We start from the raw sequence: 114,987 nt of genomic DNA, 5'->3' as shown, positions 1-114,987 counted from the left end.
GCCGAAGTCGGCAGGCGTCAGTTTCTTGCGGGCAGTCCAGATGCTCACATCCAGGTTCAGGGCCATCAGGTTGTCGAGCACGGTAATGTCAGTATGCGTATTCATAGTTTACTCCTTGGTTTCCTGGGGAAAAATGCGCTGAGCCAGCTCGTGCAGCACGGTCCGGGTTTCCGGTGTGGCACGATAGCCGAGGGCGCGGTCTAATGCGTAAGTCACGGGTTGGATGCCTTGGCGGGCAAGCGGTTGGAATCGGACGGTCAGATCTGCCCAGCGAATCAGAGTACGGGTCGAGAACGTCACTTCGATGGTGTCGCGGAAATTACCGTCAGCCTCACCCATAAACAGTTTGCGGACCTCATTGGCGTAATCCACCATCTTGGTCCGCACGTCTTTGGGGAGTCCCGGAGCCTTGCGATGCAATAGTTCCTGCTCGGCTTTAGGACTGGGGTAACCGATTTCGCAAAGCCAGAACCGATCCATGAAGGCAAGGTTCTGCCGAAGTGTTCCCTGGTAGAGTCCGGTCTCATCGGTCCCACCATTGGTGTTGGCTGTGGCCGCAAACCGGAACAGTGGATGGGGCTTGATGACCTCCCCTCCGTTCTCGGGAATGCACAGTGGATCTCCGTCCAAAATACCGTTCAGGCCAGCGGCAGTCGCTGGATCAAGCAAGTCGATTTCGTTCAGGAGGAAGAGCCCGCCGAACTTCATGGCCAGCGCAAGCGGCCCGTACTGGAAGGTCATGTTGGAATCTTCCACGGTAAGATGCCCGACCATATCCGGGAACTCCAACCGTCCATGGCCGGTAATGTCGAACACCGGGTAATTGAGCTTGGCAGCAAGCTGCTTGATGAGGCTCGTCTTGCCTGAACCGGCAGGTCCGAACACGTACAGCGGATCGGACGATTCCATAAACCAGACCACGGCATCGCGGCTGGAGTCATGGAACAGGTATTCCGGGTTGAGATCTGGGGTAAACGAGCACGGGGCCATAAATCCGCGCACTTTCCGATTGGACTTTTTACCGCTAAAAATCTCACCGGCATCATGTTCTGCGGGCTGGAGGGATTGTAATTCTTTCAAAACGCTATTCATGGTTTTCCTCCTATGGAAATGAAAAGCCCCGCTCCACGTCATGTGGAGCGGGGACTCAAAGAATTGTGTTGGGAAGCTAAAAAGAACTCGTTCTTATGTGAATAATATATGCCTGAAATTAAATGAATAGCAGGCTGCTAAAAAGTCGAAAGGTATGTCCGCTTGAATGGCATTCAAGAGGTCGTCAGTTCGATTCTGTCCAGCTCCACCAATGATTATAAAGGCTTAGAAGGTTTTCCTTCTAAGCCTTTTTTCGTGGAATATACAAAAGAATATACAAATTATACCCAGTCGTTGGCGCACCCTTAGGTGCTACTAGGGGTTATGGATGTTATGGGTTAGCTCCCGCGAATCATGGTCAGGAGCATCTTAAACTTTTGCTCGGCATGAAGAGCATGAGGAATGTTGGCAGGCATGATGATCATCTCGCCTTTACCGGCAATATGAGACTCTCCGCCAATGGTGATCTGGGCTTGTCCGTCCAGAATGTGGACGACTGCATCAAACGGGGCTGTGTGTTCGCTCAATCCCTGGCCTTCGTCAAAGGCGAAGAGGGTGATTGTTCCGGTATCTTTGTTGAGCAGAGTCTGGCTGACGACGGAGTCATCGGCATATTGAATCGATCCCTCAACTCCAAAAGCTACGCCGACTTTCTTGGTCTTACTCATGTTATCTCCTTATTAAGGCTATAAATATTCAGCGAGTTGCCGACCGTATGCTTCGCATTCCTGACGACCTGCATCGTCGGGTTTCCACAGTGTCTTTAAACCTTCCGCGACCACTTCTATTCCTGCTTTTTCAAGACTGTCAGAAATCATTTTGACACTCTCTCCCGACCAGCCGTAGGAGCCGAAGGCGGCACCCTTTTTGTTCTTGAAGGAGAGCCCGTGGATCATTTCGAGCATGCCCGCCATATGGGAGAGAATGCCTTTGTTGATGGTCGAACAACCGGCCACCACCATTTTGGAGCGGAAGATCTCCGTGAGAATGTCATTCTTATCGCGTTGTCCGACATGGAGTATTTTGATGACGACCTCTTTGTTTGCCTGGCGGATTCCTGAGGCTATAGCTTCGGCCATGTCCCGCGTGCTGTTCCACATTGTGTCATAAATGATGGTCACTTGATCTTCCTGGTAGTCGTCGGCCCATTCCAGGTATTTCTGGACGATCTGAAGAGGATTGTCGCGCCACATGATGCCATGGCTGGGGAAGATGAAGTCAACGGGCAATCCCAGCCCAACCACTTCGTTGATCTTTTTTGTCACTAACTTGCTGAACGGCGTGAGGATGTTTGCATAATATTTTATGCATTCGTTCATGAGTTCTTCCTGATCGACCAAATCGTTGTACATTAGGTCGGATGCGAGATGGTGACCAAAGGCGTCGTTGCTGAATAAGACGTTCTCCTTGTCCATATAGGTGAACATGGAGTCCGGCCAATGGAGCATCGGGGCTGAAATGAAGGATAGGGTTTTCTCTCCCAGGGAGAGAGTATCTCCCGTTTTGACCACCTGGAAATTCCAGTCAGAGTGGTAGTAGCCTTTCAGTATTTTTACCGCTTGGGCTGAACAGTAAATCGGTACGTCCGGTATGCGGCGCATGAGTTCCGGTAGCCCCCCGCTATGATCCACCTCGCAGTGGTTCATGACGATGTAGTCGATCTTGTCCAAATCGATTTCTCTTTCCAGATTGGCGACGAAGTCCTTTCCAAAGGGGCCATAGACCGTGTCGATCAGAACTGTTTTTTCATCTCGGACGAGGTATGAATTGTAAGAAGAGCCTTTGAAAGTTGAGTACTCCTCTCCATGGAATTTTTGTAATTCCCAATCAATCTTACCGACCCAGGTAACGCTCTCTGTCAGTTTGAAACTCATTTTATCCCCCTTTATGGTGTGATTGGTTGAAGCGTATTCGCTTTGAAGCTAGCCAATTTAAAGCCAGAACTCGGGATAACGCCGCTTACCGGCCATATTGTTGACCACTAATGCGACTGCGAGGAGAAGAATCGCTCCGAGACCAACCGGAATCAGCGCATAAAAATATCCCAGGTTGTGGATCGAATCGCCGCCGATCACGGCTATGAGCGCGGTCGCACCACCCGGAGGGTGTAATGTCTTGGTTACGTGCATCAACGCTATGGCGGTAGATACGGCCAGGGCCGCCGCCAGCCAGGTGATGTCCCCCGCTATCTGAAATGACAGCACACCGACTATCGCCGAGAGGACATGTCCGCCGAGGACGTTTCGTGGCTGCGCCAACGGGCTGCGTATCGCTCCGTAGACGAGGACTGCCGTGGCTCCGAATGAACCGATCAGAAGGTTGCGGTCAATGCTATCGACAATCAAAGATTGAAATGAACCCACAAGCGCAATGCCGAGAAAGGCGCCTATCCACGACCAGACTACCTCTGAGCTTCCGACTCTGGGAGGACTCTGTGTGGTTCCTTTCATTTTTCCAAAAATATTCATCTATTACACCGTTTGACACATGGAGCTGACGAGATCGCTTCTCGTTATGATTCCGAGGGGGTATCCATCCATATTGCAGATGGGGATTCGATTTATTGAATGGTTCGTGAACAGTTGTGAGATTTCAGCCAGCGTTGTTTCCTCCCGTGCGGATACGGGAGGCTGGCTCATTATTTCATGGACGTAATGGTCTCGCAGGCCGGAAACCAAGCACTTGTTGACTGTCAGACATTCTCCAACGACGGACATGATGCCTGCGGTTGTTGGCAGTCCCATTTTGCGGAGAAAATCCTTCTCAGAAATGACCCCGCAGACAATCCCTTTGTGATCGATGACCGGCGCGCCGCTGATGCCGTGTTCGGCCATGAAAGAAGCCGCCTCTGTGAGGCTCATTTCTTTGTTCAAGCAATGAACGGGCGCGGTCATGATCTCTTCCGCTTTTCCCAATGATCTGATTCTTTTCAAAGCCAAATCATACGATATCGAATAAATTTCTTTGAACGTCCCCGGTGTAATGTCCACATAGCCCTGCATGGCTTGCATGGCATCGAGGATGTCTTCATCTGTCAGCATTAAAGGATCACACTGTTTTTTCATTGTCGCTCTTTTATCGACGCATGCGGATTTTGGTGAATCGTGCATGCCAACTTGAAAGTCAGGAAAAAGCAGTGCCCGCCGAACTGCAATCCGGCGGGCACTGGGCTATTGATGTTATTTGCCAGCCATCATGGCAGCGATGTCTTCCTGAACGGTTCCAATGGGCTTGAGGTCAAATTTCTCTATGACGACCTTGGCGACATTGGGAGACAGAAATCCAGGCAGAGTCGGTCCAAGACGGATGCCTTTGACGCCCAGGAAGAGCAGAGCGAGAAGTACCGCAACGGCCTTTTGTTCGTACCAGGCGATGTCGTAGGACACCGGGAGATCATTGATGTCTTCCAGTTCAAATATCTCCTTGAGCTTGAGTGCAATGACAGCGAGGGAATAGGAGTCATTGCACTGTCCTGCGTCGAGCACACGCGGGATACCGCCGATGTCACCGAGGTCCAGCTTGTTATAGCGGAACTTGGCACATCCGGCGGTCAGGATAACCGTGTCTTTGGGAAGGTTTTCTGCGACTTCCGTGTAGTACTCGCGAGACTTCTGGCGTCCATCACAACCTGCCATGACCACGAACCGCTTGATCGCACCCGACTTGACGGCATCCACGACTTTGTCGGCCAATGCGGTGACCTGATGATGCGCGAAGCCGCCGACGATGGTGCCCTTTTCGAGTTCCGTAGGGGGCGAACACTGCTTTGCCTGGGCAATGATCCCCGAAAAGTCCTTGGCTCCGCCTTCGGGACGCTCGGCGATATGCGTGGCTCCTTCGTACCCCACGACGCCCGTTGTATAGAGACGGTCGAGGTAGGTGTTGCTTTTCTTAAGCGGCACGAGACAGTTGGTGGTCAGAAGGATTGGGCCATTGAAGTCCTCGAATTCCGTGTTCTGATGCCACCATGAACCACCATAGTTGCCTACGAAGTGGTCATACTTCTTGAAGGCCGGATAGTAGTTGGCAGGGAGCATCTCGCCATGCGTATAGACGTCGATGCCCGTTCCCTCAGTCTGCTTGAGCAGCTCTTCCATGTCCTTGAGGTCATGGCCGCTGATAAGGATGCCGGGTTTGTTACCCACGCCGATGTTGACTTCGGTGATTTCCGGATTTCCGTATGTGGTGGTGTTGGCCTCATCCAGCAGAGCCATCGTTGTGACTGCGATTTCTCCAGCCTTCATAACCAGGCCGACCATTTCATCCACAGACAGGTCTTTGGTTGTAGAAGCCAGTGCTTCAAGCATGAAGTCATCGATTTCCGGCTTACGGTAGCCGAGGACAGCAGCGTGCTCAGCATATGCGGCGACGCCTTTGAGACCGATGATCAAAAATTCACGCAGGGAGCGTACGTCTTCATCTTCAGTGGCCTGGATGCCGACGGTTTTGGCCTTCTCCGCAAAAGAAGAAACCGGCCCACTCCACGTCGCTGCCTCGGGCAGAGAGTCTGTATATTCTTTGCCATTTTTTGCCTTGTAACCATCCATGAATTTCGCTTTGAGCGCGTCACGGCGATTCAGGGCATCTTCAATCATGCCTTCGAAACGGACATCATCCCAATTGGCGTTGGTAATGGTCGCAAATAATCCTTGGAGTACAAAATCATCATTTGTCCGGTCCGGCTGTCCCAATTCCTTAAGTTTTTCTCCATATACCGCGATACCTCTAAGGACAAAAATCAGAAGATCTTGAAGATTGGCCGTTTCCTCCGGCTTTCCGCACATTCCTTTGATTGTGCAACCTGCGTTTTTAGCCGTTTCTTGACATTGGTAACAGAACATACATGTCTCCTCACGTTAAGGGTTGTCGCTTGAAAATCTCAATAGAGTAGGAAAGATACGATACTATCCTAATCGTCATCACACTGAGTTATTAAGTCTGTTGGGGCATAGTTTAGCTTCATTGGTCGGAGTTGTCTTTGACCTGGGTCAATTAATAACACTCGTTGCCAGCTAATCTTCTATAAAAAATCAATCGTTGCTGAGTGGTTGTCGAATGCTTCTCTTTTGGCAGACGACAGTTCATTAATATGAAAATGGAAATTTTCGGCCTTCCTTTTCGTATTTTTTTTGTTTGTCAAAATTGAAACGATTCAAGTTGGCTGGTTGCCTACGATTTCGGCGGGTGAGGGAACCCCCTCTATCCCATAGGGGAAAGGGCAAAATATATCTTCCAAAAACAAGGCCCGCTATAAAGGCCAACAGGCCAATCAAGGTATAGGTAAGCATAGGTTTCCGTGCTGTTTGAAACTGTGAGAGTGTAGCGTCTCTAAACTCAAGCAAAAACACTCGCATCATATCTACTAAACATGACCTCATCAATAGGAATCGGTTAGTGGCGTTAAAGGAATCAATCATCGGTTCAAGTGCTGAATATAAAAAGAGGGAGGGGCTCAAGCCCCTCCCTCTTGATATTGGTAACGGTTAGGTGGCTTACTGCTTGCCAAAAACTTCCACAGGCTTGGTGGTATCTCCACCAGTGTTCGGGAAGTCAGGGTACTTGTAGGCCTTGGTGTTGGTTTCAATGAGGTGACGCGCTTCTTCCATGAACTTGTTGTAGCGGTGCTTGCACTCATAGAACCCATGCCACCATGCATAGTCCGGGGCCATCATGGCAGAACCCATTCTTGCGCGACGACCTTCGTGGTGCCACAGTTCATAGTACTCAACTTCAACGTGTTCATCGAAGAACTTTGTCTTGTCGAGAAGCCCCTTGGCGTAAAGGTCATCAAGCATCTTCTTAGCAGGCTTGAAGTACACTTCGTTATACTCTTCAACTGCTTTGTCGGTCTGGGTGTAATGGTCTTCGACCCAGGCGGTGCCGTGGCACTGCTTGCAGATATCCTTCATCTTATCGCGCTCAACTTTCCAGTCGGTGCCGGAAGGGAACGGTTTGAAGTCCTGCGGACGCACAGTCAGCGGAGCCTGGAGTTCCCAGGAGAGACGTTCGGTCACATCGTGGGTGGTCGGCTGCTTACCGGAACCGGACATGTGACAGGAGGCACAGGTCGGAGCGCGGTAATCCACACCGGGAGTCCATGCTCCGGGAGCGGAATCGAAGTTATACTCGTGCTTGAAGGCCTGGTAGATGTCGCCATGCTTGGATTCATTATAGATTTCAATTTGCGGATGGTCTGGGCCAAGATGGCACTGCCCACAAGTCTCAGGCTTGCGCGCTTCCATCACCGAGAAGCGGTGGCGGGTATGACAACTGGTGCAGCTACCGAGGGAACCATCCAAGTTTACACGACCAACACCGACGTTGGGCCAAGTGTCTGGGTCGAGTTTGCCGTCCTTCATCTTGAGAACGGTGCCGTGGCAGTAGTAACAACCAGTTTTGCGCTCATTGTCTGAATTCATGCCTCCGTTCAGCCACGGATCAATCTTCCACATGATTTCAACGGTGTTGGCGTGCTTGCTTTTGGAGTACTGCTTAGCCTCATCAGGGTGACAACGAGAGCAGTCTTTGGGGGTGACGGGAGAGGCGATGGGAACAAAGTACTGTTTCTCTCCCATGGGCATATCGCCTCTGGAGTAATATTTTTCGTGGTCTACTGCGATATCTTTATCGCCGGGCTGTGCCTGGTGGCAGTCAAGGCAGGTGATACCTGCCGAGGCGTGTCGACTCATAGCCCAATCGGCAAAGATGCCCGGAGTTTCCTGTTTATGACATTCGATACAGGCAACACCCTGAGGTGGAGTTGCCCTATCCATGCGCAATTCCCGAACCTTCGGGAAGTTTTGTGCTGCCGCCGCTGTCGCGAAAAGGGCGGTCATCGCGATAGCCAGTGTTATAATCACGCTTCTTCTCATTCCAAACCCTCCTATTTCCCTAGAGTTCGCAGGCCATTGGCTCGATACGGAGCGTTGAACTGCTTGTAGTCGTAGAACTGTCGGACATTGTGAACCAATTCTCTGTGACAGTCGGTGCATCGGTATTCCTCGCCATTGTTGGCATAGAGTACTTTGCGATGCGCCAACATTGCTCCCCGCTTCGCTGGCATATGTAGCAGGTTGCGATGGCATTTCATGCACTGGTCATTTTTCATGGTTGACCAGACATGCTCTTTCATGACTTGACGGTCATAGGTCTCCGCTCCACCGGTAAAGTGGGCAACGACATCCTTGAGCCCGTGAGCCGCTTTGGCATAAAAAAAGTCAAATGTATCATGGGGTGCAGGTAAATGACAGTCCATACAGTCAGCCACAAAACCCTGACCATTATTGACATGCGTTGACGATTTCCATGCCATTACGGCAGGACGAATCTCATGACATGAGCCACAAAATTCAGGCGTCGATGTCCTCACCATGGTGTAGTAAGTCATGCTAAAGATCGGGAATGCTATCACGATTCCAAAAGCGATGAGCAAGATCGATTTTCTTTTTCGATCCATACCTCCTCCAAGTTGCAGTATTCCAGTTCTGGCATTTGTCCCCCAGCCAGAGATGTTAAGTTCTCTAGCAGGTTGTACACAAAATGGGTAGCGTTTTTTGGGAAGAGATGAAGTCGGGGAAAAACTGAAAACGTGTTGAGAAATGGGCCGAAGCCCCATAGTTGTTACTTAACTGCGTTTACGCTAGATCAAGGTCTTCTGGCCGATAGTTGAATATTTCGCCATCAAACGAGACAGAAATTTTGGGGTTGTCGTTGTAGTTCCTGATCTTCCAAACAACTCCGTATTTACCATAATTTTCAGACCCGTCTTTGATCACGATTACATCTTCTCCGAGCTTGAATCGGCCAAGAGTCTTTATTGAGGTCGTGTCAGTCATACTTATTAATCCAGTCTTTATGCGTTGTTTTGAATCTCTTTATTAGAGTTGCCAAAAGCAATTATTCCAGTTTTTCTCGTAGCGTTTTGCAAAGGCTCTCATCTCACGGACGTTGGCCTCTGGGCTACGACAGGCTTGAGCACAGGTGACAACAACATCTTTATAGAACTCGTGAGAAACTTGAGTGATACCCTCATAATTCACAAACAGATCGGGAAGTCGATCTGTAATTGTTGCACCACGGGGGGGACATCACAATGCTAGGTGGTTTTCCATATGTGTTGAGTAAAATATACCGCCAGCTTGGGTCTGCGGCTCCATTTTGAGGAACAATCTCACAAGGAGATGCATCTCCACCATCGGATATAGATTCGTATGCATTTTTGAGAGCTAGTGGCTTTTGAGCTATCAGAACATATGGTCCGTCTTCAGAATAATTACCGATGCGTTCATCATAAGTGATACTGAGTAGGTCCTCTAAGGCTGCTCGAACAGCAGGATCAAGGGCCGCTTCCTTTGATGTGAACCATTGTAGTCTTTTAAGAGTGGTTCCTATACTCTTTGCGATCTGAACCGGAGGGTTGGGCCAACACGCTATGAGGTTCTTGGCTATCTCTGCTACGTTGTCGCAGTATTGGTCATCCAAAAAAATATCCTCAGCAACATCCTCCAGCACGTTTTCCCCTATCAGAAGGCAAGGCCTTTGTTTGAATCCACCGTGTTTGAATCCACCGTGGTAGATATAGCGGGGTAGGTTTGGTGGGACAGAGGACTCCCAAGACGATAGCCATGGGCCAAGTTCCCAATCAAGTTCACATGGTGCAGAGGTGATCGGCTTTTGTGCTGAAAGGGACATCCATTGCTGGACCATTTCTTTCTCCTTTCCGCTCCTTGTGCCCCTATTACCATCCATTACAGAGTAGTCATGGTCGCGTTGAGCATCCATACAAAGTGCTTTGATAGACTCGCTAGGTGATTTGTCCGTGCTGCTGTGTGTGGCGAGTAACCATTTGCTGGAATCTTGAGCTGACCGTAGTGAGGCGGCAAGAGATTTGTTTTTGGCGTCAACGATTTTTAGTTCAACATCCATTTTTCCCAACTTTTGCTTCAAGTCCGGGCTGGCCTTGGCTAGGTGGCGGTTTATCCACAAAATGTTTGGTTTTCCTCGTAGACCTTTGGCATCACGCCATGCCTCTGTTAGAACATCTCGAAATGCCCTTGGCTTATCGGCTGGAGTATATGTCATCCAACGAATAGGTACCCCCGCTACAGACAGGCCATAGAGAATGAGAGGGCTTAGTGCATACTGTTCAGCGTCTTTTAATTTAATTGGGTCGGCTACCGAAATAACACCATGTTCTGGGTGGTAGAATAAGAATTTGGCAATCGCTACGTAGAAATAGTGCTCTCGTTGTGTTGGTGATGATTGTTGATTCATGTCTTTCCCTGACTAGTGGTGTACTCTTCGAGAGGGTGTTGCCGTACTTGATGACTAATTCAGTATTTTGAATACAAAACAATATAGCAGGGGTTAAAACACCCCTCGTCTTGTCGTCTGCGGGATATCTACTCAAATCGCTTGTACATATCTTCATGGCATTGTTTCAGAAATGTCATCATTCCAGAATGATCGCCGCTCTCGTAGAACTTGATCATTCCAGCGTTGTACTCGGTCAGCCTCTTGGCTGAGACTGACAGCGGCGGATAGCCACTACTCATCAAGTGCCCGTTGAGCATGAGTAGGCCAGTTAGTTTGTTCCCATCGTAAAAGAACTGGTTGCGAGCAAAATCCAAGTGCAGCCTGTATGCCTGTTCTCGGATATCTTCGAGCTCTAGGATGTCCTCAATGGTGGCAGCAAAAATATCATCTAATTCGTCTGCTCGGGGCGGCTTATACTCGGTTCCAGCGATGCCAACCTGGCCTGTACGGAACGCGCCTGGGTCCAGGGCCTCGCCATGGCCGATTACCTTTTGGATTGCGCAGGCAGTCTCCTTGGTCAGGGTGAATGTGTCCTCCTTAACCATCTCAATGAGGAGTTCCCAGCCGAGCTTTTGCTGCTTGAGTTTCTCAACGTCCGAGACCTTGTGGCCACCGACCGTGACGCCCTGGAGATAGGTCTGAACCTCGGGCATTGTGAATGGCATCCCCTCAAGGCTTTGTACATCGAATACCAATTCGGCAAATACCTTTTGGGCGATGAAGAGTGCTTTATTCTTATCCTGTTTCATTGGCACCATACCTTTGTTCACTACGACCTTATGCAGGAGCGCTAAAAGCCCCCTGCCTTGCCCAAAGGATATAAAAGATTTCAATTGATTTGAACAGACTTCAATACTTGGCGGTTACGGCAGTAGGGGCGGGAATAACGTAATTGGTAAAGCTCATTTTTTTCAGAAAATACAAAAATGCATAATCTATCCTACCAATTATAATGAAAATTAATACGTGTTATCTCCCGCCTCAGCCGCCCGAACTGCCATCGAAAAACGGGCAGCCTGGGATACTCCCAGACTGCCCGAGTTTTATTTATCCGAAGAGCTCTCCATTGCTGATGCTCACATTGGAGCTTACAGCAGGAGTGACCTTTTCATTTGTTATGGTGATGAGACGGCCTCCTCCTCTCTGTTGATTGACTTTAATTCCAGAGCTTCGGAGAAAGCCCTTACAGCGTGTCAGTCGCTTGCCTAATGCGGCTGGTACTTGTGGCCACAGCTTCAGTCTGGTGACACGCTCATCCACAACGCCTTCAAGCGCCTTAAGCAGTTCGGAAGGCGTTCCTTCCCAATCAAAAACGCCGGACATCAGCGTAATGATCGCGTTGGCGACATAATCAGATTCCAAAGCGCGTTCGATGGACTCGTCCTGATTACTTCCATAGGATTCCAGGAATTCTCCGGCATCCCATGGCATGGCTTCTTCAGCTGCCACGCACCAGTGCGTGAAGTCCGCCATCCTAGGTGGATTTTCGACCTGAACGCTCTGCATGTTCTTCAGGGCGCATGCTACGCCATAGCACAAGCCACCCAATATTTTGGGAGCGGCTGCATCGAATGCCAGAGACAACTCCGATTCCGTCAGCCTGCTTTCAGGTTTAATCACCGGTAGCGTGACCCGGAGACTCCGATCCGCCAAGTCGTGACGGTCTGCGACCTGATCAATCCCGTTGAGGACGATAGGACGCATGATCGTGAACAACGCCTCTTCGTCATTGGTGAACAGCTTCCGGGCTGAGAAACTGCCACCAGTGGCCATACGACACAGGGCATCGGACAGCCAGGTAGACACTCCAGAGAGGTTATCAAGAGTCACAATCCAGGAGTTGTTCGCAGAGATAACCAGATCCTGCTCATTACGCGGAGCCGCACGGTTAGGAGCGACCGACGGGTCGAGCAACATCCGAAGCAGACGGGTCGTACTGCTTTTGGCCGATCCTTGCTCTCCTTCCAGGATCAATACTGGATATGGTCCGGGCGACAGCACGCCCAGCAGCCACGCTTCGATCAGAAGCGCATCTCGCTGCTCAATGTTCAGAAGCTTGCGTATTTCAGCGACCGATCCCCCCTTCTGGGGCTCCGGGAGTGGCAACATACCCTTGACGCGGCGGAACCGAACCGGCGGATTGGTTACGATTTTCCATCCGTCCGCAGTGATCTCAACGGCACGCCATTGGTCATCGCACAGATCGATGTACACAGCGTCGTCCAGGTGAGCGATGCGCGTGAAAACCTTTCGTTTTTCAGCACCACCGAACAATCCGCGAGCAGTGATGAAGTGGATCAGATCCTGCGCAGCTGCCGCTTTCAGGTGTTTGTTCGTTTCCTGATAGTAGCGGTAGCCAAGCAGATTTCTAAACTCATAACTATCTACACGGTATGTTTCCCGATGATCGTCAACATGAATGTCTGCATAGATCGTCATGCCGTCTTCCGCTGGATAGAAATCGAACGGCTCAATCAGGCTTGAGACCCGCTCGATTTCCGTCGGCTTCACGCCTTCAGCGCCTTTACCTGCCGCCCAGATCATTCCGGGGAACGGCACACCACAGTCACATCCGCAATCGTACAATTGCCGAATTTTCTCACAGCTCATATTCGGCAGGACCTTTTCGATCTTTGCGTCGGTTTTGGCGGCGTCGTATTCGGGATGCCTTGAACTCAGCTCATGGCTCAGCCAGTGGCCGAAGTCACCGAGTCCCTTCAGAACAGACAGCATAGCGTGCCAAAGCGGCTCTTCCAAGGTCTCGGCATTTTCCGAGCAGTACCGCGTGAACTTGCACTTCATGATGAAGTCGGCAGGGCTCAGAAGGCCATTGGTGGGTGGCCTGTGAACCATTTTTTGATGCCAGCTGTACATGCGTGCCAACGATTGTGACAGCCGCAACGACGGCGGAGCGACCTCGATATGGCGCGGCTGCCGGGCGAGCTTGATCAGTTCAGCATAGCTTTGGGTCGACAGCTCCTCCCAGGTGATGGGCACTTTATACATACCGTTAGGCCGCTGGACATTCTCCATTCGTAGGAGTTTTCCTTTCCCCATGCAATACATGCTGGTGTCCACCGAATTAGGGTTACCATGCCATATCCGCATAATAAGGAACTGTACCATCCTTGCATAGATTTGAGGGAGCAAGGGGTCACCTTCGGTGCCGCCCAACAAATACGACGGGACTATTATATGAAGCCCCTTGGAGCCGGTTATCCAGTACCGCAGTTCTCCAGGCCGCACCATGTGCCCGAACAAATGGTTCACGAATTTGACGCAATCCTTACGCGCTTGTTCGGGGTCATCTTTGCAATCAAAGTCAATGACAAGGTCGCCATACCGACGTGGCTCTTCCTTGTCCTTCACAGGTTCGTATTCGAAAGCCATGGTCGACAGAAAGGCAGCTCCCTTTTGTCGCGCCAGCTCGAAAACATCCTGAGAGGCCATAATCGTTTCCCAGGGCCCCGGCTTATCGCCTTTCATGGGGGCCCAGTAATAAACCAATTTCATTTAATTTCTCCTTTAAAACGTGTAAAGGCCGGGGAGCTCTGCTCTCCGGCCTTTCGAACGCCTCTTATTCAAGGCGGACACTAGTTGATATATTGAAGGAACCATTCCACAAATGGTGCCCTGACCAGCAGGGTTTTGCGCGACCCCTGCCTCATGAAGCAATCTTCGGGGATCTTTTTCTGGCTCCGAAGATTCTGGATCGTCCGCCACCTGACGGCGTTTCCGGTCAAGGAATCCACGGCCCGGCCAGCAAATATCGGGGGTAAGTGTTCCATCAGTTCTTGTTTGAGATTGTCCATGGTCAAACCTCCTGTTCGTAATTCAACCTCACAGGATGTCACTTGCGTGTAAAAATTTACACAGGGTAAAAATCGAACTTGGCTTCATTGCCTCAGGAAAGAGTGCGTGGCATGATCCTCCATGGAAATTCCATAAAATCAAACAGACACACCGATGACGAATTCTCTTCGATACCGCTATGCACTTTTCTCTCAAAACACCTATAGATGTTTCATTGATAGCCCGGCCAACCAGTCGGCTATGATCTCGCAAGGCGCGGTAGCCTTCAGCGTCCACTCATACTCTCATCCGTTGGAGGAAGTCGTCAGGCCGAAACGCATCTGGGGCGACCTGCACTTATTCTTCGACTGGCCACATGAGAACCTCCCGGGCACAACCCGATCATATACCGATCTTGGCAACTTCTCTCTCCCCCCAGCAACTGGAGAAGTCCTGCATTACTACGAAGTCCCTAAGCACTATATTCTCGCATACTTCCACCAAAAGGGGATTGAACTCATCATCCCTGAGACAACTTTCAGGGGGGACATCGGTTCCCCTGCCCGACTCGATTTCGATCGGAGAATTCAAGAGTTCACCGATGCCACACCACTACCGTCGACTTTAGTCAACCGAACACGTGTATTCTGGAGCACCGCCGTACCCAAGCTCTCAAATCTCCATCATCAGCGGGCTACTCCTCTATCTCTCTTAGCGTCTGAATACTTCAGTGCACACGAGGACACATCGGGGCGAAAAGATTATCTCAAGCCCAACCCGGCATACATACGGGGCTGCAAGGTCTTTTCCGCGCTGCTCAACCAACAGTCCGTAACCGAAGAGTACTTGGTTATCGCCTGGCGAATCATCGGGGCAAGTATCTCCTACTTCCTGCGTCTCATTGAGATGCACGGTGGTGGGCTCCTCCTTTACGGACTAAACCGGCAGCGTTTCGAAGCAGCCAAAGCAAAATACCCGAAAACGATTCCATGCAATATGACAGCGACATTTATAGCTGAACACGGTGGCAATTATCCCTGTAAAAAGGAATGCGGCGTCACATCGCCCTTGGCCCTGCAGTATCTGCCCAGCTCCCCAGTGCATCATCATCCCCCATACCGGAGTCACAATGGTGTTCAACTCAAGCGAACCGGGTTGTACCTGAATGAAGCGGACGGACAGCAGACAAGGCTCATGAACCCGATCTGGGTAGAGGAACAAGCTCAATTCAACCATGAAGAAAAAGCGCGGCGACTCATCTGTTTTGATGATCGCGGCTTCAGGAAGGAGCTCATTGTTTCTGAAAAAGACCTCAGCTCGACACAGCTTTTCGCATTGCTCCACTCCAATGAGGTCTACACCCCCAACAACACGCAGGACAAAGGGCTCATCCGGGACTTCATTGTCAGCCAATTTCCGCGAAAGCCCCTCAATAAACCATCACCTCGCGTTTCGAGGCATGGCGGCTGGCAAAATGACAACAGCTTCATATTTCCGGGGGACAACGGCTCGACCGTTTCGGGGTATGTGAGACAAAGCCAAATAGTTCCAGCAGGAGAAAAAAGCCAAAAACTTCTCCCCCCGCATCCATCGGCGAGGCAACAGCCGATCCCTACATACTGCTTGCAACGCTGGCTTCATTGTCCGCGCCGTACCTCAAGCACAGAGAACTCACCGGACTGAACCTGCATTTCCATGGTGGAACCGAGGCCGGGCGGGCGGCGATCATCCATGCCGCGTGTTCGGTATGGAACCAGATGCCCTATGTCTTTGCCGACGCGAAGCAACATGAAGTTGCCCTGAAGATGCAACACAAAGATGCCGCACTCGGTATTCTTGAAGTCCCGGCTGCCAAGACCAAAGCGATGAACACCCTAGTCAGGCGCTATTTCAATGGCAGGAAGGGAGGAGACTCTGGTGTGAGGGGAATCATCGTATCCTGTGGTGAGACGCCCATGGGACAAAGCACTAATCGCGAAAATGGATTCCATGTCTTCACGTACAAAAACAATGTCCTGGGAATCGATATATGGCTAGGCAACCTGAGTTCTCAGGGGTTCCGATTCAATCACACCGCCACCAAAGCGATCGTTCAGCAACTCGCGACTAACAGCAGCATTCACCTTGAAAAAATCCAAGCCAACGAAAGCCGGCTCAAAAAACAACAGGGATGGGCAACCAGCCCCCGACCCAACAGGCAGGTTTCGGACTATCTGCACTTCTTCATGGCACTGGGATATGTTGATCAAGTCAGCCTGCAAAGCTGGTGGCGAGGCGACCCCCTCGTGTCGGTTTTCGATCAGTTCATGACAGGAATCGATGCCAGAGATGCCCTCTTTTACGGCCTCCTCAAACAGATGAATCTTTCCATGCCGCTGCCGGACATACTACGGGAACTCGGGGCGAGTTCGATCACTTCGTTCATTGAAATCGATCGGCACCGTATCCTTGTTCCCAGTAAGGAAATGAGCAAAATAGCCAAGGACAAACCGACGCTGCTCCGATTCATTTCCTGGCTGAAAGCACGCAAGATTTTGATCCCCAAGCGCACGGGCGATCTCTGCGGTGCGCACTACTCACCAAAGCACAAGAAGACGCTTCGTGGCTACATGATCTCCCGCAATTACTTCCATAAAACGCTGGCCAAGTTTACCAATTAACTTAGAACTGTCGTGATATCCAAATTTTTAAAAAGAAACGTAAGCGTAAGACGTTTAATGTATATTTATTGTTATATTCAATCGTCAACATGTCGTAGGGATCGTGGGGTGCGGGCCTACTCGGCAGCCCCCTAAGCTCGGTGCAATGGCAACACCTTCCCGCCGCTCCTCTCGCTCGTCCGGCTGGCTTCCATTTGCTTGGTGGCGGCAACCAGATCATCATTGGCCAGATGACCGTATCGCTCAGTCACGTTGATACTGCCATGGCCCATCAGCTTGGAGAGAGCATAGAGACTTCCTCCCGACTTGAGAAAGTTGCTGGCGTAGGAATGCCGCAGGGAGTGGAAGACGATTTTCATCTTCCGGTCGGTTATGCCGTCATTCAGGCCAACCTTGTTCACGGCCTTGTCGAATGAGTTAGACAGCGCCTTGAGTGGATTGCCGAAACGATCAAGGAACACAAACTCTCCGGCACTACCAGGCTCCAAATTCAGCAACATTGCCTTGGCCCGCTGCGTGAGGGGCACCCAACGACTTTTGTCACTTTTGGTGCGCCGCAGGTGCAGGGTTTCGGACTCGAAATCCACGCAATCCCATGTCAGAGCGAAGATCTCGCCCCGCCTCAGACCGCACTCTATGGAAAGCAAAGCCATATCGTGTAACTGCCGACTCCGGCGAGCCAACTCAGCAAGCAGTTTGTCCTCTTCGTCTCTCGTCAGAAAACGCTCCCGCCGGTTGTCGACCTTGGGCATAGTCTTACGGAAGCTCCGCATCTTGGCCGGACTTTCGCCCTCGACGAAGCCGTCCTCCCTAGCCATATTCCAAATGGCATTGAAGGAGACGAAAACATACTGAATGGTCCGAGGACTGCGCTTCTTCTTGTTCAGATTCGCCCGAATCCGCTTGATATACTCAAGCGTAATCTCACGCATGGGAAGTTCCTGAACGACCGGATCTATCCATTTATCCACCTGGATTTTAGTTTTATCCACGGTTTCAGGCCGGTTCGCCTGAAGCACTTCCGGAAGATAGTATTGCTCAAAGTATTCCTTAAACGAAATATTCAGGCGAGCCTGGCGTCTCTTCTCAGCCTCGCGCTCCGCCCGCTCCTCGTCTCCCTCGGCGCGCATCTCGGCGATGGTCCTCGGCCCCTGCCCCTTCTTGCGATTCTGGAGAAGTTGGCAATGGAGATCATACGCTTCTGACGGCTTGACGCCTTCCGAGGCCCACCCCACCGCTTCGGTCTTGGTCTTGCCGTCGATTTTGTATGTCAGCACATAATACCGGTCAGCCTGCACACCATGCTTTCTGGTGGCGTGCTTCCGGTAGCGGACACCCTTGAACTCGGTCTTGTAATATTTGGAGGCGGACATTCTGTACAACCCCTGTACAACTTTTTAGCGTGACACTCTGGTTTTTCCAGTGAGAATATGTGAACCTTAAGCACAACGTTAATATCTGTCAACAATGGACTTTTTATCGATCCTATGCACTTTTGTGCGGTCCTGTGAAAGTGGGATTTAATTGAGTTCAAATCTCTTCGTCTCCACCAAGAAAGATCAAAGGCTTCAAGATGTTATCTTGAAGCCTTTTCTTTTTCCAGTCACGAACCACCATAAAACCACCACCCCTTTGCAGGCCATAGGTGTTTACATCAATAAAATACGAAAAGTGATATTGACATCCTTTTCCAAGAAAATTATATCAAATCCAGATGAAATCTAGGGGCTGAATCTCTCACATGTTGGGATTCAACAATCCCGTGAAGATCATCGAGATCTTTGACAACTTGGGGCCGACCCGCGAACCGGTCGCCACTGGATGCCGAGACTACACGTACGTATAGTACAACGCATCTAAGACGGCCATAGAGTCGGCCGGACAGTCAGAAAGAGGACACACTTCCAGCATCCCCCATCCATAAGGACCTTGTGGCGAGAGTAATGGTCAAAAGGCAATCACGCCGAGACCGGAAACACAAGGAGTATTCCTTTATGGTTATTGAACTTGACGTTCGTTTTAGATTTTCATCTGCTGGAGGAGCGCCTAAGAGCGATGTGTGCAAAACTCATGATAGCGGCCTTTGGGTCGGGATCCTAGTAGCTTTGGTGAAAGGACTCATGACAGAGCCGGTGATTAACTTCATCAGCACATTGTTTGGAGGCTAACTCTTTCTGATTTTTTTTGCCCTACGCCGAGTGGAAGCGCACATGACATCAAAATACAGCCTTTCTCAATCCCCGTTGTTCAAGTTGAAAAGCAAGAAAAAGCTTGCCGACCTGTTAGGTCAATCGCTTGGCGACCTACAATCGCTGGCCAAAAGCAATGACAACTACAACGTCTACACCTTATCGCCTAAAAGCAAGCTAGATCATCCGTATTTCCTACGCAAGGAACGCCAAGTTCAAGAAGTCCGCCCACATCTTAAAAACGTTCACGAACGTATTTTAAACCTATTGAAAAGGGTGCAAACGCCTGACTATCTTCATTCTGCTACGAAGGGGAAGTCGTACAGAAGCAATGCTGAAGCCCACCTATCCAAGGATGTCATATACACTGTCGACATTAAGAGCTTCTATGAGTCCGTAACATTCGGTCGCATATATCATTTTTTCCATTCAACACTAAAATGTAGTCCAGACATTTCCCACCTGTTGACGCGCCTCTGTGCATACAAAAGGAACTTGCCCACAGGCTCTTGCATAAGCCCACTGTTATCATTTTGGACCAATGTAACCATGTTCCAAGAGCTAGATTTATTTAGCAAAACCAATGGGCTAACGATGACACTTTATGTCGACGACTTAACGTTCTCTGGAACAGATCTCCCTAAGAAGACTTGTTTTAAAATAGACAAGATCATTGCCAGCTACGGCTACAAACCCCACAAACAGCAATTATACATTAACAAAAAAGCTAAAATCGTAACTGGCTTAGCATTGTGCGGAGCCCGTTTAGATATTCCTAACAAGCGGCGAGGGAAAATCCGAGTGCTGATTGAAGCTATAGCAAGGGAACGAGATGCTGAAAAAAAAGAAAAACTGTGCAACTCGCTGGTTGGAATGACCTATGAAGCCGCTCAGTTCAATCGAGGTTATGCCCGTCTAATCGCGAAACAAATACGAAAAAAATGCCCGTGTACCCGTCAACAGATCAACTTATAAATCAAAGCCCCCCTCTACGGGGGGCTTTGATTTTTCTCCAACTACCTATGTAGACTCGGCTCACCGATCGGTCTCCGTGTCCTGCATGATAGCAGACCTGAGCTGATGCATGGGCATCCCAATCCTGCCAATCCGCTCCCGCCACCGCTTTGGCGTTCACGATCGGCTGAAAATCCAGGCCCGATACACGGTATCTGAGGTGACCACTTCGTTCTAGGCCTTCTCCGCGTGATCGGCGGCCCTGCCGAATATCTTGTTGAGCTTCTGCTGGGCCCGGTCGAGGTACATGTAGTAGACCGGGGTGAAGTAGAGGGTCAGGAGCTGGGAGACCAGGAGGCCGCCGACCACGGCGAGGCCCAGGGGGCGGCGGGCCTCGGCGCCCGCGCCGAAGCCGAGGGCGATGGGCAGGGTGCCCATGAGGGCGGCCATGGTGGTCATCATGATCGGGCGGAAGCGGATGAGCGCGCCCTCCTGGATGGCCTCCGCCGCTGTGTTGCCCTGCACGCGCTGGGCCTCCACCGCGAAGTCGATCATCATGATCGCGTTCTTCTTGACGATGCCGATGAGCATGATGATGCCCACGAACCCGTAGATGTTCAGGTCCTGGCCGAAGAGCATGAGCGTGAGCAGCGCGCCCACGCCCGCCGACGGCAGGCCGGACAGGATGGTCAGCGGGTGGACGAAGGACTCGTAGAGCACGCCGAGCACCAGGTAGATGACCAGGATGGCCATGGCCAGCAGGACCCACAGCCCGCGCATGGAGTCCTGGAACGCCTGGGCCTCGCCCTGGAAGCTGGTGGACACCGACGGCGGGACCACCTCGGCGGCGAGCCGGGCCACGGAATCCATGGCCGAGCCCAGGGACTGGCCGGGCGGCAGGTTGAAGGAGATGGTCGCGGAAGGCAGCTGCCCGGAATGGTTGATGGACAGCGGGCCCACGCCCAGCCCCCACTTGGCCAGGGTTTCCAGGCGCACGAGCTTGCCGTTCTGGGAGCGCACCGAGAGCATGGCCAGCGCCTGCGGGTTGGCCTGGTATTCCGGTGCCAGCTCCATGATCACGTCGTAGGTGTCCGTGGGCGCGTAGATGCTCGACACCTTGCGGTTGCCGAAGGAGGTCGAGAGCGCGTCTTCGATCTGGTAGGCGCTGACGCCCAGGGCCGAGGCCTTGTCGCGGTCGATGACGATGCTCAGCTCGGGGTTGTCGAACTCCATGTCCGAGGACACATCCTGGATGGACGATAGCTCCATCATGCGCTTTTCCATCTCGGCGGCGACCTTGAACAGCTCCTCGGTGTTGGGGCTTTGCAGGGTGTACTGGTACTGCCCCTTGGAGCTGCGCCCGCCGATGCGGATGGCCGGGGGATTGGAGACAAAGGCGCGGATGCCGGGGACCTGCGAGAGCTTTTGGCGCAGCCGCTGCTGGACCGCCTGGATGGGGCCGCGCTCGCTGCGCGGCTTGAGATTGACCATGAGGCGGCCGGTGTTGCCGCCCCGGTTCGGACCGCCCCCGCCCACCACGGACATGTAGCCGTCCACGGCCGGGTCCTCGGCCACGATGCGCATGAGCGCCTGCTGGCGCTTCATCATGATGGCGAAGGCCACGCCCTGCTCCGACTCGGTGCTGACCATCAGCCGCCCGGCGTCCTCGATGGGCAGGAACCCCTTGGGGATGGCCTTGAACAGGACCACGGTCAGGCCGAGCACCAGGAAGGAGGCGAGCAGGGTCAGCCTGCGGTGGCGCACGGTCCAGCCCAGGGTGACGGCGTAGACGTTGCGCAGCCCCTCGAAGCCGCGCTCGAACAGGTTGAAGAGCCTGCCGTGACGGCGCTCCCCGTTGCGCGGGCGGATGATCAGGCTGCACAGCATGGGGGTCAGGGTCAGGGAGACCAGGCCGGAAATGAGGATCGAGGCGCAGATGGTCACCGCGAACTCGTGGAACAGCCGCCCCACCACGCCGCCCATGAACAGCACGGGCAGGAACACGGCGGCCAGGGAGATGGTCATGGACACGATGGTGAAGGCGATCTCGCGCGACCCCACCATGACCGCCTCCATGGTCGATTTGCCCATCTCGCCGTGACGGACGATGTTCTCGAGCATGACGATGGCGTCGTCCACCACGAACCCCACGGAGAGGGTCAGGGCCATGAGCGAAATGTTGTTCAGGCTGAACCCGTACAGGTACATGACGGCAAAGGTGCCGACGATGGACATGGGCAGGGCGAGGCTCGGGATGATGGTCGCGGACAGCCTGCGCAGGAAGAGAAAGATGACCAGGATGACCAGCCCCACCGTGAGCAGCAGGGTGAACTGCACGTCCTCGATGGACTCCTTGATGGACTCGGAGCGGTCGTAGAGCACGTTCAGCTCCACGGCTGCGGGCAGCTGCTCCTGGAACGTGGGCAGCAGGTCGCGCACGGCCTGGACCACTTCCACGGTGTTGGTGCCGGGCTGGCGCTGGATGGCCAGGATCATGCCGGGCTGGCTGTTGTACCAGTTGCGCCGCCGGATCTGCTCCACGGAGTCGAACACGTCGGCCACATCGGCCAGCCGCACGGGCGCGCCGTCGCGCCAGGAGACCACTAGGGGCTTGTAGTCCTCCGCATTCATCAGCTTGCCGTTGGAGCGCACGATGTACTCGCGCACCGGACCGGCCACGGTGCCTACGGGCAGGTTCACGTTGCCCTTGCGCACGGCCTCGGCCACCTCGTCCACGCCCAGCTCCATGGAGGCCAGCCTCTCGGGCGAGAGCTGGATGCGCACCGCGTACTTCTGGGAGCCGTAGACCATGACCTGGGCCACGCCGTTGACCATGGAGATGCGCTGGGCCATGAAGTTCTCGGCGTACTCGTTGACGTCCGAGAGGCGCATGGTGGGCGAGGACAGGGCGAGATAGAGGATCGGCGAGTCCGCGGGGTTGACCTTGCGGAAGCTCGGCGTGGAGGTCATGTCGTCGGGCAGCCGCCGCAAGGCGGTGGTGATGGCCGACTGGACGTCCAGGGCCGCGTCGTCGATGTTGCGGTTTAAGTCGAACTGGAGGGTGATCCGGGTGGAGCCGAGGCTGCTGACCGAGGTCATGGAGTCCAGCCCGGCGATGGTCGAGAACTGCTTCTCCAGCGGGGTGGCCACGGACGAGGCCATGGTCTCCGGGTTGGCTCCGGACAGGGAGGCCGAGACCTCGATGGTCGGGAAGTCCACACTGGGCAGGTCGCTGACCGGCAGCCGGAAATAGGCCATGATGCCGAACACCAGGATGGCGGCCATGACCAGGGTGGTCATGACCGGACGGCGGACGAAGAGTGCCGACGGGTTCATTATTGCCCTTCCCCGGCCTGGCCCTGGCCTTTGCCACCCTTGCCCTGGCCGTTCTTGACGGACACCTTGGCGCCGGGGGAGAGCCCCACTTGGCCGTCCAGAACCACCAGTTCGCCGGGCTTGAGGCCGGACTCGATGACCGTGCGCTCGCCCACGATGTGCGAGGCGACCACGTCGCGCGGCTCCACGGTGCCTGCGCCGGACCCGTCGCCTGCCGGGACGACCACGTAGACGTAGGCCCCCTCCATGCCCTGGAGCACGGCCCCGGTGGGCAGGAGCATGGCGTCCCGCAGGGTGCGCAGGGTCAGCTCCACGCGGGCGAACTGGCCGGGCCAGAACAGGCTGTCATCGTTGGGATACGCGGCCAGCAGGCGGATGGTGCCGGTGGCGGTGTCCACCTCGTTGTCCACGGCGGTCAGCTCGCCCTTCACGGCCTTGCGGTCCGCTCCGGACGGGGTGACGCTGACGCTCAGGGGACCGGCCGCCTTGCGCTGCATTATCTCGCTGAGATAGCGCTCGGGCAGGGAAAAGCCGATGTTGATGGGCCGGATCTGGTTGATGACGCACAGGGTGCGGTCGTCATTGGCCTTGATGACGTTGCCCACGTTGACCTGGACGATGCCCACCCGCCCGGAGATGGGGGCGGTGATGCGCGCGTAGTCGCGGTCGAGCCGGGCCCGCTCCAAGGCGGCCTCGTTCAGCCGGATGGTGTTTTCCAGCGAGGTGGCCTCGGCAAAGGTGTTGTCGTACTGCTCCTGGGCGACCACGTTCAGGTCGCGCAGCTTCGAATAACGGCGCAGGTCCTCCCTGGCCTTGGTCAGGTGGGCGCGGTCGCGGTCGAGCCGGGCCTGGGCCTCCATGACCGCCAGGTCGAATGAACGGGAGTCGATCTGAAAGAGCAGGTCGCCCTTGTTCACGTCCTGGCCGTTTTCCACCAGCTGCTTGTCGATGATCCCGCCCACGCGGGACTTGATCTCCACCGAAGCCAGCGGCTCCACGTTGCCCACCGCGCTCAGGACCACGGGCACGTCCTCGCTGACCACGGCCACGGCCGTGACCGGGACGGTCCGTTCGCGCCGCCCCTGCTTGGTCTCGCCGCCGCAGGCCGCCAGCAGAAGGACCGCGATAAGGCAGGCCGGAAGGACCGCGTATCCCCGTCGGGGACCGGCCTTCCGGCCGGATGCGGGCTCGGGACGGCACCCCGCGCCATGAACGCCGCTGTCTTTGTGATCGAATAGGAATTTGCGAGGCACGCGCCCTCCGAAAAAGACGGCTCTCGCGGAACCGCCCGTATAGGCATTACTGTTGACTGAACATTCGCAACCTACAGAGAATACTGTCGGCACCTATAAAACGAATGGGGCGGGAATACAACGTAATCCGAGGCGGCGGGGGCTTCGGACCGCAATAAAAAAAGGGGGCCGCAACCAGTGCGGCACCCCCTCTTCAGACACCGGCCGAAACCGGGATCACTGCGCGAAATTGCGATCCAGGATGGACTTGTACAAGCCGTTGGCCTTCAGGGAATCCAGGGCGTCCTGCCACTTCATGATGACCTCGTCCGGCACGTCGAGGGAGAAGGCCAGCCAGGCCGTCGAATCACCGAACTTGCAATCCGTGCGCTCGAACAGGTCGGGATCGAGCCCCGCGCTTCGGACCATGTAGACATAGGTGCGCTCGCCCATGAGCACGAGATCGACCCGCCCTTCGGCGAGCTTCATGTAGCTGGATTCGTAGGACGGCCCCACGTCGAGGTTGGTGAACCCTTTGGCCAGCAGCGCCTGATGGGTGTACCCGTCCTTGCGCACGGCGATGCGGTGCACCTTGCGGGCGTCATCCAGGGTCGAGATCATGGCGTCCGCCCCCTTGCGACTGAAGAAGTAGTCCCCTTCTCCGAAGACCGGGCCGACCCACTTGAAGAGCTTTTCGCGCTCGGGGATGCGGACGATGGCGAACAGGGCCTGGTTGGCCTTGGTCCGGGTCTGCTCGTACCCGCGCAGCCAGGGCGTCTCCTTCAGCTCGCTGGTGTCGCCGACAAGTTTCTGGATCTCGCCGACGACCTCGGGAACCACGCCCCAAAGCCGCCCCTGCCCGGCATAGACAAGGGGGGGATAGACGATTGCCTGCATTTCGAACCCCTGGGCCGAAGCGGACACGGACGCGCATGCGATAAAAATCAGCAAAAGAGCCGAAAGCTTAAATCTTGACACGCAGTTCCTCGTATTACTGAAATGATTGTCATCATATACGAGACTATGACAACTGTCTATTCCCCATCTGAATGATCGTAAAAGTCAGGACTTTATCCCAAACCAACGCCTGATCCCAGGCCACCCGACACGGGAGCCCGCGACAACCCCCAACCGGCCTCATCTTTTAACTAACTCCAATCATATCAAACGGAAGAGGTTGCGACTTTTTAATGACTTCCGTGGTCCGATGGTATAGATCAACAGTAAGATTCATTGTTGCATCAGCCAGTCGGCGGGAGTTTTGCGCGTGCTCGAACCGCTTCCGGGAAATATCCCCTTCCATTCCATCCTGAACCATCTGGACGTGCCGGTCATAGCCGTGGACGACGCGCGCCTGGTGGTCTACGCCACCCCCGGCGCGGAGCAGCTCTTCGGCTTCGGCCCGGGCGCCATGCACGGCGCGGAGCTCGACTCGATCCTGCCGGACGCCGAGCTTGCGGACGGCGGGGAGACGCAGACCCTGACCACGGACGGGCAGCCGCTCACCGCGGCCTGCAACGTCATCCGCACCGACGGCGAGGTGGTCGGCCACCTGCTGACCCTGCACCCGGACCCGGACGAGGACCGGATCAGAAACACGCGCCCCTACCGCATCCTGTCCGAGCACATGGAAGCGGTCTTCAACGCCTCCAGCGACGGCATCTGGCTGACCGACGGACACGGCGTGGTCCTGAACATCAACAGCGCCTCGGAGAACCTCAATTCCATCGGGGCCGACGAGGTGGTGGGCAGGCCCGTGGCCGACCTGGTCAAGACCGGGATCATCGACCGCTCCGCCACCCTGGAGGTCCTGAAGAAGAAACGCCGCGTCTCGGTGCTCCAGAAGGTCACCCGCACGGGCCGACAGCTGGTGGTCACCGGCACGCCGACCTTCGACGAGAGCGGCAACATCCGGCTGGTGGTCCTCAACGAACGGGACATCACGGACCTGAACGAGCTGCGCACCACCCTGGCCCAGACCCGGAAGGCCAAGGAAAAGGCCGAGGCCGAGCTGACCGGGCTTTCGCTCATGGAGCTCAAGAAGGGCCACGTGGTGGCCGAGAGCCCGGCCATGCGCAAGGCCATGGCCACGGCCCAGAAGCTGGCCCAGTTCGAGACCTCGGAGATCCTGCTCATGGGCGACTCCGGCACCGGCAAGGGGCTGCTGGCCAAGTTCATCCACGACACCAGCCCCCGGCGCGGCAAGCCGTTCATCCAGGTCAACTGCGCCACCCTGCCCGAGACCCTGTTCGAGGCCGAGCTGTTCGGCTACGAGAAGGGCGCGTTCACCGGCGCGTCCGAGCAGGGCAAGTCCGGGCTGTTCGAGCTGGCCTCGGGCGGCACCTTCTTCCTCGACGAGGTGGGCGAAATCCCGCTGGACATGCAGGCCAAGCTGCTCAACTGCCTGGACGACCATGAATACTATCCGCTGGGCGCGAGCAAGCCCAAGCGCATGGAATGCATCATCGTGGCCGCCACCAACCGCGACCTGGAGGCCCAGGTGCGCAAGGGCGCGTTCCGGCGCGACCTGCTCTACCGGCTGAACACCTTCACCGTGCACATTCCCCCGCTGCGCAAGCGGCCCGAAGACGTGTTCGAATTGATCAACCACTATCTGAAGCAGTTCAACGCCGCGTTCCGGACGTCCAAGCGGATCGGCCCGGCGGGCATGAAACTGCTCCAGTCCCATCCCTTCCCGGGCAACGTCCGCGAACTCATCGGCATCATCAAGAAGGCCGTGGTCATCTGCGAAGACGACCTGCTGGACGAGTACCTGAAAAATAGCTTCGACAACAACGAAGAAGCCGCGATGGAAACCGGCACCCTGCCCGAGGAAGTGGCCAGGCTGGAGCGCAGGATGCTCAGCCAGGCCATGGAAGCGTGTTCGAATACGCGGGAGATGGCCGGGTTCCTCGGCATCAGCCAGCCCACGGTCGTTCGCAAGATGCAACGGCACAAGCTGACCAACTCCTGATTCATAATCGAATCACTCCTTTTCTCAAAATTACGTTTTCTCCATTATTGTCATTTTTATCCCGAATCGGATGAAGGTGAAGCCGGTGTCTGACTTTTTTGAAACGATTGTACCGCTTCTCGCCCTTTCAGACCGCGCGCAAGGGAGTGCGATAACTTTATTGTCAATTTTGATGCTGATTTATTTTTGCATCAAAGTTTTTTCATGTTTTTTCAGTGAATTAGGAAAATCGATCGATGCAATTTTGCATCAAGCACAATACGGCGAGGCTCTGCGAATCATGAATAACTCACTGAATTAAAATGATTATTGCAAGTCGGACCGGGCTTTGCTCTATGACGAGAAGGTTTTCGATTTCAACTTTTATCATATATTTGGTGGTTCACCATGACGAATGAAGAATTGCAGAAAAGAAGGGAAAAGGCCGTCCCCAGGGGCGTGTCCAATGCCGGTCCCATCTTCGCCGCCTTTGCCAAGGGCGCGACCGTGACGGACGTCGAGGGCAGGGAATTCATCGATTTCGCGGGCGGCATCGGCGTGAACAACGTCGGCCATTGCCATCCCAAGGTCGTCGCCGCCGTGCAGGAGCAGGCGGGCAAGCTGCTCCACTCCTGCTATCATGTGGTCCAGTACGAGGGGTACGTGGCCCTGGCCGAGAAGCTCAACCGGCTGACCCCCGGCGACCACGCCAAGAAGACCGTGCTGGTCAACTCCGGGGCCGAGGCCGTGGAGAACGCGGTCAAGATCGCGCGCAGCGCCACCGGCCGCCAGGCCATCGTCGCCTCCGGCTCCGGCTTTCACGGGCGGACCCTGCTCGCCTCCACCCTGACCGCCAAGATCATGCCCTACAAGGCGGGCTTCGGCCCCTACGCCCCGGAAGTCTACCGCGTGCCCTACGCCTACTGTTACCGCTGCCCGGTGGGCCGGTCCTACCCCGGCTGCAACCTTGAGTGCGCGGAGCTGCTGAAGAAGCGGTTCGTGGACCTGGTCAACCCGGAGAGCGTGGCCGCCGTGATCCTCGAACCCGTCGCGGGCGAGGGCGGCTTCGTGGTTCCCCCCAAGGAATACTTCCCGCGCATCAAGGAAATCTGCGAGGAGTTCGGCATCCTGCTGATCATCGACGAGGTCCAGACCGGCTTCTGCCGCACCGGGACCCTGTTCGCCATCGAGCAGTGGGACCTGGTCCCGGACCTGCTGACCTCGGCCAAATCCCTGGGCGGCGGCACGGTCATCTCCGCCTGCACCGGCCGCGCCGAGATCATGGACGCGCCCCAGGTGGGCGGCCTGGGCGGCACCTACGGCGGCAACCCGGTGAGCTGCGCCGCGGCCCTGGCGGTCATCGACGTGATCGAGACCGAAGACCTGGCCGCGACCTCGCGCGCCCTGGGCGCCAAGATCCGCGCCGCCTTCGAGGACCTGGCCAAAAAATATGACTGCATCGGCGACATCCGGGGCCTGGGCTCCATGCTCGCCATGGAACTGGTCCACGACAAGGCGGCCAAGACCCCGGCCCCGGACCTGGCCAAGGGACTGGTCGCGGAGTGCCAAAAGAACGGCCTGATCATCCTGGCCTGCGGCAACGCGGGCAACGTCATCCGGACCCTCATGCCGCTGACCATCAGCGAGGCCGAGCTGGCCAAGGGGCTTTCCATCCTGGAAGCCGCCTTCGCCAAGGTCGTGAAGGGCTAACCGGTGAAAGGAACCCACGGGCGCATACTGTTCATCGACGTCACCGAGCGGTCGTTCACCATCGAACCGCTCGGCGACGCCGGCCTTCCCCTGCCGGGGGGCAAGGCTCTGGCCACGCGCCTTCTTCTCGAACACAACCCGGCGGGAGTGGACCCGCTCTCGCCGGACAACCGCCTGGTCATCGCCACCGGCCCCTGCTGCGGAACCTCCGCCTGGGGCGGAAGCCGGTACGGCGTCTTCTCCAAGTCGCCGCAGACCGGCTTCTACGCCGAGTCCTACTCCGGCGGCAAAACCCCGGAGGCCATCGACCGGGCCGGATTCGACGCCGTGGTCATCAGCGGCGGGGCCCGGACCCTGACCGCCCTTGCCGTCCACCCCGACGGGTGCGACTTCCACGAGGTTCCCCACCTGGCGGGCGCGGAGACCTACGCCGCCGAGGACGCCCTGCTCGCGGACTACGCCCCCGAGGGCGAAGGATACGGCAGGCCCGGGGCCATGGTCATCGGCCCGGCGGGCGAAAAGCTGGTCGCCTTCTCGGTCATCGAGAACGACTACTGGCGCAGCGCCGGACGGTGCGGCCTTGGCGCGGTCCTCGGCTCCAAGAAGATCAAGGGATTGGTCTTTGCGGGCGACCGCAAGCGGGAAGCGGCAGACCCGGAGGGGCTGAAGCGGTTCGCCGCGGCCTTCCTCAAGGCCAACATCGACTCCCCGGCCACCAAGGCCTACCGGGCGCGCGGCACCACCCAGATGGTCGCGCTCATGAACACGGTCGGCGCGTTCCCCAGCCGCTACTGGTCCGCCGGGACCTGCGACCACTGGGAGCGGATCAGCGGCGACACCTTCCACGAGCAGCACGACGTCACCCCCCACGCCTGCCTCAAGTGCTTCATGGCCTGCGGGCGCAAGGCGCGCATCAAGAGCGGCCCGCACAAGGGGCTGACCATCGAGGGGCCGGAGTACGAGACCATCTACTCCTTCGGCGGGTTGTGCATGGTCCGCAACATCGACGAGATCGCGCACTTGAACGACCTCTGCGACCGGCTGGGGCTGGACACCATCTCGGCGGGCAACGTCTGCGCGCTGGTGGCCGAGGCCGCCAGCCAGGGGAGGCTCGATGCACCCGTGACCTACGGCGACGCGGATACCATATCCGCCCTGCTGGAACAGATCGCGGGCCGCGACGGGCTGGGCGACGTCCTGGCCGACGGCATCCTCCGGGGCGCGGAGAGGCTCGGCCTTTCGGACATGGCCGTGCACGTCAAGGGCATGGAACCGGCGGGCTACGACCCGCGCGTGCTCAAGGGCATGGGGCTGACCTACGGCACCTCCCCGCGCGGCGCGTGTCACCTGCGGACCACCTTCTACAAGGCCGAGCTGTCCGGCATGATCCCCTCGGACGCCATCGAGGGCAAGGCGGACCTGCTCATCAATTTCGAGGACAGGCTGGTCATCTTCGACTGCCTGATCCTGTGCCGCTTCTATAGAGACATGTACGACTGGGCCACCCTGTCGGAACTGCTCACCCTGGTCACCGGCGAAAGCTGGGACGAGCCGTCCCTGCGCCGGGCCGCGAGCCTGGTGGTGGACGACACCCGGCGGTTCAACGTCCGCGAGGGGCTGACCCCGGACGACGACCTCCTGCCCAGGAAGCTGCACGAAGCCCTGCCCTCGGGGCACGTCATTACCCGGGAGGAGTACGCGCTCCTTCTCAACGACTACTATCGCCTGCGCGGCTGGGACGAATCGGGCGTCCCCCGATCCGAGTCCGGCCGCCAACCAGGAGGAAAGATATGACCCTTGAAGCGTATGCGGTTCACAAGAGCTACGGCGATGTCCAGGCGCTCAAGAACGTCGATTTGACGGTCCAGAAGGGCGAGCTGTTCACCCTTCTCGGCCCCTCCGGCTGCGGCAAGACCACGCTCCTGCGCATCATCGCGGGACTGGAACAGGCCGACACCGGCTCCATTTTCCTCAACGGGCTGCCCATCAACAACAAGCCCGCCAACGAACGTCCGGTGAACACGGTCTTCCAGAGCTACGCCCTGTTCCCGCACATGAACGTGGCCGCCAACGTGGCCTTCGGCCTGCGCTCGCAGAAGATTCCGGAGACCGAGATCCGCCCCAAGGTCAAGGACATCCTGGAGATGCTCGAACTCTCGAACTTCAAGGACCGCTTCCCGGACCAGCTCTCCGGCGGCCAGCGCCAGCGCGTGGCCATGGCCCGCGCCCTGATCTGCGAACCGGAGCTGCTCCTGCTGGACGAGCCCATGTCCGCCCTGGACGCCAAGCTGCGCACCCAGCTCCAGATTCAGCTCCGGCGGCTCCAGCAGCAGTTGAACAAGACCTTCATCCTGGTCACCCACGACCAGGACGAGGCCCTGACCGTTTCCGACCGCATCGCGGTCATGAAGGACGGCGAGGTCCTGCAATACGGCTCGCCCATGCAGATATACGACCGGCCCAACTGCCGCTTCGTGGCCGAATTCATCGGCACGGCCAATATCCTGGAGGCCGAGCGCCGCAACGACCAGGTCTTCACCCACGCGGGCAAGCTCTCCCTGCCCTCGCCCCCGCAATGGAAGCGCGGCGCGCTGGTCATCCGGCCCGAGGGCATCGTCATGCGCGACAAGGAGCCGGAGGCCAACGGCGTGCTCGCCACGGTCACCGAGACCTTTTATCGGGGCAACTTCCTGGACATCACCCTGGACCCGGCCGGGCTGCGCATGCGCTGCGCCCCGCACAAGAAGCTCCAGGTGGGCGACAAGATCTGGGTCGAACTGCTCGAAGACGCACTGGTGGCCATCGATGACTAGCGAACACCAATCCAACACCCTGATCTGGTTCGGCGAGCTGACCAGCCGCAGGGCGCTCCGGCGGCGCGGACTGCTGCACATCACTCCCGGCATGTTCTGGATCCTCATGTTCCTGACCGTGCCCGCCCTGGCGCTCATCGCGCTCAGCTTCGCCACCCGCGGCGGCTACGGCGAGATAGAATGGATCTTCACCTTCGAGAACTACACCCGGCTGGCGGGCTACGGCATGTTCGGCTGGTCCCCGGACTACCTGATCATCATGGCGCGCTCCCTGTGGGTCGCCTTCCTGACCACCACGGTGTGCATCGCCCTCGCCTTCCCGCTCGCCTTCTTCATCGCGGGGAGGCCCAAGTCCACCCGGTACATCTGGCTGACCCTGGTGATCATCCCCTTCTGGACCAACCTGGTCATCCGCACCTACGCCTGGCAGCTGGTCCTTTCCCCGGACCTGCCCATCGCCAAGTTCGCGGCGGTGCTGGGCTTCATCCCGGCCGGCAGCCCGCTCTACCCGTCCGAGCTGGCCGTGTACCTGGGCATGATCTCCGCCTTCCTGCCCTTCGTGGTCCTGCCGCTCTACTCCAGCGTGGAGAAGCTCGACTGGTCCCTGGTGGAGGCGGCCTACGACCTGTATTCCAACAAGCGCAGGGTGTTCATGCAGGCCATCCTGCCCCAGACCCTGCCCGGCCTGTCCGTGGGCGCCATCCTGACCTTTGTCCCGGCCATGGGCATGTTCCTGATCCCGGATTTCCTGGGCGGCGCCAAGTACATGCTGGTCGGCAACCTGATCCAGCAGCAGTTCGGCAAGAGCCGTGACTGGCCGTTCGGCGCGGCGGTCTCCCTGGCCCTGATGATCCTGACCCTGGTGGGGCTGTTCCTGTTCCGCCGCAAGGGCGAGGAAATGGAGGTGGTCTAGCATGACGAGTTCCCGCAAGCCCATCCTCATCCCGGCTGTGGCCTTCGGCACCCTGGCCTTCCTCTACGTCCCGCTGATGGCCGTGGCCTCCTTCTCGGTGAACAACTCGCGCTTCGGCCTGACCTGGCACGGATTCACCTGGAAATGGTACCTGGAGCTGTTCCGCAACGAGCAGATCCTGGAGGCCGTTGGCAACACCCTGCTGCTGGCTTCCATCTCCACGGTAGTGGCCACCGTGCTCGGCACGGCCCTGGCCATCGGCATGAGCCGCTTCCCGTGGTCCAAGAAGTCCTCGGCCTTCTTCGAGTTCAACCTCTACATGCCGGTCATCACCCCGGAGATCGTGTTCGCGGGCGCGCTGGTCATCGCCTTCGCGTCGCTTCGCTACTTCTCCTCGGCCTTCGAGCCCGGGCTTCTGAACATGATCATCGGCCACGTCACCTTCCAGATCGCCTTCGTGGCCCTGGTGGTGCGCTCAAGGCTCGCGGCCTTCAACAACGAGATCGAGGAGGCGTCGCGCGACCTGTACGCCTCCAACTGGTACACCCTGCGCAAGGTGATCCTGCCCATGCTCACCCCGGGCATCGTGTCCGGGGCCATGCTCGCCTTCACCCTGTCGCTCGACGACTTCATCATCAGCTTCTTCACGGCCGGGCCGACTTCGGTGACCCTGCCGCTCTACATATACGCGGAAGTGCATCGCGGCATCACGCCCAAGATCCACGCCCTGTCCACGGTCGGCCTGCTGCTGACCATCCTGCTGGTTGTCGCCTCGCAAAAAATATCTAACAGGTTTAATGAAAAGGAGAGAGATGATGCGTAAACTGCTGCTGGCCATTCTGATGGTCCTGATGTTGGTCCCCTCCGCCTTCGCGGCGGAGGAAATGCGCCTGCTCATCTGGAGCGAGTACATGCCCGAGGACTTCCTGACCGATTTCGAGAAGGATACCGGCATCAAGGTGCGTGTGGAATACTACGAATCCATGGAAGAGATGGTCGCCAAGCTCCAGGCGGGCGGCAAGAACCAGTACGACGTGGTCGTCCCGTCCGACTACATCATCCCGGCCATGATCAAGCTGAATCTCCTGGGCGAGCTGGACCACTCCAAGCTGCCCAACCTGAAGAACCTCCAGGCGACCTTCATCGACCCCGCCTGGGACAAGGGCAACAAGTACACCGTGGCCTACCAGTGGGGCACCCTCGGCATGATGTACCGCAAGGACAAGCTCAAGGATTTCGACGGCTCCTGGTCGGTCATGTTTGATCCCGACAAGCGCCAGGGCGCGTTCATCTTCGTCGACTCCATCCGCGAGATGCTCGGCTGCGCCCAGTGCGCCATGGGCATGGACGTGAACACCACCGACAAGGCCGACCTGAAGTCCCTGCTCGACAAGATGCTCGAAGCCAAGAAGTCCGACTACTTCGCCGGTTTCGACGTCGGCACCGGCGGCCGCTCCAAGGTCGTCGCCGGCACCGCCGTGGCCGCCATCGTCTACAACGGCGACGCCCTGCGCGCCGTGGCCGACAACCCGGACACCTGCGCCTTCGTGAACCCCAAGGAAGGGACCATCGGCTGGGTGGACAACATGTCCGTCCCCATCGGCGCCCCGCACCCCGAGCTGGCCCACACCTTCATCAACTGGGTCCTGGAGCCCGAGGTCGGCGCCAAGCTGTCCAACTGGACGCAGTACGCCACCCCGAACAAGGCCGCCTTCCCGTTCATCACCCCCGAAGACTTCAAGAACCCGGCCATCTATCCGGAAGAGTCCTACATGCCGAAGCTCCAGTTCATCAAGGACCTGGGCAACGACAACAAGATGTACGACCAGATCTGGACCATGGTGAAGACCCGCTAACCATTTACCCGGCGGCCGGGGTGTTCAGCCCCGGCCGCCAGATTGGATCATGCAAGACGACTATCTCCTATTGAACGGCAATATCATCTCCATGGACGACCGGGACTCCCGGTTCGAGGCCATGGCAGTGAAAAACGGGCGCATCCACTCCGTCGGCTCCAACGCCGACATGGAACCGCTCGTCAAAGAAGGCTGGCCCGTCACAGACCTCGAAGGCCGGACCGTACTGCCCGGATTCATCGACTCCCACCAGCACCTCGGCCTCACCGGCCAGGTCCTGAACGGCATCGATTTCCTGGGCGTCAAAACGCTTGAGACCGTGTTCGAGAAGATCAGGGAGGCGGGCAAGACCGCCGAGCCGGGCCGCTGGGTCCTGGGCTACACCCTGAACGACACCTCGCTGAAGGAGAAGCGCCTCCCGCTCAAGGAGGAACTCGACGCCGTGTGCGCCGACAACCCGGTGATGATCGTCCATTCATCCTGGCACCTCTGCGCCCTGAACTCCCTGGCGCTCGAGATCCTCGATCCGCCCGCCGACCTGGCGGGCATGGACCTCGGCCCCGACAACAAGCCCACCGGACTGGTCCGCGACCCCGGCGCGCCCGATTTCGTCTTTCCCGCCGTCTCGACCCTGACTCCGTTCGAGGTCAAGATGGCCAGCTTCCGCAAGGCCTGCGAAGCGGCGATGAAACAGGGCATCACCACCCTGCACTGCCTGGAAGGCGGCGGCTTCGGCCCCGGCGACACCCGGCTGGTGCTGGAGAACCGCGACCGGTTCCCGCTCAACCTGGTGCTCTGGAACCAGGTCATGGACATCGAGGAGACCCTGGAACTGGGCCTGCCCCGCATCGGCGGCTGCATCTGCGCCGACGGGGCCATCGACGCCTACACCGCCGCCCTGTTCGAGCCGTACCTCGACCAGCCGAACAACTGCGGCACCCTGAACTTCACCCAGGCCCAAATGGACGAATTCATCCTGGCCGCCCACAAGGCCGGTCTCCAGGTGGCCATCCACTGCGAGACCGACCGCGCCATCGAGCAGGTGCTCTCGGCCATGGAGAAGGCCATCGCGGCCTTCCCGCGCGAGGATCACCGGCACCGTATCGAGCATTGCGAAATCCCCAACCGCGGCCAGCTCGAACGCATGGGCCGCGCGGGCATCATGGCGGGCATGCAGCCCGCGTTCATCCACTATCTGGTGGACATGGACGACTACGAGCTGCGCTTCGGCGCGGACCGGTTGCGCTGGATGCACCCCTACCGGACCATGCTCGACTGCGGCGTGGTCATGTGCGGCGGCTCGGATTGTCCGGTCACGCCCCACGGCCCGCTCCTCGGCATCCAGACCGCCGTGCTCCACCCCATTGCGGAGGAGCGGCTGACCCCGCTCGAAGCCATCCGCATGTTCACCATCGACGCCGCCTACAGCGCCTTTGACGAGGCCAATCGGGGCAGCATCGAACCGGGCAAGATCGCCGACCTGGTGGTCCTGTCCAAAGACCCGACCAAAGTGGCCCCGGAAGCCATCCGCGACATCAAGATCGTCAAGACGATCGTGGAGGGCAAGCCGGTGGACGATGCCAGGGACGGTCCCGCGGCCTAGACGGCCGTACCGACCGACCCTGCCCTGAATCGCCACCTGCAACACGGAGAAGTGCCATGACTCGTAATATCCAAGAAGCGTTTGAAGAAGCTATTGATTTCGTTAATATTATTAAAAAACCCGCCGGAACCGTCTCCCTGGAGGAGCGCCAGAAGGTCGCCAAGGAGACCGTGGAGAACTTCCGCGACTACATCAACAAGGGATTCCTGGAATACCGCAAGTCCGTGACCGAGGCGGGCGAGTTCGCGGTCACCGAATGGACCGGCCAGGGCTCGATCCTCAAGGACGCCCTGGACCGCGAATACATCGACATCCTCGGCGGCTTCGGCCTCTACAGCTACGGCATCCGCCATCCCCGGATCGTGGAGGCGGTCAAGGCCCAGCTCGACCGTTCGCCCCAGTATTCCCAGGAGATGCTCGACCCCCTGCGCGCCAAGCTCGCGCGGGTCATCGCCAAGCTCGCCCCCGGCGACATCCAGTACGGCTTCTTCGCCAACTCCGGCACCGAGGCCGTGGAAGGCGCCATGAAGCTGGCCAAGTTCTACACCGGCAAGAAGGGGTTCATCTCCATGCTCAAGGGGTTCCACGGCAAGACGCTGGGCTCCCTGTCGCTGATGGGCAAGAACGACTACCGCGCTCCGCTGCTGCCCCTGCTCGAAGGCATCCGCCACGTGGACTTCGGTGACGCGGAGGCCGTGGAATACGAACTGAAGCACGCCAAGGCCGTGGGCGACGAGATCGCGGCCGTGGTGGCCGAACCGATCCAGGGCGAGGCCGGGGCCATCGTTCCCCCGGACGACTACTGGCCTCGGCTGCGCGAAATCTGCGACAAGTACGACGTCCTGCTCATCGCCGACGAGGTCCAGACCGGGTTCGGCCGCACGGGCGAAATATTCGGCGTGGACCACTGGGACGTCCAGCCCGACATCATGTGCTTCGGCAAGGCGCTGGGCGGCGGCGTGGTCCCCATGTCCGGCTTCTTCTCCACCCCCAAGATCTGGGAGGTCATGGAGCCGAACCCGTTCATGCACACCACCACAACGGGCGGCAACCCCCTGGCCTGCGCCTCGGCCCTGGCCGCCATCACGGTCATGCACGAGGAGAACCTGCCCGCCCAGGCCGCCGAAAAGGGCGCGTACGTGACCAAACGGCTCCGGGAGCTGGGCGAACGCTACCCCGGCATTCTCCATGACGTCACCGGCATGGGGCTGCTCATCGGCATGCACTTCGTGGACGACGAGATCGGCTACCATGTGGCGTCCGGCCTGTTCGCGCGCGGCGTGGTCACGGCCGGAACCCTGACCAACGCCAAGTGCATCCGGTTCGAACCCGCACTGAACATTCCCTACGAGCTGTTGGACGAGGCCCTGAACAGAATGGAAGACGTCTTCAAATCGCTGAACGTGAGCTAGGAGGATTCCCATGAGCAACGACATGAAATTGTGGATCAACGGCCAGTGGACCGACGCCGCCGACGGCGCTCGCGTGGAAGTCGAGAACCCGGCCACCGGCGAGATTGTGGCCACCGTGGCCAAGGCCGGAGAAAAGGACGTCCTGCGCGCGGTGGAGGCGGCCAAGACCGCCTTCGAGGACGGGCGCTGGTCCGGCCTGACCCCGTCCGACCGTTCCGCCGCCCTGTGGAAGCTGGCCGACCTGCTTGAGGCGCGCATGGAGGAGTTCGCGCGCATCGAATCCGAGGACACGGGCAAGCCCTACGCCTTCCTCAGCCTCGGCGCGGACCTGCCGTTCTGCATCAACAACCTGCGCTTCTTCGCCGCCGCGGCGCGCGACACCTCCGGCCACCACGCGGGAGAATTCGCCCCCGGCTTCACCTCCATCTACCGCCGCGACCCGGTGGGTCCCGTGGGCCAGATCGCCCCCTGGAACTACCCCCTGCTCATGGGCGTGTGGAAGATCGGCCCGGCCCTGGCCGCGGGCTGCACCGCGGTGCTCAAACCGGCCACCCTGACCCCGCGCACCTCGCTCATGCTGGGCGAACTGACCGCCGAGGCGGGCATCCCCGACGGCGTGGTCAACGTGGTGGCGGGCAACGTGGGCAACCTGCTCACCTCGCACCCCGACATCCGCATGGTCAGCCTGACCGGCGCCACAGAAACCGGCAAGGCGGTCATGAAGTCCGCCGCCGACACGGTCAAGCGCGTGCATCTGGAGCTGGGCGGCAAGGCCCCCTGCCTGGTCTTCGACGACGCCGACATCGACCTGGTGGCCGAGAAGCTCTCGGTGGCCGCCTTCTGCAACTCCGGACAGGACTGCACCGCCGCCACCCGCATCATCTGTCACGAATCCATCAAGGACCAGGTCTGCGAGGCCATGACCAAGGCCATGAACGCGGTGGTCGTGGGCGACCCCTTCGCCCCGGACACCATGATGGGCTCCATGATCTCCGGCCGTCACCTGGAGATGGTCGCGGGCTTCGTGGACCGCGCCAGAAAGGACGGCGCGTCCGTGCTCTGCGGCGGCGAGACCCTCGACCGCGCCGGGCATTTCTACAAGCCCACGGTCATCACCGACGTGCGCCAGGATTCCGAGATCGTCCAGCAGGAGGTCTTCGGCCCGGTGGTCCAGTCTCTCAGCGAGCCGAGGTCTGTCGCGTCTTCGGCCCGGTGATCACGGTCCAGTCCTTCAAGGACGAAGCCGAGGCCATCGCGCATGGGCAACGACGTGGTCTTTCCGGTCCTGGCCTCCTCGGTCTTTCATCCGCGGGACGTGGCCCGCACCATGCTGGCGATCGCAAACGGCCTTGGAGATTCGGGAACGGTCTGGGTTAACGACCACCTGCCGCTGGCGTCGGAGACCCCGCACGGCGGCTTCAAGCAGTCCGGTTTCGGCATCAGGATTTGTCCGCCGAGGCGGTCGGTGATTACCTGGTCACGAAACATGTGATGATCAACACGGCCGTTTAAGGTACGGTCGGACGAAACGACAACCAACCCTGCACAGGCAGGAAGAGGAACAATGGCCACACTCCCGTATCCCCCATCCGCGTCCCCCGGTCCGCGCACCGGGCCTGCGCACGGGCTGTTCATGCCCGGGCCGAATGATCGCCGAGCACGAGGCCACCTGGATGATCTGGCCTTGCAAGCCCTCGGCCTGGCCGTTTGCGGCATGGACCGGCCCCGGCTGGCCTTTGCCGAGGTGGCCAAGGCCATCAGCCGGTTCGAGCCCGTATACATGATTCTCTCTCTCGTCCCGAGCTGCTGGACCAGGCCGCCGCCATGTGCGGCGACGCCGTGACCCTGGTGCCCATGAGAGCGCCGCGATTCCTGGTCCCGCGACTCGGCCCCCACCTTCGTGGTGGACGGCAAGCGGCGGCGTGGCGCGTGGCTGCTCGTGGTGGACGGCAAGGGCGGCGTGGCCGGAGTGGACTGGGTCTTCAACGACTGGGGCCACATCGCCCGCTACGAGGGCGGCTACGACGAGGCCATGGCCCTGATGGTCCTGGAGCACCTCAAGATGCGCCGGTACGCCGCGCCCTGCATCATCGAGGGCGGCGGCATCCATGCCGACGGCGAGGGCACGCTCCTGACCACCGAGCAGGTCCAGTTCGACCCCAGGCGCAACGCGGGCTTCACGAGACAGGACTTCGAGGACCTGTTCGCCGCCTACCTGGGCGTGGAGAAGACCGTCTGGCTCGGCAACGGGCTGGAGGACGACGAGACCAACGGCCACGTGGACATCCTGGCCTGCTTCGCGCGGCCCGGCGTGGTCATGGTCCACGACTGCACCGATCCCGACGACCCCAACTTCCAGGTGTCGCAGGACGCGATCAAGCGCCTGGAAGCGGCCAAAGACGCCAAGGGCCGGTCCTTCGAGATCCTCCGCATGCCCCAGCCCACCCCCCGGTACAACGGGGACTGGCGCATGGACCTGAGCTACATCAACTTCTACATCGCCAACAACGGCATCGTCATGTCGTCCTTCGACGACCCCATGGACGAGACCGCCTTCAGGCTGATGTGCGAAGCGTTCCCGGGTCACGAGGTGATCCAGCTCCCGAGCCTGGACATCTTCGCCGGGGGCGGCGGCATCCACTGCATCACCCAGCAGCAACCCAAGGGCGCTCCCCTGCCCGTGTTCTAGGAGCAACGAATGACCAAGACCACCCTGGCCGTCACCCAGATGGCCTGCACCGACGACCTTGCGGCCAACGTGGACCGGGCCGAAGCCCTGGTCCGCGAAGCGGCCTCCCTGGGCGGCCAGATCATCCTGCTTCAGGAGCTGTTCGAAGGGCCGTACTTCTGCAAGAAGCAGAAACTCGAGTACTTCTCCCTGGCGCACGAGGCCTCCCTCGACGACCCCCTGCTGGCCCGTTTTTCGGCGCTGGCCAGGGAGCTCGGCGTGGTCCTGCCCGTGTCCTTCTTCGAGCGCGCGGGCAAGGCGTTCTACAACTCCGTGGCCATGATGGACGCGGACGGAACCATGCTTGGCCTGTACCGCAAGACCCACATCCCCCAGGGGCCGGGCTACGAGGAGAAGTACTACTTCAATCCCGGCGACACCGGCTTCAAGGTCTGGGAAACCGCCTTCGGCAACGTCGGGGTGGGCATCTGCTGGGACCAGTGGTACCCGGAGGCGGCCCGCTCCATGGCCCTGCTCGGCGCGGACGTGCTCCTCTACCCCACGGCCATCGGCAGTGAACCGACCATGCCCGACTGCGACTCCATGCCCCACTGGCGGCGCACGCAGCAGGGCCACGCGGCGGCCAACATCCTGCCGGTCTGCGCCTCCAACCGGATCGGCACCGAGACCGACGACGACGTGACCATGACCTTCTACGGCTCGTCCTTCATCACCGACCCCATGGGCGAGCTGGTGGCGGACGCGGACCGCGCCACCCAGGCCGTGCTCACGGCCGAGGCGGATTTCGAGGAGATCCGAAACTTCCGCGCGGGCTGGGGGTTCTTCCGCGACCGCAGGCCAAGGCACTACTGGCCGGTCATGACCCTGGACGGCGAGACCTTCGCGGACTAGGCAGACCACCACGACGAAAAAAAGGGACGCGCGGCCAGGCCGTGCGTCCCTTTTCTTCTGCCGGAGTGATCCCGCCTACAGCAGGCATTGCAGCCCGCCCATGCACCACAGGCAGTGGCCGCAAGGGATGGTCGCCCCCAAACAATCGGCCTCGAATTCGTAGGGCGCGCCCTTGATGTCGTCACAGGGCACGAAGGGACAATTGGAGCAGTAGGGATACTCGTAGCGCAGCACCTGGGCGCGGAAATCGGCGTAGGGACCGTCCCGCCAGATATCCAGCAGGTCCCGCTCCTGGATGTTGCCGAAGAGCCAGGGGCGAATGAGCTTGTCTCCGCCGTCCAGGTGGCAGGTATAGCCGTGCCACAAAAACTGGCACGGGCTGACGTCACCGAGCGAGGTGACGAAGGTTGCGCCCTCCTCAACGAAGTGGCAGCGCCGCTCGTCGTGCGCCTTGAGGGGCGGCAGCCGCAGCTCGATGCCGGAGCGGTCCGCCGCGCGCCGGGCCGCCTCGAACAGGGCCTGTAGCTTCTTCTCCGCCCCGCCGCGATTGCGCAGGTCCCATTCCAGCAGCCGGGGCAGATGGACCCACACGCCCGTCTCCCGGGCCTCGTTCAGCAGCCCCTTGACCAGCTCATGCAGCCGTTTTTCGCGGTCGGTCTTGATGAATTTCCAGGCCACGCCGTGCTGTGCATGAAAATCGAGTCCCTCGGCCCGAGCCTTTTCCTGCCACTTCTCGAACAGGGCCGTGGCCGCCGGAGTGTTGGGATTGAACAGGGACTGGGACTCCATGTTCCTGTTGTAGGCCAGGACGTGGGACACGATGGCGAACTGCGCGCCCAGCCCGGCCGCCCAGCGGATGACCTTGTCCAACTGGTCGGCGGTGTCGCGCATGAGCACGAACTCCACGCCGAGGCGCAGGGTTTTGCCGTGTCGACGCCCGGCCTCGTCCAGAAAGCGCAGGGCCAGGGCCAGCCGATCCGCGCCGTTGCGGCCGTGCAGCTCTCCCCCGCCCGTGGGCCCGGTCTCCAGGGTGTCCACCGAGATGCAGAAGGTATCCACCCCGGCCCGCACCAGGCTGTCGGCCAGTTTTTCGGTCACCAGCAGCCCGTTGGTCTGGAAGCCGATCCAGCCCGATTCGGGCATGACCTTTCGGGCGAACTCGGCCATGCCCACCAGGTCGGGATTGAGGAGCGGCTCGCCGATGCCGTTCAGGATCAACGTCTCGCAATGGGCCAGGGACGGGCCGAGCCGCTTGAAGGCGGCGAGGTCCAGGTCGGCCTCCTGGATGTTGCTCCCGGGAGCGGATTTGACGCACATGGAGCAGCGCAGGTTGCACCGGGTGGTCACCTCAACCTGGAGCATTGCGGGGTGGGACTGTTCAGGGGGTCGGACGGCCTCTGCGGGCCGCTGCAAAAGAGTATTCATCGGTATTGGTTTCCATCGGCAAGTTGCCGAAGGAGTCTTTTAGGGGAAAAACAGCCGGGAGTCGAGTCCCCGCGCAAGAGGTGGAGCGGACCTTACCGGCTCAGCCCGTCGCGCACGAAATCGTCCAGGGTGGCGCGGTCGGATTCGCCGATCAGCCGGTTGACTTCTCGGCCCATGCTGAAGAGCAGGAAGGTCGGCGTGCCCTGCACCGAGAACCGCTCGGTGGCGGTGTCCAGGTAGTCGCTGTTGTACAGAAAACAGCGCACGGACTTGCCGTAATCCCGGCAGGCGTCCTCCAGCACTTCAAGCTGGGTGGGGTAACGCTCGTTCCGTTTGAGGAACGCCACCAAAAGCGGCGCTCTCCCGTCCTGGATCTCAACATCTATGGCTTGCGGCTCTATGGTCTTGACCGTCTTCATTGCTTTGCTCCCGCCCGGTCCGGTCGGCCTTCGCCCGTGATTCCGAACCGCTTTCATGGCCGCAACATAGCAGGGCAACGACCGCGTTGCATCAGATCAACACGTTATAACGGTTATAAATTTATCCGGAAACAGGAAGAGTTACGGCTCGATGCCCCAGGACCTGAGCTTGCGGTAGAGGGTGGCCCGATGGATGCCCAGCCTGCGCGCGGCCAATGCCTTGTTGCCCGCGCACTGGTCGAGCACCGACAGAATGTCTTCCCGGCCGGGCCGACGCGCCGTGAACGGGCCGGGGGCCGGTTCCGGGGTTTGCGGCTGGAAGACGGGCTGCGCGGGCAGGCCCGCCATCTGCTCCACCAGATCCTTGCGGATGTGCTTCAGCTCGATGATCTTGCCGGGCGAGAGGATGCAGGCGTGCTCCAGGGCGTGCTTCAGCTCCCGGACGTTGCCCGGCCAGGAGTAGCTCAGGAAGAGGTCCATGACCTCCGGGGAGACCCCCTCGAAATGCTTGCCGAAATTGTCGGAGAATATGGCCAGGAAGTGGTCGGTGAGCAGGGAGATGTCCGCCTGGCGGTCGCGCAGTGACGGCAGGTACACGGGCATGACGTTCAGCCGGTAGTACAGGTCCTCGCGAAAGGAGCCGCGCCGCACGGACTCGCGCAGGTCCACGTTGGTGGCCGCGATGATCCGCACGTCCGCGGTGTAGGTCCTGGACTCGCCCACCCGCTCGTATTCCTTCTGCTCCAGGAAGCGCAGCAGCTTGAGCTGGAGCATGGGGGAGATGTCGCCGATCTCGTCCAGGAACAGGGTCCCGCCCTGGGCCGCCTGGATGCGCCCGATCTTGTCCCGCACCGCGCCCGTGAACGCTCCGCGCACGTGGCCGAAGAGCTCGCTCTCCAGCAAACTCTCGGACAGGGCCGAGCAGTTGACCTTGACCAGCGGCTTGCCCGCGCGCGGCCCGCCGTAGTGCAGGGCCTCGGCGGCCAGCTCCTTGCCGGTGCCGGATTCGCCCAGGATGAGCACGATGGAGTCCAGGGAGGAGAGCTGCTCCAGCAGCTGATAGATGTCCTGCATGGCCGTGCTGCGGCCCACGATGCCCCGAAAGCCGTGCCGCTGCTGCAACTGCTTCTCCAGGTCCGCGATGTGGGAGATGTCGCGGACCACCAGGACCGCGCCCACATGGCCGCCGTCGCCGCCCACCAGGGGCGAGCAGTTGATCTCGACCATGCGCTCGCCCAGGGCCGGGGTCTTCAGTTCGATCTCGTAACCGCGCACCGGCTTGTCGGTCTTGAGGACCTGACGCACCACCTGGACGCACGGGTTGCCCTCGCCCTCCACCACCTCTTCCAGCCGCTGGCCCCGCGAGCGGCCCGGCTCCAGTCCGAGCAGGTTCTCGGCCGCGCTGTTGGTGGCGATGATCGACAGGGAGGAATCCACGGTCAGGATGGCGTCCGGGATGGAGGCGAAGGTGGCCTCCAGGTTCACCCGGTACTGCTCCTTCTCCCTCGTGGCCAGGGCCAGCGCCCGCTCCGCACCCTTGTGCTCGGTCACGTCCCGGCCCACGGCCTGGATCTCCACGACCATGTTCCGGTCGCTCAGAATCGCCCGGTGGGTCCAGGCTATCCAGCGCTCCTCGCCATCGGACCGCAGCTGGAGCACCTCCCGCTCCAGCGCCGGGCTGGACTGGTCGAACCGCTCCAGCCATTCGGTCAGCACGCGGCGTTCCATGGACCCCAGGGAGGCAAAGAAGTCGCGGCCGAGCATGTCCTCCTCGTCCCGGCCCAGGAACCGCTCGTAGGCGTTGTTCACGAAGGTCAGGCCGCCGTCCGGCGCGTAGCGGCAGATCAGCTCGGTCTGGTCCTCGACCACGGCCCGGTAGAGCCGCGCGCCCTCGCGCAACGCCTCCTCCACGATCTTGCGCCGGGAGATGTCCTGGGCGTAGAGGATGGTCACCTCGCGCCCCGCGTTGTTGAAATAGCTCAGGGAGAGCTCCACCGGAAAGGAGGAACCGTTGCGCCGCTTGAGGTAGTCGTAGGACACCCGCTCGCCGCCGTGGGCCATGGCGCTGGCAAGCTGCTCGGGATGGGCCGCCAGGCTTTGGATGGAAATGCCGCGCATCTCGCCAGGCTCATACCCCAGGGAGCGGGCCGCCGCGTCGTTGCATTCGATGACCGTCCCCTTGTTGCGGTCCACCAGGATGATGGCGTCCGACGCCCCGGCGAACACGCTGCGGTACTGCTTCTCGCTCTCGGCCAGCCCGGCCTCGGTGCGCCGCTTGGCGGTGATGTCGCGCAGGTTCGCCTGGAACCCCGCCAGCCCGTCGTCCAGGGCCACCGGCCGGACCCAGGTCTCCAGGACCATGCCGGAGCGGTGCTCCTCCAGCCGCGCGGGCTCGCCCGTGGTGCGCGCCTTGGCGATGGCCCCCTCGTGCAGCTTGGCCGCCGGGTCGGGAAAGAGCGACGGATACGGCCGGCCCACCGGGTCCCCGGCGTCCGCGCGCAGCATCTCGCCGGTCGGACCGCTGTATTCGAGAACCCGCGCCTCCGCGTCCAGGAGAAAGACCAACCCCTCGTCCGCGTCGAGCATGGATTGCAGATAGGCGCGTGTCCGGGACAGCACGGCCTCCTGCTCGACCACCTGCCTGCGCAGCCCGTTCTCGGTCAGGCCGAGCCGGACCAGCATCTCCAGCTGGGACCGGTTCACGGGCTTCTGGATGTAGGCCATGGCCCCGCAGTTCCGGGCCAGCCGTCCGGGGTTGTCGGTGGAGGCGCCGATGAGCAGGATCACCGGCGTGACCAGCCCCAGCCGCACGCCCTCGTGCACCAGACCGCCGCCGTCCTCGTCCTCGCCGTGGGCGGCCAGCACCAGGTCCGGGCCGGACCGGGCCATGAGCGCGGCTGCGGACGCCGGGCTGGAGGCGGTCTCCACCCGGTATCCCCTGGCTTCGAGGATCTCCTGGATCAGATTGCGTATGGAGGCGTCGCCGTCGGCAACGAGAATGGTCGAACTCACCGGCATATCTCCTGAGATCACCCATACATCACTTGTCCGCCGAAAACCAGCCCCACGCACTTCGGAACGGTTTTCCTCTGTTCATTTATCTTTTCACAGTGTATAGGCAAGCCGTGGAGGATTCCTTTCCATCTTACCAGGAGGAGCGTATGTCATCGTTTACTGAAGCCGACCTGCCCACTGACGTCCACCATGGAGAAATGATCACTCTCGGTGACGGGACCACGGTCCGGTTCGAATCCAACGGCGAAGCCAAAAACATCATGGTCAACGACGGGTTCGAGCCCGCGTGTACCCTGTTCCCCGGCAACGACTACACTGTCCAGACCAGCCAGGGCAGCTACAAGATCACCTGTGAATTCGGTGATTCCATGCACGTCGAAAAGATTTAGGTTTCGGGCCGCGCCCGCCTCGCGCCCGGCGCGGGACGGACGCGGCCGCACCCGACCCGGCATCGAGTTATTTTTTTTGCCCCGACGAGCGGCTGCGTGGTGACGCGAACTTGAATTTTTGCTAATTTCCAGGTTACAGGGTCCCATCACTGCTCAGTTGCTCGAAAAAGGGGAGCTTTCATGGCCAAGATTCTCATTGCCGAAGATGACAGGATTTCCCAGAAACTCGCGGTCAAGATCGTCGAGGAATTGGGGCACAGCGCCTATGTCAGCCCGCACGGAAAGCACGCCTACGAAGCCCTCATGGCCAGCAACGACTTCGATCTGCTCCTGACCGACATCATGATGCCCGAGATGGACGGCCAGCAGCTCATCAAGACCCTGCGCGGCGACCAGCAGTTCGACGCCCTGCCGATCATCATCATGTCCGCCGTGGTCGGGCTGAACGACATCTCCAACCTGCTCAAGCTCGGCGCCACCCTGTTCCTGGCCAAGCCCCTGGACCGCCAGGAACTGCAGAACTACATCACTCGCTGCATCGGCTGCCACAAGTCCTGCCGGAACTGATCCTCAAAACCGCTTCGCAGCCTCGCGCCCGCTTTCCTTCAACTGGGAAAACGGCTACATCCTTGTGCACGTCACCCCGCAAGGGGCCAACCGCAACCATCCAAGGGAGTATCATGAAGACCCTGCTGAACACCCTGCTCGCCTGCGCGCTGCTGGTCCTGCTCATCTGCCCCGCAGTCCAGGCCGCCGACCTGGAAAACACCCTGTACCTGGAACTCAAGGACGGCCGCGTGGTCATCGAGATGCGCCCGGACCTGGCCCCGGCCCACGTGGCCCGGATCAAGGAACTCGCGCGCATGAAATTCTACGACGGTATCGTCTTCCACCGGGTCATAGACGGGTTCATGGCCCAGACCGGCGACCCCACCGGCACCGGCCGGGGCGGCTCCGGCAAGCATCTGCCGCAGGAGTTTTCCGAGGCCCCCTTTGATCGCGGCACCGTGGGCATGGCCCGCGCCGCCGCGCCGGACAGCGCCGACAGCCAGTTCTTCATCTGCTTCGCGCCCGCCCATTTCCTCGACGGCGACTACACCGTCTGGGGACAGGTCACCTCGGGCATGGAGTACGTGGACAAGATCAAGAAGGGCAGCGGCCAGAACGGCCTGGTCCGCGACCCCGACAAGATCATCACCCTCCGCGTCGCCGCCGACGTGCAGGAATAGAGAGGCCTCCCCTTCCCCCGAACCCCCATCCCCTCCTTTTCCCAAACTTTTCGGGTCGCTTCGCGAAGGGTGTAGGTCAAGGGAAGTGGTGGCGCCGCGCGGGATAATTGCATGAAAAACGGCCTTCGGTTCTTTACTGAACCGAAGGCCGTTTCATTTCCTCAATCCCTTGGAGCGAATCGGGTGCTCCGGCACCCGGCAGCGGCTCTCTTCCCCATGCTTGAAATGAGCGTGGGAGAATGCGCCGTCGCAAGCCGCTATTTTTCCAAATACAAAAACCGCTTGATTTTTTGGGTGGGCGTCTTCTCGAACGGGTCCATCTGCTCCACCACCCGATGCAGCCGGGCAAAGGTCGAGACCTTGGAGTTGACCTCCTTGCGGATGTCCTCCAGGAGCTTCAGGACCTTGTCGCGCACCTCGGACTCGATCAGCTTCTTGACGTCGAAGGCCTCGTCCAGGGCCTCGTAATTGAGGTGGATGCGGGCCATGAGCTGGCCGCCGGTCTCGTACACCAGGGATTCCTGGACGTAGTCGTTGGCGTTGATGATGGACTCCACCTCTTCGGGGTAGATGTTCTCGCCGCTGGGGCCGATGATGACGTTCTTGAGCCGTCCCTTGAGATACAGGTAGCCGTCCTTGAACACGCCGAGGTCGCCGGTTCTGAGCCAGCCGTCCTCGGTGAAGGTGTCGCGGGTGTCGTTGGGGGCCTTGTAGTACTCGCGCATGATGTTCGGGCCTTTGGCCAGGACCTCGCCCTCGCCCGTTTCCGGGTCCGGGTCGGCGATCATCAGCTCCACCCCCGGCAGGGCCGGGCCGATGGCCCTGATCCGCTGGCTGTCCGGGTTGATCCCGGCGAGCAGCGGCGAGGCCTCGGTCATGCCGTACCCCTTGGCATAGGGCACCTTGGCGTCGAGCAGGAACAGCTCCACCTCAGGAGACAGGGGCGCGCCGCCGATGCACAGGCAGCGCAGGTCGCCGCCGAACGCCTCGATGAGCTTCTTGCCCGCCACCTGGGAGAGCTTGCGCCGGGTCAGGCCGATCTTCATCAGGCCGCGCGCCACGCCGGAGCCGGTCAGCTTCTTCTTGATCCGGTTCTTGTAGATTTTCTCGATGATCAGCGGGACCACGTTCATGACCGTGGGCCGGACCTTCTGCATGGCGGGCAGCAGGGTCTTCGGGGTCGGCGGCTTCTGCAGGTAGAAGACCGCGCTGCCGCTGTAGATCGGCACGATCAGCCCCACGGTGCATTCGTAGGTGTGGGCCATGGGCAGCACGGACAGGAACCGGTCGGTCTCGAAAACCGGGATGGTGTGGATGCCGGAAATGGTGTTCTGGACCAGGTTCCGGTGGGTCAGGACCACGCCCTTGGAGTGGCCGGTGGTGCCGGAGGTGTAGAGGATGGCCGCCACGTTGTCCTCGGTGAGCTCGAACGGCTTGCCCGTCTTCCAGTCGATGAACCGGCGGGCCGAGGCGCTGAACCAGTCCACGGTGTCCTTGTAGGTGTCGCTCAGCTTCTCCACCTTCTCGCGGGCGGTCTCGCTGAATTTGTTCATCCGCTCCTTGGCGGAGTCCGAGAGCTTGTCGCGGGCCGCGCCGCCCAGGTTCTCCAGCCGGTCCCGAGCCGCCTCGCTGAACTGCTCGATGCGCTCGCGGGCGGTGTCCAGGGCCTCGCGGTACGGCGTGGGCGCGCCCTCCTCGTTGGCGATGGAGAAGTCGTCCATGACCATGATGGTCTCGAGGTTGGGAAAGTTTTCGCCCTCGACCTTGTCCATGTACCGCCGGGAGGCCACGACCATCTTGGCCTCGGAGTGGCGCAGGATGTGCTGCACGGCGCTGGGATGAAATTCCTGGAGGATGGGCACCACCACGGCGCCCATGGTGGTCACCGCGAAATAGGTGATCGCCCAGTTGGGCATGTTCTCGCTGATGATCGCGACCTTGTCCTCGGGCTTGATGCCGTGGCCACGGAGCACGGTCTGGAGATCGTGCACCTGCTCGCCGAACTGGGCATAGGTCATGGGCTGGCCGTCCACGAACCCGAGGGCCGTACGTTCGGCAAAGACTTCCACGGACCTGGCCAACAGGTCCTTCAACGTCAATACGGTATCGCTCACACACCCTCCCAGATGATTACGCGACAACAGGAAACGCACCCTCGGTGCGCCCAATGGCATATCATGTTACGGGCGGGGGTCAAGCCCGCTTTGACGAAGCCGCGCGGTGCGGCGTCAGGAGAGGGCCGCGTCCACCGCCTTGCGGGCGTGGATCAGGCAGGTGTCGAGCGTCGGAACGTCCGTGTCGCCGGGCCGGACCAGCAGGCCGATCTCGGTGCAGCCGAGGATGACCGCCTCGGCCCCGCGCGCGGCCAATGCGTCGATGATGCGCAGGAACTCGGCGCGCGAACCGTCCAGGAAAGATCCCTTGCACAGCTCCTCGAAGATGACCCGGTCCACGATCCTGCGGTCCCCGGCCTCCGGGACCAGGACCTCGAAACCCAGGCTTTCGAGGCGGCCAACGTAGAAGTCGTCCTCCATGGTGAACACCGTGCCGAGCAGGGCCACCTTCGAGAAGCCGCGCCTGCGCGCCTCCTCGGCCGTGGCGTCGGCGATGTGGATGAGCGGCACGGACACACCCCCGGCCACCCGGTCGGCGACCTTGTGCATGGTGTTGGTGCCGATGACCATGAGGTCCGCCCCGGCCCGCTCCAGCACCCCGGCCGCCGCGCCCAGGCGGTCGCCGATAGCGTCCCAGTCGCCCGCGCACATGAGGTCGCGCAGCTCCTGGAACTCCAGGCTGTTCATCAGGATCTTCGCCGAATGCAGCCCGCCGAGCCGCTCCTTCACCGCCTGGTTCATGGCCCGGTAGTATTCGAGGGAGGACTCCCAGCTCATGCCGCCGAGCAAGCCGATGGTCTTCATGTCGCGTCTCCTATCCGAAAAAGTACCGGCCTGCGGCCACCAGCGCCATGCCCAGGGCCACGGTGCCGAAGAAGGACTTGGTCCGCCAGGCCAGCAGGAAGGCGGGGACGGCGGCCCACAGGAAGTAGTTGGACGGGGTGACGTCGAACTGCCCGTCCTTGAGCAGCAAGGCCGGGAAGAGCATGGAGGCCAGGACCGCGGCGGGCACGTAGGACAGCCAGCGGACAACGGGCTCGGGCAGGGTCCGGGAGGCCAGGGCCACCAGCGGGACCATGCGCGGGATATAGGTCACGGCGAGCATGCCGACGATAGTCAGAAAGACTATTTTTTGGTCCATGATTCCACTCCCGCGCCAAAGGTTGCGCCGATGACCGTGGCCAGGATCACGGACCACTGGTCCGCGCCCGCCTTGATCAGGATGATGGCGGTCAGGCCGCTGAACCCGGCCACCAGGACGTGCAGGCCGTTCTTCATCTGCATGACCAGCAGGGCGATGAACATGGCGGGCAGGGCGTAGTCGATGCCGAGCGGCTCGACGCTGGGGATGGACGCCCCGGCCAGAAAGCCCGCGAAGGAGGCCACTATCCAGGAGACCTGGGCGATGGCGTTGATGCCGAAACAGGTGGTCTTGTTCAGGTCCCCGCGCGCGAAGCGGACCGAGTGCACGGCAAAGGACTCGTCCGTGATCTCGTAGGCGAACACGGCCAGCTCCCACTTGTTCCAGCTCTTGAGGTTCGGGGCCAGCGACGCCGACATGAGCATGTGGCGCAGGTTGACCACGAAGGTGGTGGCGATGATCGACACCGGGGTCACCCCGCCCGCGAACAGGGCCACGGCGATGAGCTGCGCCGACCCGGCGTAGACCAGGATGGACATGAGCACGGTGTTGAGCATGGAAAGCCCGGCCTGCTGGGCCAGGACCCCGTAGGCGGCACCCACGGGCAGGTAGCCCATGACGATGGGCGCCACCTGCCTGGCGGCGGCCATCATCGGGGAGCCGGATTTTTCTCCGGCAACGGCGTCGATGGTCATGACGAGCGTCTCTCTGAGCGTTTTTCGGGCCATGGCCCGGTTAATCTGATGTATCCACGGCTTGCAGTAAAGCCAAAAATCTGCAATCGGTACAGACACAGTTTTTACAAATTTTAAGCATAACAGTTGGAGCAGCCATGGAGGAATACCGGTACCGTTCCGTGGAACGCAACGTCCTGTCCCTCATCGACAGCGGCGCCTTGGGCCTGGGCGACAAGCTGCCCTCCCTGCGCTCCCTGTCCACCCGGCTCGGCCTGTCCGTGTCCACGGTCAACCAGGCGTACCTGGAGCTGGAGCGCAAGGGGGTCATCGAGTCCAGGCCCCGGTCCGGGTTCTTCGTGCGCCGCGAGTCCAGGCGGCTGCCGCGCACCGAGACCGCGCCCACGCCCATGGAGCAGCCCCGGCCCGTGACGCGCATCGGGCTGATCCAGACCGTGCTCGAATCCGTGGGCGCGGAGGAGCGCGTGGCCCTGGACGTGGTCGCCCCGGGGCCGCACCTGCTGCCCCTCAAGGAGCTGGGCCGGATCAGCGCCGCCGTGGTCCGGGACGAGCCGGAGCGGGCCATGGGCTACGCGCCCATTCCCGGCGACCGCAGGCTGATCCGCCAGATCGCCTTCCGCTCCATGGAGCACGGCATCGACGTCGCGCCGGACGACCCGCTGATCACCGCCGGATGCATGGAAGCGCTCTACCTTTCCCTGCGCTCGGTCTGCCGCCGGGGCGACACCGTGCTCATCCAGTCCCCCACCTACTACTGTTTTCTCCAACTGCTGGAGACCCTGGGGCTGCGGGCCATCGAGGTCCCGTCCGACCCGGAGCACGGGGTCTCGCCCGAGGAGCTGCTGCGCGCCCTGAAGACCTTCGACATCGCGGCCTGCGTGCTCGCGCCCAACTACAACAACCCGGACTCCAGCCTGACCCCGGACGAGGCCAAGCGGGAGATCGTGACCATGCTGGCCGAGCGGTCCATCCCCCTGGTGGAGGACGACGTCTCGTCCGACCTGCACTTCACCCCCCGGCGGCCCGGCACCTACAAGCAGTTCGACCGCAAGGGGCTGGTCCTGCTCTGCTCCTCCTTTTCCAAGACCATCGCACCCGGCTACCGCGTGGGCTGGATGCTGCCCGGGCGGTTCCGGCAAAAGGCGCTGGAGATCAAGGCCACCACCAACGTGTCCACCTCGGCCCCGGCCCAGATGGCCATTGCCGAGTTCCTGCGCCAGGGACGCATGGAGCGCCACCTGAAGAAGCTGCGCACGGCCCTGGAGCGCCAGATGGACACCATGCAGCTGCACCTGGGCCGCCACTTCCCGGACGGCACCCGGGTCACGCACCCCGGCGGGGGCGGCGTGCTCTGGCTGGAGCTGCCCAAGGGCACGGACTCGGTGGAGCTGTTCTTCCAGGCGCGCCGGGCGGGCATCGGCATCGCGCCGGGGGCGATCTTCTCCACCCAGGACAAGTTCGCCAACTACATCCGGCTGAGCTGCGGCTTTCCCTGGACCCCGAAGGTGGAGCAGGCCATCCATACCCTCGGGGAACTGGCCGGAACAATGCACCTTTCCTGAAGGGAGCCATCAACATTTCCGACTTTACCTGCCCGAGGGCCGGGCGTATCGTCCCCCCTCAACGCACGAGGAGACCATGCCCGCCAACGACCCCAAGCAGACCACCTACGGTTTCATCGCCGCCCTCTCCGCCTTCCTGGTGTGGGGGCTGCTGCCCATCTACTGGAAATCCCTGATCACCGTCGACCCCTTCGAGATCCTCTGCCACCGCGTGGTCTGGTCCCTGGTGTTCATCAGCGTCATCCTGACCGTCATGAAGGGCTGGGGCGACACCTTCGCCCCGCTGAAATCCCCCCGCGACCTGATGATCCTGGCGGCATCGAGCCTGATGATCGGCGGCAACTGGCTGCTTTACATCTGGGCCGTGAACACCGGCCACGTGCTGGAGACCAGCCTGGGCTATTACATCAATCCCCTGGTCAACGTGCTGCTCGGCTTCGTCTTCTTCCGCGAGCGGCTGCGCCCGCTGCAACTGGTGGCCATCGGCCTGGCCGCCCTGGGCGTGATCAACTCCGTGGTCAGTCACGGCGAGCTGCCGTGGATATCCCTGGCCCTGGCCGTCTCTTTCGGGCTGTACGGGCTGCTGCGCAAGATCGCCTCGGTGGAGTCCCTGCCCGGCCTGTTCCTGGAGACCATGGTCCTCGGGCCGTTCGCCCTGGGCTACATCCTCTGGCTCCAGGCGCACGGGGCCTCGGCCCTGTTCCACCAGGGGTTGAACGTGGACCTGCTGCTCGTGGGCGCGGGCGTGGTCACGGCCTCCCCGCTCATCGGCTTCGCCTTCGGCGCGCGGCGGCTCCAGCTGGCCACCGTGGGGGTGCTCCAATACCTGGCCCCGTCCATCGCCTTCCTGCTCGGCGTCTACGTCTACAAGGAACCGTTCTCGCCGAGCCACCTGCTGACCTTCGCCTTCATCTGGAGCGGGCTCGCCGTCTATACAGCGGAATCGGTCTTCACCATCCGCAAGGTCCGCCGGTTGGCGGGCAAGACCCCGGCGTAGCCTCGGGCGCACCCCGGCGGAAAAATGGCCGACGCCATTGACGTCCGGGGAGCCATCGCTTATCGTCGATCAACGATAACAACAGGAGACCCCATGTCCGCCCGGTTGCCCGACGACGAACTGTTTCTGGCGAGGGTATGCAAAGGGCTGGGACACCCGGCCCGCATCCGCATCCTCAGCCATCTCATGGCCGAAGACGGTTGCGTCTGCGGACGCATCGTGGAGGTCATGCCCCTGGCCCAGTCCACGGTCAGCCAGCACCTCAAGGTCCTCAAGGAATCCGGGCTGGTGCGCGGCGAGGTGGAGGGGCCGAGAACCTGCTACTGTGTGAACCGGGACACCCTGACCCGCTTCGCGCCGCTGATCCAGGGGCTGCTCCGGGCGGTCCCCGAAACGGAGGAAGCATGAACGGACTTGAAGACAAGCCCTTCCCGGGGCTGACCCCCCTGGGCATGGCCCCCCTCGACTGCCCGCCCGATCCGGCCCAGGACGACGCGCCCTGTTGAGGCCCCAAGCCCGACCCCCGTGCCGGGGTCTTCGAAAAACCGGGCTACGCCATCGAACCGTTCGTGGACGGGTTCGTGGACACGCCCGCCGGGCCGGTTCCCCGCGTGCGCACCCGCATGCTCCCTTCGGACCGGCTGGGCACGGCCCTGGCCCGGTTGGGGGCCACCCGGCACCGCTACAAGGTGGTGCCCGGCCTGTACTGCGTGGGCAACCCCACCCCGGACTCCCCTGTCCTGGTCACGGCCAACTACAAACTGACCTTCGACGCGGTGCGCACCGAGCTTTCCGGCCAGGACGCCTGGCTGCTGGTGACCGACACGCGCGGCATCAACGTCTGGTGCGCGGCGGGCAAGAACCTGTTCGCCACCCACGAGATCGTGCTCAGCGTGCGCAACGCGCAGCTGGACAAGGTGGTCGCCCACCGCACCCTGGTCCTGCCCCAGCTGGGCGCTCCGGGCGTGGCCGCCTATAGGGTGAAGAGGGAGTGCGGATTCAAGGTGGTCTGGGGACCGGTGCGGGCCGCCGACCTGCCCGCGTTCCTGGCCGACGGGTTCACGGCGACCGGGAAGATGCGCATGGTGGACTTCCCGCTGCGGGAGCGCGCGGTGCTCATCCCGGTGGAGATTTTCCTGCTCTGGAAGCTGCTGGCCTGGGTGCTCCCCCTGTCCTTCCTGCTCTCGGCCATCGGGCCGGACGTCTTTTCCTTCTCCGCATTGTGGCAGCGGGGGGTGTGCGCCGCCACCGCCACCCTGGTCGGCATCCTGGCCGGATGCGCGGCGGTGCCCCTGCTCCTGGACCGGCTGCCGTGGCGGCAGTTCTGGCCCAAGGGCGCGCTGACCGGTTGCCTGGCCGGGCTGGCCGCCGTCCTGCTCCTGCCCCTGTCCGGCCTGGTCGAGAACGTCGCCCTGCTCCTCTGGACCACGGCCGTGTCCTCGTACCTGGCCATGAACTTCACCGGCTCGACCCCGTACACCTCGCCCTCGGGCGTGGAGGCGGAGATGCGCCGGGGCATCCCGCTCCAGGCGGCCGCGGCCCTGGCCGGGCTGATCCTGTGGCTGGCCGCCCCCTTCCTCGGTTAAGGAGACGAACGATGAAGGATTTTCGCTATCTGGACAAGGTCGCCACCCTGAAGCTGGACACGGACACGTGCATCGGCTGCGGGGCGTGCGCGCAGGTCTGTCCCCACCGCATCCTGGAGGTGCGGGACAAAAAGGCGGCCATCCTCGATTTCGACGCCTGCATGGAGTGCGGCGCGTGCTGGCGCAACTGTCCGGTGGAGGCCATCACCGTCACCCCGGGCGTGGGCTGCGCCTCCTACCTCATCTCGGTCTGGCTGCACAAAATGACGGGCAAGCAGGTCGATACCGGGTGCTGTTAGCCGTCGAGCCACCCGTCCACCCCATCCTCGCCGAGGACCGGGCAGTAGGCCGAACCCAGGGCGGCCAGGAACGCGCCCTGCACCCGGTGCGCCGGGACCGTCTCGCCGCCGAAGTCGAGGTCGCGGGTGGCCGTGCCGTCCGCCAGCACGGCGCAGTCGAAGCCTAGATCCACTGCGGCGCGCACCCCGGCGTCCACGCACATGTGGGTCATCATGCCCGCCACCAGCAGCCGGGTCGCGCCCGCCGAGCGCAGCGCTTCGAGCAGCGGGGTCTCGCGGAAGCTGTTGGGGAAATGCTTGGTGACCACGGTTTCGCCGTCCAGCGGCGTTACCAGGGGATGGATGTCCGCCCCAGCCGTGCCGGGCAGGAAGAAGGACGCGCCCTCGCGCACGGACTCGTGCCGGACGTGGAACACGGGCAGTCCCCGCTCCCGGAACCGGGCCAGGATTCGGGCCGCGGCGCCCCCGGCCTCCTGCGCGCCGACAAGCTCCATGCGCCCGCCGGGGAAATAGTCGTTCTGGATATCGATGATGAGCAATGCGCTGGTCATGGTTTCCTCCGTTTTTCGTTCACGTACTCCGCGCGGTCCGGGCCGGTCCAATCGGTTTCGCCGATCCCCCCCTCGGGAATATCGATCCGAATTCGATGCGACCCTTGCCGCCGGGTCGCGCGTGAGCTATGACTGACGAGTAAAGTACCTTTGAGGAAAAACAATCCTGGCCAAGGAAACGGAATGAATCAAGACGGTTTTGACAAATCCCTGTGCATCATCTGGAGCTCCCCGGACCCGGAGGTGGCGGACAACCTGGTGTTCATGTACGCCCATAACGCCCTGAAAAAGCTCTGGTGGGACCGGGTCCGGCTGATCATCTGGGGACCTTCCGCGCGGCTGGCCGCCGAGGACGAACGCATCCGCGCACGCCTCTCGGAAATGATGGCGGACGGCGTGGAAGTCTGGGCCTGCCGGGCCTGCGCCGACAACTACGGCGTGACCCCGATGCTCGAAACGGCGGGCTTCAACGTGCTCTACGTGGGCGGACCGTTCACCGAAATGCTCCAGTCCGGCTGGACCCAGCTGACCTTCTGATACCCATGGAAGGCAAGGCGACCAACCCAATAGAGGCCACGCGATGAAGAAGTCTGAACAGGCCGGAAAGACCAACGCCGGGCCACTCGACATCCTCATCGCCGAGGACTCCGAGAGCAATCAGGTCCTGCTCTCCCTGTACTTCGGCAACACCGACAGCAACCTGGTCTTCGCCGCCAACGGCGAGGAGGCCGTGAAGCGATTCAAGGGCGGCTCCTTCGACCTGGTGCTCATGGACATCTTCATGCCCGTCATGGACGGGCTGGCCGCCACCGCGGCCATCCGCGAGTTCGAGCGTGACCAGGGGCTGGCCCCCACGCCCATCGTGGCCGTGTCCGCCAACGCCTTTGCCGAGGACCGCAAGCGGTCGCTCGAGGTCGGCTGCACGGACTTCCTGGCCAAGCCCATCCGCAAGGGACCGCTGCTCGATTTCATCGCCCGGATCGTGGAGGAGAAGATCAAGCCATGATCGATCCGGTGCTCCTCGGCAACATCCTGGGGTTGCACGGACCCGACGCGGCCATCGCCTGCCTGGCGAACGGAAACGCGCCGGGCGACGCGCCCATCGTGGGGGCCAACAACGCGGCCTGCGGGATGCTCGGCCTGTGCCGCGAGGAGATCCTCGCCCTGACGCCCGGCCGGTTGCTGACGAATTTCGAAGGACTGACGGGGAACGACGCCCCGACCGAAACCGCCGACACCCGCGTCGAGCACACCCTGTCCGTGAATGGCCGGGACGTGCCGGTTGAGGTCCGGTGCCGCACCCTCTCCCTGAACGGCGACACCCTCTCGGTCATCATCCTCCGCGACATCTCCCGCAGGCGGCACCGCGAGCTCTGTTCCGCCCGCGACGAACAGCGGTTCAAGACCCTCTACAACCTGTCGCGGATGATCGACCACACGGAGAACGAAATCCTGGACTACGCCCTGGAGCAGGCCGTGTACATGACCGAGAGCCGAATGGGCTACATCGGGTTCGTGAACGAGGCCGAAACCGAGCTGACCATGCACTCCTGGTCCGCTGCCGCGGTCCGGGAATGCGCCATCGAAGACCCGCCCTGCTCCTGCCGGATTCAGGATGCCGGGCTGTGGGCCGAGGCCATGCGCCGCCGCAAGCCGATGATCACCAACGACTACGAGGCCTGCCCCCACCGGCGCGGCCTGCCCGCCGGACACGTCCGTATCCACCGGCACATGAACCTGCCCGTCATGGACGGCGGACGGATACGGCTGCTGGTGGGCGTGGCCGACAAGGAAGAGGCTTACACCGAATCCGACGTGGTCCAGCTGACCTTGATCATGGAGGGGGTCTGGCGCATCGTGCAGCGCAAGCGCATGGAAATAGACCTGCTGCGGGCCATGCGCGAGGCGGAGAGGGCCAACCGCGCCAAGGGGCAGTTCCTGGCCAACATGAGCCACGAGCTGCGCACCCCGCTCAACGGGATCATGGGCATGACCCAACTGCTCATGGGCACCGGAGGGCTGTCCGAGGAGCAGAAGGAATACCTGGCCCTGAGCCTGGAATCGAGTTCCCAGCTCTCGCGGGTCATGTCCTCGCTGCTCGACATTTCGGCCATCGAATCGGGCGGGGCCACCCTGAACCGCACGGACTTCGACCTGCCGGAGGCGATCCGCGCCGTGGCCGAACCGCTCGCCGCCCAGGCCGAGGCCAAGGGACTCGACTTCTCCTGCCGCCTGGACGATTCCCTTCCGGTCATGGTCAACGGCGACGTCGAGAAATTCCGCCAGATCCTGGTCAACCTGATCCACAACGCCGTCAAGTTCACCGAGGCGGGCAAGGTCACGCTGACCGCCGCGCGCACCCCCGGAACGGGCGAAGACCGGACCGAGGTCCGGGTGACCGTGGCCGACACCGGGGTCGGCATCCCCGAGGACAAGCGGGAAACGATTTTCGAGAGCTTCACCCTCGGCGAGGAGTACCTGACCAAGCGCTACGGCGGCGTGGGCCTGGGGTTGTCCATCTCGCGCCAGCTGGCCGTGCTCATGGGCGGGGAGCTGGCCCTGGAAAGCGAACCGGGCCAGGGCAACGTCTTCTCCTTCTCGGTCCCCCTGCGCGAACGGCGGGAAACCGGCGGCGAACCGGCCCGGCCCCGGCCCAACGAAGCCGGACAGCGGTTGAGCATCCTGGTGGCCGAGGACGAGGGGGTCAATGCCCTGATGACCTCGCGCATCCTGCGCAACCACGGCCACATGCCCACGGTGGTGGGCAACGGCCAGCACGCCATCGAGGCGCTCATGCGCGACGACTACGACCTGGTGCTCATGGACGTTCAGATGCCGGTGGTCAACGGCGTGGAGGTCACGGAGATCATCCGCTCCGGCGCGGCGGAGGGCATAGACCGCGAAATCCCGATCATCGGCTTGACCGCCTATGCCGCCGAAGAGGACCGCGAACGGTTCGTGTCCGCAGGCATGGACATTGTGGTCACCAAGCCCTTTGACGCCGAGGCTCTGGTGGACGCCATCGCCGGCGTCCTGCGCGAACGCGCCCCTATCTGACCAGGGGCAGCCCCGCCCCCTCCCAATCGATAATCCCGTTGCGAAGGTGCTTCACCCGGGTGAAGCCGAGACGCGAGAACACGTCCATGGCCCGGCCGCTGCGGTTGCCCGACCGGCAGTAGACGAAATACTCCACGTTGCGGTCCAGCGCGGCCAGCCGGGACTCGAAGTCGGGGGCGTAATAGTCGATGTTCACCGCACCCTCGATGTGTCCGGCGGCGAATTCCGCCGGGGTGCGGATGTCCAGGATCACCGCGTCCGGCGCAACGGCCATCTGCGCCTGCGCCTGGACCGCCGTGAGCGGCTCGAACCCTTCCGGTTGCGGCTCGGCGGTCAAAAAAAGGTAGAAGACCATGCCCAGACAGGCCAGTACAAGGCCGAAAACAGCGGTTTTACGATTCATGGGTTCCCTCCTGCCCTGCGATCGCAATGAAAAGAGCCGCACCCGTCGGACGGATGCGGCTCAAGAGTACTCGATTCCGCCGGTTTAGCCCAGCAGCTCGTTCACCTTCTTCATGATGGCGAAGGCGTCGCCCACGTAGAGGACGTCGCACTTGCCCTGCGCCCAGCCGCAGCCCGCATCGAGGTTGATGGCCCGACGCTCCTTGATGAAGCGCCAGCCGACCACGTGGGGTTCCTCGCCGTGGCAGCAGGTGGACAGTCCCTTGGCGTGGCGCGGGGTCGAGCCGGTCTGCCCCACCTGGTGCATGTGCGTCAGGAAGGAGATGACCGCGCCGCCCTCGCCCGAGATGTCCACCAGGGACTTGGACGAGCCGAGCGACGCCTTGGTGGCGGTCAGGAAGTCCATGATGGTCTTCTCGGCCACGTCCACGTGGGTCGCGCCGTCGGCCTGCTTCTTGGTCCAGCCCGCACCCGCCACGCAGAGCAGCGCGGCGTCCGGGCGGATGGTCTGGGCGTCCTCGGAGGAGCATTCCATGCCCGCCACCTTGGTACGCACCGAGGAGACGTCCACGGACACGGCCTGGACGTCCGCAGCGCCGGAACCGGCGTACGGCTCGGCGCAACCGGAATCCAGGGTCAGGATCCAGGGCCGCTCCTCGCGGGTCAGGGTCCCTTCCATGCGCTGGCGGTAGAACCACCGTTTGGCCACGGGCTTGCCGTCCTCGGCGGCGATCCCGGACAGATGGGTGTCCACCCGGCCGTCCAGGCGCACGGCCAGGCCGGGCAGGGCTCGGCTGAACCGGGAGGTGGCCGGGGCGATGACGATCTCCGGGGAGCACGCCTTGGCGATGGCCTCGGCAGCGGCCAGGTCGGAGGAATAGCGTCCGTCCGCGAAGTCCGCGCCGGACACGGCGTAGAACTTCGCGCCGCACCCGCCGATGGTCTCGGCGGCGGCCGAGGTGTCCGCCCCGATCAACCCGACGGCCAGATCGGTTCCCAGCCCTTCGGCCAGCGCCTTGGCTGCGGTCAGGGTCTCAAGGGCGGACTTGTGCAGGGTGTTGTCGCATTCGGTGTGCGCAAGATACAAAACAGTCATGTCGTTACCCCCTAGCCCTTGATCCATTCGACGATTTCCCTGGCCATCTCATCCACCGGCATGTCCTTGACGATGCGGGTCTCGCGCCGCTGCTGCGGCAGCTCGACCTTGGCGAACTTGAGGCTGGTGCCGGACAGGTCGGCGGGCTTGGCCTGCATCAGGGCGGGCATGTTCTTCTGCATGTTCTGCATGCCCACCTGGGGGTTGTTCGGCGGCTCGGGCAGCTCGCCGGTGGCCCATCCGAAGGCGGCGGGAGCCCCGTCCACCACGGACTTCTGGTACGCTCCGCCCTCGACGCGCTCCAGGACCTCGATGGCCCCGTCGCCGGTCACGGTGAGCTTGTCCACGCCCTGGAACTGCTCGGTCACGCCGAGCATCTCGCCGACCATCTGGATGACCGCGCCGGAACCGCGCGAGGCGGACTGCCAGCCCCCGAAGAGCAGCAGCTTGGACTTGTCCAGCCCGGCGATGCCGTCGATGGTCCCGGCCAGGACCTTGGCGGTTTCAAAGGCGTCGGTGAAGCCGGAGGCGGACCCGTCGGCCACCACCAACTGGAACGGGACCTTCTGGGCCACGGACATCATCACCTGCTGAAGCTTGGCCTTGGGGCCGAGGCTGACCAGCCAGACCTGGCTGCCGGGGTTCTTGGCCGCGAGATTGGCGGCCTCGAACAAGGCGTGCCCGGCCCACGGGTCGAGCACTGCGGGGAGCATCATCTCGTTTTTCAGGGACGGCCCGGCAGGCCCGTCCTGGGGCGCGAGCGTCTGGAGCGGGTCCGGAACGATGGACCCGCAGACCACGATGTGGAATTCACTACCCATTCATTGTTCTCCTTGATTAGCGGCGGCAATCGTATTTCTCATGCCGTCCATTTATCGCCTTCGGCCACCGCTGCGCGGGATGCCTCCGGCGGCTCAAGAACCTTTTGCAAAAGGTTCTTGAGAATCTCCAAAACTTTTTGGCGCCGCTTCGCGGGGTGCGCCCGCGAGGGTACGGCTCATTTTATGAAAGACCTCGCCGAAGGCGACAACGGGATTCCAAAGGACTCGCCCTTTGGCCGCCGGAGGCGTAATCACCCGTCAATCCCGCCGCAGGCGGTTCGACCCTCTTATCCTAATTCTCCACGGAATGCAGCCCGCCTGACCCGGCCTGGAACTTGACATTGGTCCGTTCCTTGTCCTTGGGGTCGGACTTGCTGCAATTCCACATGCATGCGCCGCAGTGGACGCATTTCTCGCGGTCGAAGAGCGGAGTGCCGCCCTCGGGATTGGTGTAGATGGCCTGGCCGGAACACGCCTCGATGCAGACCTGCTCGCGGCAGGCCTCGCACTGGTGCGGGTCCGCGAACCGGACGTGGTCGCCGTAGCCCGGGTTGGCCTGGACCTTGCCGCCCATGAGCAGCGCGTCCTGGTGCGAGACCAGCAGCCGGCCGTCCAGGGGAATCTCGGGCCAGCCCACGCGGTCCATGAGCGCGTCGTGCAGGCTCGTGCCCTTCTTGGCGCAGGTTGCGCGGATCTCGGCGATCTCGCCGGGATGGATGTACCCCTTGTAGTAATCCTCCACGGACGGGATGCGGTCCTGGGGCTTGACCGGCTTGCCCGGCATGTTCAGCAGGCCGTTGGTCAGCCCGGTCATGCCCATGCCGAGAAAACCGGCGATCACGGACTTGGTGAAGCCGTCGCGGGACTTCCGGGCCACCTCGGCCTCCTTCTCCACCCAGGACGCCCGGCGGCGGGCCACGTAGGTCGCCTGCAGGTTCTCCTTGGTGAACTCCTTGCCCGCCTTGAGCAGCTCCAGCACGGCCTCGCCCAGCTGCACGCCGGTGGCCCACGCCTCGTCCACGCCGGACCCGGTCAGCACGTTGGTGGAGCCGGACCCCTCGCCGATGCGCGCGAACCCGTCGCCGCACAGGATCGGCTCGCCGTTCTTGCCGGACTCGTTCAGGGACTTCGCGCCCCAGGAACGCAGGGTGCCGCCCTGAAGTCGCTTCCACAGGTACGGGTGCAGCATCCAGTGCTGCATGTAGCGGTAGGCGGTGCGCACCGGATTGTCGAACCAGGACGGCACGAAGATGCCGAGGGAGGCGACGTTGCCGGGATAGACGTAGAGGAAACCGAAAATTTCGGGCTCGGGATAGCCGATGGTGTGGAGCACGGTGCCCGGCTCCCAGTCGCACCCCTCGGGCAGGTCGACCACGCACTTCATGCCCACGGCCCACTCGCGCTGGTGGTTGCCCTCGGGCATGCCGAGCCTGCGGTTGAGCTCCTGGCCCACCGGTCCCACCGGACCGTCGGCCACCACGGTCAGCGCGGCCTTCATGTCCATGCCCGGCATGTAGCCCGCGCCGGGCTCGCCGTTCTTGTCCACGCCCTGGTCGGCCATGCGCACGCCCTTGACGGCAGCGCCCTCCACCAGCGGCTCGGCCACCGGGCTGGACGGCCAGACCTGGGCCAGGCCGGTGCCCATCAGGTTGCCGCCCACCCACTGGTTGAGCTGGCCGATGGAAAAGATCATGCCCGGATGTTTCTCCAGGAACGGCGGGATGTACGGCAGTTCAAAGGCGTCGTCCTCCATCCACCGGCCGAGCACCTTGTCGGCCAGCTTGAACAGGCCGGGCCTGCGGCTCGCGCCCACCGGGTCCTTCAGGAACAGGACCTTCTCGCTGGTCACCTCATGGGCCATGGGGATCTGGGACAGGTCCAGGTCCGGGAAGCTGGCCCGGATGGCGCGCCCCTTGGTAACCACGCCGGAGACGCCGAAGCCGATGTCGTCGGCGCGCTCGTAGCAGATGACCTGGGGCGGCATGCCCGGCATGGCCTTGCTCTCGGCGGCGTAGGTGCCGTCCTCGTTGACCAGCCCTCTGGTCAGGGTCGTCAGGAATCCGCCCGCGGCCGGGCCGAAGCCCACGCAGACGATGTCCGTCTCCATCTCCATCCGGGGAGTCTCGTCGCTCATTGGTGTTTGCCTCCGGCGGCCGGGGGAAGGGGAGCAGGGAACCTTTTGCAAAAGGTTCCCTGCTCCCCTTCCCCCGGACCCCCATCCCCTCTTCCCTCCAAAAACCTTTGGGTCGCTGCGCGAGGTTCGGCGGGGGACGGTCAGGCGCGTTTCTTCCCGATACGCCTGGGGGTGGGTGGGTTGAAGTTTATAAAACTCGTCAGGGGCAGGGAATTCCGTTCCCCGCCCCCACGCCGCCCATGCGGTTTCGCTTGTCCCGCTCCCTTCCCTGGCGGCGTGGCGACAAAAAGTTTTGGAAGGGAGAGCGCGAGAGGGAAACCTTTGTCAAAAGGTTTCCCTCTCGCATCTTGCTGTCTTTATTAGCCCTGCGGGTAGTCGAGGGCTTCGGGGATCATCACTTCGGCCAGGGCGCTGCCCGCGCGGTCCTTGGCCAACCGGCAGCCCGCCAGGCACATGTCCACGGTATCCTTGAGTTCGCGGAAACGGACCAGGTCCGGGCGCGCGCACTTGGACCGGTCGCCCAGCGTGCCGTCCTGGGCGCAGTCGTTGCCGGACATGGCTTCGGGCTCGCACTTGTCGGCGATACCGCCGTCCGGGGTCGGGCAGCGGTTCCAGTTGAAGCCGTAGACAAGCTCGGAACAGATGCGGGCAACTTCGCCCGCGGCGCGGGCGGCCTGCATGTGGCACAGGTCCTTGTAGAACCCGGTCAGGTCGTCGATGCCCTCGGCCAGGGTCATGGACATGGGGCCCTTCTCGATGAGCTCCAGCACGTCGCAGGCCAGGTAGTAGGGTCCGAGCAGCCAGCCGAGCGCGTCGGCCAGGGGGAAGGTCACGCCCTGCCGCTTGTTGTGGTAGAGCTTGCGGCCGTCCTCGTCCTTGGCCTCCTGCAGGTGGGCCAGGGTCCACTGCCACAGCTCCATGGCCGAGGCAAGAACATAGCCGCCCAGGCCGGGGACGTCGCGTCCCGCCCGGCGCATCTGCTCTATCCATTTGGTCATGGTGTGGCCGAAGATCTCGGAGGTCATGGTCATGGTCAGGTGGCGGCGCTGCACGGCCTCGGGGCCTTCGTAGGTGGCCTCCAGCTGGCAGTCGGTCCACTTCTGCATCAGGAAGCCGGGGCAGTCCTCGGTGATGCCGTAGCCGCCGACCAGGGCCACGGCCTCGCGCATCTTGTTGGCTCCCTCGCCCGTGTTCCACAGCTTCACGCCGGGGTTCAAAATGCCCGCCAGCGCCTCCATGTAGGCATACTGGACCAGGGTGTCCCCGGCCAGTTCGTCGTACCGCGCCTGGTCGCGCTCGACGGCCGGGGCGTATTCGAGGTCGATGAACTCGCGGACCTTGTCCTTGAGCTCGCGCAGGGCGGCCATCTGCTTGCGGATGGAGGTCACGCCCTCGGCCGCAAAGTGGGCCTCCTTGGCCTTCTCCACGGGGTCGAACCGGTCGGCCAGCCGCGCGGCGGCAAAGGCCAGGGAACAGCCCGCCTCGCCCGAGGCCCAGACGTCCGCGAGGCGCTGCAGCGCGTCCTCGTTGATCTGGATGCCCTTGTCGAAGCGCGGGGACCCTTCCTTGCAGGCGTCGCCGCCCCGGAAGCGGTTGCGGTGGTAGCGGATGACCGGCTCCACTGCGGAGATGAGCTTGGCCGAGGTCATCAGCCCCACGGGGATGCGGGTGCGGTGGAAGACCGCGCCGATGATCTCGGAGTGGTTGTACTTGGGCACGATCACGCCGTCCACGACGTCGTAGCCGCCGATGATGCGGGACGCCGGAACCTTGAGGTTCAGGACGGGATCGCGGGTGGAGGAAAGCTGGTGGACCATCTTCAGGGTGGGCGCGCCTCGGTCGAAGGTGCCCTCGTCGCCCTCTTCGAGGATGACCATGAAGGTGCCCTTGATGCGCTCGTCCGTGGACTCCACGGCGGCGGTGACGAAGTTGGCGAAGTCCATGTTGGTGATGAACCGGCCGCGCTTGTCGATCTGGAGCATGGGCTCCTCGCCGTCCTTCCACTCGGCCACGGACGCCTTGCCGCAGAGCACGCCGGTGTCCACGCCCACGTAGGGCAGCGGCTCGGTCAGGGCGAACGCCCCGCGCCAGATGGTCCGGTCCTCGCCCGGCTGGGGCGGGACGCAGGCGGCCATGTACTTGTCGCGCTGCTCGGTGGTGCCCTTCTCATGGATGGGGGCCAGGGCCAGGCAGGAGGCCAGGGACGAGGTCGCCGCACCGGCGTCCACCCAGGCCAGCTCATAGGCGACCAGGGCCAGGGCCAGGTTCTTGGGGCCTTCGATATAGCCGCCCTGGTGAGGGTCCATGAACAGGGCGGTCAGCCCGGACTGGTCGAAGGCGGTCAGAAGCTCGCCCTTTTGCTCGGTCCATTCATGGGTGTTGCGCGCGCCCTCGGCCACCAGCTTGGCAACCGTGGAGCGGGCGATGGACCGGGCGCTCTGCACGGACATCTGGAGGTCGAAACGGTCGGCGAAACGCCACATGATCTGGCGAACGTCGTCTCCCGGGAGAGTACGCAGTGTATACATAGGTGTCTTCCCTAGAAATGTTGATTTTATACTGGATTCTTCTGTGATCGGTAATAGGTCGGGACGATAGGCCATTGTCCCATACGAGTCAAAGTGTTTTTGGCTTTTAAACGAGTGTTTCAGCGGCTTCCCGGGCTTTTTGCGCCCCTGTTTCCGGGCTGGAAACCGGGTCGCGGCGCGGGAGTGCGCGGTGAAAAAACACGAGACAGGCAACATGCTTTTGACTTCGCGCGCAAATGGTTGCAATAGTGTGGGATGATGCCAAGGTGGTGCATGTAGATGAGTGAAGGCAACCCGAACATCCGATCCGTGGCCCGAGGGCTCGCCGCACTGGCCGCAGGCCCGACGCTCGCCGACGGCCCCGGTCCGGGCGGCCTGACGGTCGAATTCATGGATTGGTGCGATGCCAACCCGCGCCCGGAGCGGGATGAAGCGCCCCGGCTGGCCGAGGCGTGCCTGTCCCTGGTGCGCATCGCCGGGACCTCGACCGACATCCACACCGTCCAGTCCGCGCTCCAGGCCCTGGTCCGTGCCGGGCGGTTCGGGCGCACCCTCTGCGCCCGGCTGATCACCGCCAAGACCGTTCCCCTGGTCCGGCTCGACCCCAAGGTCGCGGCCTGGCCCGCGCGCGACCGGCTGGCCCTGGCCCACGAGATGCTCCGGCACGTCCCCGGCGACAAGGACAAGGAGACCCTGGCCTGGCTGGAGGAGCTGCTCAAGCCGATCATGGCCACGGACCCGGAGGAGCTGGCCCCGTTCGTGGCCAGACTCGGCGAGCAGGGCGAAACCCTGTCCTTCCCGGCCCGCCAGATCCTGGTGAGCGGGCTGTTCGGCCGCTGGATCAACTCGCGCCTGTCCAACGGCATCGACGGACGCGGCCTGGAGCAGCTGTGCGGCGTCATCCGGGGGCTGGGCGACTCGGTCTACGCCGAGGCCCTGGCCAAGGCCATCGACCTGAAACGCATCGTCCCGGACCGCTGCGTGCTGCGGACCATCGCCGCCGTGAGCGAAGCGGGCAACAAGACCATCATGGCCGTGCTGCTCAAGATCCTGCCCACCACCTCCGGCTCCATGGCCGGGGCCTGCCTCGACGGGCTGGTGGCCCAGGACCATCCTGGCATGGGCAAGCTCCTGGCCTCGGTACGCACCCGCCTGCCCGGCCTGCGCAAGGCCGCGGTCTCGCGCGCCCCGCTGCTCGGCGACATCGGCTACGTCCAGTACGTGGCCTCCCTGCCCGAGGAGCAGCAGCTGGACAGCCACCTGGAGACCCTCGGGGTGCTGGAGGCCATCGCCCCGGACTTCGCCCGCAACATCACCGGCAAATGCCCGCCCAAACGGCCCGAGACCTTTCCCGCGCCGCCGCCCCCGCCCCCCGCCGAGGAACTCTCCGCCAAGGCCGATAAACCGGGCGGGTTCCTCAAGGGGCTGTTTCGCTCAAAGCCCAAAACCCTTCAGGAAATGCTGCCCAAGTTCCGCAACGTCCGGGACATGGAGCTCAAGGCCTCGCTGGTGGAAAACGAGGAGCTGGACGGCCGGGAGCTGACCGGCCTGGACCTGACCGGCTCGACCTTTTTGGCCTGCGGCTTCGTCCGGGGCAGGATCGGCGCATCACGGCTGCGGGAAACCCGCTTCGTCCGCTGCGTCTTCTCCGGCACGGAGTTCAAGGATGCGGATTTCGGACGCGCCGAATTTCACGGCTGCACCTTCGAGGGGTGCGCGTTCACCGACTGCCTGTTCACGGAAGCGCTGCTCTCCGGCTGCATCCTCGACGGCTGCCGGGCGCGGTCCACGGTCTTCAGCGAGGCGTCCCTGACCAACTGTACCCTGGACCTGACCGAGCTGACCCTCTGCTCCCTGGCCGGGGCGAACCTGCACGGCTGCGCGGTGCGCTCCTGCCGGTTCGAGGTCTCGGACCTGGCCTATTCCGAGCTGGTCGGGGACGACTTCGAAGGCGTGGAGTTCATCAACTGTTTCCTGCACGCCATGTACATCCGCGAGAGCCGGCTCATGTCCATTGAGATGCCCGGCACCCAGGTCACGCGGTCCATCATCAAGGACTCGGACGCGGGCCATCCGCAGTTCCTGGCCAACCGCATCCGCCAGATGACCCTGTTCGCCCGCGAGGTGGAGAAGGGCGAGCCGCCCGCCACCGGGGAGACCGACCCCTTCGTGGCCCAGAAGGCTCTGACCTCCTGGTCCAGGGAGCTGACCTTCATGCGGCGGGAGCGGCGGATGCTGGAGAACAACCGGCTGCGCATGCGCCGGGCCCAGGGCGGCCTGACCCGCGACCAGCAGGCGTTCCTGCGCATGCTCCCAGTGCTCCTCGACAGCGACGCCTTTGAGCGGCGCTTCAATTTCGGGAACATCCCGGCCTGTCGGGTATGGGGCTTCCATCCGGGACTGACCGCCCTGGAGACGGTCCGCGACCGGCTCGGCGTGACCCCGTCCAGCGACCCGTCGCCGGACGTCCGCATCCTGGCGGTCTACGCCATGGGCAGCCTGGGCACCGTGGCCCAGACCTCGGAGTCGGACCTCGACTGCTGGGTCTGCTACGACGGGGACGTGACCATGAGCATGGAGAGCGGGCTGAAGCGCAAGCTGGATGCCATCTCCCTGTGGGCCGAGAGCGAGTTCGGGCTGGAGGCGCACTTCTACCCCATGCGCATGGACGATGTGCGCGACAACCGGTTCCTTTCCGGCGACGAGGAAAGCTCCGGCTCGGCCCAGGCCCTGCTGCTCAAGGAGGAGTTCTACCGCACGGCGCTCAAGCTGGCGGGCAAGAACATCGCCTGGTGGATCACCCCGGCCGGGGCCGGGCGCAAGGTCTACGACGCCTGCATCCGCGCGGCCCGGCGCTACCCCCTGTGCGGCAAGCCGCGCCTGGAGGACTTCGGCTACCTGTCCGAGGTCCCGCCCGACGAATACTTCGGCGGCTCCCTGTGGCAGATGGTCAAGGCCGTGCGCGCGCCCTTCAAGTCCGTGCTCAAGCTCGGCCTGCTGGAGACCTATGCCGCGCCCGAGGGGTCGGCCCTGCCGCTGTGCGACCGCATCAAGCGCAGCCTGACCCGCAACCGCCAGGGCAGGCTGGACACCGATCCCTACACCGCCCTGTTTTCCATCCTGCACGCCTACTACCTGGGCCGGAAGGAGACCAACGCGGCGGCCCTGCTCAAGGAGTCCTTCCGGCTCAAGGCCAACCTCTCGGACATCCCGTTCTTCATGAACCTGCCCGCCCGGCCCGAGGACGAGAGCCTGATCTCGGTCCTGTTCGGCTCGGGCTACGTGGAGCCGGACCGGCTGGCCGAGACCAACCGCTCTTGGCCCTTCGAAAAGTCCCTGCGCATGGGCGCGCACGTCCGCCAGTACATGGTGGACACCTACCAACGCATCCAGTCCGGGCTGGAGGGCAAGGGACAGACCAAGGCGCTGGTCAACGCCGAGGACCTGACCCGCATGGGCCGCCGCATCGCCGCCAACTTCGCGCGAAAACCGGACAAGATCCTGCGCGTGCCGTTCCTGGACAACCGCAAGCACGGGTTCCCCATCCTCCACTTCGCGGCGGAAAAGGGGCCGGGCAAGCCGCCCACCTGGACCGTGCGCGGCGGCGAGCGCACCGGGGCCAAGCAGGCCGCCGAGAACTTCCAGCTCCTGCACCGCAACCAGGACCCGGTCCACCTGCTCGCCTGGCTGCTGGCCAACCGCATCTACAATCCCAAGAGCCTGCTCCAGGCGGACCGGTCCATCGCGCCCATCGCCCTGGCCGACCTCCAGAAATTCATGGGCGCGCTGAACGAATTCTTCCCCTTCGAGCAGACCTTCGAGCGGGACATCAACGAGGGGCTGCAACCGGAGCGGGTGACCAGCGCCTTTTTCGTCCTCAACCTGACCGCCCCCTCGGACACCGTGCGCATCGAACAGGCGGCGGTCGTCTACGCCACCAATTGGGGCGAGATGTTCTGCCGGACCTTCACCCGGCCCGGCCAGCTGTTCGAGCGCAATCCGTCCCTGTTCCTGTCCGAAAAACTCGAACAGCCCGTCCCCGAACCACCCCGGATGGCCCAGTTCGTACCCAAAGGATCGCAATGCAAGAGAATCGTCCTGGCCTAGACGGCTGTTACGCCGTCATCTTCACCTCGGTGCGCACCGACGGCGACAACGGGTATGCGGAGGCAGCGACCCGCATGCTCGAACTGGCCCGGTCCATGCCCGGTTTCCTGGGCGTGGAGTCCGCCCGCGAAGAGGTGGGCGTCACCGTGTCCTACTGGGAGAGCCTGGACGCCATCCGGGCGTGGCGCGACCACCCGGAACACCTGGCCGCCCAGGCGCGCGGGCGCGCCGACTGGTACCGGAACTTCACCACGCGGGTCTGCAAGGTCCTGCGCGAAAGCGTCTTTCCCGAACCCTGATCCGCATTTTCCCTTTTTGGCAATCCACTCATCGGGGAGCCGGTACTTTTTATCGACAAACCCAGTAGAATGTTATAAGTCAGCTCCCCGCAGGCGCAGCATACAATTTTGTATTCTTGCGCTTTTTCCGACGCTTCACCGTTTCAAAGACCAAATTTCAAAGGGAACTTCATGCGCTCACCTCTTCTCATTCCGGCCGCCCTGCTGGCGGCTCTGCTGTTGCCCGCACCGGCCCTGGCCTCGGCCGCCGAGAACGTCCGCGACCTCGGCATGCTCACCCTGATCCCGCCCCTGCTCGCCATCGCCCTGGCGTTTGCCAGCAAGAACGTGGTCCTGTCCCTGTTCATCGGCGTATTCTCCGGTTGCTTCATGCTCGAACTGGAAGGCTGGGACGTGTACCACGCCATGATCGGCGGATTCCTGCACCTGTCCGGCAAGGTCCTGGAATCCCTGGCCGACCCCTGGGATGCGGGCATCGTGCTCCAGGTCCTGGCCATCGGCGGCCTGATCGCCCTGATCTCCAAGATGGGCGGCGCGCAGGCCATCGCCGGGGCCATCGCCCGCTGGGCGAGGACGCCCCGCTCCTCCCAGCTGGCCGCCTGGGTCATGGGTCTGTTCATCTTCTTCGACGACTACGCCAACTCCCTGACCGTGGGCCCGATCATGCGCCCGGTCACGGACCGGCTGCGCGTGTCCCGCGAGAAGCTGGCCTTCATCATCGACGCCACGGCCGCGCCCATCGCGGGCATCGCCCTCATCTCCACCTGGGTGGCCTACGAGGTCGGCCTGATCCGCGACGGCTACCAGGCCATCGGGATCACCGGCAACGCCTACGGCATCTTCGTCCAGACCATCCCCTACCGATTCTACAACATCTACATCCTGCTCTTCATCCTGCTGGCCGTATGGCTCAAGCGCGATTTCGGCCCCATGTACCAGGCCGAGATGCGCGCCCGGAACGAGGGCAAGGTGCTGGGCGACAACGCGGTGCCCATGGCCGCCGAAGAGGCCACCAGCCTGGAACCGGCGGCCCATGTGCGGCCGTCCGTGTGGAGCGCCATCCTGCCCATCGGCACGCTGATGGTCGCCGCCTTCCTCGGCTTCTACTTCAACGGCTACTCGGCCATCGATGACGAGGCCGTGCTGGCCGCCATCAACGCCTCGCCCCTGAGCTTCGCCTCCATGCGCACCTGCTTCGGCGCGTCGGACGCCTCGGTGGTCCTGTTCCAGGCCGCCCTGCTCGCCTCGCTGGTGGCCATCGCCATGGCGGTGACCCGAAAGATCATGCCCATCAAGGAGGCTATCGAGACCTTCGTCACCGGCATCAAATCCATGAACATCACGGCGGTTATCCTGCTCCTGGCCTGGTCCCTGTCCGGGGTCATGAAGGAGCTGGGCACGGCCAACTACCTGGTGGGCGCGCTGTCCGACTCCCTGCCCGCCTACCTGCTGCCGTCCATCATCTTCATCCTCGGCTCGGTGATCTCGTTCGCCACGGGCACCTCCTACGGAACCATGGGCATCCTCATGCCCCTGGCCATTCCCCTGGCCTTCGCCCTGAACCCGGACCCGGAATTCGTGGTCCTGTCCGTCGGCTCGGTCCTGACCGGCGCCATCTTCGGCGACCACTGCTCGCCCATCTCGGACACCACCATCCTGTCGTCCATGGGCGCGGGCTGCGACCACATCGACCACGTGCGCACCCAGCTGACCTACGCCGTGACCGTGGCCGGGCTGGCCATCGTCACGGGCTACCTGCCCGCCGGTCTCGGCCTGCCCGTGACCCTGACCCTGCCCGTCGGCATCCTGGCCACGGCCCTGGTCATCCGCTTCGCGGGCAAGAAGGTCGACGCCTAGCCTCCATTCCGAAAACCGCAAAAAAACGCCCGGACCGGCAACATGCCGATCCGGGCGTTTTCCTTTCCGGGCCGCCTGGCGCTCAGACCTAGAAACGGTAGCGATAATATTTGACGTCCACGTCCATGAGCGGGACCGAGACAGGGACCTCGTGGCGGGACACCTCGGTGAAGCCGCTCTTCTCGTAGAACCGGTGGGCCGCGTGGTACACGTCCACGGTGCCGAGATAGATCTCGGCCACGCCGCGCTCCCCGGCCCAGTCGAGCAGGGTCTGCATGAGGCCCGCGGCCACGCCCCGCCCCTTGCCGCGATACTCGCGCCTGACGAACATCTTGCGCAGGGCGCAGACGCCGTCGCCCGCGTCCTTGAGGGCGATGGTCCCGATGAGTTCGTCCCCTTCGAAGGCGAGCCAGAAATTGTCCGCGCCGGACTGGTAATAGCCGGGGATGTCCCGCAGGTCGGGCTGTTTTTCGGCGGAGGTGGCGACCCCGAATTCCGCGATCTGGATGCCGGTGATCAACTCGACGATGGGGTCGGTGTCGTGATTGTCGTAGGGCAGGATACGCACGGTCACACCATGCGCGTGGCGACCCAGTCCAGGACCATGGCCGGGTTCACCGGGACCTGGGTATTGAGGGCGTCCTGGGCCTGCTCCAGGACCAGGCCGAGCCTGCGCAACCCTTGCGGGCCGTAGGTTCCTGCCAGTTTGGACGAGAGCGGCGTGGCGCAGGCCCCGGACAGGGCCAGGCGCAGCTCGCGCTGCATGCCGAGCACCACTTCCATGGCCAGGTGACGGTCCACCGCCCCCCTCGCCGAGGTGCGCTCGAACCAGCCGCGCCGGGTCTGCCAGAAGTGGGCCATGGCCGTGGTCCATTCCGTGATCTCGGGCGAATTCTCGCGCACGTCCGGCCAGGCCAGGGTGACCACCCAGGAACGGGAGACCAGGGTCTCCAGCAGCCGCTCGCGCTGGGGCGCGGCCAGGATGAAGACGTTGCCCGGCCTCGGCTCCTCAAGGGACTTGAGCAGGGCGTTGGCCGCCTCGGTCATGAACATCTGGGCCTCGGCGAAGATGGTCACGCGGTAGCCGTCGCCGTGAGGCGGCTGGCCCCAGGTGGACCGCTTCTCGCGCACGGAGTCCACCTTGATCAAACCCTCGCGACCGTCGAAAAAGAGCAGGTCGTTGAAGGCCAGGTCCGCGATCTGGCGGCAGGCCGTGCACTGCCCGCACGGGATAGACCCGGACTCGCAGTTGAGGCGCATGGCCCAATAGAGCGAGAGGGCGACGCGGGCTTCCGCGTCACCCCCTTCGATAACGATGGATTGAGGCGGGTCGGCGGCAATGGCGTTCAGGCGCTTGACCGCATGTTCCTGGCCGCGCAGCGCGGCCAGCGGGTCACCTTGCAACGTCATTTCCGCACGCCCCTAGAAGGTCTGCACCCGGTCCGGGCCGACCGAGACGATACCGATCTTGACGCCGGTGATCTCCTCGATCCGCTTCAGGTAGGCCACGGCGTTGGCGGGCAGGTCGTCCCAGCTCCGCGCGCCGGTGATGTCCTCGTCCCAGCCGGGCAGGGTCTCGTAGACCGGCGTGACGTGGGCCATGCCGTTCTGCTCCTGGGGCGGGTAGAAAACGGTCTCGCCCCTGTACTCGTAGGCCGTGCAGAGCTTGATCTCCTTCAGGCCGGACAGGACGTCCAGCTTGGTGATGGCAAGCTCGGTGGGGCCGTTGAGGCGGGCGGATTCCTTGAGCACCACCAGGTCGAGCCAGCCGCAGCGGCGCTTGCGCCCGGTGGTGGCCCCGAACTCGTGACCCTGAGACTGCAGGTAGTCGCCGTCGGCGTTGAGCTGTTCGGTGGGGAACGGTCCGCTGCCCACGCGGGTGGTGTACGCCTTGACGATGGCGATGATGCGGTCCAGTTCGCGCGGGGAACAGCCGGAGCCGGAGGCGGCGTTGGCCGTGACCGTGTTGGACGAGGTCACGAATGGGTAGGTGCCGTGGTCGATGTCCAGGTGGGTGCCCTGCGCGCCCTCGAAGAGCACGGAGTCGGCAGCCTGGATGGCGGACGAGACGTCGCCCAGGTACGGGACCAGCCGCTCGGCCACGGGCATGACCTCGGCGAAGACCGCGTCGGCGTCCAGCGGGTCGGTGCCGTAGAGGTGCTTGAACAGGACGTTCTTCTCCTCCAGGGCCTTGCCGATCTTGTCGCGCAGCAGCTCCGGGTCGGCGAAGTCGCCGGCGCGGATGCCGCAGCGGTTCATCTTGTCCTCGTAGCAGGGGCCGATGCCGCGACCGGTGGTGCCGATCTTGCCGTCCTCGGACTTGGAGGACTCGCGGGCGCCGTCCATGAGACAGTGATAGGGCATGATGACGTGGGTCTTCTTGGAGATCATCATGCGGGAGGGCGAGACGTCCACGCCCTTGGCCGCCAGCTTGTCCAGCTCCATGCAGAACACGAACGGGTCCAGGACCACGCCGTTGCCGATGAGGCACTGTTTGCCGGGATGCAGGATGCCCGAGGGGATCAGGTGCAGGATGCACTGCTCGCCGTCGACCACCAGGGTATGCCCGGCGTTGTTGCCGCCCTGAAAACGGACGATGGCGTCCGCCTTCTCGGCCAGCATGTCGACGACCTTGCCTTTGCCTTCGTCCCCCCACTGGGAACCGAAAACCACTATATTGGACATTGTCAGCTCCTTGAAATGCCGGAATTTCCGACCGGCTTGGAATGCGCGCACAAACGGTTATGTTCCGTAAATATAAACAGGCGCGCCTGTCAACCGGCCAGCGGACCGGTTATTTGCCGTTCTTCGGGGTCAGGGTGAGCAGTTTGCCCCGGCGGTCCTTCTTCTCCGTCACGGGTTCGGGTGCGTCGTCTTCGGCGTCGCGGAGACGCCCGGCGTTCTTCTCCGGGGCGGTCAGGGCGGCCAGGTCCAGCTCCACCGGGGGCTCCCCGGGCTGGCGGGACTGCGCCCAGTTGTAGTTGAACAGCTGGTTCTTGAGGCGGGTGGACTGAATGAGGTTGAACACCAGGACCGCTTCCTCCCACCGCTTGGTGGGCTCGAAATGGCGGACCTTCTCGGCGTATTTTTCCCACAAGCTCATGAGCGAGGCCTCGTCGTAGGCATTGATCTGACGGGCCAGCTTCAAGAGCGCCTTTTCCATGTAGCTTTCTGACATCGATATTCCTTGATTGCTGAGAAACGCATGCCGGGACTCTTCTCATAGCAAATATCCAGGCGCACCGCCAAGGCAAAATCACACCGCGACCCGCACAAAAAAAGGGCGCCCCCATGAGGAGCGCCCCTTGGTCGTTGCCGGGGAGAAACGGGATCAGAACCGCTCGAAATCGGCGTCGCTCAGTTCGTCCATGTCGAGATCCACGCCGCCGGAAGGAGCCGCCTTGGGCGGGAGCTTCTGGGCGGACTTGGCGGCAGGCCTGCCAGCCAGGGGCTTGGGCGGCGCGCCCTTGGCCTTGGCCTTGGTCTTCTTGGCGGGTCCGGCAGCGGGAGGCAGATGGTCCGAAGGCCCCAGCTTGAAGAAGCGGATGGTCTTCTGGAGCAGCACTGCCTGGGCCGAGAGTTCCTCGGCGGTGGACGCCACTTCTTCGGAGGCCGCCGCGTTCTGCTGGATGACCTTGTCCATATCCTGGATGGCGGCGTTGACCTGGCTGCCGCCCTCGTTTTGCTCGTTGGTGGCCGAGGATATCTCCTGGACCAGCTCGGCGGTCTTCTGGATGTCCGGGACGATGCGCGCCAGCAGTGCGCCCGCCTCTTCCGCCACTTCCACGCTGGTGGTCGAGAGTTCGCTGATCTCCGAGGCGGAAGAGCCGCTGCGCTCGGCCAGCTTGCGGACCTCGGCCGCGACCACCGCGAACCCCTTGCCGTGCTCGCCCGCGCGCGCCGCTTCGATGGCCGCGTTGAGCGCCAGCAGGTTGGTCTGCCGCGCGATGTCCTCGATGATCGAGATCTTCTCCGCGATCTGCTTCATGGCCCCCACGGTCTTGACCACGGCCTGGCCGCCGGACTCGGTGTCCACGGCCGCCTGGTTGGTCATCTGGTTGGTGGTCCGGGCGTTGTCGGCGTTCTGGCCGATGGAGGCGGTCATCTGCTCCATGGCGGCGGAGACCTGCTCCACGGCCGAGGCCTGTTCCGTAGCCCCCTGGGAAAGCTCGATGGCCGAGGACGCCAGCTCCTCGCTGCCCGAGGTCACCTGTTCCGCCGCGGTGGTCACCTCCCCGACCACGCCCCTGAGTGCCGTGAGCATGTTGGCCATGGACTCGGTAAGCCTGCCCACCTCGTCCTTGCTGCGGGACACGATGTTCACGGTCAGGTCGCCGTTGGCCAGGCTGTCGGATATCTCCACGGCCTCCTGGAGGGGACGGGTGATGGAACGCAGCACGAACATGACGATGGCGATGAGGATACCCATGGCCACCAGGGTGGGAATGAGGATCTGCCAGCGCAGCGAGGCCACCTGGGCATCCACGTCGTCGACGTAGATGCCGCTGCCCACGACCCAGCCCCACGGCTTGTAAAGCTGGACGTAGGAGATCTTGGGCTCGGCCTTGCTGGAACCGGGCTTGGGCCAGTTGTAGTTGACGAACCCCTGACCCTTCTCGCGGGACACCTTGACCATCTCCTGGAACAGATAGACCCCGTTCTCGTCCTTCATGTCCGTCAGGTCCTTGCCGTTCAGCTCGGGCTTGACGCCGTGAACGATGATCACCTGATTCATGTCGTTGATCCAGAAATACTCGTTGCCCTCGTACCGGAAGGTGGCGATCTCCGCCTTGGCCGCCTCCTGGGCCGCCTCGGTGGTCATGGCCCCGCTCTCGGCCTTCTTGGCCCAATAGTCGATGACCCCGTAGGCGACCTCGACCACGCCCTTGGTCGCGGTCCGCTTCTCCTGCATCAGAGAGTCACCCACAACGGGCAGGAAATATCCGAGCAGGCCCAAAAGGACCAGAACCACTGCGGCCAGGAAGAAACTGAGGATCTTGCTCTGAAGCCCCCAATCCCTGAAGCGTAATATGTGCATACTTCCTCCAATATTGAATATTCCCTGCCAGTCGAACCCATTCCAGGGTCGAATCGACCTAAGGACGCCGCCTGCTTATTCCACTCAATTGCACAATAGCACATCCCGACGTTAGAGCTATTATTTTGTTTCAGTTATCTCAAACGGATGCTTGACTCTCCAAACGGGGCCACCCCTGAATCATTGCCCGTGCAGGGAAGCTGTGCTATGACCGCCACCTCACATGGGAACAACAGGGAGTTGAACTGATGAGCGATCTGAAGAAAATGTACCATACCTTGCAGCAGGACCCCTTTCCGGCGGACATGAAGCTGACCCTGGGCAACCAGGAGCTGGTCTTCCGCAAGCGGACCTGGGAGATCGACGGCGAGACCAAGGGACTGCGCTACGGCGAGAACCCGGACCAGCCCGCCGCGCTGTACGAGCTGGCCAAGGGCCAGTTGGAAATCGGCGGCGTGAAGTTCATCGGCGAGGGCCAGGGATTGGTCTCCGCCCTGACTGAGGAGCACATGCTCCAGGCGGGCAAGCACCCCGGCAAGACCAACCTGACGGACGTGGACAACGCCCTGAACATCCTTCAGTACCTGTCCGCCAAGCCCGCCGCGCTCATCCTCAAGCACAACAACCCCTGCGGCGCGGCCTGGACCGAAGAGGGCGTGTCCGTTGCCCTCAAGCGCGCCTTCGAGGCCGACCGCATCGCCGCCTTCGGCGGGGCCGTGGTGGTCAACCGCAAGCTCGACCTGGCCACGGCGGAACTGATCAACTCCGTCTATTTCGAGGTCGTGGCCGCGCCCGAATTCGATGACGACGCGCTGGCCGAGCTGAAAAAGAAAAAGAACCTGCGCATCCTGCGCATTCCCGGCATCCTTGAGCTGGAAAAGCTCTCCCGGATGCCGTTTCTGGACATCAAGTCCCTGTCCGACGGCGGCATGGTGCTCCAGTTCTCCTTCCGCAACGCCATCCTGTCCGTGGACGACTTCATCCCGGCCACGGCCGAGAAGGACGGCAACCAGTTCGTGGCCCGCGCGCCTTCCAAACAGGAGGCGGACGACCTGCTCTTTGCCTGGGCCGTGGAAGCGGGCGTGACCTCCAACTCCGTGCTCTTCGTGCGCGACGGCGTGACCACCGCCATCGGCACCGGCGAGCAGGACCGGGTGGGCTGCGTGCTCCTGGCCGTGACCAAGGCGTACATCAAGTACGCCGACCTGCTCTCCTCCAAAGAACTGGGCAAGTCCCTGTTCGAGCTGAAGCTGGCGGCCATCAAGGACCCGGAGATGAAGGCGAAGCTCGAAGACATCGAAAAGCGCACGGCCGAGGCGCGGGGCGGACTGCCCGGCTCCGTGGTCGTGTCCGACGGCTTCTTCCCGTTCCGCGACGGCGTGGACCTGTGCATCGACCAGGGCGTGACCGCCATCGCCCAGCCCGGCGGCTCCATCCGCGACTGGGAGGTCATCGCAGCAGTCAACGAATCGACCCCGCAGGTGGCCATGGTCTTTACCGGCCAGCGCTCCTTCAAGCACTAGCGCGGACGAGTTTCAGGAATGAGGGCTTCGCCGGGCAGGAGTTCGGCGAGGCCTTTTATTTGGGGCGGCGGTCGAAGTCCTTGTCCGAGACCCGGCCGTAGACGATCTTCATGCCCAGGATGGCGATGACCAGGACCAGGGTGACGCCGTTGGCCAGGATTACGGCCACGGATTCGATGTGGAACCCGTAGACCAGCCACAGGGCCACGCCGAGGGTGAACAGGAGATACATGCGCAGGGAGAGGTCGGCCACCGAGCGCGTCCGCCAGGTGTGGACCACCTGCGGCACGAAGGATGCCGTGGTGCAGCAACCGGCCACGATGCCGAGAATTTCCATAAGGTCAATCTGCATGCAATCCCCTTACGCCGACGGTCTTACGCTGACAACCATTTCATGCTAATCGGACCCTTACCCTAACGAAAAAAACAATCGACTGGATACATGGCAAAGACAACCGCATTCGGCCCCTCGATCCGCCCCGGCACGGTGGTGGAGTTCATGCACGGCGACCAACCCCAGCTCGCCTGGGTGCTGGAGGATTCCTCCGGCAAGCTGCGCCTGCTGACCATCAACAAGCGGGAGACCAAGCTGCCCGCCGCCCGGCTGCTGCCCTGGACCGGCCCGGTGCTGTCCGCCGACGCCTCGCGCCAGGACATCCAGAACGAACTCAACGAACGCCAGGAGGCGCGCGGGGAAATCCAGGCCGGGCTGGACGTCATGGAGCTCTGGGAGCTGGCCCAGGGCGAGGTGGAGTCCGCCCCGCTCGACTGGTTCGCCGGGCTGCTCTGGGAGGACCCGGACGCGGACCGGCTGGCCGCGCTGGGCCGGGCCATGCTCCAGGCCAAGACCCACTTCAAGTTCCGCCCCCCGCTGTTCGACATCTATCCCGCCGACAAGGTGGAGGCCCGGCTGCAACAGCAGGCCGAGGAAAAGGAGCGCGAGGCCATCACCTCCGCGGGCCAGACCCTGCTCCAGGACCTGTGGTCCGCCTACAACCAGGGGCGCAAGCCCCGTCCCGACCTGGCCCCGGAACTGGCCGAGGGGCTGGCCCGCATCCTGCGCCGCCAGGTGGCCCAGACCCTGGACGAGAACGAGCGCAAGATATGGACGGCCATCAGCAAGGGGCTGCCGGACCTGCCGCACCTGGCCCTGGTCCTGGCCCAGACCTGGGGCGTCCTGCCCGCCCACCACAACTACCACCTGGACGAGGCCGAGTATGCGTGGGGAGACGAGTGGTCGCAATCCTTCAACAATGAAATCAATGAAATAGAAGAAGCCTTTTCCAATCAGGCCGAAGAACCGGAGCTGGAAGACCTGGTCTCCATCGACGCGGCCACCACCCGCGACATCGACGACGCCTTCCGCATCGAGCGCGACGGCAAGGGATTCAAGCTGACCATCGCCCTGGCCCGGCCCGACGCCCACTGGACCTTCGGGTCGAGCCTGGACCGCGCGGTCCAGCACCGGGTGAGCAGCCTGTATCTGCCCGAGGGGACCAGCCACATGATGCCGGAGCGGTTCGGCACCGGCCTCTACAGCCTGATGGCGGGCGAGACGCGCCCGGCCCTGGTCACGGATTTCCACCTCGGCCCGGACGGCGCCCTCGACCGGGTGGAGCCGCGCACGGCCTGGGTCCGCATCCGGGAGAACACCACCTATGAGGCGGCGGACGCGGCCATCGCCGCGCGGACCGACGAATCCCTGGTCCTGGCCCACGACCTGGCCACCCGGCTGCTGGAGCGGCGGCTCGCCTCGGGCGCGTGCGTCATCCGCAGGCCGGAGCCGGTGGTCACCCTGGAAGGCGAGGGCGCGCAGGCTTCGGTGGAGGTCTCGGTCAAGACGCCCTGCCCGCTCTCCGAGCTGGTCATCAGCGAATTCATGATCCTGGCCAACTCCGGGCTGGCGCTCTGGGCCAGGGACCACGAAGTGCCGCTGCTCCACCGCACCCAGGACATCGCCCTGCCCCCGGAGGCGGCGGGCATCTTCAGCGAACCGGCGGAGATCATGCGCTCGGTCAAGCTGCTCCTGCCCCCCACCCTGGAGACCAATCCCCGGCGGCACGCGGCCCTGGCCGTGCCCGCCTACGCGCCCATCACCTCGCCCCTGCGCCGCTACACGGACCTGATCAACATGTCCCAGGTCTGCACCTTCCTGACCAACGGGACGCCCCGGCTCGACAAGGACGAGCTGGACCAGCTGATCATCCACCTGAACATGCGCGTCCAGGCCGTGGGCGCGGTGCAGCGGTTCCGCCCGCGCTACTGGAAGCTGGTCTACCTGGCCAAGCGCCGCCGCGAGTTCCAGCCCGCCGTGCTGGTGGACGAGGCCGGGCCCATGGCCACCCTGTCCATGCCGCACCTGCAGATCAACGTCCGCGCGCCCAAGAAACTGCTCGGGGACAAGCTCTATCCGGGCCAGCGGTTCCAGATCAATTTTTCGCGCATCGACCCGCTGACCAACGAGATCCGGCTGGGCGAGGCGCTGGAGGAATAGGCGCGGCTTCCGAGAGCGGACCGTCGGCGCATTTTTTCGCCCTTGCCGCGCCCTCGCCGTATCCTCATATGACTGCGGGGCGGTCGCGGTAAAAAAAAATGTACGGCTGACCGACTCTCGAAAGCCTGACCCCATAGGTTGCCTTGGAGACGGAACGGGCGGGACCGCCCCCCGACAAAGCGGCTTCCATTATCCCATCAAAAACGCTACAACATCCGAAACCTGATACCCAAGTCGGAGAATTCTCATGACGTTGATTTTCTGGGCGGCGTTCGCCTATGTCCTCGGCTCCATTCCCTTCGGGCTGGTCATCGCCAAATCCGGGTGCAACATCGACCCGCGCCAGGACGGCAGCAGGAACACCGGAGCCACCAACGTGGCCCGTCTGTGCGGCATGAAGTACGGCATCGCCACCTTGGCCTGCGACGTGCTCAAGGGGCTTTTGCCCGTGGCCTTCGCGGCCTCCTGGGTGGAGTCGGGCACGGCGCTGAGCCTGGTGGCCCTGGCCGCCATCCTCGGCCACGTCTATTCCTGCTTCATGGGCTTCAAGGGCGGCAAGGCCGTGGCCACCACCGTGGGCGCGTTCCTGGCCCTCTCCTTCTGGCCCGCCTTGATCGCCATCGTTCTCTGCCTGGCCATGGTCTGGCTCACCGGCCACGTGTCCATGGGCTCCCTGACCTTCGCCCTGTCCCTGCCGGTGCTCATGCTTTTGTCCGGCAACTTCGCGTACATCCCCGTGGCCCTGGCGGTCATGGTCCTGCTCTTCTGGCGTCACCGCGAGAACATCCGCAGGCTGGCGCGCGGCGAGGAAAACCCCTGGCTGAAGAAGGACTGATCCCATGATCGGCGGATCACCCAAGCGATACGCCATCTACTCCATCGGGGCCTCCATCCTGACCCTGGTGCTCAAGTTCGGCGCGTGGGGCATGACCGGCTCGGTCGGCCTGCTCTCCGACGCCACCGAGTCCCTGGTCAACCTCACGGCGGGCGTCCTCGCCCTGACCGCCATCACCATCGCCCTGCGCCCGGCGGATTCCGACCACGCCTACGGGCACGGCAAGGCCGAGTATTTCTCCAGCGGTATCGAGGGCGTGCTGATCATCGTGGCCGCCATCGGCATCGCCTGGGCCGCCCTGCACCGGTTCCTCGCGCCCCAGCCGCTCGACCATTTGGGATTCGGCCTGGTCCTGGCCCTGGTCTCCTCGGCCGTCAATTTCCTCACCGCCCGGATCATGCTCCGGGCCGCGGACCGCTTCGACTCCATCACCCTGGAGGCGGACGCCCGACACCTGCTCACCGACGTCTGGACCTCGGTGGGGCTGGTGGCCGGACTGGCCGTGATCATCGTCATGCCCGAATGGAAGATCCTCGACCCGATCATCGCCCTGGTCATGGCCGTGAACATCGTCTTCACCGGCGTGGGGCTGCTCAAGCGGTCCGTGGGCGGTCTCATGGACGACGCCCTGCCCGAAGGGGAACTGGAGATCATCGCCACGGCCATCCGCAGCTACACCGGCGAGGATTCCTCCTTCCACGGGCTGCGCACCCGCAAGTCCGGCCCCAAGCGGTTCATCGACTTCCACCTCCTGGTGCCGGGGTCAATGACCGTGCACGACTCGCATGAACTGTGCGAACTCATTGAAGAACTTATCCACTCCAAGCTTCCGCGCGCCGAGGTGACCATCCACGTGGAGCCGCTGGAAAGCGAGACCTCCTACGACGGCAAGGCCGTGGGCGGCGCCTGTTCGGCCAGCCTTGGCGGCAGTTGCCCCGCGATCTCCCCTGACTCCCCGCTTTCCCCGGTCTCCCCGACCTCGCCGCCGCCCCCTCCGCCCCCTCCAAAGGACGAATCGGGCGAATAGCCCCGGTTCCCCCCTTTCTCCATCGACAAAGGTCATGGGGTTCGCCCCATGCCGTTTGCAATGTCGACACCGGCCTTTTGGGCCGGACGAGGGATATTCACATGGATACCATACTGCAGATATGGGGCGGGTCCTGTTACCTGCTCAACAAGATATGCTTTGCCGGGGCCGAGCGCAGCGCCGCCCCGGAGGACAGCCGGAAATGGCGGCTGTGGTCCTGGACCGTTTTCCTGGTCGGGCTGCCCGCCTGGGTCACGGTCTTCATCATGGAGCGCAACTGGATCGCGGCCACGGTCGAGGCGGGCGGCGCGCCGGCCATGCTCGTCGGCCTGATCATCGCCCTGCGCGGTCGCGGCGGCGAGCCGCGCTGGCTCGACCGGCTGGCCCGGCTCTCGGTGATCGTGGGGCTGGGGATCAGCCTGCGCGAGTTCGGCGGCATCACCACCGCCGGACAGGTGCTGGAGCTGTGCATAGCCGCCGGGTTCCTGATGGGAACCTACCTGATGGCCAAGGAAAACGTGAAGGGCTACCTCTGGTTCATGCTCGGCAACATCAGCTGCGCCGCGCTGATGGGCCTTCAGGGATACTCCATCCTGATGACCCAGCAGCTCGTGTCGCTGGTCTTCGTGGCGGACGCCTGGCGCAGCCGGAAGGCGGCCAAGGGCAAGGATTCGTCAACCCGTTAAGGAACCTGCTTCTCCCACGGGAGATTGGTCAGGATGGCCTGGACCACCGGCTCGAGGGTCGGTCGGTCCACGGCCACGGCCGGGATGCCTTCGGGGTAGACGTTGCGCATGGCCTCGCGCCCCTCCTCGTCCAGCTTGTCCCACTTGTTCAGGACCAGGATGGACGGGATGTCCGCCAGCTCCATCTCGTCGAGGATGGCGCGGACCGCCTCCACCTGCTCCTCCACCTCCGGGTGGGAGGCGTCGCAGACCAGGACCAGCAGGTCCGCCGAGTCCAGCTCCTCCAGGGTGGCGCGGAACGCCTCCTTGAGGTCCGGGGGCAGCCTGCGGATGAAGCCGACCGTGTCGGTCAGGACCACCTCGCGCTCCTCCGGGAACCGGATGCGGCGGCTGGTGGGGTCCAGGGTGGCGAAGAGCTTGTCCTCGGCCAGGACCTTGGATTGTGTCAGGGTGTTGAGCAGCGTGGACTTGCCCGCGTTGGTGTAGCCCACCAGGGAGACCACGGGCAGCCCGGCCTTGGCGCGCCGCTCGCGGGTCTGGGTGCGGTGCTTGCGGACCTGGTCCAGCTCCGACTTGAGGCGGGTCAGCCGGTCGTTGGCCCGGCGGCGGTCGATCTCCAGCTTGGTCTCGCCGGGACCGCGCCCGCCGATGCCGCCCATGAGCCGGGACATGGCCCGGTTCTTTCCGACCAGCCGGGGCAGGGTGTACTTGAGCTGGGCCATCTCCACCTGGAGCTTGCCCGACTTGCTGGTGGCATGCTGGGCGAAGATGTCCAGGATGAGCTGGGTGCGGTCGATGATCTTGCGCTCGGTGATCTCGGCCAGGTTGCGGATCTGGGTGGGCGACAGCTCCTGGTCGAAGACGATGATCGAGGCGTTGGCCTGGAGCGCCCGGACCTCCAGCTCGGCCAGCTTGCCCTTGCCCAGGATGAACTTGGGATTCTGCTTGCGCACCCGCTGGATCATGGTCCCGGCGGCGGTTAGCCCGGCGGTGTCCGCCAGCTCGGCCAGCTCGGCCAGGGAAAGCTCCTGCACCGGGCGCGGGGTGTCGTCCACGCTGACCAGCAGCGCGCGGTCCTCGTCCGAGCCGGTGCCCTTCCCGTCCTCCTGCCTGCCGAACTCGTCCTCCAGGGCGGCGGTGATGGCCCCCAGGTCGTGGGAAAACCGGTCCCAGCGCACGGGCTCCAGGACCTCGTAGCTCTTGTCCTCCGGATTGGGGGGCAGCAGGTGGGCCGCCTCCACGGTCTCCGGGAACCCCTCGCGCACGGTCAGCGCGGCCACGGAATCAAGCCGCAGGAAGACCATGTCCATGAGGTCCTCCTGGCTCAGGCTCTCGGCGGCCAGGTGGGTGTGCAGCAGCCGCAGGCCGCGCAACCGGCCCGAGGCCATGCGCGCCCGGGGCAGCTCCGGGATGTAGATGGAGCGGTTGTCGCCCACCAGGACCATGGAAACCTTGCCCTGGCGGTCGATGAGCAGGGCCAGCTGGCGGCCCGTGTCGGCGGAAATTTCGGCCAGTTCGCGGGCCTGCTCCAGGGTATAGCAGTCGTCGGTGGGGAACTGCCTCTGGTACAGGCGGGAAAGTCTCTTTATCTGGTTGGGCTTCAACCCTTGCAGGTTGCCCTTGGGCTTCTGGGCTATGATGCGTCTCCTGGGTAAATTCGATTCGGCCATGGGACCGATGCTCGGCCCATCCATACTCGATCAGGGACCGGAAATCACCACGATTCTTTGCCTCGGGGCGATTTCCGATCCCTGATCGGGCGCATTCATCCATCAATACGATGAATGTCTTTCTTCAATTCGGCCGTAAGGCTTTCGAGAGTGGGTCGGCTGTGCATTTTCTCGGGTGCGGTCCAACCGGAGGCGCAGCAGCGCTGCGGTGAGGATTGGACCGTGCCCGAAACATGTGCAGACGGCCCGCTGTCGGAAGCCGCATGCGTGCACCCTAGGCGTCGTTCTCGCTGAGGTACTTGGTGATCATGGCGTCGTACTCGCTGGTCAGCCGGAAGGTCAGAGTGGCCATCTCCTTGCGGAATTCCAGCGTCAGGCCGCCGTGCTCCTCGATCTCCTTCTGCACCGTGGCGTAGTACTGGGGATCGGGGACCACGCAGATGGAGTGGAAATTCTTGGCCGTGGCGCGGAGCATGGTCGGGCCGCCGATGTCGATCTGCTCGACCGCGGCCTTCAGGTCCAGCCCCTTGGCCACGGCGTCGGCGAAGTTGTAGAGATTGACGCAGATCAGGTCAAAGGGCTCGATGCCGAAGTCGCGCAGGGTCTCCATGTGCGCTTCGTCGTCCTTGTCGGCCAGGATGCCGCCGTGGATGTGCGGGTGCAGGGTCTTGACCCGGCCGCCCAGGATCTCCGGAAAATCCGTGACGTCGGAAACCGAGGTGACGGGCAGCCCGGCCTCCTGCAGCATCTTCTTGGTGCCGCCGGTGGAGACCAACTCGCACCCCTGGTCCACCAGGAACTTGCCGAACTCGGCCAGGCCGGTTTTATCGGTTACGGAAAGAATGGCTCGCTTTACAGGCAACAGGTTCATTACAGACCTCTCTAAGTGTTTCGAGAGGCATTGCCAGATTTGGAGCCGGAACGCAAGGCGCGGAAACCACCGTTTTTCGCCGGACAACGGGCGATTTCGGGCCGACTTTTCCACAGCCCCGCACAAAGAGTGCATCTTGGGGGAGTTGCGTTCCGTTTCGGGGCGGACGGCGGAGGGAGGCAAAAACCCGAGGCACGACAACGGCACAGCCCCCGCGCGGTTTCCGCGTGGGTTCAGCCGCCTGGGGCGCACGTTTCGGACCACCCTTCCAAAGGCTGATTTCCCGCCCCGCCACGCAAAGCCGCGAGGCGGGAAACCAACGGGGAGGGGAGACCGTGGTTCAGGACCGGAACTGCTCGAGCATTTCCTTGGCGGCCGCGTTATCGGGGTCCGTCTCGAGAATCTTCTCGAGCTGGGCCTCGGCGGCTTCCTTCTGCCCGGTGCAGGCGAGACAACCGGCCAGGGAGTAGCGCACTTCATGCTTGGCCGGGTCGATTTCGAGATAGCTCTCGAGATGCGGAATGATTTCGCCGATGCGTTCCAGTTCATGGCCGAGCCGGATCAGGCTGAACAGGGCGACCATGTTTTCGGGATTCAACTGGATGGCTTCGGTAAACAGGGAATAGGCTTCCTCCTTTTCACCGTTCTCCATCCGGATGAGCGCGATCCCGGAAAGACTCTTGTCGGAAGGCGCGATATTGTGGGCCTTCTTGTACATGACCTCGGCATCAGCCAGGGCGCCGCGCTGAATGGCGACGGTGGCAAGACCAAGATACGGATCGGGGTGGACGCCGTTGGAGCTGACTGCTTTCTTGTAGTACTCCTCGGCCTTGTCCAGCTCACCCATGAACAGGTAGCATTCCCCGAGTTCCTTGTTGATTTCGTAATCCAGATGACCACTCATAATTCCCCTCCATTTCTCCTTTGCCCGAAGTGACGGGCTGAAAAAATTCTCCTGGGCCGGTCTCGGCCGAAACAGACTAAGCAATCAATGTGCCAAACCATTGTTCGCTTAAACGGCGAGAGACTCGTATTATCAACGTATCCGTTTAAAAATCAAGTAATTATAGCGCAACCAACGGGTCACGGCAAAACCCACCCGCTCGAGGGTGGGATGGCAAAAGAGGAATAATCTACCCCTTCCGACGGATACCGGGACGCGAAATCCATACGGGCCATCCCCGACCGTCTCGGTCCGGACTCTGACGCCGGGGACGGACGTTTTAACAAAAAACCAAATATTTCAGCGGAGTATTCAATTGGAACAGGAGTTGCTAAACCCCCTGCGACACCGGCGGAAAATCATGCCCCCGGACAACAAGCAACAACGCAGCGAATGCAGGAGGATCAAGGCATGAGCAAGCTTTTTTCGCACCAGATCCAGTTGACGGAGAAGGTCCTGGACCTGCGTCTGCAACGTCAAAATATCGTCACGGGCAACATCGCCAACGTGAACACGCCGGGCTACAAGGCCCGCCGCCTCGAATTCGAGGAAAAACTCCAGGACGCCCTGAACCAGAACTCCCTGGGCAAGATGACCCGCACCCAGGGGGCGCACCTGCCCTCCACTTTTTCGGCGGCGGGATTCAAGGGAGAGGCGTTCGACAATTTCACCGCCCGCGAAGTCTACGGCCAGGACCACGTCAACCTGGAAACCGAGATCACCAACAGCGCCAAGAACACCATGATGTACAACGCGCTGACCCAGGTCATCAAAAAGAACTTCGACGGAATGAGCCGGGTCATCAGCGAAGGGAGCAAGTAAATGGACTTTATGACAGCCATGGACATCAGCGCCTCCGGGCTCTCTGCCCAGCGCGCGCAGCTGAACGTCATTTCAATGAACATGGCCAACATCCAGACCACCAAAACGGCGGATGGCGGCCCGTATCAGCGCAAGTCGGTATCGTTCGAAGCCACGCCGGTCTACTCGCCCTTTGACCAGGCCATGCACGACCAGCTCAACCGCAACCTGGAGGGCGTCAAGGTGTTGGGCGTGACCGCGGACCGCCGGCCGTTCAAGACGGTCTACGACCCCAACCACCCGGACGCCAACGACCAGGGCTACGTCACCTACCCCGACATCAACGTCGTCGAGGAAATGACCAACATGATGCAGGCCATGCGCGGCTACGAAGCCAACGTCCAGACCATCGAGTCGGCCAAGCGCATGTTCCAGAAAGCCCTGATGATCGGTCAAGGCTAACAGCTGAAGGAGAAAAGGAAATGGTCGTCAAAAGCGTCGCCATCAATGCCTACCAGAGTGCCATGGACCTGCGCCGCCGGTCCGTGGAATCCCGAGTCACCGAGAGCCTCAAGAAGGCCCCGGAACCCGTCAAGGGCTTCAACGAGACCCTCACGGAATCGCTCAAGAGCGTCAACGATCTCCAGACCGAGAAGAGCGTCATGATCGACGAGTTCGCCTCGGGCAAGAGCCAGAACGTCCACGAACTGATGATCTCCATGCAGAAGGCCGGAATGGCCATGCAGCTCACCGGGGCCGTCCGCAGCAAGGTCATGGCCTCTTACAAGGAACTCATGCAGATGCCGTTCTAGCGGCATTCGCAACCCAAACCATCCAACGCACTAGCTGCGGGAGAAGCACATGCCTCCGTTCGTCGCCGAATACTGGTCCAAGGCACAAGGGTTCTGGTCCGACCGCACCATGTCCCAGCGCATCCTCATCAGCGGCCTTGCCGCCGCCGTGGTCGTGTCCTTCGCGCTCATGATCTACTGGATGAACAAGCCGGACTACCGGGTTCTGATGACCAATCTCTATCCCGAGGACGCATCCAGGATCGTGTCCATGCTGCAGGCCGCCAAGGAACCCTACCAGCTGGAGGATAACGGCCGCACCATCAAGGTCCCGGCCGACCGGGTCTACGAACTGCGCCTCCAGGTGGCCGGCGAGGGCAACCTCCATGGCCAGGGCATCGGCTTCGAGATCTTCGACGAGGTCCAGATCGGCCAGACCGACTTCGTCCAGCACGTCAACTACCAGCGCGCCCTGCAGGGCGAACTGGCCCGTACCATCACCGAATTTCCCATGGTCGAGAAGGCCAGGGTCCATCTGGTCATCCCCCAGAAATCCCTGTTCATCGAGGACCAGATCGCGCCTTCGGCGTCCATCGTCCTGCAGCTCAAGAGTGACGGCAAGCTGGGCCACGAAGAGACCCAGGGCATCGTCAACCTGGTGTCCATGGCCGTGGAAGGGCTGGAGCCCAAGAACATCACCGTCACGGACATGAAGGGCCGCCCGCTCTACACCCCGGAGAACGAGAGCAACGGCCTGGCCATGTCCAACGCCCAGCTGCTCTACAAGGCCGAGGTGGAGGCCAAGCTCCAGCGCCGCATCCTCGAACTGCTCGGACCCGCGGTCGGGCCGGAGAAGGTCATCGCCCGCGTGAACACGGACCTCGACTTCAGCCAGCGCACCGTGCGCAAGGAAATTTACGATCCCGACGGCGCAGTCGTCCGCTCCGAGACCCGCAACGAGGAATCCACCGCCGGGGCCGCGAACCTGGCTGGCGGCGAGCCCGACGCCAACTTCCGGGGCGACGGCTTCACCGGCACCCGGACCACCCAGGACTCCACCCGCGAGTCCCGGACCACCAACTTCGAAATCAACAAGCAGGAAGAATCCATCGTCACCCCGGTTGGGGATTTGAAAAGGCTGACCGTTGCGGTTATCGTGGACGGGACGTGGGAAGAGAACGCGGATACCGGCGAGATGGTCTACGTACCCCGCTCGGCCGAGGAGCTGGCGCGCATCCGCACCCTGATCGCCAACGCGGTCGGGTTCGACGAGGCGCGCGGCGACACCATCGAGGTGTCCAACATCTCCTTCGGCGAGCCGCAGCTGGCCGACGCGGACTCCCTCATGCGGACCATGCTGGAATACGCCCAGCGTCTGGGCAAGCCGTTCCTCAACGGGCTGTTGATCTTCCTCTTCCTCATCCTGGTCGTCCGGCCGGTGGTCATGGCCCTGATCCGGCCGCGCGTCGCCGAGCAGGAGATCGAGGAGATGGCCGGACTGCCCGGTGCCGAGAGGCTCGCCCTGGAAGAAGAGGACATGGACGAAGAGGCCATGGACGCCTCCAGGCGACTGGAGAACGCCAAGAACCACGCCATCCAGCTGTCCGACGAAAACATCGACCAGGCCGTGCACCTGCTCCGGACCTGGCTGACGCAGGAGGCCTAAACCATGGCAGATTTCTCCGGACCCCAGAAAACGGCCATCGTGCTCCTCGCCCTGGGCGAGAAGTTCACGGGCGAGGTGTTCAAGCGCATGGAGCGCAACGAGATCGCCGCCGTTTCCAAGGCCATGCTCGAAACCGAATCCGTGCCCAAGGAGGAAGTCCTCCAGGTGCTCAAGGAATACAACGAGGCCCTGGCCTACGGTGCGGAACTGCTGGTCGGCGGACCGGAGCAGGTCAAGCGGCTGCTGACCCAGTCCCTGGACGCCGAGACCGCCAAGTACATCATGGACTCCCTGGACCTGGACACCGGCCCCACGCCGTTCCAGGAGCTGGAGAACGTCTCCCCGCGCATCCTGGCGCAGATTCTCAGGAACGAACATCCGCAGACCCTGGCCCTGATCCTCGGCCACCTGCATCCCGACCAGGCCGCCGAACTGATCCAGAACCTGCCCGCCGGCGTGCGCGCCGAAGTGCTCATGCGACTGGCCAAGCTGGAGGCCGTGGCCGAGGAGATGCTCATGGAAGTGGACAAGGTCCTGCAAAGCCAGCTCATCGCCATGGGCGGCAAGGAAGGCAAGAAGGTCGGCGGCGTCAACGCCGTGGCCGAGATCCTCAACGCGGTGGATCGCAACACCGAGGAAGAGGTCCTGTCCGAGATCGAGGAAGAGTCCACCCAGATGGCCGAGGACATCCGGAACCTCATGTTCGTGTTCGAGGACGTCAAGGGCATCGACGACATCGCCATCCGCGAGCTGCTCAAGGAGGTCTCCAACGAGGATCTCACCGTGGCCCTCAAGGGTGCGAGCGAGGACCTGCGCGAGAAGTTCTTCAAGAACCTGTCGGAGCGCGCCTCCGCCATGATCAAGGAAGACCTGGAGATCATGCCGCCCAAGAAGCTCAGCGAGGTCGAGGCCGCGCAGCAGTCCATCGTCAAGACCGTCCGCCGTCTGGAGGACGAGGGCAAGATCGTGATCAGCAGAGGCGGCAGCGATGTCTTTATCTAGCGCCCGCCCCCACCGCCCCAAGATGACCGGAAAGGTCGTCGTGGGCATGAACACGCCCGGCCCGGACGAAATGACCATCCAGGAGCTGGAGGGCAAGCGCCAGCTCGTCTGGGACAAGGCCACCAACGAGGAGTACCTGGCCCGAGTGCGCGACAAGGCGCGCGAGGCGGCCAAGGAGATCAAGATGCTGGCCGAACTGGAGGCCGAGGCGCTGCGCGCCACCGCCCGCCACGAGGGTTACTCCCAAGGGCTGGCCGACGCCCAGGAGTTCGTGGACCAGCACATCAAGGACATCTCCGCCAAGGCCGAAGCCCTGCTCGCACAGATCGGCTCCCAGGGCGGAAAGATTTTCCAGACCCGCCGCGACGAGGTCACCGCGCTCATCCGCCTGGCCCTGAAAAAGACCCTCAAGGTCGAGCTGGACGATAAACGCACCGAGGTGCTCCAGGCGCTGATGACCGAGGCCCTGGACCGGCTGGAGGCCCAGCGGCAGTTGGAGATCCGCTGCAACCCGGAGGAGGTGGCCGAGCTGGACGAGTTCGTACGCACCATCCAGGACCGCAACCCCGCCCTCAAGTACTGGACCGTCAAGGCGGACCAGCGCATCGAGATGGGCGGCGTGGTGGTCGAGGCCGCCGAGGGCAAGGTGGACAACACCGTGGACACCCGCTGGAAACTCGTGGAGCCGCTCTTCGACCGGCTGGCAGAACAGATCACCGCCCCTGACGGAAAGTAGCCATGGACGCGGATTCGAGACTCGGACTCCTCGAAGACCTCGACCCCTGTCAGACCTTCGGCAAGGTCACCAAGGTGGTCGGTCTCATCGCCGAGGGGCACGGCATCAAGGCCCCGCTCGGCTCGGTCTGCTATCTCCTGCCCACAGGGCACGCCCCCATTCCCGCCGAGGTGGTCGGCTTCCGCGACGGCGCCTGCCTGTTCATGCCCTATTCGGACATGCGCGGCATCGGCCCCGGCTCGCTCATCCAGAATGCGGCCACCCCGCCCCACATCCCCGTGGGACACGCCATGCTCGGCCGGGCCGTGAACGCCTTCGGCGACCCCCTGGACGGCAAAGGCCCCATAGACGCCGAGACGTTCGCCCCCCTGCACCGGGAGCCGCCCAACCCGCTGGAGCGGCCGCGCATCAACGAACCGCTGGACGTGGGCATCCGCTCGGTCAACGCGCTTTTGACGCTGGGCAAGGGCCAGCGCGTGGGCATCATGGCCGGTTCGGGCGTGGGCAAGTCCACCACCCTGGGCATGATGGCCCGCTACACCAAGGCGGACATCAACGTCATCGCCCTGGTGGGTGAGCGCGGCAGGGAGGTGGTTGAATTCATGGAGCGCGACCTCGGCCCGGAGGGCATGGCCCGCAGCGTGCTGGTGGTCGCCACCTCGGACAAGAGCCCGCTGATCCGCATGCGCGCCGCCTATGCCGCCACGGCCGTGGCCGAATTTTTCCGCGACCAGGGCAACGACGTCCTGCTGATGATGGACTCCGTGACCCGCTTCGCCATGGCGGGCCGCGAGGTCGGCCTGGCCGCTGGCGAACCGCCCACGCGCGGCGGCTACACCCCCTCGGTCTTCGCCCACCTGCCCCAGCTCCTGGAGCGTGCGGGCAAGAACCGCAAGGGTTCCATCACCGGCATCTACACGGTTTTGGTGGACGGCGACGACTTCACCGAGCCCATCGCGGACTCCACCCGGTCCATCCTGGACGGGCACATCGTCCTGACCCGCGAGCTGGCCGATCTCGGCCACTACCCGGCCATCGACGTGCTCAAGTCCATCAGCCGTCTGCGCAGCGACATCACCTCCAAGCAGGCCCAGGCGGACGGCCGCGCACTGCTCCGGCACATGGCCACCTTCAAGCGCGTGGAGGACATGGTCAACATCGGCGCGTACCAGCGCGGAGCCAACGCCGAAGTGGACCGGGCCATCGCCATGGTCGGCCCCATAAACCAGTTCCTGCGCCAGTTGGTGGAGGAACAGGAGACCTTGGACAGCGCGTTCAAGTCCCTGCACGAGCTGGTCGGCGAGGAGCCGGAGAAGGCAGACGCCAAGCCGCAGCAGCAGCCCAGTGGCAAGCCGATTCCGCAGTTGAAGAAGACGCCGCGCAAGAACGGCCCTCCCAAGCCCAATCTGAAGATGAAAGCCCGCTAGAATATTCCCAGGAATTTCTTTTTCGCGGCCGGTTTGTCCGAGCCCTCGGGCTCGTCGCAGCAGGTCTTGTCCAGGGCCGAGCCAACGCCCTTGACCACGCTCTTCACCCCGCCGAGCACCGTGCCCACGGTATCGACCACCACGCCACCCAGCGCCTTTGCATACTCGCTCAGGGAGACCCAGTAACGCGGGTGCTCCAGGGTGCCGGTGACGTGGATCGGGACCATCACCCCCAACAGGTCGCCGGACGACTTGCCGCCCTGCCCGTCGGCCAGGGGGACCAGCTTGGCCTTGACCATGTAGTCGATCTCGCGCGTGACCAGGGAGAATGCGCCGTGGCCGTCGGCGCGTAGCCCGGGGGCCTTGACCTCCAGGTCGTTGTTCCTGACCACGCCGTCCGTGACCGTGCCGGTGCCGGTGATGGAACCGAACTTGGTGGAATCGGTCGCCGCCCCCTCGACCCGGCCCTGCTTCTTGTCGGCGGAATGCGCGGACCGGGTGATCCGCGCCAGGTCCACGCCGGGGAACACGCCGTCGGACAGGGAAAAGGAGAACGTGCCGTTCAGGGTGGACTGGAGGTCGCGCAGCCGCTCGCCCTTGGCGTTCAACTCAGAGGAATAATTCGCGATTCCTGCATAGTCGGACTTGCCGGTCACGTCGTGGGACAGCCCGGCCACGTTGAGTTGGCTGACCTCGGTCCGGGAGGATGCCACGGGCGCGCCCCGGCGGGCGTCCACCGAGCCGGTCACTTCCAGCGTGCCGCCGTAAGCCCCGGCGGACAACGGGTCCACGGAGAGCAGCCCGTCGGCTCCCCTGGCCGCGACCTTCACGTCGGCGAGCTGCGCCCCCCTGATCTGCAACCGGGCGAGCTTGGCGTCGAGGTCGAAATGGAGCTTGCGGAGCAGGTCCGCGGGCAGGACCGTGTCGTCCAGGGGGTCGCCTCCCCCGCCATCCCGCTTCGGGGACGCCGCCTCGGCCCGCCTGGCCGGGAGGTAGCGGTCCAGGTCCAGGGCGCCCAGGTCCAGCCGTGCGGAGACATGCGGCCACTCGCCGCCCTTTTCCAAGGCCACGCGCCCCGTCACGCGGGTGTCGTCCACCTCGAAATCCAGGTTCGAGGCTTCCAAGCGGCCTGTCTCGAAGGAAATATCGGCCGTTCCGCCGACCCTGGTCAGGGCCTCGGCGTCACCGGTGTCCGGCGCGCCTTCGCCCAGCGCGGCGAGCACCGTGCGCAGGTTGGCCGGTTGCAGGGTCACAGTGGCGGAGGCCGCGCTCACGCCCTTTGTCAGCCCCTTGACGGCCCCGTCCACCAGCAGCGTGGCCCCGTAGGCCGAGCACTCCAGGCCGGATATCCGGGCCTGGTCCTTGATCAAGTCCAGGGCCAGGAGCTTGAAGGACAGGGCCGCCTCCGCGTTCCCGCCGGGGATGGCCTTGCCCTGCGCCGTGACCCGGACGGTCATGTCCTTATGGGTATATTCCCGGTTGCGCAGGTCGATGGAGGACTGCCCTTTGAGGGCCAGGCTGCCCTTGGCGTCCGGATTGATGCAGTCGAAGTCCATGGCCAGCTCCACCGGAAACAGCGCGCCCGGGCGGATCAGGCCGGTGGACGCGTTCACCCCTTTCAGCACGAACCGCGAGTTCGCGGCCCGGTCGTCCCAGACCAGGCTGCCGTCTTCGACCAGCACGCCCGCCACTTCCAGCGGGAACCTGGATTCGTCCTTGTCCTCTCCGGCCTCCTTCCCTTCGGCGGCATCGGAACGGCCCACCAGGTCTTCCCAGTTGCCCTTTCCGGACGCGTCGCGCCCCATGTTCAGGACCAGCCCGTCGAGGCGCAACCGGTCGAACCGGACCTGGCCCAGAAGCAGGGGCAGGACACGCACCGAGACCAGCGCGGACCGCACCGAGACCATGGGCTCCGGGCCGAACCCTTCGGCGTTGCTCAGGGACACGGGGCCCAACGTCACGCCCAGACGGGGGAACAGGGTCAGTGAGATGTCGCCCCCGAAGGCCAGGGTGCGGCCTGTTTCGTCGCGAACCGCCTTGGCGATGCGGTCCTTGTAGTCGTTGGGGTCCACCAGGGAGGTGAAGACGAGGACGGACACCACCAGGAGGCACAGGCAGAGGACCAGGCCGATGAGAATTATTTTCGCTGTCCGCTTCATGGCGTCCTCCGGGGGCTGCGGCTATCGTTGCAACAGTTCCCGAATGGCCAGCAGCTCGTCGCGGACCTCCAGGAGCAGCCCGCTGTTCTCGCGGCTGCGGAGCTTGCGCTTGGCCCCGTCGATGGTCAGCCCCTCGTCGTAGAGGAGCCGCTTGATTTCGCGGATGATCTCCAGGTGCTCCTCGGTGTACAGCCGCTGCCCGCTCTCGGTGCGGATGGGGTCGATCTCGTCGAACTCACCTTCCCAGAAGCGGAGGACATAGGTCTTGACCCCTATCTCCTTGGCGGCCTGGCCGATCTTGTAGCGTTTGAAATCCTGCAAATCTTCCATCCCTCATGCTTATCAAATAGGTGCCCGGCATTCAACAGATTCCCCGTTTTCACGCCCGGGAATGCAAAAAGGCCCCGCTCCATCCGGAACGGGGCCTTGCTTTCACGGTCAGCCGCTCTTTCTAGAAACGGATGGGCAGGTTCTTTTCCAGGGCGTCCAGGATGCGCTTGTGCTCCTTGTCCACCTGCTTGTCCTTGAGGGTCTTGGTCGGGGACCGGTAGGTCAGGCGGAAGGAGAGATTGCGCTCCTCTTCCCTGCCCTCGGGCTGGACCTCGGGCACGAACTCGGCCACCAGGCTCACGGACTCCAGGATATCCACGCCCGCGGCCAGGATGGTCTCCCGGATGGCGTCGGCGTGCAGGGTCATGGGGCCGATGACGGTCACGTCGCGGCGGCTGGGCGGGAAGACCGGCAGCCGCTTGAAGTCGATGCGGTGCGCATCGACCATCCCGCGCAGGGTGTCGAGATCGAAGTCGCCCACCCACACGTCCTTGCGGGCGTGGTAGTAGTCGGCGATCTCCTCTTTCACCTGGCCGATGAAGCCCACGTCCTCGCCGGACACGGCCACCCTGACGCACGGCTCCAGGTAGGGGTGCGGCTCGGCCGCCACGGTGAACACCGGGGCTTCGAGCTTGAGGGTGTCTGCGACCAGGTGCTCGACGTGGCCCTTGATGTCCAGGTAGTCCACGTCGCCGCCGGGCCAGGGCCATTCGGCGGCGTGGCGCGGGCCGTAGAGCAGCAACCCCAGCCGGGTGCGCTCGTTGGTCTCGGTCTCCGAGCTCTCGTCGCGCACGAACCGCTTGGCCACCTCGAAGAGGCGGATGTGGCCGTTGCCCTTGGAAAGGTTGTTCTTCAGCGTGTTCAGCAGGCCGGGGGCCAGCTCGGTGCGCATGACGTTCTGGTCTTCGGACAGCGGGTTGGCGATGAACACCCTCCCCTCGTCCGGCAGGTTCAGCCGGTCCAGGTCGTCGGAGCCGACGAAGCTGTAGTTGATCGCCTCGTTGAGGCCCACGCCGCGGCCCCAGCCCTTGATGCGCTTGTTGAAATCGTACACCGGGGTGGTCGCCCCGCTGTCCAGGGACTTGGCCACGCGGGGCAGCACCGCCGGGATGCGGTCCAGGCCGTAGACGCGGCCCACTTCCTCGTAGAGGTCCACCTCGCGCTCCAGGTCCAACCGGTGGGACGGGGAGGCCACGGTCCAGTTGGCCGGGTCGGAGTCGTCCACCACGCACCCTTCAAGGGTGAAGACCTTCTTGGCGAAGCCGGGCTCCAGGTCCAGGCCGAGCAGGGACATGCAGCGGGCGTGGCGGTAGCCGTGCGTCCGGTCCTGCCACGGCTTGGGCTCGGCAGAGGCCACGCCGGCGAGCACGGAGCCGCCGGAGGTTTCGGCCATGAGCTGGGCCGCGCGGTCCTGGGCGAAGCGGGTCATGACCTGATCCACGCCGCGCTCGAAGCGGTAGGATGCCTCGGAGGGCAGGGCCAGCCGCCGGGCGGTCTTGCGCACGGTGCCGGGGCGGAACACCGCCGCCTCCAGCAGAACGTTGCTGGAACCCTCGCCCATCTCGGAGTTCAGGCCGCCCATGACGCCCGCCAGGGCGACGGGCTTGACGCCGTCCCAGATGAGCAGGTCGTTGGCGGTCAAGGTCCGTTCCACGTTGTCCAGGGTGGTGAATTTCATGCCGTCCGTGGCCGGGGCCACGCGGATGGTCGCCTTCTCGATCAGGTCGAGGTCGAAGGAGTGCAGGGGCTGGCCCAGCTCGAACATGATGAAGTTGGTCACGTCCACGATGTTGGAGATGGGACGCTGGCCCAGGGCGAGCAGCTTGAAGCGCATCCAGTCCGGCGCCTTGCCGAGGGTCACGCCCTTGATGATCCGGGCGTGGTACGCGGGGCAGAGCTCGGGGTCGTCGATGACGATCTTCATCTCGTCGGCGGCGTTCCCGCCCGCCTCCACCAGGTTCAGCTTCGGCAGGGTCAGGGGCAGGTCGAAGGCCAGCGCGGTCTCGCGGGCAAAGCCCAGGATGGACAGGCAGTCGGCGCGGTTGGGGGTGATGTCGAAGTCGAAGACCACCCGCTCCAGGTTGAGCGCGTCCACGAGCTTGTCGCCCACCTTCAGGGAATCGTCCAGGACCCAGATGCCCTCGTGGTCCTCGGAGAAGCCCAGCTCGCGCTCGGAACAGATCATGCCCATGGAGGGCACGCCGCGCAGCTTGGCCTTCTTGATCTTCAGGCCGCCGGGCAGGGTCGTGCCCACGGTGGCCACCGGAACCTTCTGGCCCTTGGCCACGTTGGGTGCGCCGCAGACGATGGTCAGGGTCTCGGGACCGCCCACGTCCACGGTGCAGATGGAGAGATGATCGGATTCCGGGTGCGTCTCGCGCTCGACCACGTACCCGACCACGATGTCCTGGACCTCTTCAAAGGGATCGGTGATCCCGTCCAGCTCAAGGCCGAGCATGGTCAGCTTGTCGCCAAGGACCTGGATGTCCCCCTCATAGGGAACGAATTCACGCAACCAATTCAAGCTCACTAACATGGAAATGCCTCCGGCGGCCGGGGTAAGGGGAGAGGGGAACCCTATGCAAAGGGTTCCCCTCTCCCCTTACCCCGGACCCCCATCCCCTCTCCCCTCCTAAACTCTGTATGAGCGCTTTGCGCAAGTCGCGGAGAGACGGGAAAGTTGTCTTCGTAAGGTGAAGAACTCCGGGGAGTTCGATATGTCAAAGGGGCGCGCGGAGAGGCTCGTGCCTCCCGCGCGCCGCCGCAAAATCTAGGCGAACTGTTCCAGGAAACGGACGTCGTTCTCGAAGAACATGCGCAGGTCGTCGATGCCGTACTTGAGCATGGCCATGCGCTCGATGCCGACGCCGAAGGCGAAGCCCGTGTAGACTTCCGGGTCGTAGCCCACCTGCTTGAACACGTTGGGATCGATCATACCGCAGCCCAGGATCTCGACCCAGCCGGTCCCCTTGCAGACGCGGCACGGCTTGCCGTCGGCCTCGCCCTTGCCCCCGCACATCACGCAGGAGATGTCCACCTCGGCGGACGGCTCGGTGAACGGGAAGAAGCTCGGCCGGAACCGGACCTCGGTGCTGGGACCGAAGACCTGGCGCACGAACACGGTCAGGGTGCCGCGCAGGTCGCCCATGGACACGTTCTTGTCGACCAGCAGCCCCTCGATCTGGTGGAACATGGGGGTGTGGGTCAGGTCGGAGTCGCGGCGGTAGACCTTGCCCGGCGCGATGACCGCCAGCGGCGGCTTGTTCTGGAGCATGGACCGGATCTGCATGCCCGAGGTGTGGGTCCGCAGCACGATGTTGTCCGAGACGTACAGGGTGTCCTGCATGTCGCGGGCCGGGTGGTCCGGCGGCATGTTCAGCGCCTCGAAGTTGTGCCAGTCGTTCTCCACTTCCGGCCCGGCGGCGTGCTCGAAACCGAGGCCGACCAGGATGGACGTGACCTCGTCCATGACCAGGGTCACCGGATGCAGGGAACCGGCCCACGGCCTGCGTCCCGGCATGGAGGGATCGAAGCGCGACAGGGCCTCGCCGTGTTCGGCGGCGAGCAGCTCGGCCTCCCACGAGTCGATCAGGCCGGTGACGGTCTGCTTGACCTCGTTGGCCTTCTTGCCCGCGGCGGGCTTGTCGGAGTTGTCCAGGGCGCCGAGGCGGCCCATGATCTGTGCAAGCTTGCCCTTGCGGCCCAGGAACTCGATGCGGAGTTCCTCCAGTTCCTTTAACGAACAAGCCTGGCCCTTGCGCGAAGCGCAATCCAGGGCCAGGCTGTCGAGTCCTTCCAGGAAGGACTTCAATTCACTACTCACTCTTTAGCTCACTTTGGCCTTGGCTGCCTCTGCGATCTTGGCGAACACCTGAGGATCACGCACGGCCATGTCGGCCAGGACCTTGCGGTTCAGGTCGATGCCGGCCTTCTTCAGGCCATTCATCAGGCGGCTGTAGGACATGCCGTTGATGCGGGCGGCAGCGTTGATGCGCATGATCCACAGCTTGCGGAACTCGCGCTTCTTGCGCTTGCGGTCCTTGAAGGCATGGCACAGGGCCTTTTCAACGCGCTCGCGAGCGGTGCGGTACAGGCGGGAACCGGCGCCGCGGTAACCCTTGGCCATCTTCAGATATTTATTGTGACGCCGCTTGGCGGCAACACCACGCTTTACTCTCATGGTAAAACCTCCATCTCTTACCTCCCGGGCCGGACGGACTCCCCCGACGAGGTGGATTGCTTTAAAGGTTGATGACGATAACGGGCCATCACGTCTGAGCCGAACCGGAGCCACGTGCGAGCGAGGGCCATTCCCCCGCTCTCCTTACGACGCGCCCGGCAGGCGTATTCAGGCGGATTGCTAGCCGTTGGGCAACTGACGGCGGACAGCCTTCATGTTGGTGGAGTCCACGGTGGTGGACTGCCCCAGGCGACGCTTTCTCTTGGCATTCTTCTTGGTCAGAATGTGCCGGAGATTCTTGCGGCGGCGCTTGAACTTGCCGGATGCGGTCTGCGAAAACCGCTTGGCGGCTGCACGGCGGGTTTTGATCTTGGGCATAGTATCCTCCTAAAAAGGGAACGAGGTCCCTTGTGAGTCTCTATTTTTTCACGGGAGCAAGCATCATTGTCATGGTCCGTCCTTCGGCAACGGGCCTGCTCTCGACTTTGGCCATATCCTGAGTATCCTCCACGACCCTCTCGAGCATCAGCAGCCCGCGGTCCTTGTGGACGATTTCCCGTCCCCGGAAGAAGATGGTCACCTTGCAGCGGTCCCCACCTTCCAGGAACTTTACAATTTGTTTGAGCTTGGTTTGGTAATCGTGCTCGTCGGTCTTGGGCCGGAATTTGACTTCCTTGATCTTGATTACGGTCTGCTTCTTCTTCGCTTCCTGCAGCTTCTTCTGCTGCTGGTACTTGAATTTGCCGTAATCCATGATCTTGCAGACGGGCGGGTCGGCGTTGGGCGCGACCTCCACAAGATCAAGCCCTTTTTCCCGAGCGCGCTCAAGCGCGTCCCTGGTTGCCAGAACACCCAGCTGCTCGCCGTCTTCATCCACGACCCGCACCTTGGGGATGCGGATTCTTTCGTTCCGCCGGACCAGGTCTTCCCTCTTCTGGTCCCGGCGCATGTTACCCCGAAAAGCTATAGCTCATTCCTCCTGCTTTGAAGGGCGCCGTTGCAGCCTCTTTGATCAGCCGCGCAGCTTCCTCCAGTGTCACCATCCCGGGGTCTTCTCCGTCTCGTGAACGAATATTGACGCACCCGGCCTCAACCTCTTTGTCACCGATTACCAACATATACGGGATTTTCTCAACTTGAGCTTCCCGAATCTTGTATCCGAGCTTCTCGTTGCGGGAATCCGATTCTACCCGGATGCCCTGCGAAACAAGGAAGGCCTCGGCTTTCTTCATAAAATCAGCCTGCGCGTCGGTCACGTTCAGGAGACGCGCCTGGACGGGGGCAAGCCAGACAGGATACGCACCTGCACAGTGCTCCGTCAAGACGCCGATGAAGCGTTCGATGGAGCCGAGCATGGCGCGATGGATCATCACGGGCCGGTGCCTCTCACCGTCCTCGCCGACATATACTATGTCAAACCGCTCTGGCAAGGTGAAATCCACCTGAATCGTACCGCATTGCCAGGATCTTCCGATGGAATCGCGGAGGTGGAAATCGATCTTCGGGCCGTAAAACGCGCCGTCGCCTTCGTTGATGGCGTACGGCATGCCCGACTTGTCGAGGGCCTGGCGCAGCCCTTCGGTGGCCAGCTCCCAGTCGGCGTCGGAACCGATGGACTTCTCCGGCCGGGTGGACAGCTCCACGTCGAATTCGTAGTCGAACAGGGCGTAGATGTCCTGGTAGAATTTGATCAGATCGAGGATCTCGCTCTCCACCTGGTCAGGACGGCAGATGAGGTGCGCGTCGTCCTGGGTGAAGGTGCGCACGCGCATCAGCCCGTGGAGCACGCCGGATTTCTCGTGGCGGTGGACCACGCCCAGCTCGAAGTAGCGCTGGGGCAGGTCGCGGTAGCTCATGATCTTTCTCTTATAGATGATCATGTGCGACAGGCAGTTCATGGGCTTGATGCCGTAGGCCTGTTCGTCGATCTCCGTGAAGTACATGTTCTCACGGTAGTTGTCGTAGTGGCCGGACTTCTCCCACAGCTCGCGCTTGAGAATGATCGGGCCCTGGACCAGCTGGTAGCCGCGCTTGAGGTGCTCCTTGCGCTCGAAGTCCTCGAGGATGGCGCGCAGGAGCATGCCGCGCGGATGCCACAGGGACATGCCCGGGCCGATCTCCTCGCTGAAGGAGAAGAGGTCCAGCTGCTTGCCCAGCTTGCGGTGGTCGCGCTTCTTGGCCTCCTCCAGCCGGGTGAGGTGCTTCTTGAGCGCCTTGGGGTCCTGCCAGGCGGTGCCGTAGATGCGCTGCAACTGCTTGTTCTTCTCGTCGCCGCGCCAGTATGCGCCGGCCACGGAGAGCAGCTTGAACGCCTTGATCTGGCCTGTGCGCGCCACGTGCGGGCCGCGGCACAGGTCGGCGAAGTCGCCGTGGGTGTAGATGGAAAATTCGTCGCCGCCCAGGTCGTCCATGATCTCGGGCTTGTAGGTCTCGCCCATGGACTCGAAGAGCTGCTTGGCCTCACCCTTGGTCATGACCGTGCGCTTGAACTCCTTGTCCGAACCGACCGAGGAGAGCATCTCCTTCTCGATGGCTTCGAGATCTTCGGGAGTGAAGGGGCGCTCGTAGTCGAAATCGTAGTAGAACCCGTCGGTGATGGCCGGGCCGATGGTCACCTTGGCGGAGGGGAACAGCTTCTTCACGGCCTCGGCCATGAGGTGGGCGGCGGAGTGGCGGATGACGTGGAGCCCTTCCTCGCTGTCGGCGAAGACGGGCCCGATGGTAGTGCAGGTCTCGGCGATGGGAGTGGAGAGGTCCACGACGGTCTCGCCGCAGCGGGCGGCGACAACGTTCTTGAACTGCTTCTTGGACAGCCCTTCCTTGAGGGCGTCGGCGCACACCGCGCCGCTGGCCACTTCAACCTGTTTGCCGGAGACATCAATCTGCACGTCATCTCTCCTTTGCCCGGGATGCTGCCGGGACATTGTGGCGGGCTTTCCGGCCGCGCCGTAAAAAACCTCAACTTCGAACCGCCTGCACGGCCCGAAAACAACTCCGTCCTAAGTAGGAACGGAACCCGGAACCGTCAATGGGTGCTTGCGCGCTGACCGGCGGTTTCGCGAAGCTTCGACCAAAAAATGAAAGGGAGGCCACTAGGCCTCCCTTCCGGGGATGTTCTGGTAGGCGCGGAGGGATTTGAACCCACGACCCTTTGCACGTCAAGCAAATGCTCTCCCCCTGAGCTACGCGCCTTCTCGTCGAAGCGGAGTGAATAACTATATGGAGGCCGGTCGGTTGTCAAGCACGAGTTTCGATTTTTTTCACTTTTTGACGTCCCCTGCCCCAAGAACGTTGCGCCGCCTCGATACACCGCATAGGATATCGAAAAAATGAAAGGAAGCTTCAATGCCCAACACGCTCCCCGAACAGCAGATCGCGCTCTTCATCGATGCCGACAACGCCCCTGCCAAGGCCATAGAATTCATCCTGACCGACCTTGCCAAATACGGCTCCCTGGCCATCCGCCGGGCCTACGGCAACTGGAAGAACGAATGCCTCAAGGGTTGGGAGGAATGTCTCTTCGACAAGGCCATCCAGCCCATCCAGCAATTCGACATGACCAAGGGCAAGAACGCCACGGACATGGCCATGACCATCGACGCCATGGACATTCTCTACCAGAAGAACATCGGCGTCTTCGGCCTGGTCTCCTCGGACTGCGATTTCGCGCCCCTTGCCACCCGGCTGCGCGCCGAGGGCAAGACCGTGGTCGGCTACGGCGCCCGCCGCACGCCAGAGGCGTTCACCAACGCCTGCACCATGTTCTCCTACATAGACGAGGAACCCACGGACAAACCGGAAAAACCCAACAGACCCGTCGACGGCAACAGCCTCAAGGGCGACGCCCGGCTCATGAACCTCCTGCGCAGCGCCATCGATGCGTACGCCGAGGACGACGGCTGGGCGAACATGTCCCAAATCGGCCAGCATATCCGAAACCAATCCTCCTTCGACCCCAGGAACTACGGCTACAAGGGGCTCGGCAACCTGCTTGAGGCCATCGACCTGTTCGAAGTGAAGCCCATTGGAAACGGCCACAAGATCGTCCGCGACAAGAAGCGAAAGAAATGACCACGACAAACATAGGAGCGACCATGCTGCCGATAGACGTTTCCCCCACCGTGACCGTGGACGACCTGGGTCCGGCCCGCGAATTCTACACCACCCACCTGCAGGGACGCCTGGTCTTCGACTGCGGCTGGTACATCGGCCTGGAGTTCGGCAAGGGCGGCCCGACCATGCACTTCATGCAGCGCCGGACCCCGGACGAACCCGTGTACCAGGGAGGGTTGACCTGCAACCTCAGGCTCGAAAACGCGGCCAAAGTCGAGGCGGCCCACCAGCGCGTCGCCGAGGCGGGCCTGCCCCTGCTCATGCCCCTTGAGGACCACCCCTGGGGCGACCGCGGCTTCTGCACCCTCGACCCCTACGGCGTGGCCCTCTACGTCTACGTGGACATCGAGCCGATCGAGGAGTTCAAGCAGTACTTTCTGTAGTCCAGAAAGGCCGCAAACAACAAAGCCGCCCTCCCGGGCGGCTTTTTCATTGGCGTCGTTGCGTCGGCTATTCCAGCGCGGCCAGGGCCTCGCGGGCCATTTCGCCCACCGTGGTGTCCACCAGTTCGCGGTGGAGATAGGTGCGGATTTCGGCGGGGTCGTCCGTGAGGGCCTGGAGCCGGTCGCGGGCGGCGGCCGCCCTGAGCAGGCCGAGCACGCGGGCGGCGTAGGCGCGGTTGTAGGCGTCGGGGTCGTCCAGGCCGATGAGCAGGAACCGCTCCGAGGGGGCCACCAGTTCGGGCCGGGACTCGGCCAACCGGGCCAACCCCCAGTAGACGTCGCGGCGCAGCTCCGGGTGGTCCAGGAAGTTGCCGTCGCACTCCTCGTCGCAGAAGATGTAGGAGGCCAGGATCTTGTGGAACTCCTTGGCGATCCGTTCGCTGTGAACCATGGCCTCGGCCATGAAGTTGGGGATGGACCAGCCCAGGTTGCCGGACTCCTCGTTCATGTACCACATGAGGGTGCGCATGAGCACGCGGGCGCGCTCCATGGATGCCTCGGCCAGCCGCCCGGCGGTCAGGCCGAAGGCCGTGACCGAACGCCAGCGGACCGCCTCGCTGCGGTCCAGGCGGAGGTTCAGGAGCGGCGGCACCAGCTCGCCGGGCGCGTACTCGTCCAGCTCGGCCAGCCGGTCCTGCCAGTCATCCCCGCCCAGGAGGTCGCGGAGGCTCTTCTTCACGCTGCGGAATCGGGACATGGGTTCCTCCAATACGAAAAAAGGGGCCGCCCTCAGGCAGCCCCCTTAATATAATCATCTTTCCGTAAGGAGCAACAGGAACGGTTCTTATTTCCCGCCCTGGGCCTGGACCTCGGCCTTGAACTCCTCGGGAACCTCGAAGCCGGACTCCTCGGCCTTGGCGATGCAGGTCGCGGCCTCGGCCCAGTTCTCGCGGCGGGCCTCGATGATCGCCTTGTTGTTCCAGGCGGGGCCGAAATGGGTGTGTTTCTCCAGCAGCCCCTTGAGCAGCTGGTCAGCGTCCTCGTATTCGCCCATGGCGATGAGCACGGAGGACATGGTGGCCTGGGCCTGGGCGAAGTCGGGGTCGAGCTTCAGGGCCTTCTTGAGGGTCTGGTGCGCCTTGTCCAGGTCGCCCTTCTGCATGTAGATGAACCCGATGTTGCCCCAGGGCACGGAGAAGAACGGGCGCTGCTGGGTGGCCTGGATGTTGTAGCTCAGGCAGGAGTCCAGGTCGCCGCGCTGCAAGGCGATGCCGCCCAGCTGCACATAGCCCTCGGCCATGCGCGGGGAATGGGCCACGGCGTCGAGAAACTCGCGCTCGGCCTCCATGAAGTCGCGCCGGGAGAGGTAGGCCACGCCCAGATTGTAGTGGGTGTTGCCGCAGGTCGGGTTGTCGCGCAGCTTGGCCTTGAGATCGGCAATGTAGTCATCGATATTGTCGAAATGTTCCATGTACTTATCCTTGCTTTACGGCTTGACGCCGTGTTTCTTGCAGTGCTCTTCGTACCAGAGGCAGAAATCGTAGATGGGCCGAACCTTCTCGAAGTTCATGACCAGCATGACGTTGAATTCGTTGATCTGGTCGATGTATTCCTGGTTGGCGTGCTTGCCCGTCTGCATGATGAACAGCTGGGTCAGCTGCGACTGGGTCAGCCCGGTCTTCTCCACGCGGATGTCGATGGGATCAAAGGGCGCGGCGAACGGGTCCCAGTTCTCGTAGCCCACGCGGTCCACGAACTTGCGCCGCCGGGGCGACATCTTGTCGTACATGTGCCGCTTGCGGGCCTCGATCTCGTGATCGGGCATTTCCTCGTAGTTGACGGTCTTGGTCATGTTACTCTTCCCCGCCGCCCAGGACGATGGATTCGCCGCAGCTCTTGCACGCGGACTCGGACTTCTCGGAGCAGGACTTGCACGCCTCGGACTGGGGAGCCGTGGCAAAGGTCTCCTCGAACGCCTTCTTCTTGGCCTCGGGCGGGTTGAGCACGGACTTGACCTCGCCCACGCCCAGATAGCCCTCGTCGTAGTCGGTGACGATGGCCATGGAGACCGGCAGCAGCATGTCGCCCAGCTCCTTGAACCGGGAGCCGATGCCCTTCTGCAGCTCCTTGCCGATGCCGAGCAGCCGGTCGAGGATGATGTCCATGTTCACGGTGGGGTATTTTTCGCCGCCCTTGAAGCCCGCCTTGTTGCAGGTGTGGGCTTCGCCGCCGATGGAGGTGGGCACGCCGTAGAGGCGGCAGGTGATGGGCCGGTTCTCGTAGATGGAGCAGAGATCGTCGTCGCCGAGCATGGGACAGCGCACCCGCGCCCTGGCCACTTCCATCAGGATCTCGTTGACCGGGCGCCCTTCCTGGCTGGCCTTGTAGACCTTGCGCTTGAGCTTGTGGATGAGGCGGTCGGCCTTGTCGGCCCGGGCGAGAATCTCGGAACGCTCCAGGCCGGAAAATTTCTCGTTGAACTTGGCGTTGAGGTACATGCCCTCGACCAGGGTGACGTCAAAAAGGGCGTAGCAGCAGTCGCTGCATCCCTTGCCGCACTTCACCAGGTCCGGCATCTCGGTCTCGAACTTCTTGAAGACGGCGTCGACTTCGGCCACGATGGCTTCGTATTTTTGGAAATACTCGGTAAAATCAAGGGCCATTGTATCTGCTCCTGGTCAGGTCCGGCAAAGTCGCCGACGATAAGGTGGTGTCTGCCGGACCATGTAAGTCGTGATTCGGTGCCGTCAACCTGCTTGCCGCAAAAAAGGGAAGGTTCCGGAGCGGATAAAAAAAAACGCCTCCGGGCGACGGCTCTGGCGCTGGCTGGGGCCGGTGCGGGAGGTTTTCCCGTGATTGCGCCAAGATGCGGCAACCACCCTTCCGCCAGCCTTAAAATGGAACGGGAGCGGCGGATACCCGCCGCTCCCGTAGCCATATCGGATCGTAAAGACTAGTTTTCTTCGACGGTGATGGCGTCGTTCTCACAGACCTCGACGCAGGACTCACAACCGAGACATTCGTCTTCGTTGACCGCAACGGCTTTGCCGTCCTGAAGCTCGTAAACTTCAACCGGGCAAACGTCCACGCATTCGCCGTCGCCGGTGCACTTGTCGGTGTCGATAGTGATAGTGTAGCCCATTTTTCCCTCCAGAAAATAATTTGGGATGCCCGCCGTGTGCGGGACTGTTTAGCGCGCTGCCGGGATTTCTGGCCTGCGACCAGGGGCATGACGCGACATTTCAAGTTACGTGTCCGGTCCAGGCGGATCGGGCACGAACTTGCTGATATATTCATGCCAGCCCTGTGTCAAGCCATGAAAGCGCTTTTCAAAACTCCTACAAAAACGTGGGGGTGGACACGGCTTGTGGTGCGGGCCGGAGTCGTTTACGCTGACCGGACGAAACACCGATTTCAACCATGCGAGGATTGCATATGTTCACCAACGACGAATTGAAAAAATACGCCGAGACCCTGTGGTGGGGACTGTCCACCGCGCGGACCAAGCCCTACGTCCCCGGCGACTTCGTGCTGCTGCGGTTCGACACCGACACCCTGCCCCTGGCCGAGGCCGTGTTCGACATGCTGGTCGAGAAGGGCATCAACCCGGTGCCCCGCCAGAACCTGACCTCCAACATGGAATTGTCCTTCTACGGCAAGAGCGGCGAGGAGCAGCTCACGGCCATCCCGGCGGGCGACAAGGAGTTCATCGGCGGCCTCAACGGCCTGATTTCGCTCATCGCCCCGGCCTCCCTGACCCACCTCCAGGCCGTGGACTCCCGGCGCATCGGCAAGGCCGCCGTGGCCCGCAAGTTCATGCGCGACATCATGGAAAAGCGCGAGCAGTCCGGCGACTTCGGCTGGACCCTGTGCGTCTACCCCACCCCGGCCCTGGCCGAGGCCGCGGGGCTGTCCATGGACGAGTTCAAGGCGCAGGTGGTCAAGGCCTGCTACCTCGACGACGACAACCCGCCCGCCCGCTGGAACGAAATCTTCGACGAAGCCCAGAAGGTCAAGGCGTGGCTCAACGCCATGGACATCGAGCACCTGCGCATCCAGTCCGAGGACACCGACCTGATCGTCACCCCGGGCGAACAGCGCCGCTGGCTCGGCGTGTCCGGCCACAACATCCCGTCCTTCGAGATATTCCTCTCCCCGGACTGGCGCGGCACCGAGGGCGTCTACTACGCCGACCAGCCCTCCTTCCGCTCCGGCAACTTCGTGGAGGGCGTGCGGTTGACCTTCGAAAAGGGCGTGGCCGTCAAGACCGAGGCCAAGACCGGCGGCGACTTCGTGGCCAAGCAGCTGACCCTGGACGAGGGCGCCAACCGGCTGGGCGAGTTCTCCCTGACCGACCGCCGCTTCTCCAAGATCAACGCCTTCATGGCCAACACCCTGTTCGACGAGAACTTCGGCGGCCCCCAGGGCAACTGCCACGTGGCCGTGGGCGCGTCCTACGCCGACACCTTCTCCGGCGACCAGTCCACCCTGGACGACGCCCTGAAAAAGGACCTCGGCTTCAACGACTCGGCCCTGCACTGGGACCTGGTCAACACCCAGCAGAAGACCGTCACCGCCACCCTCAAGGGCGGCGCGGAGACCGTCATCTACAAGGACGGCGAATTCCAGTACGAATAGACGTCGCGGCGGAGGGGGCGGGCTTCGTCCCCTCCGCCCGTCCTTCGCCCCGCCCCGGTGCCGCTTCGCGGGGCAAAGGGTTCGCCTGAAATTTCGGGAAAGGGTTTGCTATCCTTCCGCCAAAAGCGGTACACCCCACCTGTTCCATCGAGCCGAACGGCGCGACCAATCCATCTCCAGTGGAATTCGGAGGCACCTCCCATGACCAGCACACGCAATATCTATCTGAAGACCGTCCCCCCCGAGGAGGCCGTGATCCGGGCCAAGTCCCGCCTCGACCGCGAAGGGCTGCTCTCCACCGAGACCGTACCCACCCATGAGGGCGCCGGACGGGTCACCGCCGGGCCGATCTACGCCCGCTATTCCTCGCCCACCTTCCATGCGGCGGCCATGGACGGCGTGGCGGTCCGGGCCGAGTCCACCTTTGCCGCGCGCGAGGACGCGCCGGTTGCCCTGGCCCACGGCGAGGGGTTCCTGTTCGTCAACACCGGCAACCCGCTGCCCGAGGGCATGAACGCGGTGGTCATGATCGAGAACGTGGTCCAGAAAGACGAGGTCACGGTGCTCGTGGACGCGCCCGCCTTCCCCTGGCAGCACGTCCGGCGCATCGGCGAGGACATCGTGGCCACCGAACTGCTCATCCCCCAGAACCGCGAGTTGACGCCGTCCGACATCGGCGCGCTGCTGTCGGCGGGCATCTACGAGGTGGAGGTCCGCGAAAAGGTCCGGACCATCTTCCTGCCCACGGGCGACGAGGTGCTGAATTTCCTGGACAAGCCCGCGCCCAGGGCCGGGCAGGTCATCGAATCCAACTCCCAGGTGTTCAAGGCGTACGCCGACTCCTGGGGGATCGACGCTTCCTGGTCCGAGCCGGTGCCGGACAACGAGGACGCCCTGCGCGCCGCGGTGATCAAGGGGCTCGAATCCGGCTGCCACATGGTGGTGGTCGGGGCCGGCTCCAGCGCGGGCAGCAAGGACTACTCCAAGAAGGTCTTCTCCTCCATCGGCGAGGTCCTGGTGCACGGCATCTCGGTCATGCCGGGCAAGCCCACCCTGCTGGCCGTGACCGACGAGCGCAGCGGGTTCCCCGGCAGGCTGCTGGTGGGCGCGCCGGGCTATCCGGTATCGGCCATCGTCTGCCACGAAAAGATCCTGGCCCCGGTGGTCCACTGGCTCATGGGCAAGAGTGCGCCCGAACGGCCCGAGGCGGACATCGTGCTGGCGCGCAAGACCCCGTCGCGGCCCGGCATGCGCGAGGCGCTCCGGCTGGCCGCAGGGCGCATCGGCGGGCGCGTCGTGGCCGCTCCCCTGGCGCGCGGCGCGGGCATGATCACGACCATGACCAAGGCCCAGGCCGTGGCCTACATCCCGGAGGACGTGGAGGGCGTGGAACAGGGCGAGACCCTGCGCGCCGAGCTGCTCGTCCCCAAGGGCGATCTGGACCGGGTCCTGGTCCACGTGGGCAGCCACGACAACACCCTGGACCTTTTGGCCAACGAGCTCATGGGGTTGTCCGAGCCGCTCAGGCTGGTCTCCAGCCACGCCGGGTCCATGGGCGGGCTGACCGCGCTCAAGGCGGGCTCCGCCCTGTTCGCCGGGGCGCACCTCTTCGACCCGGAGACCGGGGACTTCAACTTTCCGTTCATAGACCGCTATCTCGCCGGGCTGCCGGTGACCGTGGTCAACCTGGCCATCCGCCATCAGGGGCTGATCGTGGCCAAGGGCAACCCCCTGGGGATCGAGGGCGTGGCCGACTTGACCCGCGACGACGTGGTCTTCATCAACCGCCAGCGCGGTGCGGGCACGCGCATCCTCCTGGACCACCACCTGAAAAGCGCGTCCATCAACCCGCGCGAGGTGGCCGGGTACGAGAACGAGGAGTTCACGCACATGGCCGTGGCCGTGAACGTGCTCACCGGGGCGGCCTCCTGCGGGCTGGGCATCTTCGCGGCGTCCAAGGCCCTGGACCTGGACTTCGTGCCCCTGGCCCACGAGCGCTACGACCTGGTCATCCCGGACGCCCACATGGACGACGAGCGCATCCGCACCCTGATCGAGGTCATCGGCAAGGACGAAACCAAGACCAAGATCAAGGCCCAGGGCGGGTACGAGACCGACCTCACGGGCCGGATCATGAAGCCGGGCATGGGGCTGAAGGGATAGCCCCCGTTTCCGGACGCGAAAAGACCCGGCCCCCGGCACGCTGCATGCGCGCCGGGGGCCGGGTCTTTTCGTGGGGAAAGCCGTTACAGCAGGGTCGAGACCCTGGCCTCTTCCTCGGGGCGGACCTCCACGGCCTTGGGACCGGTATCCTCGTCGGTCAGGCCGTAGGTGACCCGTTCGCCCGGCTCCAGGGTCTGAAACCCGTCGCGGACGATCTCGGTATAGTGGACGAAGACGTCCTTGCCGTCCTCGCCGGAGATGAAGCCGAACCCCTTCTGCTCATTGAACCACGTCACTTCGCCCTTGTATCGCACGTTGCCCTCCGCATGGATTGTGGGGAGAGAATACCCGCAGGGCGGCATCTTGGCAATGCGCTTGCGCTTCGCCGTTCGGTCCGCCGGAATCAGGAGCGCTCTTCGCCGTCCTTGGGACCGCCGTCACCGGCCTCGTCGTCCTCGGCTTCGTCGTCCTCGGCTTCATCGCCGTCGTCGTCGAAGTCGGTGCCGTCCTGTTTTTTCTGCAACTTGCGCTGCAATTTTTCTTCCTTTTTTTCTTCTTCGCCATTTCCTTTTGACGCTTCGCAAACTTGTAATTGGGCTTGGCCAAAACAACTCCTTTCCAAGGATGACCGGCACTCCGGGCCGGAAACAAAAAGCCCGTCCCTCCCTCAAGAGAGACGGGCTTGGCTAACTAGCCGAATGAGGCGGATCGCTTACCAGCGGGGACGCGGCTCGCGGGGCTTGGCCTCGTTGACCTTCAGGTTGCGGCCCTGGAATTCCTTGCCGTCCAGCGCCTCGATGGCGTCCAGGGCGGCGGAATCGTCGCTCATCTCCACGAAGCCGAAGCCACGGGGACGACCGGTCTCGCGATCGTTGATCAGTTTGACGGTGGAAACGGGACCGAAAGCTTCGAAAGCGGCGCGGACGTCGTCCTCGGAGGCGGACCAGGGCAGGTTACCAACATAGATATTCTTGGACATTGAGAAAACTCCTCACAAAATTGGCGATGCATTGCATCAAGTACAAATAAATCCGAGGCAGCGTACACGATGCGCACACTGCCTCTCGATATACCTGTTTCCCCTCGCGCCAGCACCAGTCGGAACGGACCGCACCCCCGGGGTGCCACTGGCAAATAGATATCGCACATTTGGCCATTCGCGCCAAGATGTCAAGGAAAATTTGAAAAGAAATGGCAAGCAATGACACCTTGTTATCTCGCCCTTCCTGTCGGAGGCAGCGGCTCGAACCTCTCGCGGGGGCCGCAGAACCCCTTTCCGCCCCCCTTCAACTCCAGGATTCTGTTGATGGCCGGAATGCGGTCCTCCACGTGGTGAGAGACCATGATTACGGGCGTTCCTGACTCGGCCAGCCCCTGGATCAGACCGGCCATCAGCGCCCTGGAATCGGGGTCCAGGCCGGACAGCGGTTCGTCCAGGAGGAGCAGCTTCGGCCCCGGGGCCATGGCCCGCGCCAGGAATACCCTGCGCTGCTGGCCGTAGGACATGCGCCGCAGCCGCCTGGACTCCAGCCCCTTGAGGCCGACGATCTCGAGCCACTGCCGGGCCTCGGCCAGCTCCCGGCTGGTGGGCTGGTCGAGCATGCCCACGCTCCCACGAAACCCGGACATGACCGTCTCCTCGGCGGTCACCTCCCAGCCCAGCTCGCGCGCGTAGGAGGCCTGGAGGTCGGGCGAGACCACGCCGATGAGCGGCCGGGCCTCGTCCATGGTCATGCCGCCCAGCCGGAGGACCGTGCCGGTGCCGCGTTCGCCGTCGGCATAGGGGGCCACCTCGCTGGTCACCAGCTTGAGCAGGGTGGACTTGCCCGCCCCGTTCTCGCCCACCACCATCCAGTTCTCGCCGGGCAGGACCTCCCAGTCGATGTCCCGCAGGATGCGCTTGCCGTCGGCCACCACCGAGACGTTCTCCAGGCGCAGCAGGTATTCGTATTCCCCGGACCGCGCCGCCACGGGCAGGTCGCAGGCCACCAGGGACGGGGCCGTCTCCCGCAGGACGCTCTCGGCGCCGGACCGTTCGCCCTCGGCCATGACCACGCCCGCGTCCAGGGCCAGGGCGTGGGCCACGCAATCGGGCAGGTCCCCTGCGCGGTGGGCGGCGCAGATCAGGGTGGTGCGCTCTCCGGCCAGGTCCAGGAGGTTCAGGACCTCGGCCCGCGAGCGCGTGTCCAGCCCGTCCAGGGGCTCGTCCAGGAGCAGGACGTCCGGCCCGGAGGCCAGTGCGCGGGCCACCAGGAGCTTGCGCACCTGGCCTGTGGAAAGTGTTCGCAACTCCGCCTCGGCCAGGTCGCGGATGCCAAGCCTGTGGACGACCTCGTCCGCCGCGGCCTCCTGCTCCGGGGTCGCCCGGTCGTACAGGA

102 protein-coding genes, 1 tRNA gene and 1 pseudogene (2 of these 104 only partly in view) are annotated in these 114,987 nt (G+C 62.7%); 46 read left to right on the top strand and 58 right to left on the bottom strand.

All coding sequences use genetic code 11. From position 1 onward, the window contains the following. The 14 genes from AWY79_RS08865 to AWY79_RS08810 all read right to left on the bottom strand — a co-directional run. Nucleotides 1-105, bottom strand: partial view of a DUF3150 domain-containing protein gene (locus AWY79_RS08865; RefSeq protein WP_066802627.1) — the 5' end (the start) only. 864 nt of this gene lie to the left of the window's left edge; only the first 105 of its 969 coding nucleotides appear in the window; it begins with the start codon at nt 103-105; the stop codon falls past the left edge of the window. Nucleotides 106-108: 3 nt separating this feature from the next. Next, nucleotides 109-1,092 (bottom strand): AAA family ATPase, encoded by a 984-nt coding sequence (locus AWY79_RS08860; protein WP_066802625.1) that lies wholly within the window; start codon nt 1,090-1,092, stop codon nt 109-111. A 338-nt stretch (nt 1,093-1,430) separates the two neighbouring features. Further along, nucleotides 1,431-1,760, bottom strand: a complete 330-nt coding sequence (locus AWY79_RS08855) for a cupin domain-containing protein (RefSeq protein ID WP_066802623.1) — start codon at nt 1,758-1,760, stop codon at nt 1,431-1,433. Nucleotides 1,761-1,778: 18 nt separating this feature from the next. After that, nucleotides 1,779-2,966 carry an anaerobic nitric oxide reductase flavorubredoxin gene (locus tag AWY79_RS08850; protein ID WP_066802621.1) on the bottom strand — a complete coding sequence of 396 codons (1,188 nt, stop codon included), beginning with the start codon at nt 2,964-2,966 and terminating at the stop codon, nt 1,779-1,781. A gap of 57 nt (nt 2,967-3,023) precedes the next feature. Then, on the bottom strand, nt 3,024-3,560 hold the full coding sequence (locus AWY79_RS08845) for an HPP family protein (RefSeq protein WP_066802619.1): 537 nt from the start codon (nt 3,558-3,560) through the stop codon (nt 3,024-3,026). A 3-nt stretch (nt 3,561-3,563) separates the two neighbouring features. Continuing rightward, on the bottom strand, nt 3,564-4,157 hold the full coding sequence (locus AWY79_RS08840; RefSeq protein WP_066802617.1) for a CBS domain-containing protein: 594 nt from the start codon (nt 4,155-4,157) through the stop codon (nt 3,564-3,566). A 114-nt stretch (nt 4,158-4,271) separates the two neighbouring features. Next, nucleotides 4,272-5,933 (bottom strand): hydroxylamine reductase, encoded by a 1,662-nt coding sequence (gene hcp, locus AWY79_RS08835; RefSeq protein WP_066802616.1) that lies wholly within the window; start codon nt 5,931-5,933, stop codon nt 4,272-4,274. A 651-nt stretch (nt 5,934-6,584) separates the two neighbouring features. After that, on the bottom strand, nt 6,585-7,964 hold the full coding sequence (locus tag AWY79_RS08830) for a multiheme c-type cytochrome (protein WP_066802615.1): 1,380 nt from the start codon (nt 7,962-7,964) through the stop codon (nt 6,585-6,587). Nucleotides 7,965-7,975: 11 nt separating this feature from the next. Then, on the bottom strand, nt 7,976-8,548 hold the full coding sequence (locus tag AWY79_RS18330) for a NapC/NirT family cytochrome c (protein WP_078063717.1): 573 nt from the start codon (nt 8,546-8,548) through the stop codon (nt 7,976-7,978). 178 nt (nt 8,549-8,726) lie between these two features. Then, on the bottom strand, nt 8,727-8,927 hold the full coding sequence (locus tag AWY79_RS08825) for a hypothetical protein (RefSeq protein WP_066802614.1): 201 nt from the start codon (nt 8,925-8,927) through the stop codon (nt 8,727-8,729). Nucleotides 8,928-9,120: 193 nt separating this feature from the next. Further along, the gene (locus AWY79_RS18325; protein WP_233490885.1) at nt 9,121-10,365 is read right to left on the bottom strand and encodes a hypothetical protein; all 1,245 of its coding nucleotides are present in this window, start codon (nt 10,363-10,365) and stop codon (nt 9,121-9,123) included. 128 nt (nt 10,366-10,493) lie between these two features. Next, complete coding sequence (locus AWY79_RS08820) at nt 10,494-11,156, bottom strand: Fic family protein (RefSeq protein ID WP_066807119.1); 663 nt, start codon at nt 11,154-11,156, stop codon at nt 10,494-10,496. A 298-nt stretch (nt 11,157-11,454) separates the two neighbouring features. Then, nucleotides 11,455-13,920, bottom strand: coding sequence for a hypothetical protein (locus AWY79_RS08815; protein ID WP_066802613.1), 2,466 nt, complete (start codon nt 13,918-13,920; stop codon nt 11,455-11,457). An 80-nt stretch (nt 13,921-14,000) separates the two neighbouring features. Next, nucleotides 14,001-14,219 carry a hypothetical protein gene (locus AWY79_RS08810; protein ID WP_066802611.1) on the bottom strand — a complete coding sequence of 73 codons (219 nt, stop codon included), beginning with the start codon at nt 14,217-14,219 and terminating at the stop codon, nt 14,001-14,003. A 154-nt stretch (nt 14,220-14,373) separates the two neighbouring features. Between AWY79_RS08810 and AWY79_RS19015 the strand changes: the two genes are divergently transcribed. Beyond that, entirely contained in the window at nt 14,374-15,882 is a 1,509-nt protein-coding gene (locus tag AWY79_RS19015; protein ID WP_158509879.1) for a hypothetical protein, read from the top strand. Beyond that, complete coding sequence (locus AWY79_RS08800) at nt 15,840-16,859, top strand: hypothetical protein (protein ID WP_158509878.1); 1,020 nt, start codon at nt 15,840-15,842, stop codon at nt 16,857-16,859. Before AWY79_RS19015 ends, AWY79_RS08800 begins: the two co-directional genes overlap by 43 nt. Before the next feature lie 131 nt (nt 16,860-16,990). Here AWY79_RS08800 and AWY79_RS08795 read toward each other — a convergent pair whose 3' ends face one another. Next, entirely contained in the window at nt 16,991-18,232 is a 1,242-nt protein-coding gene (locus AWY79_RS08795) for a tyrosine-type recombinase/integrase (protein WP_066802605.1), read from the bottom strand. 837 nt (nt 18,233-19,069) lie between these two features. Between AWY79_RS08795 and AWY79_RS18320 the strand changes: the two genes are divergently transcribed. Further along, nucleotides 19,070-20,023: a reverse transcriptase family protein gene (locus AWY79_RS18320; protein WP_078063716.1), complete on the top strand. Its 954-nt coding sequence runs from the start codon at nt 19,070-19,072 to the stop codon at nt 20,021-20,023. 213 nt (nt 20,024-20,236) lie between these two features. Here the strand turns inward: AWY79_RS18320 and AWY79_RS08790 are convergent, their stop codons facing one another. The 3 genes from AWY79_RS08790 to AWY79_RS08780 form a co-directional block, all read right to left on the bottom strand. Further along, nucleotides 20,237-23,338 (bottom strand): efflux RND transporter permease subunit, encoded by a 3,102-nt coding sequence (locus AWY79_RS08790; RefSeq protein ID WP_066802603.1) that lies wholly within the window; start codon nt 23,336-23,338, stop codon nt 20,237-20,239. Beyond that, nucleotides 23,338-24,591 (bottom strand): efflux RND transporter periplasmic adaptor subunit, encoded by a 1,254-nt coding sequence (locus tag AWY79_RS08785; RefSeq protein ID WP_233491033.1) that lies wholly within the window; start codon nt 24,589-24,591, stop codon nt 23,338-23,340. The genes AWY79_RS08790 and AWY79_RS08785 overlap by 1 nt, the downstream gene beginning before the upstream one ends. 216 nt (nt 24,592-24,807) lie before the next feature. Further along, complete coding sequence (locus AWY79_RS08780; RefSeq protein WP_066802600.1) at nt 24,808-25,467, bottom strand: substrate-binding periplasmic protein; 660 nt, start codon at nt 25,465-25,467, stop codon at nt 24,808-24,810. 370 nt (nt 25,468-25,837) lie between these two features. Here AWY79_RS08780 and AWY79_RS08775 point away from each other — a divergent pair, with 370 nt between their 5' ends. The 13 genes and pseudogenes from AWY79_RS08775 to aguB all read left to right on the top strand — a co-directional run bounded on the left by AWY79_RS08775 (nt 25,838) and on the right by aguB (nt 41,410). Further along, nucleotides 25,838-27,544: a sigma 54-interacting transcriptional regulator gene (locus AWY79_RS08775; protein ID WP_066802598.1), complete on the top strand. Its 1,707-nt coding sequence runs from the start codon at nt 25,838-25,840 to the stop codon at nt 27,542-27,544. 387 nt (nt 27,545-27,931) lie between these two features. Next, nucleotides 27,932-29,233, top strand: a complete 1,302-nt coding sequence (gene gabT / locus AWY79_RS08770; protein ID WP_066802596.1) for a 4-aminobutyrate--2-oxoglutarate transaminase — start codon at nt 27,932-27,934, stop codon at nt 29,231-29,233. Between the two features lie 3 nt (nt 29,234-29,236). Next, nucleotides 29,237-31,027 (top strand): aldehyde ferredoxin oxidoreductase family protein, encoded by a 1,791-nt coding sequence (locus AWY79_RS08765; protein WP_066802594.1) that lies wholly within the window; start codon nt 29,237-29,239, stop codon nt 31,025-31,027. Next, nucleotides 31,024-32,046: an ABC transporter ATP-binding protein gene (locus tag AWY79_RS08760; RefSeq protein ID WP_066802592.1), complete on the top strand. Its 1,023-nt coding sequence runs from the start codon at nt 31,024-31,026 to the stop codon at nt 32,044-32,046. Before AWY79_RS08765 ends, AWY79_RS08760 begins: the two co-directional genes overlap by 4 nt. Further along, entirely contained in the window at nt 32,039-32,959 is a 921-nt protein-coding gene (locus AWY79_RS08755) for an ABC transporter permease (RefSeq protein WP_066802590.1), read from the top strand. The genes AWY79_RS08760 and AWY79_RS08755 overlap by 8 nt, the downstream gene beginning before the upstream one ends. Nucleotide 32,960: 1 nt before the next feature. Next, entirely contained in the window at nt 32,961-33,782 is an 822-nt protein-coding gene (locus AWY79_RS08750; RefSeq protein WP_066802588.1) for an ABC transporter permease, read from the top strand. Next, entirely contained in the window at nt 33,775-34,815 is a 1,041-nt protein-coding gene (locus AWY79_RS08745; RefSeq protein WP_066802586.1) for a polyamine ABC transporter substrate-binding protein, read from the top strand. The genes AWY79_RS08750 and AWY79_RS08745 overlap by 8 nt, the downstream gene beginning before the upstream one ends. Nucleotides 34,816-34,885: 70 nt before the next feature. Beyond that, a complete protein-coding gene (locus AWY79_RS08740) occupies nt 34,886-36,418 on the top strand; it encodes an amidohydrolase (RefSeq protein ID WP_066802584.1) in 1,533 nt (510 codons plus the stop codon). Between the two features lie 56 nt (nt 36,419-36,474). Beyond that, complete coding sequence (locus tag AWY79_RS08735) at nt 36,475-37,830, top strand: putrescine aminotransferase (protein WP_066802582.1); 1,356 nt, start codon at nt 36,475-36,477, stop codon at nt 37,828-37,830. A gap of 10 nt (nt 37,831-37,840) precedes the next feature. Continuing rightward, a pseudogene (locus tag AWY79_RS08730) lies at nt 37,841-39,322 on the top strand (aldehyde dehydrogenase family protein). A gap of 192 nt (nt 39,323-39,514) precedes the next feature. Next, nucleotides 39,515-39,673 (top strand): hypothetical protein, encoded by a 159-nt coding sequence (locus AWY79_RS19335; protein WP_233491032.1) that lies wholly within the window; start codon nt 39,515-39,517, stop codon nt 39,671-39,673. A gap of 57 nt (nt 39,674-39,730) precedes the next feature. After that, on the top strand, nt 39,731-40,519 hold the full coding sequence (locus AWY79_RS08725) for an agmatine deiminase family protein (RefSeq protein WP_233491031.1): 789 nt from the start codon (nt 39,731-39,733) through the stop codon (nt 40,517-40,519). 9 nt (nt 40,520-40,528) lie between these two features. After that, the gene (aguB, locus tag AWY79_RS08720) at nt 40,529-41,410 is read left to right on the top strand and encodes an N-carbamoylputrescine amidase (RefSeq protein ID WP_066802580.1); all 882 of its coding nucleotides are present in this window, start codon (nt 40,529-40,531) and stop codon (nt 41,408-41,410) included. 75 nt (nt 41,411-41,485) lie between these two features. Here aguB and AWY79_RS08715 read toward each other — a convergent pair whose 3' ends face one another. From AWY79_RS08715 to AWY79_RS08705, 3 genes are all read right to left on the bottom strand, one after another. Continuing rightward, on the bottom strand, nt 41,486-42,772 hold the full coding sequence (locus AWY79_RS08715; protein ID WP_233491030.1) for a radical SAM/SPASM family putative metalloenzyme maturase: 1,287 nt from the start codon (nt 42,770-42,772) through the stop codon (nt 41,486-41,488). A gap of 155 nt (nt 42,773-42,927) precedes the next feature. Continuing rightward, on the bottom strand, nt 42,928-43,254 hold the full coding sequence (locus tag AWY79_RS08710) for a thioredoxin family protein (RefSeq protein WP_066802577.1): 327 nt from the start codon (nt 43,252-43,254) through the stop codon (nt 42,928-42,930). 141 nt (nt 43,255-43,395) lie between these two features. Next, nucleotides 43,396-46,272, bottom strand: a complete 2,877-nt coding sequence (locus AWY79_RS08705; RefSeq protein ID WP_233491029.1) for a sigma 54-interacting transcriptional regulator — start codon at nt 46,270-46,272, stop codon at nt 43,396-43,398. A gap of 143 nt (nt 46,273-46,415) precedes the next feature. Between AWY79_RS08705 and AWY79_RS08700 the strand changes: the two genes are divergently transcribed. The 3 genes from AWY79_RS08700 (at nt 46,416) to AWY79_RS08690 (ending at nt 47,887) form a co-directional block, all read left to right on the top strand. Then, nucleotides 46,416-46,658, top strand: a complete 243-nt coding sequence (locus tag AWY79_RS08700; protein ID WP_066802570.1) for a hypothetical protein — start codon at nt 46,416-46,418, stop codon at nt 46,656-46,658. 180 nt (nt 46,659-46,838) lie between these two features. Continuing rightward, nucleotides 46,839-47,225: a response regulator gene (locus AWY79_RS08695; protein WP_066802568.1), complete on the top strand. Its 387-nt coding sequence runs from the start codon at nt 46,839-46,841 to the stop codon at nt 47,223-47,225. A gap of 113 nt (nt 47,226-47,338) precedes the next feature. Beyond that, on the top strand, nt 47,339-47,887 hold the full coding sequence (locus AWY79_RS08690; RefSeq protein ID WP_066802566.1) for a peptidylprolyl isomerase: 549 nt from the start codon (nt 47,339-47,341) through the stop codon (nt 47,885-47,887). Between the two features lie 257 nt (nt 47,888-48,144). On the opposite strand, the gene AWY79_RS08685 is transcribed toward AWY79_RS08690, so the two are convergent. From AWY79_RS08685 to AWY79_RS08670, 4 genes are all read right to left on the bottom strand, one after another. After that, a complete protein-coding gene (locus AWY79_RS08685) occupies nt 48,145-50,001 on the bottom strand; it encodes an AMP-binding protein (RefSeq protein WP_066802564.1) in 1,857 nt (618 codons plus the stop codon). A 114-nt stretch (nt 50,002-50,115) separates the two neighbouring features. Then, on the bottom strand, nt 50,116-50,805 hold the full coding sequence (locus AWY79_RS08680) for an aspartate/glutamate racemase family protein (protein ID WP_066802562.1): 690 nt from the start codon (nt 50,803-50,805) through the stop codon (nt 50,116-50,118). Between the two features lie 10 nt (nt 50,806-50,815). Further along, a complete protein-coding gene (locus tag AWY79_RS08675; protein ID WP_066802559.1) occupies nt 50,816-51,142 on the bottom strand; it encodes an AzlD domain-containing protein in 327 nt (108 codons plus the stop codon). Then, nucleotides 51,127-51,837 carry an AzlC family ABC transporter permease gene (locus AWY79_RS08670; RefSeq protein ID WP_066802557.1) on the bottom strand — a complete coding sequence of 237 codons (711 nt, stop codon included), beginning with the start codon at nt 51,835-51,837 and terminating at the stop codon, nt 51,127-51,129. Before AWY79_RS08670 ends, AWY79_RS08675 begins: the two co-directional genes overlap by 16 nt. 137 nt (nt 51,838-51,974) lie before the next feature. Here AWY79_RS08670 and AWY79_RS08665 point away from each other — a divergent pair, with 137 nt between their 5' ends. The 5 genes from AWY79_RS08665 to hgcB all read left to right on the top strand — a co-directional run bounded on the left by AWY79_RS08665 (nt 51,975) and on the right by hgcB (nt 56,281). After that, on the top strand, nt 51,975-53,399 hold the full coding sequence (locus tag AWY79_RS08665) for an aminotransferase-like domain-containing protein (RefSeq protein ID WP_066802550.1): 1,425 nt from the start codon (nt 51,975-51,977) through the stop codon (nt 53,397-53,399). Between the two features lie 76 nt (nt 53,400-53,475). Continuing rightward, complete coding sequence (rarD, locus tag AWY79_RS08660) at nt 53,476-54,396, top strand: EamA family transporter RarD (RefSeq protein WP_066802548.1); 921 nt, start codon at nt 53,476-53,478, stop codon at nt 54,394-54,396. 93 nt (nt 54,397-54,489) lie between these two features. Beyond that, entirely contained in the window at nt 54,490-54,804 is a 315-nt protein-coding gene (locus tag AWY79_RS08655; protein WP_066802546.1) for an ArsR/SmtB family transcription factor, read from the top strand. Continuing rightward, on the top strand, nt 54,801-55,982 hold the full coding sequence (hgcA, locus tag AWY79_RS08650) for a mercury methylation corrinoid protein HgcA (RefSeq protein ID WP_252989032.1): 1,182 nt from the start codon (nt 54,801-54,803) through the stop codon (nt 55,980-55,982). Before AWY79_RS08655 ends, hgcA begins: the two co-directional genes overlap by 4 nt. 11 nt (nt 55,983-55,993) lie before the next feature. Next, nucleotides 55,994-56,281: a mercury methylation ferredoxin HgcB gene (hgcB, locus tag AWY79_RS08645; RefSeq protein ID WP_066802544.1), complete on the top strand. Its 288-nt coding sequence runs from the start codon at nt 55,994-55,996 to the stop codon at nt 56,279-56,281. On the opposite strand, the gene AWY79_RS08640 is transcribed toward hgcB, so the two are convergent. Further along, entirely contained in the window at nt 56,278-56,832 is a 555-nt protein-coding gene (locus AWY79_RS08640) for a cysteine hydrolase family protein (RefSeq protein WP_066802542.1), read from the bottom strand. The genes hgcB and AWY79_RS08640 overlap by 4 nt on opposite strands. Before the next feature lie 183 nt (nt 56,833-57,015). Here AWY79_RS08640 and AWY79_RS08635 point away from each other — a divergent pair, with 183 nt between their 5' ends. The 3 genes from AWY79_RS08635 to AWY79_RS08625 are packed head-to-tail and all read left to right on the top strand — an operon-like array spanning nt 57,016 to nt 59,889. Next, the gene (locus tag AWY79_RS08635) at nt 57,016-57,369 is read left to right on the top strand and encodes a DsrE family protein (RefSeq protein WP_066802541.1); all 354 of its coding nucleotides are present in this window, start codon (nt 57,016-57,018) and stop codon (nt 57,367-57,369) included. Nucleotides 57,370-57,412: 43 nt separating this feature from the next. Continuing rightward, the gene (locus tag AWY79_RS08630; RefSeq protein ID WP_066802539.1) at nt 57,413-57,838 is read left to right on the top strand and encodes a response regulator; all 426 of its coding nucleotides are present in this window, start codon (nt 57,413-57,415) and stop codon (nt 57,836-57,838) included. Beyond that, nucleotides 57,835-59,889 (top strand): hybrid sensor histidine kinase/response regulator, encoded by a 2,055-nt coding sequence (locus AWY79_RS08625; protein ID WP_066802537.1) that lies wholly within the window; start codon nt 57,835-57,837, stop codon nt 59,887-59,889. The genes AWY79_RS08630 and AWY79_RS08625 overlap by 4 nt, the downstream gene beginning before the upstream one ends. On the opposite strand, the gene AWY79_RS08620 is transcribed toward AWY79_RS08625, so the two are convergent. From AWY79_RS08620 to AWY79_RS08600, 5 genes are all read right to left on the bottom strand, one after another. Further along, nucleotides 59,882-60,292, bottom strand: a complete 411-nt coding sequence (locus AWY79_RS08620) for a rhodanese-like domain-containing protein (protein WP_066802535.1) — start codon at nt 60,290-60,292, stop codon at nt 59,882-59,884. The genes AWY79_RS08625 and AWY79_RS08620 overlap by 8 nt on opposite strands. 84 nt (nt 60,293-60,376) lie before the next feature. Further along, nucleotides 60,377-61,387 carry an electron transfer flavoprotein subunit alpha/FixB family protein gene (locus tag AWY79_RS08615; protein WP_066802533.1) on the bottom strand — a complete coding sequence of 337 codons (1,011 nt, stop codon included), beginning with the start codon at nt 61,385-61,387 and terminating at the stop codon, nt 60,377-60,379. Between the two features lie 11 nt (nt 61,388-61,398). Beyond that, entirely contained in the window at nt 61,399-62,208 is an 810-nt protein-coding gene (locus tag AWY79_RS08610; protein WP_066802531.1) for an electron transfer flavoprotein subunit beta/FixA family protein, read from the bottom strand. 292 nt (nt 62,209-62,500) lie between these two features. Beyond that, the gene (locus AWY79_RS08605; RefSeq protein WP_066802529.1) at nt 62,501-64,342 is read right to left on the bottom strand and encodes a 4Fe-4S ferredoxin; all 1,842 of its coding nucleotides are present in this window, start codon (nt 64,340-64,342) and stop codon (nt 62,501-62,503) included. A 359-nt stretch (nt 64,343-64,701) separates the two neighbouring features. Then, entirely contained in the window at nt 64,702-66,870 is a 2,169-nt protein-coding gene (locus tag AWY79_RS08600; protein ID WP_066802527.1) for an acyl-CoA dehydrogenase family protein, read from the bottom strand. Between the two features lie 279 nt (nt 66,871-67,149). Between AWY79_RS08600 and AWY79_RS08595 the strand changes: the two genes are divergently transcribed. The 3 genes from AWY79_RS08595 to AWY79_RS08585 all read left to right on the top strand — a co-directional run bounded on the left by AWY79_RS08595 (nt 67,150) and on the right by AWY79_RS08585 (nt 73,133). Continuing rightward, on the top strand, nt 67,150-70,977 hold the full coding sequence (locus AWY79_RS08595; protein WP_066802525.1) for a class I adenylate cyclase: 3,828 nt from the start codon (nt 67,150-67,152) through the stop codon (nt 70,975-70,977). Next, on the top strand, nt 70,953-71,276 hold the full coding sequence (locus AWY79_RS08590; RefSeq protein ID WP_066802523.1) for an antibiotic biosynthesis monooxygenase family protein: 324 nt from the start codon (nt 70,953-70,955) through the stop codon (nt 71,274-71,276). The genes AWY79_RS08595 and AWY79_RS08590 overlap by 25 nt, the downstream gene beginning before the upstream one ends. 171 nt (nt 71,277-71,447) lie before the next feature. Next, complete coding sequence (locus AWY79_RS08585) at nt 71,448-73,133, top strand: Na+/H+ antiporter NhaC family protein (protein ID WP_066802521.1); 1,686 nt, start codon at nt 71,448-71,450, stop codon at nt 73,131-73,133. 88 nt (nt 73,134-73,221) lie between these two features. Here the strand turns inward: AWY79_RS08585 and AWY79_RS08580 are convergent, their stop codons facing one another. The 5 genes from AWY79_RS08580 to AWY79_RS08560 form a co-directional block, all read right to left on the bottom strand. Next, nucleotides 73,222-73,707, bottom strand: coding sequence for a GNAT family N-acetyltransferase (locus tag AWY79_RS08580; RefSeq protein ID WP_233491027.1), 486 nt, complete (start codon nt 73,705-73,707; stop codon nt 73,222-73,224). After that, entirely contained in the window at nt 73,704-74,543 is an 840-nt protein-coding gene (locus AWY79_RS08575; RefSeq protein WP_066802517.1) for a hypothetical protein, read from the bottom strand. Before AWY79_RS08575 ends, AWY79_RS08580 begins: the two co-directional genes overlap by 4 nt. Before the next feature lie 12 nt (nt 74,544-74,555). Beyond that, nucleotides 74,556-75,818, bottom strand: a complete 1,263-nt coding sequence (locus tag AWY79_RS08570; RefSeq protein WP_066802515.1) for an adenylosuccinate synthase — start codon at nt 75,816-75,818, stop codon at nt 74,556-74,558. 109 nt (nt 75,819-75,927) lie between these two features. After that, a complete protein-coding gene (locus AWY79_RS08565) occupies nt 75,928-76,311 on the bottom strand; it encodes a hypothetical protein (protein WP_066802513.1) in 384 nt (127 codons plus the stop codon). A 153-nt stretch (nt 76,312-76,464) separates the two neighbouring features. Continuing rightward, on the bottom strand, nt 76,465-78,171 hold the full coding sequence (locus tag AWY79_RS08560; protein ID WP_066802511.1) for a methyl-accepting chemotaxis protein: 1,707 nt from the start codon (nt 78,169-78,171) through the stop codon (nt 76,465-76,467). 248 nt (nt 78,172-78,419) lie between these two features. On the opposite strand from AWY79_RS08560, the gene AWY79_RS08555 reads away from it, so the two are divergent. Then, nucleotides 78,420-79,694, top strand: coding sequence for an IMP cyclohydrolase (locus tag AWY79_RS08555; RefSeq protein ID WP_066802509.1), 1,275 nt, complete (start codon nt 78,420-78,422; stop codon nt 79,692-79,694). 55 nt (nt 79,695-79,749) lie between these two features. Here AWY79_RS08555 and AWY79_RS08550 read toward each other — a convergent pair whose 3' ends face one another. Continuing rightward, nucleotides 79,750-80,046, bottom strand: a complete 297-nt coding sequence (locus tag AWY79_RS08550) for a SemiSWEET family sugar transporter (protein WP_066802507.1) — start codon at nt 80,044-80,046, stop codon at nt 79,750-79,752. Nucleotides 80,047-80,136: 90 nt separating this feature from the next. Here AWY79_RS08550 and AWY79_RS08545 point away from each other — a divergent pair, with 90 nt between their 5' ends. The 4 genes from AWY79_RS08545 to AWY79_RS08530 all read left to right on the top strand — a co-directional run bounded on the left by AWY79_RS08545 (nt 80,137) and on the right by AWY79_RS08530 (nt 84,736). After that, nucleotides 80,137-82,188, top strand: a complete 2,052-nt coding sequence (locus tag AWY79_RS08545; RefSeq protein WP_066802505.1) for a ribonuclease catalytic domain-containing protein — start codon at nt 80,137-80,139, stop codon at nt 82,186-82,188. A 247-nt stretch (nt 82,189-82,435) separates the two neighbouring features. Continuing rightward, complete coding sequence (gene plsY, locus AWY79_RS08540) at nt 82,436-83,023, top strand: glycerol-3-phosphate 1-O-acyltransferase PlsY (RefSeq protein WP_066802503.1); 588 nt, start codon at nt 82,436-82,438, stop codon at nt 83,021-83,023. A gap of 4 nt (nt 83,024-83,027) precedes the next feature. Further along, nucleotides 83,028-84,050 (top strand): cation diffusion facilitator family transporter, encoded by a 1,023-nt coding sequence (locus tag AWY79_RS08535; RefSeq protein WP_066802501.1) that lies wholly within the window; start codon nt 83,028-83,030, stop codon nt 84,048-84,050. Between the two features lie 101 nt (nt 84,051-84,151). Next, complete coding sequence (locus AWY79_RS08530) at nt 84,152-84,736, top strand: nicotinamide mononucleotide transporter (protein WP_066802499.1); 585 nt, start codon at nt 84,152-84,154, stop codon at nt 84,734-84,736. Here the strand turns inward: AWY79_RS08530 and hflX are convergent. The 3 genes from hflX to AWY79_RS08515 form a co-directional block, all read right to left on the bottom strand. Further along, nucleotides 84,733-86,406, bottom strand: a complete 1,674-nt coding sequence (gene hflX / locus AWY79_RS08525; protein ID WP_066802496.1) for a GTPase HflX — start codon at nt 86,404-86,406, stop codon at nt 84,733-84,735. The two genes, AWY79_RS08530 and hflX, sit on opposite strands and share 4 nt — an antisense overlap. A 274-nt stretch (nt 86,407-86,680) precedes the next feature. Continuing rightward, on the bottom strand, nt 86,681-87,277 hold the full coding sequence (locus AWY79_RS08520; RefSeq protein WP_066802494.1) for an IMP cyclohydrolase: 597 nt from the start codon (nt 87,275-87,277) through the stop codon (nt 86,681-86,683). 340 nt (nt 87,278-87,617) lie between these two features. Beyond that, complete coding sequence (locus tag AWY79_RS08515; RefSeq protein ID WP_066802492.1) at nt 87,618-88,181, bottom strand: tetratricopeptide repeat protein; 564 nt, start codon at nt 88,179-88,181, stop codon at nt 87,618-87,620. A gap of 450 nt (nt 88,182-88,631) precedes the next feature. On the opposite strand from AWY79_RS08515, the gene flgB reads away from it, so the two are divergent. From flgB to AWY79_RS08480, 7 genes are read left to right on the top strand one after another with little or no spacing between them, the layout of a single operon-like run. Further along, nucleotides 88,632-89,042 (top strand): flagellar basal body rod protein FlgB, encoded by a 411-nt coding sequence (gene flgB / locus AWY79_RS08510; RefSeq protein WP_066802491.1) that lies wholly within the window; start codon nt 88,632-88,634, stop codon nt 89,040-89,042. Next, entirely contained in the window at nt 89,043-89,483 is a 441-nt protein-coding gene (gene flgC / locus AWY79_RS08505) for a flagellar basal body rod protein FlgC (protein ID WP_066802488.1), read from the top strand. Nucleotides 89,484-89,503: 20 nt separating this feature from the next. After that, nucleotides 89,504-89,833, top strand: coding sequence for a flagellar hook-basal body complex protein FliE (gene fliE, locus AWY79_RS08500; RefSeq protein WP_066802487.1), 330 nt, complete (start codon nt 89,504-89,506; stop codon nt 89,831-89,833). A gap of 49 nt (nt 89,834-89,882) precedes the next feature. Then, nucleotides 89,883-91,478: a flagellar basal-body MS-ring/collar protein FliF gene (gene fliF / locus AWY79_RS08495; protein ID WP_066802486.1), complete on the top strand. Its 1,596-nt coding sequence runs from the start codon at nt 89,883-89,885 to the stop codon at nt 91,476-91,478. A 3-nt stretch (nt 91,479-91,481) separates the two neighbouring features. Next, on the top strand, nt 91,482-92,480 hold the full coding sequence (gene fliG, locus AWY79_RS08490) for a flagellar motor switch protein FliG (RefSeq protein ID WP_066802485.1): 999 nt from the start codon (nt 91,482-91,484) through the stop codon (nt 92,478-92,480). Further along, nucleotides 92,467-93,216: a FliH/SctL family protein gene (locus AWY79_RS08485; RefSeq protein WP_066802484.1), complete on the top strand. Its 750-nt coding sequence runs from the start codon at nt 92,467-92,469 to the stop codon at nt 93,214-93,216. The genes fliG and AWY79_RS08485 overlap by 14 nt, the downstream gene beginning before the upstream one ends. A 2-nt stretch (nt 93,217-93,218) precedes the next feature. Further along, complete coding sequence (locus AWY79_RS08480) at nt 93,219-94,643, top strand: FliI/YscN family ATPase (protein ID WP_066802482.1); 1,425 nt, start codon at nt 93,219-93,221, stop codon at nt 94,641-94,643. Here the strand turns inward: AWY79_RS08480 and AWY79_RS08475 are convergent. From AWY79_RS08475 to AWY79_RS08435, 9 genes are all read right to left on the bottom strand, one after another. Beyond that, nucleotides 94,640-96,802: an AsmA family protein gene (locus tag AWY79_RS08475; RefSeq protein WP_066802480.1), complete on the bottom strand. Its 2,163-nt coding sequence runs from the start codon at nt 96,800-96,802 to the stop codon at nt 94,640-94,642. The two genes, AWY79_RS08480 and AWY79_RS08475, sit on opposite strands and share 4 nt — an antisense overlap. Nucleotides 96,803-96,823: 21 nt before the next feature. Next, nucleotides 96,824-97,132 carry a MerR family transcriptional regulator gene (locus AWY79_RS08470; RefSeq protein WP_066802478.1) on the bottom strand — a complete coding sequence of 103 codons (309 nt, stop codon included), beginning with the start codon at nt 97,130-97,132 and terminating at the stop codon, nt 96,824-96,826. 121 nt (nt 97,133-97,253) lie between these two features. Beyond that, nucleotides 97,254-99,668, bottom strand: a complete 2,415-nt coding sequence (pheT, locus tag AWY79_RS08465) for a phenylalanine--tRNA ligase subunit beta (protein ID WP_066802475.1) — start codon at nt 99,666-99,668, stop codon at nt 97,254-97,256. A 234-nt stretch (nt 99,669-99,902) separates the two neighbouring features. Beyond that, nucleotides 99,903-100,955: a phenylalanine--tRNA ligase subunit alpha gene (gene pheS / locus AWY79_RS08460; RefSeq protein WP_066802473.1), complete on the bottom strand. Its 1,053-nt coding sequence runs from the start codon at nt 100,953-100,955 to the stop codon at nt 99,903-99,905. Between the two features lie 3 nt (nt 100,956-100,958). Then, nucleotides 100,959-101,312, bottom strand: a complete 354-nt coding sequence (gene rplT / locus AWY79_RS08455) for a 50S ribosomal protein L20 (protein ID WP_066802471.1) — start codon at nt 101,310-101,312, stop codon at nt 100,959-100,961. Nucleotides 101,313-101,492: 180 nt separating this feature from the next. After that, a complete protein-coding gene (gene rpmI / locus AWY79_RS08450) occupies nt 101,493-101,690 on the bottom strand; it encodes a 50S ribosomal protein L35 (protein WP_066802469.1) in 198 nt (65 codons plus the stop codon). Between the two features lie 40 nt (nt 101,691-101,730). Next, on the bottom strand, nt 101,731-102,261 hold the full coding sequence (infC, locus tag AWY79_RS08445; RefSeq protein ID WP_078063714.1) for a translation initiation factor IF-3: 531 nt from the start codon (nt 102,259-102,261) through the stop codon (nt 101,731-101,733). Between the two features lies 1 nt (nt 102,262). Next, on the bottom strand, nt 102,263-104,200 hold the full coding sequence (thrS, locus tag AWY79_RS08440; protein ID WP_066802467.1) for a threonine--tRNA ligase: 1,938 nt from the start codon (nt 104,198-104,200) through the stop codon (nt 102,263-102,265). A 229-nt stretch (nt 104,201-104,429) separates the two neighbouring features. Next, nucleotides 104,430-104,504: transfer RNA gene (locus AWY79_RS08435), tRNA-Val, on the bottom strand. A gap of 153 nt (nt 104,505-104,657) precedes the next feature. Here AWY79_RS08435 and AWY79_RS08430 point away from each other — a divergent pair. Both AWY79_RS08430 and AWY79_RS08425 read left to right on the top strand, forming a co-directional pair. Next, the gene (locus AWY79_RS08430) at nt 104,658-105,383 is read left to right on the top strand and encodes an NYN domain-containing protein (protein WP_066802465.1); all 726 of its coding nucleotides are present in this window, start codon (nt 104,658-104,660) and stop codon (nt 105,381-105,383) included. Nucleotides 105,384-105,406: 23 nt separating this feature from the next. Continuing rightward, nucleotides 105,407-105,808, top strand: coding sequence for a VOC family protein (locus tag AWY79_RS08425; RefSeq protein WP_066802463.1), 402 nt, complete (start codon nt 105,407-105,409; stop codon nt 105,806-105,808). 67 nt (nt 105,809-105,875) lie between these two features. On the opposite strand, the gene AWY79_RS08420 is transcribed toward AWY79_RS08425, so the two are convergent. From AWY79_RS08420 to AWY79_RS08400, 5 genes are all read right to left on the bottom strand, one after another. Then, nucleotides 105,876-106,565, bottom strand: a complete 690-nt coding sequence (locus tag AWY79_RS08420; RefSeq protein WP_066802461.1) for a DVU0298 family protein — start codon at nt 106,563-106,565, stop codon at nt 105,876-105,878. An 87-nt stretch (nt 106,566-106,652) separates the two neighbouring features. Further along, nucleotides 106,653-107,279: a tetratricopeptide repeat protein gene (locus AWY79_RS08415; protein ID WP_066802460.1), complete on the bottom strand. Its 627-nt coding sequence runs from the start codon at nt 107,277-107,279 to the stop codon at nt 106,653-106,655. A gap of 15 nt (nt 107,280-107,294) precedes the next feature. Further along, nucleotides 107,295-107,660 (bottom strand): hypothetical protein, encoded by a 366-nt coding sequence (locus tag AWY79_RS08410; protein ID WP_066802458.1) that lies wholly within the window; start codon nt 107,658-107,660, stop codon nt 107,295-107,297. Between the two features lies 1 nt (nt 107,661). Beyond that, nucleotides 107,662-108,471 (bottom strand): YkgJ family cysteine cluster protein, encoded by an 810-nt coding sequence (locus tag AWY79_RS08405; protein ID WP_066802457.1) that lies wholly within the window; start codon nt 108,469-108,471, stop codon nt 107,662-107,664. 290 nt (nt 108,472-108,761) lie between these two features. Further along, a complete protein-coding gene (locus AWY79_RS08400) occupies nt 108,762-108,950 on the bottom strand; it encodes a ferredoxin (RefSeq protein WP_066802455.1) in 189 nt (62 codons plus the stop codon). Between the two features lie 293 nt (nt 108,951-109,243). Between AWY79_RS08400 and AWY79_RS08395 the strand changes: the two genes are divergently transcribed. Both AWY79_RS08395 and AWY79_RS08390 read left to right on the top strand, forming a co-directional pair. Then, the gene (locus AWY79_RS08395; protein WP_066802453.1) at nt 109,244-110,446 is read left to right on the top strand and encodes an aminopeptidase; all 1,203 of its coding nucleotides are present in this window, start codon (nt 109,244-109,246) and stop codon (nt 110,444-110,446) included. A gap of 201 nt (nt 110,447-110,647) precedes the next feature. Then, nucleotides 110,648-112,609, top strand: a complete 1,962-nt coding sequence (locus tag AWY79_RS08390) for a molybdopterin biosynthesis protein (protein WP_066802451.1) — start codon at nt 110,648-110,650, stop codon at nt 112,607-112,609. A gap of 83 nt (nt 112,610-112,692) precedes the next feature. Here AWY79_RS08390 and AWY79_RS08385 read toward each other — a convergent pair whose 3' ends face one another. The 4 genes from AWY79_RS08385 to AWY79_RS08375 all read right to left on the bottom strand — a co-directional run. Continuing rightward, on the bottom strand, nt 112,693-112,923 hold the full coding sequence (locus tag AWY79_RS08385) for a cold-shock protein (protein WP_099093199.1): 231 nt from the start codon (nt 112,921-112,923) through the stop codon (nt 112,693-112,695). A gap of 89 nt (nt 112,924-113,012) precedes the next feature. Then, nucleotides 113,013-113,144, bottom strand: a complete 132-nt coding sequence (locus tag AWY79_RS19535) for a hypothetical protein (RefSeq protein ID WP_257721334.1) — start codon at nt 113,142-113,144, stop codon at nt 113,013-113,015. A gap of 177 nt (nt 113,145-113,321) precedes the next feature. Then, nucleotides 113,322-113,588, bottom strand: coding sequence for an RNA recognition motif domain-containing protein (locus AWY79_RS08380; protein ID WP_066802444.1), 267 nt, complete (start codon nt 113,586-113,588; stop codon nt 113,322-113,324). A gap of 233 nt (nt 113,589-113,821) precedes the next feature. Further along, nucleotides 113,822-114,987: the 3' portion of an ATP-binding cassette domain-containing protein gene (locus AWY79_RS08375; protein WP_066802442.1), read on the bottom strand. The gene runs 340 nt beyond the window's last position; only the last 1,166 of its 1,506 coding nucleotides appear in the window; the start codon falls outside the window, past its right edge; it ends in the stop codon at nt 113,822-113,824.

The organism is Pseudodesulfovibrio indicus (assembly GCF_001563225.1).
Lineage (GTDB): Bacteria > Desulfobacterota > Desulfovibrionia > Desulfovibrionales > Desulfovibrionaceae > Pseudodesulfovibrio > Pseudodesulfovibrio indicus.
This window is presented reverse-complemented; position numbering and strand designations above follow the sequence as displayed.

Excerpts from the sequence above, each read along its gene's own strand:
- AWY79_RS08860 (WP_066802625.1), bottom strand. The coding sequence starts at position 1,092 with ATGAATAGCGTTTTGAAAGAATTACAATCCCTCCAGCCCGCAGAACAT.
- AWY79_RS08855 (WP_066802623.1), bottom strand. The coding sequence starts at position 1,760 with ATGAGTAAGACCAAGAAAGTCGGCGTAGCTTTTGGAGTTGAGGGATCG.
- AWY79_RS08850 (WP_066802621.1), bottom strand. The coding sequence starts at position 2,966 with ATGAGTTTCAAACTGACAGAGAGCGTTACCTGGGTCGGTAAGATTGAT.
- AWY79_RS08845 (WP_066802619.1), bottom strand. The coding sequence starts at position 3,560 with ATGAATATTTTTGGAAAAATGAAAGGAACCACACAGAGTCCTCCCAGA.
- AWY79_RS08840 (WP_066802617.1), bottom strand. The coding sequence starts at position 4,157 with ATGAAAAAACAGTGTGATCCTTTAATGCTGACAGATGAAGACATCCTC.
- hcp (WP_066802616.1), bottom strand. The coding sequence starts at position 5,933 with ATGTTCTGTTACCAATGTCAAGAAACGGCTAAAAACGCAGGTTGCACA.
- AWY79_RS08830 (WP_066802615.1), bottom strand. The coding sequence starts at position 7,964 with ATGAGAAGAAGCGTGATTATAACACTGGCTATCGCGATGACCGCCCTT.
- AWY79_RS18330 (WP_078063717.1), bottom strand. The coding sequence starts at position 8,548 with ATGGATCGAAAAAGAAAATCGATCTTGCTCATCGCTTTTGGAATCGTG.
- AWY79_RS08825 (WP_066802614.1), bottom strand. The coding sequence starts at position 8,927 with ATGACTGACACGACCTCAATAAAGACTCTTGGCCGATTCAAGCTCGGA.
- AWY79_RS18325 (WP_233490885.1), bottom strand. The coding sequence starts at position 10,365 with ATGAATCAACAATCATCACCAACACAACGAGAGCACTATTTCTACGTA.
- AWY79_RS08820 (WP_066807119.1), bottom strand. The coding sequence starts at position 11,156 with ATGAAACAGGATAAGAATAAAGCACTCTTCATCGCCCAAAAGGTATTT.
- AWY79_RS08815 (WP_066802613.1), bottom strand. The coding sequence starts at position 13,920 with ATGAAATTGGTTTATTACTGGGCCCCCATGAAAGGCGATAAGCCGGGG.
- AWY79_RS08810 (WP_066802611.1), bottom strand. The coding sequence starts at position 14,219 with ATGGACAATCTCAAACAAGAACTGATGGAACACTTACCCCCGATATTT.
- AWY79_RS19015 (WP_158509879.1), top strand. The coding sequence starts at position 14,374 with ATGACGAATTCTCTTCGATACCGCTATGCACTTTTCTCTCAAAACACC.
- AWY79_RS08795 (WP_066802605.1), bottom strand. The coding sequence starts at position 18,232 with ATGTCCGCCTCCAAATATTACAAGACCGAGTTCAAGGGTGTCCGCTAC.
- AWY79_RS18320 (WP_078063716.1), top strand. The coding sequence starts at position 19,070 with ATGACATCAAAATACAGCCTTTCTCAATCCCCGTTGTTCAAGTTGAAA.
- AWY79_RS08790 (WP_066802603.1), bottom strand. The coding sequence starts at position 23,338 with ATGAACCCGTCGGCACTCTTCGTCCGCCGTCCGGTCATGACCACCCTG.
- AWY79_RS08780 (WP_066802600.1), bottom strand. The coding sequence starts at position 25,467 with ATGCAGGCAATCGTCTATCCCCCCCTTGTCTATGCCGGGCAGGGGCGG.
- gabT (WP_066802596.1), top strand. The coding sequence starts at position 27,932 with ATGACGAATGAAGAATTGCAGAAAAGAAGGGAAAAGGCCGTCCCCAGG.
- AWY79_RS08760 (WP_066802592.1), top strand. The coding sequence starts at position 31,024 with ATGACCCTTGAAGCGTATGCGGTTCACAAGAGCTACGGCGATGTCCAG.
- AWY79_RS08755 (WP_066802590.1), top strand. The coding sequence starts at position 32,039 with ATGACTAGCGAACACCAATCCAACACCCTGATCTGGTTCGGCGAGCTG.
- AWY79_RS08750 (WP_066802588.1), top strand. The coding sequence starts at position 32,961 with ATGACGAGTTCCCGCAAGCCCATCCTCATCCCGGCTGTGGCCTTCGGC.
- AWY79_RS08745 (WP_066802586.1), top strand. The coding sequence starts at position 33,775 with ATGCGTAAACTGCTGCTGGCCATTCTGATGGTCCTGATGTTGGTCCCC.
- AWY79_RS08735 (WP_066802582.1), top strand. The coding sequence starts at position 36,475 with ATGACTCGTAATATCCAAGAAGCGTTTGAAGAAGCTATTGATTTCGTT.
- aguB (WP_066802580.1), top strand. The coding sequence starts at position 40,529 with ATGACCAAGACCACCCTGGCCGTCACCCAGATGGCCTGCACCGACGAC.
- AWY79_RS08715 (WP_233491030.1), bottom strand. The coding sequence starts at position 42,772 with ATGCTCCAGGTTGAGGTGACCACCCGGTGCAACCTGCGCTGCTCCATG.
- AWY79_RS08710 (WP_066802577.1), bottom strand. The coding sequence starts at position 43,254 with ATGAAGACGGTCAAGACCATAGAGCCGCAAGCCATAGATGTTGAGATC.
- AWY79_RS08705 (WP_233491029.1), bottom strand. The coding sequence starts at position 46,272 with ATGCCGGTGAGTTCGACCATTCTCGTTGCCGACGGCGACGCCTCCATA.
- AWY79_RS08700 (WP_066802570.1), top strand. The coding sequence starts at position 46,416 with ATGTCATCGTTTACTGAAGCCGACCTGCCCACTGACGTCCACCATGGA.
- AWY79_RS08695 (WP_066802568.1), top strand. The coding sequence starts at position 46,839 with ATGGCCAAGATTCTCATTGCCGAAGATGACAGGATTTCCCAGAAACTC.
- AWY79_RS08690 (WP_066802566.1), top strand. The coding sequence starts at position 47,339 with ATGAAGACCCTGCTGAACACCCTGCTCGCCTGCGCGCTGCTGGTCCTG.
- AWY79_RS08680 (WP_066802562.1), bottom strand. The coding sequence starts at position 50,805 with ATGAAGACCATCGGCTTGCTCGGCGGCATGAGCTGGGAGTCCTCCCTC.
- AWY79_RS08675 (WP_066802559.1), bottom strand. The coding sequence starts at position 51,142 with ATGGACCAAAAAATAGTCTTTCTGACTATCGTCGGCATGCTCGCCGTG.
- AWY79_RS08670 (WP_066802557.1), bottom strand. The coding sequence starts at position 51,837 with ATGACCATCGACGCCGTTGCCGGAGAAAAATCCGGCTCCCCGATGATG.
- AWY79_RS08665 (WP_066802550.1), top strand. The coding sequence starts at position 51,975 with ATGGAGGAATACCGGTACCGTTCCGTGGAACGCAACGTCCTGTCCCTC.
- rarD (WP_066802548.1), top strand. The coding sequence starts at position 53,476 with ATGCCCGCCAACGACCCCAAGCAGACCACCTACGGTTTCATCGCCGCC.
- AWY79_RS08655 (WP_066802546.1), top strand. The coding sequence starts at position 54,490 with ATGTCCGCCCGGTTGCCCGACGACGAACTGTTTCTGGCGAGGGTATGC.
- hgcB (WP_066802544.1), top strand. The coding sequence starts at position 55,994 with ATGAAGGATTTTCGCTATCTGGACAAGGTCGCCACCCTGAAGCTGGAC.
- AWY79_RS08640 (WP_066802542.1), bottom strand. The coding sequence starts at position 56,832 with ATGACCAGCGCATTGCTCATCATCGATATCCAGAACGACTATTTCCCC.
- AWY79_RS08635 (WP_066802541.1), top strand. The coding sequence starts at position 57,016 with ATGAATCAAGACGGTTTTGACAAATCCCTGTGCATCATCTGGAGCTCC.
- AWY79_RS08630 (WP_066802539.1), top strand. The coding sequence starts at position 57,413 with ATGAAGAAGTCTGAACAGGCCGGAAAGACCAACGCCGGGCCACTCGAC.
- AWY79_RS08625 (WP_066802537.1), top strand. The coding sequence starts at position 57,835 with ATGATCGATCCGGTGCTCCTCGGCAACATCCTGGGGTTGCACGGACCC.
- AWY79_RS08620 (WP_066802535.1), bottom strand. The coding sequence starts at position 60,292 with ATGAATCGTAAAACCGCTGTTTTCGGCCTTGTACTGGCCTGTCTGGGC.
- AWY79_RS08615 (WP_066802533.1), bottom strand. The coding sequence starts at position 61,387 with ATGACTGTTTTGTATCTTGCGCACACCGAATGCGACAACACCCTGCAC.
- AWY79_RS08610 (WP_066802531.1), bottom strand. The coding sequence starts at position 62,208 with ATGGGTAGTGAATTCCACATCGTGGTCTGCGGGTCCATCGTTCCGGAC.
- AWY79_RS08605 (WP_066802529.1), bottom strand. The coding sequence starts at position 64,342 with ATGAGCGACGAGACTCCCCGGATGGAGATGGAGACGGACATCGTCTGC.
- AWY79_RS08600 (WP_066802527.1), bottom strand. The coding sequence starts at position 66,870 with ATGTATACACTGCGTACTCTCCCGGGAGACGACGTTCGCCAGATCATG.
- AWY79_RS08595 (WP_066802525.1), top strand. The coding sequence starts at position 67,150 with ATGAGTGAAGGCAACCCGAACATCCGATCCGTGGCCCGAGGGCTCGCC.
- AWY79_RS08590 (WP_066802523.1), top strand. The coding sequence starts at position 70,953 with ATGCAAGAGAATCGTCCTGGCCTAGACGGCTGTTACGCCGTCATCTTC.
- AWY79_RS08585 (WP_066802521.1), top strand. The coding sequence starts at position 71,448 with ATGCGCTCACCTCTTCTCATTCCGGCCGCCCTGCTGGCGGCTCTGCTG.
- AWY79_RS08575 (WP_066802517.1), bottom strand. The coding sequence starts at position 74,543 with ATGACGTTGCAAGGTGACCCGCTGGCCGCGCTGCGCGGCCAGGAACAT.
- AWY79_RS08570 (WP_066802515.1), bottom strand. The coding sequence starts at position 75,818 with ATGTCCAATATAGTGGTTTTCGGTTCCCAGTGGGGGGACGAAGGCAAA.
- AWY79_RS08565 (WP_066802513.1), bottom strand. The coding sequence starts at position 76,311 with ATGTCAGAAAGCTACATGGAAAAGGCGCTCTTGAAGCTGGCCCGTCAG.
- AWY79_RS08560 (WP_066802511.1), bottom strand. The coding sequence starts at position 78,171 with ATGCACATATTACGCTTCAGGGATTGGGGGCTTCAGAGCAAGATCCTC.
- AWY79_RS08555 (WP_066802509.1), top strand. The coding sequence starts at position 78,420 with ATGAGCGATCTGAAGAAAATGTACCATACCTTGCAGCAGGACCCCTTT.
- AWY79_RS08550 (WP_066802507.1), bottom strand. The coding sequence starts at position 80,046 with ATGCAGATTGACCTTATGGAAATTCTCGGCATCGTGGCCGGTTGCTGC.
- AWY79_RS08545 (WP_066802505.1), top strand. The coding sequence starts at position 80,137 with ATGGCAAAGACAACCGCATTCGGCCCCTCGATCCGCCCCGGCACGGTG.
- plsY (WP_066802503.1), top strand. The coding sequence starts at position 82,436 with ATGACGTTGATTTTCTGGGCGGCGTTCGCCTATGTCCTCGGCTCCATT.
- AWY79_RS08535 (WP_066802501.1), top strand. The coding sequence starts at position 83,028 with ATGATCGGCGGATCACCCAAGCGATACGCCATCTACTCCATCGGGGCC.
- AWY79_RS08530 (WP_066802499.1), top strand. The coding sequence starts at position 84,152 with ATGGATACCATACTGCAGATATGGGGCGGGTCCTGTTACCTGCTCAAC.
- hflX (WP_066802496.1), bottom strand. The coding sequence starts at position 86,406 with ATGGCCGAATCGAATTTACCCAGGAGACGCATCATAGCCCAGAAGCCC.
- AWY79_RS08520 (WP_066802494.1), bottom strand. The coding sequence starts at position 87,277 with ATGAACCTGTTGCCTGTAAAGCGAGCCATTCTTTCCGTAACCGATAAA.
- AWY79_RS08515 (WP_066802492.1), bottom strand. The coding sequence starts at position 88,181 with ATGAGTGGTCATCTGGATTACGAAATCAACAAGGAACTCGGGGAATGC.
- flgB (WP_066802491.1), top strand. The coding sequence starts at position 88,632 with ATGAGCAAGCTTTTTTCGCACCAGATCCAGTTGACGGAGAAGGTCCTG.
- flgC (WP_066802488.1), top strand. The coding sequence starts at position 89,043 with ATGGACTTTATGACAGCCATGGACATCAGCGCCTCCGGGCTCTCTGCC.
- fliE (WP_066802487.1), top strand. The coding sequence starts at position 89,504 with ATGGTCGTCAAAAGCGTCGCCATCAATGCCTACCAGAGTGCCATGGAC.
- fliF (WP_066802486.1), top strand. The coding sequence starts at position 89,883 with ATGCCTCCGTTCGTCGCCGAATACTGGTCCAAGGCACAAGGGTTCTGG.
- fliG (WP_066802485.1), top strand. The coding sequence starts at position 91,482 with ATGGCAGATTTCTCCGGACCCCAGAAAACGGCCATCGTGCTCCTCGCC.
- AWY79_RS08485 (WP_066802484.1), top strand. The coding sequence starts at position 92,467 with ATGTCTTTATCTAGCGCCCGCCCCCACCGCCCCAAGATGACCGGAAAG.
- AWY79_RS08480 (WP_066802482.1), top strand. The coding sequence starts at position 93,219 with ATGGACGCGGATTCGAGACTCGGACTCCTCGAAGACCTCGACCCCTGT.
- AWY79_RS08475 (WP_066802480.1), bottom strand. The coding sequence starts at position 96,802 with ATGAAGCGGACAGCGAAAATAATTCTCATCGGCCTGGTCCTCTGCCTG.
- AWY79_RS08470 (WP_066802478.1), bottom strand. The coding sequence starts at position 97,132 with ATGGAAGATTTGCAGGATTTCAAACGCTACAAGATCGGCCAGGCCGCC.
- pheT (WP_066802475.1), bottom strand. The coding sequence starts at position 99,668 with ATGTTAGTGAGCTTGAATTGGTTGCGTGAATTCGTTCCCTATGAGGGG.
- rplT (WP_066802471.1), bottom strand. The coding sequence starts at position 101,312 with ATGAGAGTAAAGCGTGGTGTTGCCGCCAAGCGGCGTCACAATAAATAT.
- rpmI (WP_066802469.1), bottom strand. The coding sequence starts at position 101,690 with ATGCCCAAGATCAAAACCCGCCGTGCAGCCGCCAAGCGGTTTTCGCAG.
- infC (WP_078063714.1), bottom strand. The coding sequence starts at position 102,261 with ATGCGCCGGGACCAGAAGAGGGAAGACCTGGTCCGGCGGAACGAAAGA.
- AWY79_RS08430 (WP_066802465.1), top strand. The coding sequence starts at position 104,658 with ATGCCCAACACGCTCCCCGAACAGCAGATCGCGCTCTTCATCGATGCC.
- AWY79_RS08425 (WP_066802463.1), top strand. The coding sequence starts at position 105,407 with ATGCTGCCGATAGACGTTTCCCCCACCGTGACCGTGGACGACCTGGGT.
- AWY79_RS08420 (WP_066802461.1), bottom strand. The coding sequence starts at position 106,565 with ATGTCCCGATTCCGCAGCGTGAAGAAGAGCCTCCGCGACCTCCTGGGC.
- AWY79_RS08415 (WP_066802460.1), bottom strand. The coding sequence starts at position 107,279 with ATGGAACATTTCGACAATATCGATGACTACATTGCCGATCTCAAGGCC.
- AWY79_RS08410 (WP_066802458.1), bottom strand. The coding sequence starts at position 107,660 with ATGACCAAGACCGTCAACTACGAGGAAATGCCCGATCACGAGATCGAG.
- AWY79_RS08405 (WP_066802457.1), bottom strand. The coding sequence starts at position 108,471 with ATGGCCCTTGATTTTACCGAGTATTTCCAAAAATACGAAGCCATCGTG.
- AWY79_RS08400 (WP_066802455.1), bottom strand. The coding sequence starts at position 108,950 with ATGGGCTACACTATCACTATCGACACCGACAAGTGCACCGGCGACGGC.
- AWY79_RS08395 (WP_066802453.1), top strand. The coding sequence starts at position 109,244 with ATGTTCACCAACGACGAATTGAAAAAATACGCCGAGACCCTGTGGTGG.
- AWY79_RS08390 (WP_066802451.1), top strand. The coding sequence starts at position 110,648 with ATGACCAGCACACGCAATATCTATCTGAAGACCGTCCCCCCCGAGGAG.
- AWY79_RS08380 (WP_066802444.1), bottom strand. The coding sequence starts at position 113,588 with ATGTCCAAGAATATCTATGTTGGTAACCTGCCCTGGTCCGCCTCCGAG.